The sequence below is a fragment of the Oceanobacillus sp. E9 genome (assembly GCF_001741975.1).
Taxonomy (GTDB): domain Bacteria; phylum Bacillota; class Bacilli; order Bacillales; family Amphibacillaceae; genus Oceanobacillus; species Oceanobacillus kimchii.
Window position 1 is genome coordinate 230,687 of the sequence record NZ_LSNA01000001.1, and the last position, 115,343, is coordinate 346,029.

Here is a 115,343-nt window from a genome sequence, read left to right on the forward strand (position 1 = left end):
ATGAAGCCATAAAATACATTAATTGACCACTTTTCTGGAAATAGTCTATATACTCCCGTCCAGTACTTCCTTGTATAGAATAATGCTAAACCAAGAAGTACCACTCCGATGGTCATAAATAATTCAAGTTCAAATCCATGCCACGCATAGATAGATTCGCCAAGTTCTACACCTTCAGCAGCAAGAGTTGGAAATATTCCAGACATAGCTGGTGTAATTAAATTCTTTCCAATAATATTCGGGAAGAAAAAAACACCAATAACTAACAAAGCTAAAATAATTGGAGAAACAAGCATCCCTGGTTTTGGTTCATGGGCAGGATGTTCTAATTTTTCTTCTTGATATGGACCTAGGAAAGTCTTTACAACTATTATTGCGGAATACACAAAAGTAAATACACTTGCAACCCAGGCAACTATCGGTAGAAGGATTCCCCAAGTTTCTAAAGCAAAGAATCCTGCTTCACTTATATTAACAACCGCCATGAAGAACATTTCTTTACTTAAGAACCCATTAAATGGTGGTAAACCTGCCATAGACAAGCTTCCAATTAACGCAATAGAGAAAGTCACAGGCATCAAGGTAATCAATCCACCAAGTCGACGTATATCTCGAGTCCCTACACTATGGTCGACGATACCTACCACCATAAATAGCGCACCTTTAAACGTAGAGTGATTTACAAGATGGAATAGAGCGGCAAAAGAAGCACTTGTAAATGCGACAGATTCTGTGGAGTATCCTAAATTTAGTGCGGCTGAACCAATACCAAACATACTCATAATCATACCAAGCTGGCTAATTGTTGAATATGCGAGTAACGCCTTCAAATCGATTTGACGTACTGCATTAAAAGAACCCCAGAATAGCGTGAATAGCCCTACACCTGTAACTGCCCAGAACCAGGTAGCTTCTCCACCAAAAACAGGTGTAAATCTAGCAACAAGGTAGATACCTGCTTTTACCATGGTAGCTGAATGCAAATAAGCACTAACTGGAGTAGGTGCTTCCATCGCATCAGGTAACCATATATGAAATGGGAATTGAGCAGATTTTGTAAATGCTCCAAGCAGTACTAAAATCATTGCTGCAATAAACAGATAATGATCATTAAAGGAACTAACATTACCAATTACTTCACGTATAGACCATGTGCCTGCCATTTGACCGAGCATAATAAAACCGACTAACATGGCTATACCACCTGTGACGGTAATTAGTAATGATTTTTTCGCACCATCTCTTGAACGTTTCCTTTGGTACCAGAAGGCGATTAGAAGGAACGAAGAAATACTTGTCAGCTCCCAAAAGACATATAAAACAAGCATATTATCGGATGTTACTACTCCTAACATTGCCCCCATAAATAACATCAGGTATGTATAGAAGTGTCCAAGCGATTCTTTAGAAGAAAGGTAGTAAATCGAATATAAAATAACAAGTGCACCAATACCAGATATTAATAGGGAAAAAGTCAAGCTTAATCCATCTAAATATGAAGTAATGTTAATACCGTAAGACGGTATCCAGTTTAAGGTGAGGGTAATAACATCTCCACTAGCTATAGTAGGGATAAATTGAGCGAAATAGATAAATAAAGCAGTAGATACGAATAATGCGAACCAACCAACATGAATTCGCCGTACATATTTGTAAAGGAAAGGTATAATTGCTGCTGCAATAAAAGGAAACATTATTGCAATAATCAATGTTGTCAAACTGTAACCTCCAATCAATATAGGTTAACGTTACTGTTATCACACAATAGAGATAACAGGATATACTATTTAATGAATATCTAAGACACCCATTTGTTGCAAAATAGGTGGAAGGATTGTTCACAAATGGAAAGGCATGATAAAAGTGGATGTGCATCCATTTATTTGAATGTAACGTGGTATAAAAAGTGTTATTTTATTTACTCTATAGATGAACCCTGCTTCGAAGTTATTCCGCAATTTACATTAGTAATTATACAGGAATTCATTAACAAGTGCATGCTTGAACACTTTACCACGATATAGACTAGAATTTCTTATTCTTTTCAAGTATGCTAGTAGAAAGAATGACTCCATGTATAAATCGTCTTAAAAAATAGAAATAAGGTATATACGAATAGATAAATACATGTTAGAATAATACAGTTTCATGGAAAAATAAAATAAAATTAATATTTATTATAAACAAAATAAACGTTACCATCCGGTTATTCAAAAACAGCTAAAGGATGTATATCTACTAACCGGATAAACATCGTTAAATGAATATATTAAAGAGGTGAGTTGCCGTTATGAAAAAAATTAGAGGCCGCATGGACGAAAGCATCCTTGTCTGCGTATACTATGGTCCAAATGGAGAGCGTTTAATACAACGAGGACATAAGCTTGCGCGAATCATGGACTGTCCTTTATATGTATTAACTGTAGATGCTTTACCTTACGATGAATTCGATGCAGATAAATCCGGTTACGTAGAACGCTGGAAAGAGCTATGTGATGAACTTGATGTTGAAGACTTCATTATTCGAGATAATGAAAGGCGCTCATCTGTAAAAGCGATTAAAGAGGTAGCACATCAACATAATATTACACAAATTATTATTGGACAGAGTGCACAAAATCGATGGGAAGAAATCACAAAAGGATCATTTGTCAATGTATTACTACGTGAGATTACTTTTATCGACCTTCATATCGTTTCTGTGGATCGTACATTGAAAAGTACAGATGATACGATCTATGAAAAAGGTGTCCGTGGATTCTTGCAAAAAGATGAAGAAAAAGAGGCTTATCGCTTAAGTTTTGCTCGCTCGAAGCATAATTTATATGAAGGTATTTTTTATAAAGAGATCGGCACAGATTTTAATAACGGTATTTTTAAATTCGTCAATAGTAAAGGTAAAACCTGCCAGGTTCATGTAACCGAAGATATTTGTACAGGAAAATTAACCGATCCACCAAACGTAAAAAATAACAATTAATTATAAAAGATCCAAACCATTAATCGTTAAAATCGATAATAATAGTTTGGATCTTTATTTTTTTTGAAAAATGTTCCCTTTTTTAGTTTAATAAAGCTTCGGAACCCTACTTTCAAAAATAGGTACATTCTTTCTTGCTTCACTTACTTTCTGTAGATCAATACTATCAATAATCGTTTCCTCGTGATGATCCGAACCTAATGTTTGAATCTCTCCCCAAGGATTAATCACCGAAGATAGTCCACAAAACTCCACGTTGTTATATATGCCTACTCTATTCGCTGAAATAATATAACACTGGTTTTCAATCGCTCTTGCTAGTTGTAATGCTTTCCAATGATCTTTTCTTGCAGATGGCCATTCTGCCACAATATAAATCACTTCGGCTCCTGATACCGCTAATGAACGGGTAAGCTCTGGAAAACGAAGGTCATAACAAATAATAAGTCCCATTTTTACACCGTCTAATTCAAATGTACACACCTTCTCTTCCCCACCATCCAAATAGGTTGGTTCATCTAACATAGGAACGAGATGGATTTTATCGTACTTATATACTTTTTCTCCGTTGCTATTTACAACAATTGCAGTGTTATTTATTTTTCCATTCCGCTTATTCGCTATCGATCCTCCTATAATGTGGACCTGATTATCCCGAGCTAACTGTTGTAAAAATGAACAAGTCGGTTCTTCTTCCTCATCTGCAACTTCATTTAACTCAGCAAGTGTATATCCAGTTGTCCACATTTCAGGAAGTACTATTATATCAATATCGTTCATGGAAACTGTTTTTTCTATCCATGTTTTCACCTTTAATCGATTTGCCTCTGGATTCCCCGGCACAATATCCATTTGATATATCGCATAGCGCATTCTACCCATTCCCCCTTTATTTATTTTATTGTATCAAAGTTGAATTTCAAAATCAGATGCGTCGTTAATAAATTCGAATGTTGCTTTTTTGATTCTCATTTCAGACGGTCGCTTTTTAATAGAAACGGCTTGAACTAACTAGAAGAAGATAGCCACGTGTATTTTCAGGTCGTACTTTCCTGCAGAAGTCGCCGTCTTCCACAATCAAACCAAATTGTTCCTAAAATCCTACATATATAATGTATAAAGGAATTAGTTAAAATAATTCCTCTCAAGTGACAGTCAACAGAAACAATTATAAAATGAAAGTATGGATATCATTAAATCCATGTTTTTACAGGAGGTAATGTAATGAATATTCAAGAAATATTTAAACAGCTTCATGGTCGAACTCCATCCCTTATGGGGCATGAACATTTTAAAGAATCCTCTGTAATCATTCCACTAATCGAAATTGATGGTGAAACCCACGTATTATTTGAAGTGCGTTCCATGCAAATGCGTAGTCAGCCAGGAGATATATGCTTTCCAGGTGGCCGAGTTGATTCTACGGATAAGGACCCTTCTCACTGTGCCATTAGAGAAACAATGGAAGAACTTGGGCTTTCGAAACAAGATATTACTGACCCAATTCCCCTGGACTACATCGTGAATGACCTTGGAAGGATTATCTATCCGTTTGTAGGTAGGATTATTCAACCTGACAAAATAAAACCCAATCCAGATGAAGTCGATCATACATTTACCGTACCCCTATCTTTCTTCTTGGAAACAGAGCCAAAGAGATATAACGTACATTTACATGTAAAACCGGAAGATAACTTTCCTTATCATTTAATTGTCGGGGGCGAAAATTACGATTGGCGTATGCGTCATGTCGAGGAATTGTTCTATCAATATAACGATCAGACAATCTGGGGATTAACAGCCAAAATATTAACTCATTTTATTGAACTTATTAAAACAAACGAAAGGAGCTAGCACGATAACTAGCTCCTTTTCTATACATTAAAACGCTCCTGCACCTCCACCACCTGTACTGCTAGTTGTATTACTACTACTTGAGCTACTACCGTATACGGCGGGATTTATCATCATATAATTTGTATTAAATGTATTGACTGTGGCAGAAGGATAATAAAGTAAGGGGAAAGCACTCTTAAGATCCTCAGAAAGATTTAAATCTTTACATGTTTTTGCGAATTTATCTTCTGCTCCAATGACAATCGCATATTCTAATCGTTGTTCCAACTTATCCGGTTCTGAAGAAGTTGGGTAACGATTTGTTGCAAATAAATGATAAGCATGTCGTACTGCATATTTCCGCTTACGAATATCCTTTATCCAATAGCTAGCAGGAGTAATCAATACGACTAAACCTGTAATTCCATAAAATACTAAAGATACAATAGTACCTGTATTTATTGTAAAGAATAAAGTAGGGAAAATTAAAAGATAGAAATACAGTACCCCTAATATCCATTTCTGTCTTCGGAACCAAATACATAGAATCGTGATAACACCTAGGATTATAGTTAGTATCCATTGTTCCATTTGAGAAATAGGTTGAATCGTTAGAAGATAATAACACAAAGCACTTACAGCAATCGTTGAGAGAATTGATAGTACAGTATATCCAGCAAAAGGACGACGTAAATTTTGAAATCTATCTTGTTCCATTACGATTTCTTTCCATTGTTGGAATTTATTATGGAATATCTCTGCTTGTTTTTCTTTTTCTTTATCGGAAAGATCCTTATCTTCTTGTATCGATTCAAGAAGAAAGTAGGCACCCTTCTCATCACTATTTGCAAACAACCATTTCTTTAAATACTGATCTGATTCATTTATATGGGATCCTGAATTTCCCCATGAAAATCGATACGTATATTCTCCTTCTGTTCTCTCAGAAGGTACTCGCGACATGGTAATGATGCCTCTTTGTTTTAATGAGAATAGCGCAGCAATGAAACTTTCCGGCATCAGTGAGCCTTTTTTCAAGAAGCTATTCATTAAAGGGTCCGTCTCTTCAAAAACCCGTATCAAATAATCAGAACCTTTATTTCCCCGATATCGATTCGGGTGCACAAAAAATAGATAAGTCCCCGCTAATAGTACTACTCCAATACCTCCCCAAATCATTGGAGTAATTACACTCGTTGCTGCATCTAAATGCTGAATACGATTTTCGAGTTCTTCTTCCGTTTGTAATATAGCTAATTCCATTTCTTTATGTTTATCAATATCCTTACCGGAGAGTTGTTCAGATGGAAACAACAATCGAATTTCCGAATCCTTCCCTGCCGGTAAAGTCGAATTGGTGTACTGAATGCCACTATCAATGGTACTTAGCTGTCCACTTGCATCATCATGTAAAAAGAAATGTATATTTTCATCTTTTTGATGTGGTGTGTGGATAGAAATCGATACATTATCAAGATCTGTTTCATTATCACTATCAAAAAATGAATACGTTAATTCAGCAACATCTTCATACTTCGTGATGGAACCATGGACATCATAGCTGTACAATACTTTTTTCGTCTCATTATTTGATTCAGTATAGATTTTCCACATATCATCCTCTTCTTCGGTTGTTAACTTCTCTAGACCTTCCGTAGATATAGTGGGATCATCACTTGTCGTTAAAAACGCTTCAAAATCTTTCGCATCTGAATGAATAGACCTGGTTGTACCTTCATATGCACCTTCAAAGGTATATGTATATAGTTCTTGTACAGTGATCGTACCGTCTTCTTGTATTTGAGCATCAATTTGTACTTCATCGATTGTAAACGAGTGATCATCGGAACAACCGGTAATAATAAATACCATGGATAACATCATTATAATAAAATATTTTTTCATCGTATCACTCCACCTTTATATGAGTAATACGTACATCTGTTAAAAAAGTTTCAAAAACTCGAGCAATGCAGTCATCACTCGAGTTTACCTCATCAACTATTTAATAATGAATCTAGCACTGTTGTATCCGTAGCATGTTGCCAAATACGGACGACTCCTGAATCACTTTCAGTACGAATAAGTCGACCAACCCCTTGTTTCATCCGTAACATCATGTACGGTATGTCAATTTCTTGTGAAGAATTTTTGGCGTGTTTTCGCTTTGCCTTAAATACAGGATCATTCGGCGGGTATGGTAAGGATGCAATAATAACTTGGCTAAGTGCTTTACCCGGGATATCTAATCCCTCCCATAAATGGTAGGCACATAAAATAGATGGTACATCATACTGAAACCTGCGGACAATTTCACTGATTTCTTGATCTCCTTCATAAAGCATCGCATATTCCCAACTCTGCTTCTTAGCCCATTGGCGAAAATCATTCATATCTCCTTCTGAACGGAACAGGACTAGGCTATGCCCCTGATTGTCATTTAACTGTTCCTTGATTCCTTTGAATCGCTCATCTGAATCCTGATAAGAATGAAATGATATTTCTCGATTCGATTCATAATCAAACGGAGAGTCCACCGAAAAAGAATCGTACTGTCCTATACCTAAACTCTTTTGCAGATAGGAAAAGTCATTGTCCTGTGACAAAGTAGCAGAAGAAAATATAAATGGAATATTTTGTGAAAATACCTCTTCTCTTAATACGTTCTCAACCAATCTCGGCATAATAACAAGACTACTATTCATTTCATCTTGTTCTAACCAGTAAATTCCTTCATCATCATTTAATAGAATGGATAATCCATATGAAAAAAACTCTAGATATTCTTCAATAATCTTGGTGTGGTAAGCATCAATTGTAAAAAGCTCAGCATCAAATACAAGCTGTTCTAATAATTCCTCCACCATTCCATTTAATTGTTGAGCCATTTCTAACAATGGTTCACTACGAGGAATTTCTAATCGATCAGACCCTTCAATTCTTACTGCACTGCTTGTAATAACGTCAAACCATTCATCATGCAAGGATAAAATATCCTCTGCTAATTGTAACGATTCTTCTCGAACATCTTGACCAGTATATCCAGTCAAAACACTTGTAATATTATTGAAGTTAAAACGATAGGTAAGTCCTTTTTGTGCTGCAAACTCTAATAAATGTCCTTCATCAAAAATAACAGAACTCGCTTCCGGAAGCAGAGGCAATTGACCTTCACGTTTACGTGATTCTTTTGTCCAGACATGTTCCATATAAAAATCATGAGAACAAATAATAATATCTTGTGCATGACGGTAATATTCACGGTTTAAGGTTTGCGCACTTCGATGCCTCCAGTCACATGTCGCACATTGTTTTAATGGATCCCAACCAATGCGCTCCCATTGTTGATCAGACACCCATGGGTACTCTTTACGATCTCCATATCGGTAGAAAGTTTGCATAGATACTCCTTGATCAAATACAAAATCAGGAATTTGATCATGTACAGCTAGTATATCTTCATCATTGGTTTTCTCAACTAAAGGATCTAATTTTTTCATACAAACGTAGTTTTCTCTTGCTTTTGCAAGTCTAACATCTACTTCTAGGTCTAGTGCTTGCTCCAATTTATCAATATCTCCGCCTTCTTTAACAAGCTGTTCAATAAGTGTTTCATCAGCGCATGAAATAATTACAGGTTTTCCCATGTAACGGGCGTAACAAATCGCATATAGTAAATAAACGATTGTTTTACCAGTACCTACACCAGCTTCTGCAAACATCGTTCTTTTATGTTTAAAAGCTTGCTCCAGTTGAAAAGCCATAAATATTTGCTCATCACGGAGTTCAAATCCTTTTTCAGGCAATATATCATAGAAGACGTCGCCAATATAATCTCCTAATCGATCAAAAAATTTTTCGTTTTTTGAAATAGTAAATGGTAATGTTTTTTTTCCAGTCATTATAGACTCCTTCAGCTAACGTATTTAAATGCGAGTTCAAAAATGTATGATCACACCGGACTTTTTGAACATCATCATTAAGCAACCCTCATCGTACCATTATAGTCAATTTTCTAGCAAGTTATCATACTTTTTCTATTAAGTTCGTTTTTTTTATAAAAAAACACATGAACAGCCTGCCCGCTACTCATGTGTCTTCTAATATAATATCCCCTTTTGTCTTACACTTGTGGCACTGCTGGACGCATCGTACCATGTTCTCGAAAGCTAGAATGCCAAGAAAAAGCTTTTTCTAGTATATGCGGAGTCTGCCCACCCCGTTCTAATGCTTCTTGGTAATACTCCCATAGCGCTTCCTTATATAAAGGGTGCGCACAATTTTCAATAATTTGTGGCACGCGTTCTCGAGGTGCCAATCCACGAAGATCTGCGTATCCTTGTTCCGTTACAATTACATCCACATCGTGTTCTGTATGATCGGTATGCGATACATATGGAACAATACTAGATATATCCCCGTTTTTTGCAATTGACTTTGTTACAAAAATTCCTAATCTAGCATTTCGAGCAAAATCTCCCGACCCTCCAATACCATTCATCATCTTCGTTCCACCTACATGAGTGGAATTAACATTACCGTAGATATCAAATTCTAATGCTGTATTAATTGCAATTAGACCCAGTCTGCGAATAATTTCTGGATGATTAGAGATTTCTTGCGGACGTAAGACAAGCTTACTCTGATAGTCCGCTAGATTATTAAACACATGATTCATCTTTTCTTCCGATAATGTAATGGAACATGCAGACGCAAAACTCACCTTGCCTGCATCAATCAAATCGAAGACAGCATCTTGAAGCACTTCTGAATAAACCGTTAAATCTTTAAACTCAGAGTCTAGCATTCCGTGTAATACCGCATTAGCAACAGAACCTATTCCGGATTGCAAAGGCATAAGTTTCTCTGTTAATCGTTCCGCCTTAATTTCTTCTCTAAAAAAATTCAGTAGATGATTCGCAATGTTTTGCGTCTCCTCATCTGGCGGAACAATCGTCGAAGGTGAATCAGGTTGATGCGTAAAAACTATCCCCTTAATTTTATCCATATCAACCTGAATACCAATCTTTCCAATACGCTGATCAACTTCTTTTAAAGGAATTGGATCACGATCTCCTTGTTTCCCAGGGCTATAAATATCATGCATCCCTTCTAATTCCATCGGTTGAGCAGTATTCAGTTCAATAATAATGTTCTTTGCAGTCTCAGCAAACGCTACTGAGTTACCTACAGATGTACTTGGTATTATATATCCATTTTCTGTGATAGAAATCGCTTCCAATATGGCATAATCCACTGCTTCCATCGCATCACCACGAAGCATTTCTGACGTATGAGACAGATGTTGATCGACAAATAAATGTTCCCCAGCATTTATCGCCTTTCGCATAGATGGCTCAGCCTGAAAAGGAATTCGTTTATTCACAATCCCTGCTTCAGCAAACAGCTTATCGATATTAGACCCTAAAGATGCCCCTGTGTATACATTGACTTTGATGGATTCTCCTTCCTCTGCTCTTTTTACTAATGCCGTAGGAACTGCCTTTGCATCTCCCGCACGTGTAAATCCACTAAGTCCTAATGTCATACCATCTTGAATCCAAGCAGCTGCTTCTTCTGCAGTTACCACTTTTTGTTGCATACCTTTGTTTTGTATGCGCTTTAATTTTTCTCCCATCCTACTCCTCCCCCCTTTGTAATTGTCCTTTCATCTTAACTGATTTTTCTAATTAATCGGGAGATTGAGAGGGAAACAAGAATAATACGCTTCACATACAACAAAAGTTGATTCAAACAGAAATATTCCGTTAAAAACCTAATAATTTTCGGAAATAACTAGAATAAGATTGACTTACCGGAACCTGTTCACCATTCTTCATACCGAGCATAAAAGTTGAATGGGTATCCGGATAAATCTCTTCTATATTGTTTACATTGACAATATAGGAACGATGGCAACGTATAAAGACATCTGTAGGCAGCATAAACTCAAACTCTTGTAATGTATTTGTGTGAAATCCAGCATAACCCTGTGCTACAGCATATGTTTTACGTTCCTTTGCTTCTAAATATATAAGATCTGAAAAAGGTATCGGCTTCCAGCCGTCTTGACTACGTACTGTGACCACTGATTTTCCTTCTGTATAAGCAGGATATATGGCAAGTACACACCCTTCCATCTCATCTTCATTATAATAGGGGACCGCCATACCATGATAAGGAACCCCATATATATTTCTATCAATAAATTCGGATACTTTTTTATTTGTTGTAATTGCTTTATGCGCTAATGTCCCTTTTTTAATTGGGTCGCCTTCATGAATTTTTAAATCAATCCGCTTACTTCGTCGATAATACACATATTTATGCTTATTAGTAATTGCAATTGATACTTCTTCTGAAAACAATTCTACCATTACATCTAATAATGAACTTAAACTTAGTTGCTTCATAGAACATTCCCCTTATCGATACTCTCACTTGATTATATCATGAATTAGAAAACACCCAAGACAAGTGCTTTTCTCCCCTGGATTTTCAAGTTCCTGCTTCCCTATAGGAATTAGGGTTTTCCATTACAATCGAAGCCAAGTTGTTCCTATAATCCGAACATTAATATACAACTATCACTAAATATTCGTTTTTAAATTATAACTTGAAATTCTTTAAGTACAAATATGTAAAACGCGTTTAAATTAATAATCGTTATAATGCAGATGACAGGTTAGTCATAATTTGATACTCTAGAACCTAGGAAGAAGGTTTCATACATATAAGGGGTGTGCTTGCATGAAGAAGGTCGTAATACTCGGGGGAGGATATGGCGGAATTAAAGTATTAACTGGATTACTTAATCAGTCATTATCTGAGGATATACATATAACAGTTGTAGATCGAAACCCATTTCGTTCGTTAAAAACAGAATTTTACTCTATCGCAGCAGGAACATCAGCTGATCATGATGTTCGTGTGGATTTCCCAGAGGATTCAAGAGTAAATTACCTGTTTAAAGAAATTACAAAAATAGATGTCGAACAAAAGCGAATTTTATTTAACGACCCAGACATCATTGTAGAATATGATTATTTAGTTATTGGAATTGGTTGTGAAGATAATTTCCACGGAATTCCTGGGGCAAAAGAATACGCAGAAAGTGTTCAAACCTTTTCCAAAGCTAGGCATACTGGAGTAGCAATTGGAAACCTGAAAGCTTATGGAAAAGTTTCTGTAATCGGTGCAGGTTTGAGCGGGATAGAAGTTGCATCGGAAATTAGAGAAAGTCGACCTGATTTAAATATTCGTTTATTAGACCGTGGTGCTAATGTATTAAAAGCTTTTGATTCTAAAATACAAGACCATGTCGAACAGTGGTTTATTAAAAATGATGTTGATGTTATTCACCATTCTACTGTTGAATATGTAGAGAAAGATGGCGTTTGTAATAACGGGGTTTGTTATCTAAATGACGTTACTATATGGACTGCTGGAGTTCAGCCAAATTGGCTAGTACGTCAACTTCCTTTTAAAAAAGACATACAAGATAAAGTCATCGTAAATGATTTTTATCAAGTACCTGAAGACCCAAATGTATACGTCTTGGGAGACTGTGCATCAAGTGAATACTCTCCAAGTGGACAATTAGCTGGATTACAAGGAGAGCAAATAGCAGAAGTACTATTATCCGTTCTCGCAGACAAGGAACCCAAACAACCGAAACCTTTAAAGTTAAAAGGTACACTCGGTTCACTAGGAAAATCAGACGGATTTGGCAATATGGTGAAAACACCCTTAACTGGCTTCTTACCTCGACTTGCTAAAACAGGAGTTTTATGGCTAAGTAAACGACATTAAAAAAATCATCACTCACTAACTCAACTTGTAGATACCACATTAATGGTAAGGAAGGTTGGGTTTTTTATTTAAGGTAACAATGTACATATTATTGAATAAAAAGGCAAGTCGAACAAAACATATTCATTAAATACAATTATTAACATTTTGCATGAACAAGTAAAAAGAGGAACGGTAAATATGTAACCATCCTCTTTTTCAATAGCTTTGCAAGCTCACACACTGCAAAATATCTGTGTCCATATTCTTAAATATAAAGCTTTTTACCTTTAAATAATGAAATTAATTATCTAACTGATCCATGAAGGTCAACCCAAAAACTATTCCCTACTTATCATCTATCTATTTCCTACATTCGAATTTTATGAAGTTGATTGTTTATTTTATTAGTTGAAGAATATACTTGTTTGTATAAGTGAAATAAGTCATGATATAGTTCGACGTTTTTCTCTATTGGTTTGTATACCTTTTCTTCTTGAATAAAGACATCACCGCAGTCTGCTAGACTATTGAACCAGCCAACTCCGACACTGGCAATCATCGCCGCTCCCATTCCCGGCCCTTGCTCACTTGTTAAACGAATAACCTTCGTTTGAAAAATATCGGCTTGCATCTGTATCCATAGATCACTCTTTGCTCCACCACCTACAGAAATTATAGTTTCTATTTTCTTTCCACTTTCTCGTAAAATACTTACACTTTCTTGCAAGGAGAAGGTAATACCTTCTAAAATTGCTCTAGTGAAGTGTTGACGCTTATGGGATGCATCTATACCGATAAAACTTCCCCGAATGGTTGCGTCCACATGTGGGGTCCTCTCTCCATTAATATACGGTGTAAATAGTAGTCCTCCTGCCCCAGGTTTCACAGTAGATGCTTCTTGTACTAATTCATCAAAACCTATATCATTTGCAAACGTCTCCTTATACCAAGAAAGACTGTGGCCAGCAGCTAGTGTTACTCCCATCGAGTAAAATGCATCCGGAGCTCCATGATTAAAGTAATGAACTTTCCCTTCAAAGTTTTTATCACCTGACTCTTCATAACTAAGCACAACACCGGAAGTACCAATACTTACTAATGTTTTGTCTTCTCTGAGTACACCTGAGCCAATAGCTGCACAAGCGTTATCCGCTCCTCCAGCAAATACTTTCGTAGCCATATTTAACCCTGATTTCTCTGAAGCTTCTTCTGTTAGAGTACCTACTTCGGCAATTGAATTGATTAATTCCGGGCAGATTTCCGTTGGAATTTCCATCAATTCACAGATTTCCTCACTCCACTTATTCTTTGCTAAATCTAATAATAAAGTTCCTGCTGCATCAGAATAATCCATGTGTAATTTTCCGGTTAAACGGTAACGAACGTAATCCTTTGGTAATAAGAAGGTTTGTATTTTATTGAAATTATTTGGTTCATGTTTTTTTATCCACAATAACTTAGGAAGCGTGAACCCTTCTAATGCTAAATTTTTTGTAATATCTAGTAATCGATCTTTTCCTACACTACGATAAATATCTTGGCATTCCTCAGTTGTTCTCGTATCATTCCATAAAATGGAATTACGAATAACCTGATTATTACTATCTAATAAAACTAGGCCATGCATTTGTCCAGCAAAGCTTATACCTTCCACTAGATGAGGATTTATATTTGATTCCGATAACAAAGTACTGATTGCCTCATACGTTTGTTCTACCCATTCATTTGGATCTTGTTCGGCATAACCGGTCTTTTCTTGGATTAGCGTTAATGACGCTGTTTTTTCATATTCGACGCTTCCTTCTCTATTAACTAAAAGTACTTTGACACCACTCGTTCCTAAGTCAACACCTAATACATATGACATCCACCATGTCTCCTTTCGTATCTACATAAAATCACACAGAGTAGTTAACTCTTTACTACCCTATGTGATGATTGCCCTACTTTTATGCAAATGTTGTTAACAAATATTGATTAATTTTACTCTTAATAACTTCCAATTGACCAGATGGTTGCGTAATATCAGATAGCGTTAAGGCATGCTCTTCTAATTGATGAAAATCTGCCTTTCCAGAAACAATATCTTTTCCTATTCCATGATTAAATGAATCATAACGTTCATCTATAATATTTTCTATTACTCTATCATCTAGTAAACGCTGCGCTATTTTCAAGCCTACTGCAAAACTATCCATACCAGTAATATGTGCATGGAAAAGATCTTCCGGTGTAAATGAACCACGTCGAACCTTCGCATCAAAGTTCAATCCACCTTTTCCTAATCCACCATTCTTTAGAATTTCATACATCGCTAAAGTAGTTGCATACAGGTCAGATGGGAATTCATCTGTATCCCAGCCTAATAATGGATGCCCCTGATTTGCGTCTACTGATCCTAACATATTATGAATACGTGCATAATGTAATTCATGCTCAAATGTGTGCCCAGCTAGAGTCGCATGATTTGCTTCGATATTAAATTTAAATGTATCTTGTAAATCATAATTTTGTAAAAATGCATATCCACTTGCTACATCAAAATCATATTGATGACTGGTCGGCTCTTTTGGTTTTGGTTCTATTAAGAATTGTGCATCAAATCCTATCTCATTCGCATATTCTTTTGCCATATGGAAAAAACGTGCTAAGTTATCCAATTCTAGTTTCATATTGGTATTTAATAAAGTTTCATACCCTTCTCTTCCACCCCAGAAAACATAATTTTCCGCTCCAAGTTCTTTCCCAACCTCTAGACCCTTCTTCACTTTCGCCGCCGCATAAGCAAATACATCTGCATTATTAGAAGATGCTGCTCCATGGACAAATCGAGGATGTGTAAAGTTATTTACGGTATTCCAAAGCAATTTTGTTTTACTATCTTTCATATAGTCTTTTATCATCGCTACGATAACATCTAAGTTGTCATTTGATTCTTTTAAATTACTTCCTTCTGGTGCAATATCAACATCATGAAAACAGAAATAAGGTATTTGTAGTTTATCGAAAAATTCAAATGCCGCTTCTACTCTTGCTTTTGCTAGGTCCATTCCACTGAATTTATCCCATGGACGTATTGCTGTGCCAACTCCAAAAGGATCTGATAAGTCTTCTGTAAACGTGTGCCAATAGGCAACTCCGAAACGTAGATGCTCTTCCATTGTTTTTCCGTTAATGGGTTCACTTGGATTATAAAATTTAAAAGCATATGGATTATCTGATTTTGCTCCTTCATACTGAATGTTTCGAATCTCATTAAAATAACTCATTGTTCGTTCCTCCTTAAAATGTTTGTTTAATTGATGAACAAAGTTGATAGATGAAAAGTTTAACCCTATACTATCTATATATGATATCCCTTACATAGAAGGAGATTTTTCAAATGAACCTAATTGCAAGTCGTCTTTATACTATAATGGAATGGGTGATGAAATTTGCTTATCTTCACCTATTATGGGTTGCTTTCACCCTGTTGGGATTAGTAATAGTTGGGTTTTATCCTGCCACTCTTTCCACATACTCTATCGTAAGAAAATGGCAAACCTCAAACCCGGATATCCCAATATTCTCTACTTTCTGGACTACATATAAAGATTATTTTAAGAAAGGTAATATATTAGGTATCTTTGCTAACTTATTCATTGCTTTAGCAGTATTAAATATAATCTTTATTCAATCCTATCAAAGCGATTTTTCTCTGATTCAAGTCCCATTATTGGCTTATTTATTTTTTGTTTGTTTATTTTTCATTTACTTATTTCCAGTTACAGTTCACTTCGACTTACCTGTTACTAAAATATTCAAGCACTCTTTTCTGATCATGCTAATTAGTCCAGTCCATACTTTACTGATAATTATTAGCTTTGTTTCGATCTATCTTATTTGTACACAATTACCAGCACTTTTCTTTATTTTTGGGTTTAGTATTATTGCGTCTGTTTCAACATGGATCATTCAAGATCGCTTTGATACGATTCAATCTTTTAAAAAAACATAAGAAGATTATCCTTTTACTGCACTTGCAGATAACCCCTCCATGATTTTATCGCTAAAGAAAATGAATGCAATAATAATTGGAAGTACACTAATAACTAACGTAGCCCCAATTGCTCCCCAATCGGTCATATATTGTCCTATGAAGTTTTGAATACCGACAGTTAACGTTTTAAACTTATCAGAACTAATAAAAGTATTTACAAATACAAATTCATTCCAGTTATAAATCATATTAATTATTACGATAGTTGACATGATAGGTGCTGATAACGGTAAGATGATTCTGAAAAACAAACGATGAACCGAGCTGCCATCAATGATAGCTGCTTCCTCAATTTCTCTAGGTAACGTTGTGTAAAACCCTAAAAGAATCATCACTGTTATTGGTAGGTTATATGTCATATACGTAACGACAATTGATAAAGGATTATCAATTAAATTCACATTCAGAAACATGTTATATAGTGGAATTAATGCTGAATGGATTGGAATCATTAACCCTACCATAATAATGCCTAACACAAGACTTGATAACTTCCATTTCATTCTTGTTATAGCAAATGTCGCCATACTTGCGATTAAAACGGTTAATATCGTAGCAACCACTGTAATCCAAATACTATTCCAAAAGTAAGTACCAATCCCACCTTCAAAGACTTTTAAGTAATTTTCCCATTTAGGATCTGTCGGCAATGCAAATGGGTTTCCTGCAAAGATTTCTTGGTTTGACTTTAAAGAAAAAGAAACCAACCATATGATTGGGAAAATCTGAAATACGCCGACGATTCCTAAACAAATGTAAAGTAGAATATATCCGATACGATGCATTTTAATTTCCTCCTTTCAATATTGAATGGTATCTTTCGTTTCTGTTACCTTACGGATAAAGTAAGTAACAATTAATGTTATAATTAGAAGCAAGAAACCTATTGCACTTCCATAACCAAAGTCATAACTAGAAAAAGCTAACTTATACATATAAGAAGCCATTACTTCACTAGCTCCATTCGGTCCTCCACCAGTCATTACATAAATGAGATCAAAATACTTAAGAGATCCAACTATAGCAAGGACAATCGTTACTTTAAAAACGGTCATAATCAATGGAAATTTAATTTTAAGTGCAATTTGAATCGGACTTGCCCCGTCAATTTTTGCTGCTTCAATAATAGATTCAGGAATATTTTTTAAAGCAGCATAGTAAATCAAAATGTAAAACCCTGCATATTGCCAGATAATTGGTATAAATATTGCATAAAGTACAATGTTTGGATCAGCTAACCATGCTGGTGGATTTTCCACACCTAAGCTCACTAAAATGCTGTTTAACATCCCATTACTAGGGTTATAGACTTTGATCCATAACTGAGCAATAGCTACAGACGAAAGCAACATTGGTATAAGATATATCTTCTTTAAGAAGTTTGCTCCTTTAATTTTTGATGCAAGAATTAACGCTACTACTAAGTAAATTAATAAACTTAATGCAGAGAATACTGCCAATAAAAAGGAATGTAATGTACTCTCCCAAAACTTCGAATCCTGCATTGCTGCGATATAATTATCAAGACCAATAAACTCCATTGCCCCGATCCCATCCCAATCCATTAATCCAAAGTATCCAGACAATAACAATGGAATAACAATGAGAACCGCAATAAATAACAACGCGGGAAGGATATAAAGTGTAATAACCCATTTATTGGACATAACTTTATCCATATTTGTTCAACCCCAATTGGAATTTAATTAGTAAGGCTGCCAAGACATATGAATGTGTTTTAGACAGCCTTTTAGATTAATTACTCTTTTGCGAGTGTTTCTTCGTGTGTTTTCACAAATTCTTCTGGTGTAATTTCGCCACCAAATAATGCTTGGATCATATCCAAATGAACTTGAGCAGCACTTGCACTCATTTGAACATCTGCATATAAAGTAATATTTGATGCATTATTTAAATCATTTAATACCTCCACATAAAGGTCAGGTAAATCTAATACTTCTCCATCGATTTTTGTAGCAGGAATTATGCCTACTTCTGTTACTGCCCGCTCTCCCCATTCTTTTACAAAGTATGATACAAAAGCTTTCGCCTCATCTTTCACCTCTGAATTTTCAGAAACAAACAGCCCGACACCAGGGCCTCCTACATAACTATTGAAGTCGCCATTTCCATCAACTTGTGGAAATGGAAAGTACCCGACAGAATCACGGAATTCTTGAGGTACATCTTCGTTCGTTGTATAGTTCGGCAAATCCCATGTTGCAATTAAGTACATCGCAGCTTGACTTTCCATAAACATACTTTTTGCTTCTTGATCAGCCAAACCATTGAAACCGCTAACAAAAGAATCATTGTTTACTAAGGCTTGAAGCTCTTCTGCTGCTTGTAATAGTGCCGGATCTTCAAATGAACCACTTCTATCGATCGCATTTGTTAATACATCTTCTTCTCCACCTAGACGATTTGCTAAATACATATACCACATAGAACCTGTCCAAGCATCACGATTTCCTAATGCGACTGGATTAATACCATTTTCTTTTAATGTATCTACCACTTGATTAAATTCCTCTAGTGTTGTTGGCTCTTTCAATCCATACTCATCGAAAATTGCTTTATTATAATAAATGGAAGATATATTTAACTCTAAAGGTAACCCATAAGCTGTATCGTCAATAGAAAAAGCTTCTGTTGTACCTGTTACGAAATTTCCTGCTAAGTTATCCTCTTCTAAGATATCCTCTAGTGAAGCGAACATACCACCATCCACAAATGGCTCCATATAACCTGCAGCCCATGTCATACCTACATCGGGTAATTCGTTCGAAGTTGATTGAACTTTGATTTTTTCTTTATACTGTTCATTACTTAAAACCTCTACTTCTATTTCTATCCCTTCATTTTCAGCTTCAAAATCTTCTATAATTTGATTTACAACTTTATAATGTTGTGCAGAACTTCCTTCTGGCCATAAATGCATAAATTTAACCGTTTTAGAATCTCCTGAAGCATTACCTTCATCTTCTCCATCAGAACAAGCCACCAATAACATGCTACTAAGCCACACAAAGGCAATAATCGAAAACGCTTTCTTTATTTTCATCGTGAACCCCCTATTAGCAATATTCTCATAATTTATGAGTTGTCATAATTTTAGCAAAGATAACTTTGTTTGTCTACTGGTTAAACAAAGTTTTGTAATCGAACCATAACATGCTATACTTAGAACTAATAGTCACGCATATGGGAGAAGGAGCGAATACATGAAAATAAATCGAACATGGAATCAGTATGTGGTTAAGCAAGAGAATAAGTCTCTAGTATTTAATACTATAAGACAAGATTCTCCCATTTCAAGAGCAGATATCGCACAACAAGTAGGACTTAACAAAAGCACTGTTTCTTCATTAGTAAGTGAACTTATTAACGAAGAACTGATTGGTGAAGTTGGACCAGGAGAGTCAAGTGGGGGCAGACGACCGGTTATGCTGTTCTTCAATAATACGGCTGGTTACTCTATTGGTATCGATCTCGGTGTAAATTATATATTGGGGGTGTTAACAGATTTACAGGGAAATATTTTAGAACAAGAACAAAGTACATTTGATAACTTAACGTATGAAGAAATTCTAGTTCATTTAAAAGAGATTATCCAGAAACTGATCACATTGGCTGCTAAAAGTCCGTATGGCGTTATCGGTATCGGGGTTGCGGTACCTGGAATCGTTAATAAAGAAGAAAAAATATTGCTTGCGCCTAATTTAAATTGGCGGAATATTTCTTTAAAAGAAGAGTTAGAGAATCGTTTTAATATTCCTGTCATCATTGAAAACGAAGCAAACGCGGGTGCGTATGGAGAAGTACAATTTGGTATTGGAAAAGAAAATAAAGATATTGTTTATGTCAGTGTTGGTGTAGGGATCGGTGTAGGTCTTATACTAAATAATCAATTGTACAAAGGAAACCATGGATTCTCAGGGGAAATGGGGCATATGACAATTGATGCACATGGTGCAAAATGTAGCTGTGGAAGTGAAGGTTGCTGGGAACTATATGCATCTGAAAAAGCACTGTTACAATTGGCTAAAAAAAATAATATCTACACAACTGATCCTTATAATTTATTAGACCATATGATCCAATTAGCAAAAAACAACGACGTGGTCGCTCTGGAAACATTTAATGAAATCAGCAAATATTTAGCAATCGGAATCAATAATATTATTAATTCATTTAATCCAGAACAAGTCATTATTGGTAATCGAATGTCAGCTGCAAGACAATGGATTGAAAAACCTTTGCTTGATTCCATTAATAATCAATCACTATGGTTTAGTCAAAAGGATTTAAAAGTGGATTTTTCAAGCCTTCATACACATTCGAATGCACTTGGAATGGCAGCATTCTCCGCTGAGAAGTTCTTAAAAGGAAGTAGTTCTGGAAATGAAGAAATGAACATAAAGTAAAGCTTCATCAGTGGGATTATTCATACTCGCTGATGGTTTGCGAAACTTATCAAGGAGTAATCGTCCATTATCACACTCCCTACAAATGGTTACTCACTCTTAATAAAATAAAATGAGGTGAAGATATGACAACGATTCAAAATCCTATTTTAACTGGTTTCAACCCAGATCCGAGCATTTGTCGAGTTGGAGAAGACTATTTCATTGCTGTATCTACCTTTGAATGGTTTCCAGGTGTAGGAATCTATCATTCAAAAGACTTAAAAAACTGGAAGTTAGTTTCGAGACCCTTAAATCGTCTATCTCAATTAAATATGATGGGTAACCCCAATTCTGGCGGGGTATGGGCTCCAGCCTTATCTTACAATGAAGGAAAGTATTGGCTTATTTATACAGATGTAAAAGTAACCGAAGGGCAATGGAAAGATTGTCATAATTATCTAGTGACTAGTGATTCTATTGATGGAGAATGGTCTGAACCAATCCATTTAAATAGTTCAGGATTTGATCCATCGTTATTTCATGATGAAGACGGGAAAAAATATTTAGTTAATATGGTTTGGGATTCAAGAGTAGGAAATCATCCATTTTATGGAATCGTTTTACAAGAATATGATTCGATTAAACAGAAATTAGTTGGGGAAAAAGAAATTATTTTTAAAGGTACTGATGTTATGCTTACAGAAGCACCCCATCTTTATAAAATAAACGGCTACTATTATCTCCTTACCGCTGAAGGTGGCACTAGATTTAATCATCAAGCTACAATCGCACGATCTAAAAATTTACGGGGAACTTATGAAGTACATCCCGAGAATCCGATTATTAGCTCGTATACTCATCCTAGAAATCCCTTACAAAAAGCTGGTCATGCATCAATTGTGCACACGCATACTGATGAATGGTTTATGGTACATCTTACCGGCAGACCACTGCCAAGAGAAAAACAACCAGTTTTAGACTCAAGAGGATATTGTCCTTTAGGCAGAGAAACTGCAATACAGCGGTTAGAATGGAAAAATGACTGGCCTTATGTAGTTGGTGGAAATCAACCTTCATGGGAAATAAAAGGACCATCCATACCAGAATATCCTTTCGAATACTCTCAACCTATCATGGATCATTTTGATGGGGATCAATTAAGCCTAGACTATCAGACATTACGGATTCCATTAAATGAAAACATAAAAACATTACAAGAGCGTCCAGGATATTTAAGACTATATGGAAGAGAGTCTTTAACATCCAAATTCACTCAATCTTTTGTCGCTAGAAGATGGCAACATTTTGCTTTTACTGCAGAGACTAAAGTCAATTTCCAGCCAACATCATTTCAACAAGCTGCTGGTTTAGTGAATTATTATAATACAGAGAATTGGTCTGCACTTCAAATTACCTGGGATGAGGAAAAAGGCAAAGTATTATCCTTAACCACTTGTGATAATTTCAAGTTTGACCAACCGTTACTGCATAATGAAATTGAAATCCCGAACAGGCAAGAAAATGTCTTTTTAAAGGTAGTCGTAAATTATAATGACTACCAATATTATTATTCATTGGATGGTGACGATTGGATTGCTATTCCTGTTATCTTACAATCTTACAAACTATCAGATGATTATGTACAAGGTGGAGGATTCTTTACTGGAGCATTTGTTGGTATGCAATGCCAAGATACAAGTGGCGAAGGCCTTCATGCTGATTTTGATTATTTTTCCTATCAGCCTAAAACAGATTTAGGGTGAAATAATGCATAGAACGCACCGCTATTTGTCTTTTTAAGTAATGTAAAGAACCACTATATTATGAATCAATTTCATAATTAGATATTTGGCTGAAATCCGGCTGCCTTCTGCAGGCAAGGCTTTAACTAACTAGGAAAAGAGGGCCTCTTTTCCTAGTGGATTTTCACCCCTCCTCTCCTGAGCATGGACAACCGTCTTCCATTACAATCAAAGTCGAGTTTTATTATATGACCATCACTAAAATATTCGTTTTGTTAAATGAAACTTAGTGATTATCAATTCAACTCGGTTGAGCTACAACCATTCCACAATTTCATTTAAACTTTTTCTTGCTTTAAGTCTGTTCGGTTCTTTCTTCCGATATCCAAAAGCCGCCATTACGGAAGGCTTATATCGTCCTTCTTCTAATAAGCCTTCACTTTCAAGCAGGTTATATACATCCTTATATATAAATCCTTCTATTGGTGTAGAATCAATGCCAATTTGAGCAGCAGCTGTCATCATATTCGCTAATGCGATATATGTTTGCTTTGAGGACCAATCAAATAAACTACGATCATTAGTTAATTGCCAAAAGTTTTCTTGAAATAGTTTTAACCCTTTTAAGATCATATTTGTAACTTCATCAGGCATTTGTTGAACAGTTTTTAGATGATTAGCCACATATTCTGAATCATATTGAACATCTACTCGAGCAAGTATAATCACAAAATGACTTGCTCCACTAAGTTTTTGCTCTGCTCCTGAAGCTAGTTTCATTAATTTCTCTCTAAAATCAGAACTTTGCACGATTAAAAATTTCCAAGGCTCAAAACCGAATGAGCTCGGTGATAATCTACCCGTTTCTAATATAAAATTAAAATCTTCGTCTGTAATCTTCTTGCTATTATCGTATTCTTTTGTAGCATGTCTAAATTGGAAAGCATCGAGAATTTCTTGCTTCTTTTTAGCCTTTTCAGTCATAGAGTACTCCTTTCCCGTCGAATGTTGTACATATTATCGTTTTAGTTATTTATGAACAAATACTAGCACACTCTTAACAGTAGTGCACTTTAAAAATCAGAACGAATACTGCCATGTTGATGTTCTATACAAACATACGATTTCAGCAATTAATACAAAAATGTAATAAAAAACTATAACCATTTGTATTTTCATATACACTGGTTATAGTTTAGTTCTTTCATCAATATTACAAAGATGCGTCTATTGCCCTTTGTTGTTCCTTAAGCATTTCATCAATCGCAATTGCAACACCATCATCACGATTAGTTAAAGTTGTATAACTACATAACATTTTTATTTCATCTGCTGCATTCCCCATTGCAACACCACGACCTGCCATCTGAAGCATACTTGCATCATTCCAATTATCTCCAATTGACATAACATCTTCCATCGTCCATTGTTTTTGTTGAACATATTGCTCTACCGCTAACCCTTTTTGTGCTTCAGGGTGGTTGAATTCTAAATTAATTTCGCCAGAAGAAGTAATGACAACCCCTTCTTCACTTCTTAACTTTTCACTTGCATTTGATAACTGCTGAGGTTCTGTAGCAAATACTAATATCTTATAAACTTTAATTTCAGTTGAATCCATCACTTCATGATAATTATCTATAAATTCTACCGGTTCAAATTGAAAGCGACGTTCTGCTTGTTGACGAACATCTGCCTCCGATATATCCGGATTTGCAGAAGTCATAATATCAACCATTACTTCTAGAAAATACTCTCTACTTCCGGAAAATATCCCTCTATTTGTGAAAAGTTCAATATACATGCCTTCTTGATCACAAACATCGGTAATTTGTTTCGCCACATCTTTATCTAATGGGATACTTCGGATAATTTGTTTATCTTTAGTATACGTGACAGCACCATTCAAACTAATCACTGGACAGTTTATCCCAGCTTTTTTAAGAGGAATACTTGCAGCATCATAAGATCTTCCGGTAGCAACAATAAATTCAATTCCTTTGTCTATAGCTGTTTGTATTGCTTTTTGATTTGCTTCACTAATTGTTCCATCTTCTTTCAGAAGTGTACCATCTAAATCAGATGCAATTAATTTCATATGCCATACCGCCTTTTCAAACAGAGTAACTATCCTCTACTATACCCTATTCTACTTAGCGGATTCCAATAATTTCTCTGCCTTCGTAATTTGATGAAGAACGCTATCTTTTGCAGTGCCACCTTCAACCGACCGAGCATTTACAACTGCTTCTGGCATTAAAACATCAAAGATATCTTCATCAATAACTTCTGTGTATTGCTTAAACTCCTTTAATGTGAGATCAAGTAAATATTTATTTTGCTCTATACAATTTAAAACAACATCTCCTACGACTGCATGTGACTCTCGGAATGTCATTCCCTTATTTACAAGATAATCCGCAAGGTCAGTTGCATTAGAATAATCATTGGACACTGCTTTATACATACTTTCTTTATTTACTTTCATCGATTCTATCATTGGCGCAAATAATTGCAAGGCACCTTTTAATGTTTCATGTGCATCGAACATACCTTCCTTGTCTTCTTGCATATCTTTGTTGTACGCTAGCGGAAGACCTTTCAATGTGGTTAACATCCCCATTAAATGTCCATATACTCTCCCTGTTTTTCCTCTGACTAATTCAGCGACATCTGGATTCTTCTTCTGCGGCATCATGCTGCTTCCTGTGGTAAAAGAATCATCTAACTCAACAAAGTTAAATTCAGCACTAGACCACTGAACAAGTTCCTCACAAAGTCTCGATAAGTGAGTAGAAACAAGTGCAGAATTGGATAAGAACTCTACAACAAAATCACGATCACTGACGGCATCTAGACTATTCTCACAAATCCCATCAAATCCTAGCTCATCAGCAACGAAGTGACGATCAATTGGAAAAGTAGTTCCTGCAAGAGCTCCAGCTCCTAAAGGTGATTTATTGACTCGCTTTAGACTATCTTGAAAACGTTCAACGTCACGCTGAAACATAAATACATAAGCCATCATATGATGCGCAAAAAGAACAGGTTGCGCCCGTTGCAAGTGCGTATAACCTGGCATTACTGTATCAATGTTTGCTTTCGCCTGAGTAATTAATGATTGCTGAACTGTCTTCAATAGATCGGACAGTTCGGCAATCGCATCCCTTAAATACAAACGCATATCTAAAGCTACTTGATCATTTCTGCTACGGCCAGTATGAAGTCTCCCGCCGACTGGACCCACTTCATCAATTAGTAGTTTTTCAACATTCATATGAATGTCTTCATGTTCATTAGAAAGTTCTGCTTCACCTGCTTCAATTTTAGATAAAACTTTTTTCAGACCTTCAGCAATCGTGTTTGCATCTTCAGAAGGTATAATCTCACATTTTTTTAACATTGCAACATGAGCGAGACTGCCCTGTACATCGTATACAGCTAGTTTTTTGTCAAATTGAATAGACGACGCATATTCATCTACCAATTCGTTGGTAGGTTTTGTAAATCTTCCACCCCATAGTTTCATGGTTTCACAGCTTCCTTTACTTCCAAATCTACTTTTTCAATCGACTTTTGATCTTGAGGTCCATTTACTGAGGAGTGAACCTGTGTAGGTAGTCCCCATAGTTTGATAAATCCTAATGCAGCATCATGATCAAATGCATCTGCTTTGTTGTAAGTCGCTAAGTCAAAATCATAAAGGGAGTTTTTAGACTCTCTTCCAATTACTTGTGCATGACCTTTATATAACTTCACTTTTACTGTTCCAGATACATGCTCTTGTGTCTTCTGAATAAAAGATTGTAATGCTTCTGTTAAAGGTGAATACCATAATCCATAATAAACTGTTTGTGCTAATTTCTGTTCAATTGTCGGTTTGAATTCCGCTACTTCTCTCGGTAATGTTAATGCTTCTAATTCCTGATGTGCAGCAATTAACGTAGTTGCTGCTGGCGCTTCATATATCTCTCTTGATTTGATTCCTACTAAACGGTTCTCCACGTGGTCTATTCTGCCAACGCCATGTTTACCAGCAATCATATTTAATTCTAGAATTAATTCATCTAATGGCATTTCTTTACCATCGATAGAGACTGGCTTCCCTTTTTCGAATGTGATTTGGATAACTTCTGGATCTTCAGGTGCATCTACTGGATCTGTAGTTAAATCAAAAGCATCTTTAGGTGCTTCTGCCCATGGATCCTCCAAAATGCCACATTCATTACTTCTTCCCCATAGATTCTGATCAATACTATAAGGGCTATCTAGGTTAATTGGAATTGGAATGCCATGTGACTTCGCATACTCAATCTCTTCTTCTCTTGACATTGCCCATTCACGTACTGGTGCAACAATTTTAAGGTCAGGGTTTAGTGCAGTAAACGATACATCAAATCGCACTTGGTCATTTCCTTTTCCAGTGCAACCATGTGCAACGGCAACAGCTCCTTCTTCCTCTGCAATATCTACTAAAATCTTAGAAATAAGAGGCCTAGACAAAGCTGAAATTAAAGGGTACTTTCCTTCATATAATAGATTTGCTTGTAATGCAGGTAAAACATACTCTTCCGCAAATAAATTTTTCGCATCAATTACATAAGATTTGATAGCTCCTACGTCCAATGCCTTCTTCTTCACAAAATCTAAATCCTTACCTTCTCCTACATCTAAAGCAACTGCAATCACATCATAATTGTATTTATCCTGTAACCATTTAACTGCAACAGAGGTGTCTAATCCTCCAGAATATGCTAATACAATCTTTTCTTTCGCCATTTTGCATTCCCCTCTCCGATATATCCTGTTAATGAATTATTATGCATTAATATGCATAATAATTCAAGAGGTTCGCAAAATGTTTATTTTTTCTGATTATTTGATTTAAAAAAGGCATATCAATCATTCAATTTGTAAACTACCGAGTAATTAGAACAAACTAGAGACAACCCTTATTAATTAATAAGGGTTGGAATATAATGTTCAGAATAAAAAGAGGCTGGGACAAAGTATTTACGTTCAAAAGATAAATAAGAATAGATGGCCTTTGAAAAATCGTTTTTAGAAATATACTCCGCTTATCCTAAGGCGGCTGGTGAGCTTTCCTCTCATAAGAGTCTCAATATATTTCCTACACTTATTTCTAGTTATCATCCGTCTTTTGACTAAAACTCTGTGTTATGTCCCAACCTCATTGTTTTATCATAATATTCAATATTATATTTTTTCTACTGCATCTTTAATGGAAGTTTCGCCAGATATTAAATCAAAACCTTTATGGTACGTGTTTTGGGCATCTAGCACTTCTACAACGGTCGATGCTACATCTTCACGAGGGATAGAGCCTCTTTCTAGATTTTCACTAGCTTGAATCTTGCCAATAGCAGGATCATTTAACAATCCACCTGGTCGAATGATTGTATAATCAAGGCTGCTTTCTGTTAATTTTTCATCGGCAAAATGCTTCGCTACCATATAATGCTTAATTGGATTGTCTGCCCAACTATCACGATTATGAGCTTGGAAAGCACTAATCATAACAAAACGTTTTACACCAGTTTTTTCAGCAGCTTCGATGGATTTGACAGCACCATCTAAATCGATGAGTAGTGTTTTATCCGCGCCTGTGTTACCACCTGAACCAGCCGTAAATACAACTGCATCGGCTCCTTTCATTGCTTTGGCAAGATCTTCTACACTATCCTCTAAATTTGCTAGGACTGCATTAATTCCACGTTGCTTAAACTCTTCTAGTTGTTCTTCTTTACGTACCATCGCAGTAACATCATGATCTTTATTGGCTTGTAATTGATTTACAAGATGCGTTCCAATTTGTCCATTTGCTCCAATTACTAGTACATTCATTTATAACAACTCCTTCTAGTTAACTAATTCATCTTCTAATGTATGTTGTTCCCATTACTAATTTCTTTCAAACTTAATCATTTAAAAAATCAAAGACACCAATAACGGAGCAAGCATCGATACAATTACCGCGCTAACCACCATGGCCACTGTACCTAATGTGCCTTCCAACTCATCTATTTCTAATGAATGCGCAGAACCTATTGCATGGGATGCACTGCCGATACCCACTCCTCTTCCTACAACATGTTCTATTCGCATGGTTTTAAAAAGGAAGCCTCTCATAAATACTCCACTTATTCCAGCCATAATAACAAAAACAGCCGTTAAAGAGACTTCTCCACCAATAATATTTGTTACTTCTATAGCAATTGGTGTTGTGACCGATTTTGGAACAAGAGAGTAAATGATTGTTTCGTCTACTTGTAACAACTTCGCTAAAATAATACCAGAGAGAATCCCAATAAACGCCCCTACAATTGTACCCATGAATATCGGAAATAGCCATTTTAACAACAATCGTCGTCGTATATAAAGCGGATAAGCTAGTGCAACTACCGCTGGTCCTAACAGATAGTGTATCCATTCTCCACCAACCATATATGTCTCATAGGGGATTTTACTTATTAATAAGATAACAATGATGACAACCGAACTTACTAATACGGGTAATGTCAGTGGATGATTCCATTTCTTATTTAATTTGCGTGACAAAATATAAATAGACATTGTGCCAATGATAAATATGATCGTCAATACTAAATTAATCATGTTTTAATTCCTTCTTCCTAACCAGCCATTGACTAACATGTCCAGATATCACGATTACTAGTGCAGTACTTATAATGATAATAACAATTAACAGTAAACCACTTCCCGTAAAAAGATCTAAAAAAGAAACAATACCTACTGTTGCAGGAATGAAGAATAACGGCAAGTGTTTTACTAAGAGTAATGCTCCTTGGTCTACCCATGATGGTTTGACCAACCCGGTACTTAATAAAACAAATAATAAAATCATTCCAATAACACTTCCTGGTAGGGTTAAATCAAAAAACTCATGTATCCATGTTCCAATTTGATATAAAATAATAAGTAATAACGTATGTATAATTACTTTCCCAACGTAAACCACCTTCATCACTGTTCCTTTCTCAACTCTTACAATCATGACTTAAAACAAATGGTGAGCCTCTCCAAACTAATGTATGAGGTCTCACCTTAATTGTTTTTAGTTAAAAATTTTTATACTTTGAACTAGCTTAACCTTTTTTACTTAATTGAAATACAATGAAATTTGGACAATTTAAATCCTCTTTAAACTTCGGGTATAACAACAAATCTTCAGAAGAAGCTTTCGGTTCAATAATATCATTTAAAGTAAACCCTGCATTCCGAAATGTTTTCATATAACTCATGAGTGTCCGATGATAATAAACGACTTTCTCATCAGAATTAGCTGGAAAGTTTTGATCATACACTCCTTCATAGAAATAACGATCTACTTTCCAATATAATTTCTGTCCTTTCGTATCCTTTATCCACCCACTATTTGGCGTAATAAAGCAGGGATGTAATATGGAAAACACAAAAGTACCATCCCTTTTCAGTAAGCGATACATTTCTTTTATCGCCAATTCATACTTCTCTAAATCTTGAATAACCATGTTAGATACAATCTTATCAAAAGATTGTGATGGAAGGAAATGCATATTTTCTATATTTCCAAATTCATATTTAATGGAATTATCTGTTGTCCTTTCCTTTGCTAGTTCCAACATTCGTTCAGAATAATCGACTGCAGTTATAGAAGCTCCCTGTTGAGCTAATATTCTACTTAAGTAACCTTCCCCACAACCAGCATCTAACAATACTTTTCCACTTACTTCACCTAATAATTCAAATATTGCTGGGTTAAGCAGTACTTTTCTGTTCACTCCACCATTCTCGTCATAATTAGAAATAAAGCTATCCGCCGCTTTATTCCACCTCATTATTGCTTCCTCTGTTGACATCTTCATTCCTTCTCCTCCTTAAATTAGTGATAAAGAGGAGTAACGTTACTCCATTTAATTGTGCGCATCTATTATTTTCCCATAATTAAAAAATAATTATAGACTTATATTTTAATTTTTTATATCATGTAGATAGAGGCATACCTATTTTAAGGTCTGCTTTTTTATTTACTTCTTCCAAGATGAATTACTTTCATGAATGCGATATTTTGTATGAAACTTGGCAATCATGAAATTAACCAAACAAAAAAGTTGCTGAGATATTTTCTCAACAACCAAATAGGGAGATTATATATTTTAACCAAATCGACCGGAGATATAATCTTCGGTTCTTTGATCTGAAGGTTTAGTAAAGATACGATTTGTATCATCAAATTCTATAACTTCTCCGTTTAAGAAGAATGCTGTTTTATCAGAGATTCGTGCAGCTTGTTGCATATTATGGGTTACAATTATAATGGAATAATCTTTTTTCAATTCCTGCACAAGTTCTTCAATACGAAGCGTGGATTTAGGGTCTAAGGCAGATGTTGGTTCATCCATTAGGATTACATTTGGTTCAATTGCTAAGCAACGTGCGATACATAAACGTTGCTGTTGTCCACCTGACAGTCCATAAGCATTCTCGTTCAGACGATCTTTTACTTCGTCCCAAATAGATGCACCACGTAAACTCTTTTCTACAATCTCATCAAGTATTTTTTTATTCTTAATACCGTGGATTTTTGGACCATATGCTACATTTTCATATATAGACTTCGGAAAAGGATTTGGCTTTTGGAAAACCATACCTACATGTGTACGCAGGTCCTCTACTTTAAACGAGCGATCTAAAATATTCTTCCCTTTATAAGTGATAGCTCCAGTTGTTTTTACCGTTGGCACTAATTCCACCATTCGGTTCAACGTCTTTATATACGTTGATTTTCCACAGCCAGATGGTCCAATAATTGCAGTTACTTCTTTTTCATTTATAGCTAAGTTAATATCTTTTAACGCATGTGTTTCCCCGTACCATAAGTTGAGATCTTTTGTATCATATACTATTTTTTTATTACTAACAGGTGCTTTTTTTTCATTATTATTAATGTCTACTTGTACTTTCTTGTCCGCTGTTAATAAACTCATATTTTTCCCTTCCTTTCACTAACCTTTAATATCGCTGCTGAAATTTATTTCGGATAATAATAGCAATCGAGTTTAATAGGAACAGTAAAACTAGCAATACAATAATTGTTGCTGCTGCTAGATATGCATACTCTGCGACCAACGAAGAATCTAACGTCCAGTAATAAATTTGCATTGGTAAGGCAGTAAACGTATCAAATAGTCCTCCAGGAAACGGAATGAGCAATGCCGGGATTCCTAACACCGTAAGTGGTGCAGTTTCCCCAATCGCTCTAGATAAGGCTAGAATCGACCCGGTTAATATCCCCGGTAAGGCAGCTGGTAACACTATTTTTTTCACGGTTTGCCATTTTGTTGCTCCCATACCATAAGATGCTTCACTAAGGTGACCAGGAACCGCGCGAATTGCTTCTTGTGATGCCACAATAACAATTGGTAATACTAGAAGAGATAAAGTTAATCCTCCAGCTAAGATGACATTCCCGAATTCTAAAGCACGGACGAATAAGGTTAAACCGAGTAAACCATATACAATCGACGGAACACCAGCAAGGTTAGAAATATTTGTTGCAATAAACGATTGGAATTTGCCTTTTTTTGCATACAACTCCAAGTATATTGCTGTCCCAACACCAATTAGCATCGTAACAGGGATTACAATCAGCATTAACCAAGCTGTTCCTAAAATTGCTCCCATAATTCCTGCTCTCTCAGGTGCTGTAGATAAGTGACCCGTTATGAAATCCCAATTAATATAAGTGACCCCTTGTGTCAGTACTCGAACAATTAAAACTGCCAATACTACTAATCCGAACATTGTTGCTGCTAAAAATAGATACTTTGAGAAATTATTTTTTCGGATACGAGATGACATCCGTTTCTGTACTTGTTCTATATCCACATACTTTGTGCTCATCTAGTATTCCTCCCTAAACTTACGGGAAATATATCTTGCTAGTAAGTTCATGATTAAAGTGAAAACAAATAATGTTAGTGCTACTGCATATAAACTGTAATAGATTGTCGATCCTGCTGGAGCCTCTCCTCCAGAGACTTCAACGATATACGCAGTCATTGTTTGCATGGATTGCGTGATATCAAAAGTGAAGTTTTTCGAACTACCGCTTGCAATTGTCACAATCATTGTTTCTCCAATTGCACGGGATATACCTAGTACAAATGAAGAGATAATTCCAGATAAAGCAGCTGGAATTACGACTTTAAATGTTGTTTCTAATCTCGTTGCACCTAACGCTAATGCTCCTTCACGCATTGAGTTCGGTACAGAAGACATTGCATCTTCTGATAAAGAAGCAATCATAGGGATAATCATTACCCCCATGACGATACCAGGACTTAGGATATTAGTAGCTTCTACGGAAGGAAACACCATCCGAATCAATGGTGTTACGAAAGTGAATGCAAAGAAACCATAAACAATCGTAGGAATTCCTGCTAGTATTTCTAATAAAGGTTTTACTGCACGACGTACTTTATCTGATGCAAATTCACTCAGGTAAACAGCTGACATCAAACCTACTGGTCCTGCAACTAACATTGCAATGATCGAAGATATTATAGTACCGGTTAATAATGGGAGGACACCAAATTCCGGATTTTGACTTAGTGGTTTTAATACTGTACCTGTGAAGAATTCAATAATCGGTATTCGTTGAAAAAACTCTATTGATTCAGCTAATAACGTATATATAATACCTGCCGTTGTTAGAATCGATATGGAGGCAATTAATACCAGAAATACTGGTACTAGTTTCTCTGTGATTTGAGAAACACTCTTCTTTTGCTTATTCGCCTCAATCATTTCTCTAACAGAAGCAGTATTTTTATTTTCGCTGCTTGCTGCCATTCTTAAAGCACTCCTTCTTCGCGCTTACACTTACAACAAGATGAGAACCAACAATATTATCGGTCCTCACCTCGACAAGAATATTCGACTAATTTATTTTAATGCTTCTAGTTCTTCTACAAGACCTTGAGCCTCTTCTTCAGGAATTGGCGCAAAACCTGTTTCACCTGCAAATGTATTCACGTTATTCATAATATAAATCGCGTAATCGAGGACTTGAGGTTTTTCTTCTGCGTTACCTACATTAAGATACGTAAATACTGGTCTAGTAAAGTCTGCATAATCACCATCTTCAGCAATTGTGTCTAGTGATGGTTCAACAGGTCCGTCTCCGAAATCAATGTTTACTGCTTGAATGGTCTCTTTATTGCTATCGTAGTAACCAAATCCGAAGAATCCTATTGCATTTTCATCTTGCGAAATCAACGTTACTAGTGTGGAATAGTCTTGTTGAAGATCAATTGTATCCACTAGATCCTGTTCTTCTAATATATTTTCATAGAAGAACTCATACGTTCCGTGATTTTCATTTGGTCCATATGTTTGTATTGGTTCATCCGGCCAAGAAGAATCAATATCTGACCAATTTGTATATTCTCCAGTAAAGATACCTGTAACTTGTTCTGGAGTTAATTCCGTTGCCCAATCATTATTTGGATGGGTAACAATAGTTAAGCCATCAAGTGCAACCTTTAATTCTTTCACATCAATACCAAGTTCATCGGCTTTTGCTTGTTCCTCTTCTTTTATTACACGAGAAGCATCATTAAAGTCTGTCCCGTTTTCGGCTAAGAATTTCTCAAAGCCAGCACTTGTTCCAGCACGGCTAACTTCTACTGATACTCCTGGTTGTTCATTTATCATATACTCTTCTGCGAGACGAGCCATTAGTGGATAAACCGTACCTGATCCATCAATTGCTACGCTTCCTTCTAATTCTTCGGAATTACCAGTGGACTCTGATTCATTATCAGATTCACCATTTGCGTCATCAGATCCACATGCTGCTAACAGCACAAACAACATTGGTATAAGTAATAAAAAAGCAATCTTCTTGAAATTCATTTTTTAGGTCCTCCCCCTAATTTGTGTTTGTATATTTATGGGCTTATTTCCTGCCCTTACTTGTAAGTATAGGAAGTTATTATTAAGAAAGTTTATGGTAAGTGTTAAGTATTTGTAAATTTCTAGTTCCATGAACTCATAAAACCAAACTTCATTTTTATGAACGGGGGCATTCTTCCCCCACTGAAGTGGGAATTATTGTACGTTACATACAGGATAATCTATTTAAATAAAGAAAAAACCGTCTCATACGAGGCATGTATGAGACGGTTTTTTCTTTATTATTACTCAGGTTGTAATTTTGATTGTAATTCCATTTTTCCATCTGTGATTTGGTACACCTTGTCACAGTCATCTATCAATCTTGTATCATGTGTTACAACGATTGTGGTTGTGTTTTTTTCTTTCGTAATTTCTTTCAACATACGCATAACCTCAAATGCACGATCTGAATCTAACGAGGCAGTTGGTTCATCAGCAAGTATAATGCTAGGATTTGTATAGAGTGCTTTAGCAATAGCAACACGCTGTCTTTCTCCGCCAGAGAGGTCGCTCGGAAAGTTCTTTAGTAAATGATCAATTCCTAAAGATGTGTATAATTGCTCTAACTCTTCTCCTTTTAAATTATTCTTTTTTACTTTATCTAATAATTGCATTTGTTGTTTTATATTTAAAAATGGTACAAGATTTGAAGCCTGTAATACAAAACCTACTTCTTTTAAACGAACTTTGGAACGTTTTTTCTCATTTAGTTCAGTTATCGGGGTTCCATTTATATATACATCACCATTAGATGGGGTTTGCAATCCACCTGCTATGGTTAAAAAAGTACTCTTTCCAGATCCAGATGGGCCAATCACTGCAATGAGTTCACCTGCTTTTGCTTCGAAATCCGTTTGCTTCATAGCCTCCACTTTTGTATGACCAGAACCAAAGACTTTTTGAACATTTTTTAGTTGTAAAATTGTCATCGTTATTTAGCCCCCAATCGCTTTCAATGGATCTATTTTTACTATTGTTTGCACCGATATAAATGCTCCAATAACCGAAACAAGAATGAGAACTACAGCATAGACAAACATGTCAAGATAATTAAACGAAACTGGTACTTCTGGTGGCAAGAAATAACCTGTAAGAATTGTCAAAACTAATCCAATGATTACTCCAGCTAGTGACAGAAGGAATGTTTGCGCAATCACTGATTTTGCTAAATAGCGAGAGGAGATACCCTGTGCCTTCATCACGCCAAAAATACTTACTTTTTGAATGGTCAATACATATAAGAATATAGCTAAAATGACCGCAGAGATAACAAATAAGAAATATATCATGAATGATAATGTTAAGTTTTGTTCTGTATAACCAGGAAGATTTTCGATAAATGTTTGTGTATCGACTACTTGTAGTTCTTCATCTACAGTTACTTCATCCAAGTTATTTGAACGAACCACAAATGCATTCACTTGTTCGCTTCCTTGTTCTACTGCATCTCCATATTGCAACGTTTGTAAGGTTTCAAAATCTGTATACAAAACAGGAGCTGCATTAAATCGGGCACTGTCAGTAAAGCCAACAATGGTTAACACCTCATCAATTGAAGAAAGAGATAATTCATCTCCTACTGCAAATCCTTCTTGTTTTAGGGATTCATCTGCAATTACTTCACCTTCATCAGCAAATTCCTCCCCCTCTGTCACATTCGGCATAACGAATTCATCTTTATGTATTCCAAATATAAATGTATTTGCTTTATTATCTCCATTGCTAGCAATCGCACTTTGTTGTCCTAATTCAGCATATTCCTCTGAACCATCACCTTGATAATCATCCGCTTGCATGACGGATTGTTGTAAGCGTAAATCAGATTCTTCAGTAAGAATAATACCGTTTGCTTCCCATTTATCGACTGCTTCTTTATTTAAATCCTCCAGACCATTGGCTAGACCAGATAAGAAGAACACAAGGTAAGAAACAAGCATTAATACTCCGATAACGAGGGTAAATCGAAGTTTATTATTTTTAATTTCATTCCACGCTAGAAACATCTATGTACCTCTTTTCCTATTCTTTTACTGTCATTATATAGTTTAATTCATTCCTCTTTCTATAGCGAATTAAACCTCCTATACACATGCGAAAAGACCACGTTATAATATTTCTATTCGTGGTCTTTTCGTATTATTAATTTAAACTGTCATATGAATCAATTTCACAATTAATTATTTTGTATAAAATACGGATGTAGCACTGTTTGATTTCCATTGCAGACGGAGCTTTCCGCAGTCACGGCTTCAACTAACTAGGAAAACCCCCTTTTCCTACAATTTTCAAGCTCTGTTACCCTGAGCAGGAGTCACCGTCTTCCATAACAATCAAAGCCTAAAATTTTCTGTAATCCGAACATTAATGTTTATGTTCTTACTAATCACTCGTTTTATCATAGAATTAAGTATTATTTTCTAGTTTTATACTCATTTGGAGTGGTCCCTTGGCCTTCACTATGATTTTTGAATGGGCTTTTTCTTCCGTTACGTTTTTCACCAGAACTAGAATTTTCTTTGAACTGATTATTATTGCTATTTTTTTCAGGCATTTGAATCATCCTCCTTTTTTCATATATTTATTTTCTTCTGGAAAGGTTAATTTATACATATATTGAATTGCTAGTAAATGCAATATATAATTTACATATGTAATATATGCATTGCATTATAAGGAGAATGATATGATCAATCGTGTAAAATTAACTAGAATGGAAAGAGGTATTACGCAACAACAATTAGCAGCACGTACAGGTATAACACGGCAAACAATTGGATTAATAGAAAAAGGACAGTACAATCCCACTTTACAATTATGTATTAAAATAGCAAAAGTATTAGAAGTAACATTAGATGATTTATTTTGGGAGGAGAACAATTCATGAATTCTTGGTTAAGTGTATTTCTACCTAAAGATGAGTACAAAAAACAGACAATACTATATTTTTTGGCAGAGGGCGGCAGCTTATAGCTTTGTATTTAATACTCACGCTGATTTTCATGGACTTCGTTGCCATAATCGATTGGAATTTTTTATTAACTACATTTATTGGTTTGATCATCTTCTTTATATATGTATTTGCCAGATATACTTTATCAGGTATTGAATATACAGATATAATGACAACTTCTCAGCTTAACCGATCAAAAAGAGAAATTCGTAAAAAAAGTATAATTTTTGGAACTTTTATGATCATAGGCCTCTACATAACTCATCTTGTTGGATTACAAAATGGAGAATGGTATGATCCCCTTGGCATCGGAATATTATCAGGTATTTTCATGTACATATTTGATTTAATTTCACTTAAACGATCTTATAGAAAGAATAAGGACCTTATTGACTAACTAAGAAGAAGTTGTTTTATGTACCTTCTCAGTTAATAATTACAAGAATATGATTATGTCTAAACTCTTCAGTAATTTGTTTCTTATTTCTAAAAAGGTACTATTGTAGAGTTTGATAGTATTATATAGCTTTCCTTCTTTATTAGCCTGTCCTTCGATTATAAGAGTGATAAACGTGGATACACTAAAGTGGAATTATACTACACTCATGTTGTTTGTCCACGCTCTTCTATTTATCATCCATATACTATAATCGAGAGGAGGAAAAGAAGCAATGAAACTATACCTTGATCCCGGACATGGTGGAAGTGATCCTGGTGCCACAGGTAATGGACTACAAGAAAAAACAATCACTCTAGACATCGCTATCCGAATACGTGATATACTACTTTCTAACTATCATAATGTATCTGTAAGAATGAGCAGAACTGCAGACAGCACAAAAAGCTTAGCTCAAAGAACAAACGAAGCAAATAATTGGGATGCAGATTACTTTCTATCTATTCATTGTAACGCTTTTAACGGTTCAGCATATGGCTACGAGGACTTTATCCACAATAGTCTATCGGATCAATCAATTACTGCTAGATATCAAACCATTATTCATGAAGAAGTAAGTAAAGTTAATCAACTGCGGAACCGTGGTAAAAAGAAAGCAAATTTCCATGTATTACGTGAATCCCATATGCCTGCGCTTCTCACAGAGAACGGTTTTATTGACCATAGCGGTGATGCAGAGAAATTACGTGATCCCTCATGGCGGCAAAATGTCGCACAAGGTCATGTATATGGATTAGCTCGTGCTTTTCAACTTCAGCTAAAGGATAATACGCCTGATCCTTCTCCATCTAATTTTTTTAAAGTAATTGCCGGGTCATTCAGACAACGAAATAACGCAGAAGAACGTGTGAATCTTCTATCGGACGAAAATATTGAAGCAATTATTGTACCAGTAACTATATCTGGCCAACAGTGGTATCGTGTTCAATCCGGCGCATTTCGTAATCGCGACAACGCTAATGCTAGAGTACTTCAATTACAAGAACTAGGGATTGAAGCATTCATCATCACTGAGTAAAAAAACAACTGGAGCACTATTGAATAACCACTTCATACTTCACTATATCGCCTCCAAACAAAGGTAGTTTAAGTAGAGTAGTTATTCCTTTAGCAGCTCTCCAGTTGTTTTTTATTTTTTACAAGTGGAGTTCTTTTGGAGATTCTCCTTTTTTATTCATAACTCGAATCGCAGTTGGTTCCACTTTTAATAAAGTATAGGAAGAATCTTCTGGCCCAGAAAAATACTTCTTCATATCTTCATTCCATAATTCCTTTTTTAATTCGAGACTAGACTCAATGGAAACTTTACCTTGATATTCCACATATTCATCACCAAATCCTTCTCCTTCATAACCAATCAAGATATGTGTCCAAGGGTTTAATTCAATTTCTTCAACTTTATCCGTTTCTTTGTCTGTTGCAGTATATAGTATTAATTCACGATGGAAGTAAAGCATATAACGAGAATGAGGTTTATCATTCTTCACTGTAGCCATTGTGCCAATTGGGCTTTCACTTAAGATTTGATCTACTTTTTTCCTTATCGATTCTTGACTCAACATAAACACTCCTTATACCAAATATATATCTAATAGTATGCCTACAAAAAGAAATTTTCATGAATATCTTTCTAATTGGAAAATATTTGCTTATAATAAAGGATATTCTCTTCTTCTCTAGAAAAGATAATGGTAAGTAGTTATAGCATAGAGGAGTGTTCGTTATGGTATTGTACCGTCTTCCCATATTAATTCTCACAACAAGTATTGTTTATATATTTATTTCTCCATCAGAACCATTTGTCTTCAGCTTATTTTTTAAAGTAATTCCAATGATCCTGATCATTATTTATGCAACAGAGCAAATGCCCCTTGAGAAAAACGCTACTCATTGGTTTCTTCTTATTGGCCTATGCTTTTGTATTATTGGTGATGCTACTTTACATTGGTTTATTATTGGTTTAACAGCATTTTTACTTGGTCATATAAGTTATACTCTAGGATTTCTTAAACAAGCTAATTATTCGTTGAAAAAAGGGTTAACAATAATACCCATTACCGCTTTTGCGATTTGGATGGGAATACAACTCGTGTCTTCGCTTCAAGAAAGTGGGCAACAGCAGCTTATTATCCCGGTCATCGCCTATATCACTATAATAAGTATTATGGCATTCACAGCAATCTTGACTGGAAATCGTTGGGCAATACTAGGCAGCATACTATTTCTGATTTCGGACTCCATTCTTTCTTGGAATATGTTTATCTCGTCATTTGCAATAGCAGGCGATTTAGTGATGATTACTTACTATAGTGCGCAATTTTTAATTGCCCACAGTTTATTCACAATCGTACCGAGCAATACTAAACCAATTGTTTGGTAAGTTAACACTGATATCAAAAGCGAAATCTATAAAAAACCCCGAACATAAATGCTCGGGGTTTTTAGTTCCATTCACTAACAAAATTGATCATTTTTATTTGGGTTTATCATACCAAATAACGGCCGTAGGAATAATGCTGCTCCCGTTCCTAGAAATGCCATGATTGCCCATACCCAGCCATGTAGGCTGAACGAAGAGATTCCACCGAAATAAGCTCCAATGTTACAACCAAACGCCAGACGTGCTCCGTAACCCATTAGTAATCCACCCACGATAGCAGCTCCTGCTACACCTGGTTTAATCTTACGAGGTTTAAAATTACCTTGCGCAGTTACTGCAATAAATGCTCCTAAAATAATTCCAAAGTTCATTACACTTGTAGAATCCATTAATACGGATTGAGAAAGTGCGTTTGCTGCATCTCCTGAAAAATAACCCCAGGATGATACATCAATACCAACCGCTTGTAAGGTTTTACCTCCCCATAAAGCAAATGCAGAAGTAATTCCCCAAGGAGTTCCACGCACAAGTAGTACTAGTGCGTTTAATGCCGCTAAGATTACACCAGCGATAAATAATGGCCATGCTCCGCGAAAGACTAGCTTCCAACCTTTACCTTTTGCTAAAGGTTTCATTGCTGGTGGATTTTTACGTTTCGCTATGATTAGCGTAATCCAATAAATCAAACCAAACAATAGAAGTTGGACAACCCAGCCTCCAAAAAATCCTAATCCTGTTGATTCAGCAAGTGAAATCGGTGGCAAGGATGGAGTTTCTGTCCAAAAAGGTAAATGATATGCACCGAGAGTAGAACCGATAATAAAGGCAAATAATGTAAGAATCATTGATGATCCTCCACCACCAAGGTTATACAACGTACCCGATGCACAACCATTACCAAGTTGCATTCCGATACCGAATAAAAATGCTCCGACAAGTACACTAACCCCTACAGGTGAAACATATCCCTGAGGTTCTACACCTGTAAAACTAAAACCATTACTTAAAATAATTGCAAATAACGTTGTTGAAACAACAAACATAAGAAGATGGGCTTGAATTCCTTGGACATTACCAACAGATGCCAGCCTTCTAAAGGCCGAAGTAAACCCAAAACGAGCATAAAGTAATGTTGCTCCTAACGCTAAACCTAAAATAAATAATACACCTTGTACCCAGTCAGCAGTGATAACGATTGCTGATAATAGAATGATAGATACGATAATCCCTATTATAAGAAGGGGCTTTTGCATAGGATTTAGGTCCGCCAAAATGGTTGTCTGTTTTTGCGTAAAGTTTTTCTGAGTTACGGATTGCTCCATCTAAAACCCTCTTTTCCAATTAATTTACTAAGGATTAAGGATACACGATTTTTTTTAAAATGTAAATAGCTTTGCTTGGCCTTTTCACACGTCTAATATTTTTATTTTAAATTGATTAAGTGTTTTGTACATGAGTCAATTTCCTAATCAAGATTTTTGTACAAAATACGTATGTCCGCTTTTTTAAATGAAACTTAGCCAATATTAAAAATTGATTGATATACAAAAAGCAAGCGAAATCATGTCCTCTTTAAGAGATAATTCCACTTGCTCTGTTCTTTTACTTAAATTTTAAAATTCATGATCTGCTATTACATTTACGATACTATCTTCAATACTCCTTATCGTAGCGCTTGATCCAAGAAAGTTATTTATGAGTATAGAAAAAATAACTTCCTTCCCATCAGCCGTTGTTACATAACCCGATAATGTAGAAACTCCTGTAATCGATCCCGTTTTTGCAATTGCATTTTTTGTTGCAGGGCTATCTGTCATCCGATTTCTGAGTGTTCCACCAATCATTCTTTCTGGATGTCCAGCTACCGGTAATACAGATTGAAAAGAAGTAAACCAATCTTTCTCTTGAATAACATATAAGAGTTCCGATAGTTCCACTGCAGGAATCAAATTCTTATGCGACATTCCTGATCCATCTCGTAATAAAATAGTATCCACATTCAGCCCCAGCTCTCCAAGAACATCCTTCATTACTGTTAACCCTTCATCCCAACTACCTTCGTCCCCAACCACTTTTCCCATTTCTTTTACAAGCGTTTCCCCATGTCCATTATTACTTAACTTCATAAAAGGTATAAATAGTTCTTTTAACGGCATGGATTCTTTAGCAACAAGTACTTCGGCAGAAGAAGGAGTTGCTTCAAATCGATCTTCGGATTTCCCTATAAACGTTATTCCTTCCTCTTCTAGAGTTTGTCTAAACACATTAATGACGTAATTTGTTGGCTCCCAAACAGATGCCCAAGATCGTGATATTGATCCGTCTTTAGGCATTTCTCCTTCAATTACAATTGTATTGTTCCCGTGTTGTCGTTCAATTGAAATATCTTTCTCTTCTCCATTAGCAACCATCTTGGTTTTATTCTCAATAGAAATATAATTATTTTCTGGAGTAACTGTTACTTCTGCTTTCTTTCCTTTTCCACTAGGTCTGACCTCCACAATGACCGTACCTGCATCATAATCGTCATCTGGTGACATCGTTAATGCAGATACCTGCGCTCCTGTGTAAAACGGTTCATCTGACCAGTTTAAATCTTGAGAAAGACGAACATCATCATACCATGTGTCATCTCCAACTAGATCACCTTTAATTTTGTGAATGCCTTGTTTTTTTAACTCCTTCGCGAAAGCTTCAAGATCGGATTGAAGTAAGGTAGGATCTCCCTTCCCCTTTACATAAATATTCCCGTGAAGGACTTTTCCACTTACTCTTCCTTCCGTAAGCACTTCCGTTGTAAAGCGGTAATTAGGACCTAACGTTTCCAATGCCGAAACCGCAGTTAAGATTTTCATATTTGATGCAGGATGTAATCGAATATCAGCATTTCTGGAAAATAACTGTTCACCATTCGTTGCATCCAACACACTAACCCCTGTTACTCCCCCTTCTAGGTTGGAATTATCTAATATGATAGCTAATTTCTCTTCTAAGGTTGCATCTTCTAGTTGTGTTATGTCCGTTTCATCTGTGGCGTCAATCTTTGTTTCAAGTTGTGGATAAAATAATAACAGCCCACTAATTATGGCAATTAATCCAGTGAGAACGACTAACTTACTAATAAAGGATTTGCGATTCATGGACAACACACACCTTTCTTTTTTAATATTCTAATAATTATACAACACTTTTCAATATACAAATAGTTATTCTAAGTAAATGTATTCTTTTGAACTAGAAAAAGAATCTGAACAGGATTTTTTAACCGCAACACAGCCTATCATTGTATACCAATATATCTATAAAGAAAAAAGCAACTACCTTACATATGTAAGTATAGCTGCTTTTTCATTTATAATACTTCTGGCCCTACAAGTTTTTCTGGTTCTACTCCAAGGATTAATTTACTTATATCAAATATGTAAAGAATCTTTTTCTAGAGAAACAACTTCCCAATTTAAATCCAAACAAAAAAATAGCAGGTATCCCTACTATTTTTCTGTTCAAATTATATGTTATCCCCGTAATGATTTTAAAGCTCCTGACCAAGCGATTACTTGATCCAACATTTCGTTTGCATTCGCATGGTGAAAATCAGCCGGTTTAAATACACTCATATTTTCAAAGTCTGTCATTAGTGAGAAAGTTACTGCTGTACGCACGTCTGCGACTTGTAATTCACCAAGAATTAAACGTAGGTTTTCATGTGCACGCGTACCTCCCAAACTGCCGTAACCAACAAAACCAGCAGCTTTATTGTGCACTTCCACTTTTAGATAGTCTGTTGCATTTTTCAGCGCTCCACCAATTGCATGATTATATTCTGGTGTGATGAAGATATATCCATCAAATGACGCCATTTTTTCCGACCAACTTTGAATTGCTTGAGCTGCTTCTTCTTGATCCGATTCTTTTACTTCTGCTCCTAACATCGGAAGTGGATAATCTGCTAAATCGACTATTTCATAAGTTACATCATCATTACGATTAGTTGCAAAATCATACATCCAATTGGCTACTGCTTCACCATTACGACCTTTTCGTACACTTCCTAAAATAATTCCTATTTTCATCTATATTTCCTCCAAACATATTATATTTAATTAAATATTTATTAATTAAATATAATATACCAAGAATTCATTTTTATTTCAACTCTTTTGTGTTTAAAAATAATAAACTTATTTTTTGTAAGTTTCATGTGTGCAAAAAACCGTAAGCTAATTTACTCTTACGGTTTAAATGAAAATGAAGATGGTTGTATTTTATTTTCTTTTATTTGTCTTGTTAATTGTATCAACTGATCAGCAAGAATAGTTAATCGATTTAGCACATTTTGGTTGGTAAGAACATAATTTGTAAAATCTTTTTCTTCAATAAACACATATTTGGGCAATACCCAACCAAGCATGTACGTTAAGATAGGTTTTAATTGCTGTTCTGGAACGAGGTAATGTTTAGCTGAACCTGCAGTTGCTAAAATCCCAATTGCTTTATGACGAAATGCATCCATTGGCAATAAGTCAAACAAATTTTTTAACGTACCTGGTATGGAAGCTTGAAATGTCGGTGTTCCTATTAATATCCCATCTGAGTCTAGAATTTTTTCTAAAACAAATCTTGTGTCCCCTGTGTAAGCATCCACTGAACGACCGTCACTAAAAACCAACTCATAATCCTTTAAATCAATTAACTCTACTTCAACCGAGTCATATTGATTACTTATATATTTCAAAACATGTTCTACTGCGATTCTCGTTTTGGAACCTACAATAGACCCTGAAATTCCAACTATTTTCACGGAGCAACCTCCTTGTATGCAATACATCTAGTATAAAAATACGTTATAAATTCAATTTTTATTATACCGAGATATATGGCTAAAATACAATTTGTTGCTTATAGACACTTCTTACCAATCTATACTTATTTACCCTTAGCCGGTATCACTTCAATTGTTTCTACGATCTCAATACTTCCTTTTACGGATTGTACCATCGAGCAATTTTTAGAAGAAATAGCTAAGGCTTTCTCTGCTTTTTCCTGAGACAGAGTGTCTGCATACACTGTAAAATGCATGGCGATTTTTTCAATTCGATTCGCTTCAGCTTCATTACGCTCTATATCTGCTTCAATTAAGATATCTTTAAAATCAATTCGTTGTTTTTCCATTATTTTACGAAGCACTCCACCACTACATCCGGCGATTGAAGAAACTAATAAAGCGAATGGTCGGAAGCCATGTTCATCTTCTCCAGAAATAGTTAAATTTCCATATGATAATTCTGTTTCGAATGCTTGATTATTTAAACTAAATTTCATATATATCCTCCTCTGTTTCTTTTCCAGGAAACCATTGATAACGTTCTAAAGATATTTTTCCCTGGTTATCCACTTTCACACCTTCTGATTCTAACCTAGTTCTTTGTTCCCAAAATCCTTCTTCGGATTGAATTCCAATCTTTCCTTGTGCATTGATAACACGATGCCACGGCAAGTAATACTTTTCACTCATCGAATGTAAAATTCGTACCACTTGTCTTGCTGCCCGCTTACTTCCTGCATTTGCTGCGATTTGTCCATAGGTCATCACTTTTCCATAAGGAATATCTTTGATAATTTGAATAACACGTTCTGTAAAAGGGGTCATTGCACACCTCCATGTACCAGTTTTTACAACGAATACATCTTATGTAATTAACAAAACTAATTATGAATTCTTCATAAGATGGACCTTAATAACTTTTATTTTATTTTTTATGCAAAGGAGGGCTAGCCTTGGATTATAACCGAGTACAACAAATAATTGACTCACCGGAGTTGGTTCAAGTAACGTATCATGGAATCCCCGTTTTTATCCGTTCTCTCGACTCCAATCATATTGCGACTGTATTCCCACTAGATAACATGGATGATTTACAGTCTGTTGATATTGATGGTTTACTTGAGTAAATTTTACACATAATGTCTTGGGACCCGCTTTCCAATTAGGCAAACCGTTTCATAATGAATTGTTTGCATTTGATCTGCGACCACATCTAATGGAATATATCCTGCATTTTCATCACCAAAAATGGTTACAATATCATCTTTGGTTACGTCGGTTCGAACAGTAGATACATCTATCATAGACTGATCCATACAAATTCTCCCAACAATAGGACACTCTGTTCCATGAACAGTCACATGACCTTTATTTGATAACAAACGGGAAAACCCATCTGCATAGCCTATAGGGAGCGTAGCGATTTTTGTCGTTTCCTTTGTCTCATACGTTAATCCATAGCTAATTGGCTGGTGAGGGGGAACATCTTTTACGAGCACAGGCTTAGCTTTAAAACTCATTACTTGCTGTAAGGACAAAATTTCCTTTAAATGTTGTCCTGGATATAACCCGTATAAACTTATTCCTACTCGAACCATATCCATATGCAACTCCGGAAAAGCTATCGTGGCTGCACTATTGCAACAATGTTTGATTGGTATCGAATACCCTTCATTTTCCAACGACTCAATAATCCCTTGGAAGACCTCAAATTGTTTGTATGTATACGCATCACTTTCTCCATTATCAGCATCCGCAAAATGAGTAAAAATCCCTTCTACTTCAATTTCTTCGGATTGCATCGATGTCATTAGAGAGATGACCTCATCGGCAGACCTTAACCCTATCCGACTCATACCACTATCAATTTTTATATGAACTTTTGCTTTTTTTTCTAAAGAACGAGCTGCGTCCTTTATCGCTTCCAGCGTTTCCGTTGAGTACACGGTGAGGGTGAGGTCATGTTTAACTGCTTCTCTTACAGCATAACTTGGTGTATAACCAAGCAATAAAACAGGAGCTAATATTCCAGCTTCTCGAATTTGAAGTGCCTCATCAATAAAAGCAACCCCAAGATATTCTGCTCCTGCTTCTAAAGCTCTTCGCGCTATAGGAACAGCACCATGCCCATAACCATCAGCTTTTACAACTGCCATCAATCTCGACTGTTTACGTAAATGATTCTTAAATTGACGTACATTATAAGTTAATGCATCGAGGGAAACTTCCACCCACGCATCGCGATAACTTGTTACTTTCATTATCCGTACCTCCTACTACATCCATTCCTAATGTAACTGTATAACTTCAGACATTATTAAACCAATTATAGGAGAACTGTTAACATCGTTTCAACTACAAATATCTATTGTAAATATAACAAGAACCGCATAAATCTATAATCATGTAAAATTGATGCGGCTCTTCTACTTTTACACGTTTTGTTTTTCTTTCTTTTCTTGCATTTCTTCTTGCTTATCATCATTGACCCCCGTCAGTTTATTCAACATATAAGTTACGGTAGATTCTAGCTTTTTAGCCAAATAATTGGTTCGTTCATACATAACACCTCGAAAATGATCCATTTGACGAACTACTTTTTCTAATAATGCGTCCTGACTTTCCAGGCGCTCATACACCTTCCCCGTTTCTACTTCTTTGTCTTTTAACGTTTGCATTACTGCCTGTTGCATTTGATTTTGTTCTTCAACTTTGTCGTGATATTTTTCATTTGTTGTCTGCATAGAATCCATCAGTTCCTGCAATACTTGTTGGCTCTTCTTCAATTCAGTCAAGTGTGAGGTTATTTGTTGCTTTGAAATTCCTTCTTCTTTTATTTGTATAGAAATGGATTGTTGACTATCTTCTAGTATTTGAAGTTTATCTAAGACATTTTGTTCCATCATTTTATGATTCATACTATCTTTCTCTAATATTTGCAATTGATCAGTTATAGAATCCCAATTTTGTTGTTGTTTTAGTCCTTGACCAGCCATTTGACTATTTAATCTCCGAATTGATTTCATGATTGATTGTTGAATATTGTTATGTTCCTCTAACACTTCTGACATATGACTTCGAATAAACACCTGTTGATTTGGTGCATATAACTGCTGTTCACTTTTATAAACATTCTCGTTTTCATTCATATATAAACTCAATGTTAAGCACCCTTTCTAATATTCTTAAACATATCTTATGCATGCGCTTAGAAAGTGGACTAATATCCTGTTAAAGAATAGGTGAACGCCTATGGCTAAAGTGAAAAAAACAGTGACAAGTTACAGTCACTGTTCGTTATATGATGGGACATTATTTATAGTGGTGAATTAAATGTAGTAAATTTGAGGTTAAGTGTGATATCGACGTTTATTCTGTAACTCCTTAAAACTTTCCACAAAATCTTCTGGAGAGGTTTTGACAATATACGGATATACACCTTTCAACGTGTGTAAATACAACATGCCAGAATCTTTCCCTACAAAACGATATGACATATCTAGGACATCATCAATTGGAAACTCACGATGTTTCGTCACAATCTTTTCATTATAGATATACATATAGCGTTTCTCTTCGGTGTCTGTTTGTTGTAGGCTACTAACTTGGCGTACGACCTTAATATACGGGTGTGATGCGATTAAATCCATAAGTACCTCCAGAAATTAATTCTCAGCTACTCGCAAATTATTCGTTTTCCATTGTAACCATTGATATTCCCTTGTTTGTCTTGGCAAGAATTGACGAATGTCCTCTTCATGATAACCTACTTGTAATCGTTTATCATCTACCATAATTGGACTGCGAAGCAATCTCGGATGTTCTTGGATAATCTCAAGCAGTTCCTGAAGTGGCAATGACTCAATATCAAGATTTAAGTCTTTATATATTTTCGAACGAGTAGAGATAATCTCATCCGTTCCTTCTACTGTCATTCTTAAGATATTTTGTAATTCATTTACTGTTAATGGTTCACGGATAACATTACGTTCTTCAAAATCGATACCATTTTTGTGGAACCATTGTTTAGCCTTCCTTGTAGATGAACATGCAGCGCCATAAATTATAACTGACATTAATCATACCCCATTCTTTATAGTAAATTTTCTTACAATTTATGATTTATACAACCCTTTTCGAAGCAATTCCATCTCAATACGAAAGTTTTCCATTGCTTCCTCATTGGAGAGATTGCGTGAGAATTTATCTACGAGATTTCGAAAAGTAACAGACGTCAGTATTTGCATTACGTGAAAAAATTCTTGATTGCCTGTTATATTTAGCTTATTTGAATCAATCAATCCGCTAATTCGGTCTAGTGCAGCTTCAACGTTACCGCCTACTGTTCTTTGACCGATAAATAATCCTGTAAATGAATCCTCAATTTCATGGGTCACATTCATTAATGCATTTTGAAGAAATTTGAGATTATCTTCATTACTTAAATCCTCTAACAACATCTGGAACAAATTCTCCATAGTTTTAAAGATATCTCCACCACTTTCTTCTAATGTAAAAAGAAAGTATTCACGACGTTTCTCCGTCTGCAGTTTCAAAAGATAATAAAAAGCATCTTCTTTATTCTCAAAGTACTGGTAGAAGCTTCCTCTAGCAACACAAGCACTCTTCACAATATTAGAAATGGAGGCTTGAGATAGCGGAACTCTAGAAAATTCTTTCTCTACTGCTTCCATTAATTTATTTCGTTTTGCATCCGGTAAATTGAAAAAGGTTACTTTTGGCATGTTACTTCCTCCAGCTTTCATATGTGACACCATGTCATGTTGTATAGTTTAATATTAAATGACACCGTGTCATAAGTCAATAATAAGTATGACATCATGTCACTTTTTTCTATAAATGTGTCCAAAATATGACGTAGCCAAAGCTCTGGAACCTATGTATAGCTTCCCCAATCCCGAAAATAATCATGCACCTTTTATACCATATACCCGCTCTAATAAAATATTTAACCTACAGATAAAAAAAGTAATTTCAACTGTATACTTTTCATGTATAATTATTTCGAATCTGACTAAAACTTGCACTGTTTATAACTATATGTAGTTTTCATAATAATAATAATTGGTCAGTCAAATCAGTATTCAAAAAAATATAAAATACTCATCTTGAACATCTAACAGGAGAAGGAGTTAGAAATGGAAAATAATCAACCAATTATTCAATTTAAAAATGTCTCCAAACAGTTCGATAATGATCCTCTTGTCTTGGATCACGTCAGTTTTACAATAGAAAAAGGGAAGTTCTATACCTTACTTGGTCCTTCAGGTTGTGGGAAAACGACCATTTTACGTCTAATAGCCGGATTTACTGAAGCAACATCAGGGGACATCATTTTTGAAGGAAAAAAAATTAACCATATTCCAGCTAACAAACGACCAATTAATACGGTCTTCCAGGACTATGCTTTATTTCCTCACCTCAATGTCTATGAAAATGTTGCTTTTGGATTACGTATTAAGAAATTTAAAAAATCCAAGATAGATGAAAAAGTCAAAGAAGCACTTTCTTTTGTCAATCTAGCCGGATACGAAAACCGTGAAATCGAGGATATGTCAGGTGGCCAACGACAACGTGTAGCAATAGCACGTGCGATTGTTAATGAGCCTGCAGTAATATTACTCGATGAACCATTATCCGCGTTAGACCTTAAATTAAGGTATCAAATGCAGTACGAGCTTCGTGAACTTCAACAAAGACTTGGGATTACCTTTATTTTTGTTACACATGATCAAGAAGAAGCTCTCGCGATGTCTGATGAGATATTTGTTTTAGATAAAGGAAAGATTCAACAGAGTGGCACACCAAATGATATTTATGATGAGCCGATTAACCGCTTTGTTGCTGACTTTATTGGTGAATCTAATATCGCTAAAGCTACAATGGTTGAAGACTACCTTGTTGAAATTGCAGGAAAACAATTCACATGTGTGGATATGGGAATGAATGCTAATGAACCTGTCGAAGTGGTTATTCGTCCAGAAGATATGGAAATCACTTCTGTAGAACAAGGGATGATTTCCGTTACTGTACACACGCAGTTATTCCGTGGTGTACATTATGAAATTACCTGTTTGGATAACGAAGGGAACGAGTGGCTTGTTCAATCGACGAAAAAAGCAATTGTTGGCGAACAAATTGGATTGAGGTTTAATCCAGAAGATATACATGTTATGCGATTTAATGAGTCCGAAGCAGACTTTGATCGTCGTTTAGATTCCTATTCAGAGGGAGAAACAAATGGAGAATAAGACTCTTCGTAATTTATACATGTTACCTTATGCACTTTGGATTATCCTCTTCGTGATTGCACCGATTTTACTTGTTGTTTATTTCTCGTTCTTTGATATTGAAGGGAATTTCTCTTTTGAGAATTACAAAAATTTCTTTACACCAACCTATTTGCAAATGACCTTAAATTCATTTTGGTATGCATTTCTAATCACATTAATTTCTCTGTTAATTGCTTATCCGACAGCTTATTTATTAACACGTACGAAACATAAGCAATTATGGCTTTTACTGATTATTGTACCTTCATGGATTAATTTACTATTAAAAGCTTATGCATTTATTGGTATATTCAGCACGCATGGTGCAGCAAATCATTTTTTAGAGTGGATAGGAATAGGATCGAGGCAATTACTTTTCACCGATTTTAGTTTTGTATTTGTCGCTGTTTACATTTTTATACCGTTTATGATCTTACCTATTTTTAATGCAATAGATAATTTAAATTCAAGCTTGCTATACGCATCCAAAGATTTAGGTGCTTCGAAATGGACTACATTCCGAAGAGTTATTTTTCCTTTAACAATTGATGGTGTGAAATCTGGATGTCAAGTGGTTTTCATCCCTGCGCTATCTCTATTTATGCTTACACGATTAATTGCCGGGAACCGTGTGATTACGCTTGGAACTGCAATTGAGCAGCAGTTTCTCGTCACCCAAAACTGGGGCATGGGAGCTACCATCGCAGTTTTTCTAATCATTATTATGGTAGGATTTATGGCATTAACATCGATACGAAGGAGAGGTGTCTAGTATGGAGAATAAATCCTCTTCATTCGCTAATATCTTTTTAATCATTGTATTTTTCATTTTATATGCACCAATATTTTATTTAATCTTTTATTCATTCAATAGTGGCGGAACGATGAGCGACTTTGAAGGTTTTACTTTTGACTGGTACAGAGAATTATTCCAAGACACTCGCTTATTGATTATTGTGCTTAATACCCTCGTAATTGCACTCTTGTCTGCACTTATTGCAACAATAATTGGTGTTTTGGGCGCAATCAGCATTCGATCTTATAAAAAAAGACGAACTCGGAATTCTCTTTTATCATTAAATAATGTGCTTATTGTAAGTCCTGATGTAATTATTGGTGCTAGCTTTTTAATTTTATTTACATTGGCTGGAATTCAGTTAGGATTTTATTCCGTCCTCCTATCTCATATCGCTTTTAGTATACCTATTGTTGTGTTAATGGTACTTCCTAAACTTCTTGAGATGAGTTCTTCATTAGAAGATGCTGCTCGTGATTTAGGAGCAAGTAATTGGAACGTCCTGACAAAAGTTACGCTACCTTATATTTCGCCAGGTATTTTTGCTGGATTTTTCATGGCGTTAACTTATTCACTTGATGATTTTGCAGTAACTTTCTTTGTAACTGGTAATGGATTTACCACTCTGTCTGTTGAAATATATTCATTAGCTAGACGAGGAATATCGCTTAATATTAACGCTTTATCTACCATTATGTTTTTCATAACAATACTTCTCGTAATTGTTTATTACTATCTTACACAGCGTAGTGGAACGAAAGGAGTTGGCTTGAGACGATGAAATCTATCATGCGATCATTTATTGCAATACTCGTTGTTTCGATTGTTTTACTTATAATGATTAATCGCCTCAATGCTGCACAAGGGTTTTCCGGTGATAATACGTTAACTGTATACAATTGGGGAGATTATATCGACGAAGAACTAATTAGTCAATTTGAGGAAGAAACTGGCATTACCATTGTATATGAAACATTCGATTCCAATGAAGCGATGATGACAAAAATTCAACAAGGTGGTACGACATATGATGTTGCAGTACCATCTGAATATATGGTGCAAAAAATGGTAGAGGAAGATTTACTAATTGAATTAGACCATTCCAAACTTTCAAACCTGAGTAATTTAGACAAACGTTTTATGAATTTACCATTCGATCCAAATAACCAATATTCGGTTCCATATTTTTGGGGAACAGTTGGAATTGTATTTAACACAACTCTTTTGCCAGAAGGTATGAAACTAACAAGCTGGCATGACTTATGGGACCCTTCGTTAGAAAATCAAATTTTACTAATCGATGGCGCTCGTGAAATTATCGGTATGGGATTAAACTCATTAGGTTATTCCTTGAACGACACTAATCCTGACCATCTCTATCAAGCATTAGAAAGGTTAGAGGGGCTTACTCCAAATGTTCGAGCAATAGTTGGTGATGAAAATAAAATGTTAATGGCAAATAACGAAGCCACAATTGCGGTTGGTTGGTCTGGTGATGCCGCAGATATCATGGGAGAAAATGAAGCAATCGACTACGCGGTACCGGAAGAGGGGTCCAACCTCTGGTTCGATAACTTTGTCATTCCAAAAACTGCACAAAATATAGATGGTGCACACGAATTTATTAACTTTATGTTAGATGCAGAAGTAGCTGCCCAAAATACAGAGTATGTTAGTTACTCTACACCAAATAAAGAAGCACTACAGTTCATGCCGAAAGAGATGGTAGAAGACGAACGATTCTATCCTAATCCAGAATTAACCGACCGCTTAGAGGTATACGAAAACTTGGGGCAAAGCAACTTAGCTTTTTATAATGAATTGTTCTTACAATTTAAGATGTATCGGAAATAAGGCTACTACCAAAGAAGATGCTTAGAAACATGCTTTTGTCTATTCAGTTCAAGAGCATGTTAATGGCTTTTAGAGATCACTAAACGAGATTTTTTATTCCCTTATTTGTTTGGGTTTCTTCGTGAGTTTAGACTTTAGAGTCGCTCTATTCCCTAAAAAACTAATGTGATTCTTCTTCCTTGTATTGGGTTTTACAATTGCTCTATAAACTTTCAAATGAAAAATCCCCTTGAGGAAAAATCAACATTTTCCTCAAGGGGATTTTTTAACTGCCGGAGCATTGACTCAGACAACTTTTTCCCTTCATACCATTACTTTACAAATGTCATTTGTGAATTCTACTGGATCATTAATTGGCAATCCTTCAATAAGAAGTGCTTGATTATATAAAAGATTGGTATATAGTTTTAACTTTTCATCATCATTACCTTGCGCTGATTTTAAGGATTGGAAAATATCGTGATTTACATTAATCTCCAATACTTTATCAGCCTGGATTTGCTGATCATCTGGCATTGCATTAATAATTTTCTCCATTTCAAGGGAGATCTCACCATCTGCAGTCAACACGACTGGATGTGATTTCAAGCGCTTTGAAGCACGTACATCTTTTACTTTGTCAGATAATACTTCTTTCATCGCTGCAAATAATTCTGCATTATCGTTATTTTCCTGTTCGTTTTCTTCTTTCTCATCTTCTTCGATACCTAGATCTCCACTTGATACCGAACGGAATTCTTTTTCATCATAATTCATGAGCATTTTGATGGCGAATTCATCAATTTCATCTGTAAAGTAAAGAATTTCATAGCCTTTATCTGCAACTAATTCTGTTTGTGGGAGTTTTTCAATTCGATCTCTTGAATCACCTGTAGCATAATAAATATACTTTTGATCTTCCGGCATACGGGAAACATATTCTTCAAGCGTTACTAGTTTTTTCTCTGTTGAAGAATAAAATAGAAGTAAATCTTTTAACTCATCTTTGTTTTGACCGTAATCGCTATAAACACCAAATTTAATTTGTTGACCGAATGCATCAAAGAATTTTTCATAGCTTTCACGTTCATCACGTAAAAGACTTACTAGCTGTTGTTTTACTTTTTTCTTAATATTTTTAGCAATAAGCTTCAATTGACGATCATGTTGTAGCATTTCACGAGAGATATTAAGAGAAAGATCTTCCGAATCTACCATTCCTTTAACAAAACTAAAGTAATCCGGAAGTAAGTCAGCACATTTATCCATAATTAATACTCCGTTAGAATAAAGCTCAAGTCCTTTCTCATAATCACGTGTGTAGTAATTAAATGGTGCACTTTCTGGAATAAATAGAATAGCATTATAACGAATAGAACCATCCACATTGATGTGTACATGTTTAAGCGGCTTATCAAACCCATAACGTTTCTCCTGGTAGAAATTCGTATAGTCATCATCACTTAATTCGCTCTTATTCTTCTTCCAGATAGGAACCATCGTATTGATTGTTTGTTCTTCTATTACATCTTCATATTCGTCTTCAGATCCTTCTTTCAACTTACTTTCGGTTACATCCATTTTGATTGGGTAACGAATAAAATCAGAATACTTTTTAATGATTTGTTGTAACGTAAATGTCTCTAAAAATTCGTCATAAGTTTCTTCTTCTTGGTTTTCTTTAATATACAATGTAATCGTTGTTCCAGTATCTTGCTTGTCCACTTCTGTAATAGAATATCCATCAGACCCTTTGGATTCCCATTTAAATGCTACATCACTGTCAATGGATTTCGTTACTACTTCTACTTTATCTGCTACCATAAACGCAGCATAGAAACCAACCCCGAATTGTCCTATGATATCATGTCCATCTTTAATTTCATTCTCTGATTTAAATGTATGTGAACCACTTTTTGCGATAACACCAAGATTATTTTCTAATTCTTCTTGTGTCATACCGATTCCTGTGTCTACAATCGTTAATGTGCGTTCCTCTTTATTGGGAGTAATTTTTATATAGTAGTTGTCCACATCAAATGACAAGGAATCATCGGTCAATGCTTTATAGTAAATCTTATCTATCGCATCACTTGCATTAGAAATTAATTCACGCAAGAACACTTCGCGCTGTGAATAAATAGAGTTAATCACCATATCTAATAGTTTTTGTGACTCGGCTTTAAATTTACGTTTTCCCATAATAACATCTCCTTTATTTCTGCATTTAGCACTCTGTGCTAACGAGTGCTAACCCCTATATTTTTAATAACACATCCAAATTTTTCTGTCAATATCATTGGCATTAGAAATAGCTTAGCCTGTATAATAGATGCCAACATGAGGAGGGATAAAAGTGATAAAAGATTGGCTGCAAGAATCTAATTACACTGTTATTTTCACTGGGGCTGGTATGTCCACCGAAAGTGGTCTACCGGATTTCCGATCTGCGAACAAAGGTCTTTGGAAGCAGCACGACCCAAGTAAAATTGCTAGTATAGATGCACTAAATAATAACGTTGATACGTTTATTGACTTTTATCGAGAGCGTGTACTGAAAGTAAAAGAATATGGCCCGCATCAGGGACATTACATCTTGGCTGAATGGGAACAGCAAGGTCTTGTCCATTCCATTATTACACAGAACGTCGATGGGTTTCATCAAGCATCCGGCAGTAAAATCGTACATGAATTACATGGCACACTACAAAAACTCCACTGCCAAAGCTGTGGAAAAGAATATAGCAGCGGAGAATATGTAGACAATGAATATCATTGTGATTGTGGTGGAGTATTGCGCCCTTCAATTATTTTGTTTGGTGAAATGCTACCTCAAGAAGCTTTTCAAACTGCATTTCAAGACGCAGAAAAAGCGGATCTTTTTATCGTACTCGGTTCATCATTGACGGTATCACCCGCCAATCAAATCCCATTAATCGCAAAAGAAAGTGGAGCTAGACTTATTATCGTTAACCAAGAACCGACACCATATGATCAATATGCTGACATGACCATTCTTGATCAGAAAATAGGTGTATTTTTACAGGCGGTTGCCAATGAGGGTAAGGGTTAGCCTTAATCCTCATTTTGAATTGCTAATTGTAGTCACCTATCCGACTTCTCGTTTCTCCCTTAACAAATTAAAAACCGAACTATTTACCAGTAGCAACTGTCTCTATCCTCACATAGGTAGGAGATCAAATACTATCCGGTATTTAGCTCGGTTTATATAAAATATGGTTTCATATCAACTTAATTAAATTAACGCATCTAAGACTGTATGAATTAGTTTTTATATCATCCATTTCGGGGGTGTATTTTTGTCCCAGTAAATATCTCCAATATCATGATGTACTTTAAATTGATCTGTGTTTAAGTGATAGTGAAAATTAAAATAATGCCCTTCCAACGGTCGATTATCTCGACGAACATGAAATTTAGCTATGTGTTGTTTTGTCTTCTCATCATAAACATTAAATATCCGTTCACCGTAACCAGCTGCAGGATCCTCTGTAACAGAAAGGAATCCATACGCTGTTTCTGTTTCTTCTAGTAATGTATGTAATACTTCCTCTATTTTCGGAAGAATCTCTTGGTTAAATTCATCCTCTACTTTGGTAGCAATCTTTGTTCCAAACTTAATCATCGATTGTTCCTGAGCTTGAGACATTAAACGATTTAATGCTGTATCAAGATCCTCCTCGATTGTTGTAGGAATAGCATCTTGTATTTCTATCGTCCTTGCTATTGTCTCTTGATCTGAGTTTGAAGAGGATGATACATTACCATTTTCCTTTTGAGCATCTACTTCCAGCAAGGTTGTCGGAGAGTACATACCTAATGTTAATATTGTAATAAGAACTACTGCTATCTTTCTCCACCATATCTTCATCTGCTCACCTACACTATCCCATTCCGTCTTTTTATTAATATTTTATCACTTTATAAATACTTGTCTATCCTACTTTCTTACTTTTTAAAAAATTCACCTTCAAATTTTGCCATACATCTAAAGTTGTAGTGAAAGACCAACCATAGGAATGACGTATTTACCATTTAATCCATTTACACTTAATGTATACCAATAAACAAAGGGGTGTAAAAATAATGGAGCAATCAAAAGTAGTTATGATTTCAGGGGCATCGAAAGGATTAGGAAGAGCTATTGCTTTAGCCTTTGCACGACAGGGTGCATCACTTGCTATATGTGCACGGGGGGAACAAGCATTAACAGAAGTTAAAAACGAAATCCAACACTTAGGGGTAGAAGTTCTTGCTGTTACAGCAGATATTAATAATACAAGAGATGTTGAGAGATTCGTAGCACTTGCCGAAGAAAAATTTAGGAAAATAGATGTCTTAATTAATAATGCATCGACTGTAGGTCCTAGCCCAATCCCTCAATTACTAGATACTACTGAAGATGATTTCTTTCATGTATTACGGGTAAACACTGCTAGTGTTTTTCTTTTATCAAAACGAGTCATTCCAGGAATGCTGCAAAGAAATCATGGATCTGTAATCAATATAACTTCCGAAGCTGGAAACACCGGTTATAGCGGATGGGGAGCTTATGGAATATCTAAATTCGCAGTAGAAGGAATAACCCAGACGTGGGCTGATGAACTTAAAGAAACACCTATTCGGGTTAACATGGTAGATCCAGGAGAAATGGATACAGAAATGCATGACCTTGCAGTACCTAATTGTAAATACGAACTTGCTCAACCAGAAGATTGTACAGATGTATTTTTATATCTCGCTTCAGATGATGCCAGTAACATACATGGAGAGCGACTAGAAGCACAAACATTCGATTTTGCAAAAGGAGGAGAATAATATGCTTCCTCATGCTCCGCATTTCCATTTACCTGATGAAGCAAATGCTACAACACCACCAGAAAAAAGAGGTCTTCGACGTGATCAAGTACGTTTGCTTGCGCTTGATTCTAGCAACGGCTCTTATGAACACAGTTATTTTTATAACTTAGAAAACTATCTTTCTTCTGGTGATTTACTCGTTCTAAATAATAGTCGGACCATTCCACCTGTGTTAAAGGCTACATTATCTAACGGTAAAACAATCGAAGTCCGTTTAGCAAAACGTTTATCTAATAATGTATGGGAGGTGCTTGTCCCTATAGAAGCTTTGATTAATGAGCAGTTGTATTTTCGTGAAGGGTTAGTCGGAAAAATAATTGCATCCAAATTACAGTCTCCATTAAAACAGATAGAATTTAATCGAAGTGACATTGATTTATACAACTACTTCTATACGCACGGGGAACCTGTTCGCTACGAATATATTCATCACCCATGGTCATTAGATGCCTACCAGACTGCTTATGCTATACACCCTGGTTCTGTAGAAATGCCTTCAGCAGGGCGTGCTTTTAGTTGGGAAATGCTTTTCCGATTACAGAAAAAAGGTATCAACATCGCATTTCTCCAGTTGCATACAGGCCTTAGTTATTTATTAGACGATGCGTGGGATCATTCTCCAGATAATAACGAAGAGTTTTATTCGATACCAAAAGAAACTGTATCATTGATTGAGCAAACCCAAAGTCACAACAAACAAGTAATCGCAGTTGGCACGACGGTTGTACGTGCACTTGAAACAATGGCGCTAACCGGAGAATCAACCGGATGGACAAATTTATATATCCAACGTGACTTTCCTCGCAAACTTACAAATGGATTAATAACCGGCTTACACGAACCAAAATCTAGTCACTTAGAAATGCTAACCTCGTTTATTGGGGAGTCGTTGCTGTTAAATGCTTACGAACAAGCAATTAAAGAAGGCTATCTATGGCATGAGTTTGGAGATATGAATCTTATCTTACCAGAAAAACATCCTTATAGTTTACAAGCTCCCCTCTAGAGGTGATTAATAATGCAATTTCATCATATAGCTATTGAAGTTACTGATTTAGAAAGATCTCAGAAATTCTATCAATTGATGTTCGATTTGGATGTAGAACAGTATCTCACATTTATGGATGAACAAATCGTTTTTCTAAAAAGGAAGGAGTGGAGGTTAGAATTGATTCAACCCTCTTCTCCACCTTCCCACTCCCCACATGTTCATATCTGCTTTCAGGTTAATAACATGAAGGAAACAATCATTTATTTAAAATCGCTTCAAATAGTACCGATTGAAGGCCCTTATGAAATCTCAAATGGTTGGAAATCTATCTTCTATGAGGGACCAGATCAAGAAATTATCGAACTATTACAAATAAAAAACATGTAAAAAATGCTATACTAATAGAAAAAGGTAAGGATGGTCTATTTCATGTCTAGCAATCCATTAACAGAAGGAAGTATTCTTAAAGAGATAGCTGAATTGCTAAATGAAGGAACGGAGATAACACAAACATTGCATGAAGTTCTTGAGAAACTATTACAAGTCACTGGTTTCCAAATCGGGTGGATATTCCTTATAGATGAAAATGGAGATCAAAAAAACCCAAAATTAACCGCTAGCCATGCTCTTCCACCAGCACTTTCTGCAAACAACTGTTATCGGATGAAAAAGAAAAGTTGTTGGTGTGTCAATCGTTATCGAAAGGGAGAATTAACAAAAGCTAGTAACATTATTGAATGTCAACGAATTGAATCCGCTTTACGAGAAAACGACCCTAAAAATGATGGACTAACTCATCATGCAACCGTTCCTTTACAAGCAGGAAATGAACGATTCGGTATATTAAATGTCGGTTCTCCTAATAAAACCCACTTTCACAAGCAGGAACTAGCATTACTAGAGTCGATAGCCTATCAAATTGGAACTGCATTAAAACGAATTTATTTGACCCAAAAAGAACAAGATATTGCGCTTCATACGGAACGAACCCGCCTTGCACGTGACTTACATGATTCTGTTAATCAATTATTATTCTCATTAAGTTTAACTGCAAGAGCTGGTCAAGAAATGACAGCTCAACCAGAAGTAAAAGATACCTTTCAATATATACAAGATTTATCTCAAGAGGCCTTGAGCGAGATGCGTACATTCATAAAGCAGCTTCGTCCCCCTGCTTTAGAAAACGGTTTAATCTCTTCGTTCATTAATTATGCAAAAGTACTTGATTTACATATTCATACTAAGATGAGTGGAATCGAACCCATAGATCCACAAGTTGAAGAAGCTTTATGGAGAATTGGACAAGAAGCAATGGCCAACTGTAAAAAGCACTCTGGACAACAGGATATTTTCATTGAAATGAATACAGAAGGATCAAACATCATTCTTTCAATATCAGATAATGGCGCAGGTTTCTTTTATGATAAAGATTTTGAGATGCCTACCATGGGATTACGTAGTATGCAATCACGCGCAGAAGAAATAGGTGGCAAGTTTCAGCTTACATCAAAAGTCGGGATGGGAACTTTTATTCAAATTTCCATCCCACTATTAAAGGAGGAAAATCAAACTTGATTAAAGTATTGATAGCAGATGACCATCATGTAGTTCGACGTGGTCTAGTTATGTTTTTAAAAACACAACCTCCCATAAAAATTGTCGGTGAAGCTTCCAATGGACAGGAAGCAATTGAACTTACACAATCCCACAAGCCCGATATCATCCTAATGGATATAATGATGCCCGTTATGAACGGTATTGAGGCAACAAGGAAAATCCGGTCCTTATTTCCGGAAGTAAAAATATTGATGCTCACAAGCTTTTCAGAGCAAAATCATGTTATACCTGCGTTAGAAGCCGGTGCATCTGGATATCAACTAAAGGATATTCAACCAGATGATCTAATTAATAGTATTATTTCTCTGATGGATGGGCAAACTCAACTACATCCAAAAGTTACCAATCATTTAATGCCCGTCAATTCTATTCATCATCCTTCGTATCGTTTAAATACATTAACCAATCGCGAAACAGAAGTATTAAAAGAAATTGCTAAAGGGAAAAGTAATAAAGAAATCGCTATTTCATTATTTATTACAGAAAAGACAGTAAAAACGCATATAAATAAAATTTTATCGAAATTAGATCTTTCCGATCGCACACAGGCGGCGTTATTTGCTGTAAAGCACCAAGTCATTTCGAATGATTAATAAAAGTACAAGGTTGCTTCAAAAAAATAGCTCGCCTAACAGAGTGAAAGAAATTTATCGTCTTTCTTTGTAAAACAAATATGAATACGATATGTTATTAGAAAGTGAAACAAAACTTCATTCAATGGGGTATTAATACATTACATGCAAGAATCCCAAAATAAAAAGGAGTTGTATCCAAATGCTAATCAAACCACCAAAATTAAAAGCAGGAGATAAAGTTGCAACCATTTCCCTTTCATGGGGAGGTGCTGGTGAGGAGAATCTACAATGGCGTTATGACCAAGGAGTTAAACGTTTAGAAGAAGTATTTGGTTTACAAGTAATTCCTACTCCTAATAGTTTAAAAGGAGAAACATATCTTCATGAGCATCCAGAAGCACGTGCAAAAGATCTAATGGACGCTTTTGAAGATCCAGAAATAAAAGCAATTATTTCAAACATAGGCGGTGAAGATAGTATTCGCCTTTTACCCTATATTGAATTCGATGTAATTCATAAAAATCCTAAAATATTCTTAGGATATTCGGATACAACAATTTCTCATTTTTTCTGTTATAAGGCCGGGATATCTTCCTTTTATGGACCTGCTATCATGACGGATTTCGCTGAAAATGTTGAAATGGATCCATATACCATCAATCATATCCATAACACATTATTCTCGAACAATATAATTGGAGATATCGAACCACCAGAGCATTGGACAAGTGAGTTCCTAGAATGGAATATTAAAAATAAAGACACGAAAAGAACGACTTACCCTAATAAATCATATGAAATTTTACAAGGAGAAGGTATTGTCCAAGGACGATTAATTGGTGGATGTATCGACTCTATGGAAAGTATAAAAGGCACGAATCTTTGGCCAGAAATCCACCATTGGAAAAATTCAATATTATTTTTCGAAACTTCAGAAGAAGAGCCAAAACCAGAGCTTCTCGCTCGATGGTTACAAAATTATGCTACACAAGGAATACTTCAAAATGCGAATGGGATTATATTTGCGAAACCGCATGGAGAAACCTATTACAAGGAGTATAAAAAAGTAATTACAGATGTACTCAAAGAAAATGGTCTATCGAAACTACCAGTTCTTTATAATGTAAGTTTCGGGCATAGTGAACCGAAAGCAACACTCCCATATGGTCGCATGGCAGGAATTAACTGTAACCAAGCTACTTTCTCTATCATGGAAAGCGCTGTACAGGATTGAACGCTTCTCTCTTAAGTTGGGCTTCACTTTGCACTCGATTGAAGAGTATGTTTACTGTCGGAATACGATAAATTGTGAACCTTTATATACTAGTTCGGAAAATATTTCCTATTACTAAAAAATCGTTTCACTTCATAAATTTGACATAATTATAGTAAAATAAAGTGACCGACTTCATAGAAAAGGGAGCCTATGTGATGAGGAAGTTTGCAGAGAAGTTATTACTACAAAATCAACATCAAAATGAAGAGGAGCTTTGGAAGTGACGAAGCTAATCATTCCCGAGGAAGATATTATTCTTGCCGTATGTATATATATTGCTCGCCAACGCAAAATTGAGCCAGCTGAAGTGGAAGTTGAACTTTTTTATGATGATTATTCCGGTTTCTCTGCAGAAATAACCACAGTATATGGCAAGCAAGAAATTGTAACAAAACATATTATTTCTGCTCTGCGTGAATGGATTAAAGAAAATTTACACGCAAATCCATATGCTGGACTCAAGCTTGATTTAAACCGGACAAATGGTATCTATGCAAGACTTCGTAGTGAAGATGAATAGTACAATTTCTTCATTTACTACACTCGGACTATTTATCAGAATAATTTTATTTTTAATACCATATTGACTTAATTTATTTTATCATCTAGAATTACTTTCAATATAACAACTAAATATTTTACGTTTTTTCTTATCCAGAGAGATTGAGGGATCAGGCCCTATGACATCTCGGCAGCGGATTCTTTATATTAAAGAATACTGTGCCAATTCCTGCAAATGCAAACCAGCATTTGGAAGATGAGAAACGATGGCTTCTACATATATACATATGGTTACGAATCCCTCATTTCTTGTCTTTCAAGAAATGAGGGATTTTTTATTTCATCACTTGGTGGGGGTTAAGACATGATTGAATTTCAGAATGTAACAAAAATATTTACACTTGGAAAAAGAAAAGTGGAAGCTGTAAAAGAAGTATCTATAACGGTTGAGAAAGGAGATATTTATGGAATCATCGGATTCAGTGGCGCAGGAAAAAGCACTTTGCTTCGATTGGTAAATATGCTCGAGCGTCCTACCGAAGGCTCGGTACACATCCAAGGAATAGATGTTGGAAAATTATCCGCCAAGCAATTGCGAGAGCGTAGAAGAAATATAGGAATGATTTTTCAGAACTTCAATTTATTCCAATCACGGACAGTCGCCGGAAATATTGCATATCCACTCAAACTTGCTGGTACATCAAAAAGTTCAGTAAATAAAAGAGTTACTGAACTGCTACAATTTGTTGGATTATCCGATAAAGCAAAAGATTATCCAGACCAGTTATCAGGTGGACAAAAACAACGTGTTGGGATTGCAAGGGCACTGGCTACATCACCCGATATTTTAATTTGTGATGAAGCGACTTCTGCTTTAGATCCAAATACAACATCAGATATCTTGAAACTATTAAAAAGAGTAAATCGAGATTTAGGTATAACCATTCTACTTATCACTCATGAAATGGGAGTTATTCAGTCAATATGTAACAAAGTGGCTGTGATGGAAGAAGGTAAAGTCATTGAGAGTGGAAATGTGTTTGATACTTTTACAAATCCTTCTCACGAAACAACAAAACGATTTATTCGTTCGGTTCAACAAGAACTTCCGTCTGAAAAAGTACTAAAAGAGTGGACGGAAGCTGGAGGAGGTAATCTTTATCGTGTTTTGTTCAAAGGTGAAAGAGCCACTGATCCCATCTTATCAAGTACAACACGCAAACATAACATCGACTTTAATATTGTATATGGATCCGTGCGTGAACTACAAGAAAAATTATTCGGAAATCTCATTGTCTCTTTTGAAGGAGATGAACAGCAAGTACAACTGGTTATTCATGAATTAGAAACGATTGTTGATATGGAGGAGGTGTATACACATGGGGGTTGATTGGAGTACATTTTGGCCACGAATTGTAGAGGCAACAGGAGAAACATTACTCATGGTCGCAGCAACATTATTTTTTGGTTCCATTCTAGGTATATGCATGGGTTTATTGCTATTTGTAACTCGTGAAAACAACATACTAGAAAACAAGATTATCTTTAACGTACTGAACTTTATTATTAATATCATTCGTCCAATCCCATTTATCATTTTTCTAGTAGCAATCTCACAAGTTACAAGACTCGTCATTGGTACCACAATAGGCACTGCTGCTGCAATTTTCCCAATGACAATTGTTGCTAGTTTTACCATTGCAAGAGTTGTAGAAAATAATCTTGTAAGTATTGACCCTGGAGTTATTGAAGCCGCTAAAGCCATGGGGGCCAGTCCAATAAAGATCATTTTCACTGTATTAATTCCAGAAGCGCTAGGACCATTAATCCTTGGACTTACATTTGTATCTATTTCGTTAATCGACTTCTCTGCTGTGGCAGGTACAGTTGGCGGCGGTGGTCTTGGACATATCGCGATGACATATGGATATCAGCGATTCGACGGCAGCGTTATGCTTGTGACTGTAATCATACTTATTGTTATGGTTCAGCTAGCTCAATGGCTTGGTAACACTATTTCCAAAAAAATTATGCGTCGTTAATTGACACCTATTAGGAGGAATTTCACATGAGAAAATCATTTATTTTACTAGCATTATTAAGTTTTATATTATTTTTGGCAGCTTGCGGAAGTGATGAGGCCAAAGCTGGAGATGAAGAAGTGACTGTAAAAATTGGAGTGAATGGTGCCGATGGGGCTCAATGGCCACTCCTTAAAGAAAAAGCAGCTGAAGAAGGAATTAACATCGAACTTATCGAGTTTGCTGATTATACATTGCCAAACAACGCTTTAGCTCAAGGAGATATTGATATCAATGCTTTCCAACACATTGCCTTCTTAGGACAATATGTAAAGGAAAGTGGTGAAGACATTGTTCCCATTGGATCTACAGTTCTTGCACCAATTGGTTTATATTCCGAAAAAATTAAGGACGTTTCTGAAATAAAAGAAAACGACAAGATTGCCATTCCAGACGATCCATCGAACCAAGCCCGCTCCTTGCGAGTACTAGAGAGCGCAGGCCTACTTACATTAAGTGATAATTTTGGAATGTTCGGTGACCCTTCGCAAATAGACGAAAACCCATTGAATTTAGAAATTATTCCGATGACGGCACAACAAACTGCCCATGTATTGCCAGATGTTGCTGCATCCGTAATCAACAATGGTGTAGCTGGTCAAGCAGGCTTTGAACCAGGTGAAGATCCTATTTATATTGAAGACGCAAATGGAGAGGCAACACACCCTTATGTCAATATTATCGCAACTCGATCAGAAGACAAAGATAATGAAGTATACCAGCGTATCGTAGAACTTTATCAAGAAGAGGATATCGAACAAGCAATTAAAGATGATACAAACGGCGGTTCATTCTTAGTGAAATTAACGCAAGAACAGTTAGATAAAGCCTTTGAACAGTTAAAAAAATAACATTTATACCTGAGGAGGGAATAATTATGAGTATTGTTCAATCACATCAAGAAGCTATCTTTCAAAATATCGAGGATAATAAAGACAAATATATTCAAATTAGTCAGGACATTCATGCGCAACCAGAGATTGGTAATGAGGAATTTTTTGCAAGTTCGAAACTTATACAAACACTAACAGATGCAGGTTTCACTGTTGAATCAGCAGTTGCAGGACATAAGACATCCTTTTTTGCATCCAAAGATAGTGGCAAAGAAGGCCCAACGATTGCCTTTCTCGCAGAATACGATGCACTACCAGGAATCGGGCATGCTTGTGGGCACAATATCATTGGTACAACAAGTATCGCAGCAGCTATTGGCTTAGCTGAATCCCTTTCAGAAACTGCAGGTCGTGTAGTAGTGCTAGGCACACCAGCCGAGGAAGGGGGACCAAACGGAAGTGCTAAAGGGAGCTTTGTAAAACATGGTTTGCTAAAAAATATCGATGTGGCACTTATGCTCCATCCATCAGGAAAAACAAGTTTAACAAGTGAAACATTAGCAGTAGACCCATTAGAATTCCATTTCTACGGAAAGCCCGCTCACGCATCTGGAGCACCAGAAGAAGGAATTAATGCATTAGACGCTGTTATTCAATTATTTAACGGAATTAATGCACTACGCCAACAACTGCCTAGTGATGTTCGCATTCATGGCATTATCACTCATGGTGGAGATGCCCCAAATATTATACCGGAATATGCAGCAGCTCGCTTTTATATTAGAGCCGAATCTTGGAGCAAAACAGAGGAAACCGCTGAAAAAGTTCGTGCTATTGCAAAAGGCGCAGCACTTGCCACTGGTTCAACTGTCAAAGTGGAGCGATTCCAAAATGAAGTAAAAGATTTTGTGCTTACGAATACACTAGACAATGTTTTAAAGAAAGAGTTAGAAAAGCAAGGTGAAACAGTAATCACAGAGAAAAAGAAAGGCAAAGGCTCTACAGATGCTGGTAATATTAGCTATGAAGTACCTACCGCACATGGTCATATTAAAATTGGCGAAGATAATTTAATTGGCCATACAGTTGAGTTTCGAGAAGCCGCAAAATCTGCTGCAGGTAACGAAGCTATTATAACAGGAGCTAAAGCTCTAGCTTCTACAGGATACCGTTTATTAACTGATAGCGAACTCCTTCACAGAGTACGTCAATCACATGAACAAGGACTAGCAGAAAAACAATGAGAAAAGTATTGTGACAAAGTATATATTCAAAAGACAAATCCGAATGAATAATAACCCGCTTCAGAAATATACTCCGCTTTATGTGGGCGGCTGGTGAACCTCCGGATACTTCGTATTCCGGGGTCTCGCCTATGCCTCACTCCCACAGGACAAGGAATACTTCGACAGCATTGCATCGCACGCAGAAAATCGATTTTTGATTTTCAAGGAGTCTCCGTATATTTCTTACGCTTATTCTGTCATCCATCTTTTTGTCTCAATTTCATAATTGTTAAGTTTCATTTAAAAACTATCTTGTTCAGATTATAGCAATAACTTGGCTTTGATTGTAATGGAAGACGGCGACTCCTGCTCAGAATAACTGAGCTTGAAAAACCACTTGAAAAGTGTTCCTCTTTTCAAGTTAGATGAAGCCGTGCCTACAAAAAGCGTTCGTCTGTAATGAAAATCAGAACAGCTAACATTCGGATTTTACATAAAATATCCTTTTATGACTCTTTTATAAAACTGTTTGTTATACCCCAACTCTTTAGTAACATCTCTCCACTTAATTCATTTACCAAACCTATAACTTAGCGAAGTTGAGGGAAATATAAACAGTTATCGCCAACATTTCTATTTTACTGGTTAGTGAAATACAAAATTTTAATCATTACGTTCTAACCCTCCTCCCTTTCATCATATATTGAAAAAAAGCTTGGACTTTTTGAAAGGAGGAGTAAGTTGGAATTAATTGAAATAGTTATACAAATACTCCTTATTAATATCTTACTCAGCGCGGACAATGCAATTGTTATTGCTATGGCAAGTAGAAATCTTCCTACGCATTTACAAAGTAAAGCAATTTGGTGGGGAACCTTTGGTGCTATTGCCATGCGAATTCTATTCGTATTCTTAATGATTCATTTATTCCAAATGCCTTTTATTCAATTGATTGGTGGAATCCTCTTGCTATTCGTTTCCTATAAGCTCTTAGTGGACAAGCAAGACTACGACAATATGAAAAGTGGTGAATCATTACAAGAAGCTGTCTCCATTATCATCTTCGCTGATGTCGTAATGAGCCTTGATAATGTACTTGCTATTGCCGCTATTGCAAATAGCGATTTATTGCTTGTTATCGCAGGGATTATTCTTAGTATTCCTATCATCCTAACTGCGAGCGAATTTATATTAAAACTCATTCATAAATTTCCAGTTATTATTTATTTTGGAGCTGGATTGCTTACATGGACGGCTGGAAAAATGCTGTTAAAAGAACCGTATATTCAACAATTTTTCTCACCTGTTGGCAATCAAGAAATATTGTCGTTATTAGGTTTGACACTCGTATTAATAGTGGTTGGTGGGTGGAGAAGAAAACAAGTACATGCCTCAAAATAAAGTAAACCTTCATTAATATAGAGGATTGCTGCTCGAATACGAAATAAAATAAGCACCTTGCTGTACATTTTCATCCAAGCAAGGTGCTTACTCTACGTTAATCTTGTCTATCTCTTCTTTTTGTTGCTTTCCTTTCAAAACGACATCCCTTCTTTCATTCGGTTATTTGCTTTGGTAGGTTTTTGCTTTTACAAATAAAAGAATAGTGATAATCGCTCCAATGATTCCAAAACTAAATAAGATGACTTGTATAGATATGTCCATCGCTGCTAATCCTGAAACTATTGCATATGCGAGTGGGTCGAAGCCATTCATGGCTAAGAATATAATACTCATTACCCTCCCCATAATGTGATCTTCTGTAATTTCTTGTGCCGCTGTAAAGAAAGGTACAAACACAAATGACATGGAAAATCCAATAAAGAATACCACAATGGTTAATAACGTTAGGTTAGGAACTAGTGCGAATATAAGATAAGCAATAATTGCACCTGTTAATCCAATCAAAGATGTTTTTCCTTTATTCTTAATGAGTATAGAACTTAAAACTCCAGTTCCAATGAGTAAACCAATTCCAAGACTTGACTCCATATAACTTAAGTTTAAAGGTGAGCCGCCGTAACTCTCTACTAGCAGTGGTATTGCAATGTGCAATGTGCCAAAGACAAAAAAGTTTAGTGTAATTAGAACACCTAACCCCGTTAACAGAAAGTTTGACTTACGGATATACTGAAAGCCTTCTTTCATTTCCTTCACTGGCTGTTGTTGCACTTCATGTTCTACTGGAGCTTCCTTTATAAATTTTGGATATATAATGACAGCAGATAAGAAAGCGAAAATCATTGCAATAAAATAGCTACCTGCTACCCCCACTGTCTCCATTATAATTCCTGCAAGTATAGGACCAGCTATAAAGGCAATCTGATCCGCTCCTTGAAAAATAGCATTCGCTTGTTGCAACTGTCTCTTCTCTACAATCTTAGGAATTAACGACGAACTTGCCGGGCCAAAAAAAGCATCTAACATTCCAAATCCTGCCGCTAATAGTAATAGCATCATAATAGATGCTGTATCATTCCATACAAGCAAAAATAAAGTTAACAATAATATTCCTTGCATAAAGTTAGTAACAAACATAATAGAAGTTTTCTTATAGCGGTCTGCTAAAATTCCACCAAAAACCATCATGGCGATACGTGGAATTGTTGCAGCAATAAGCACTAATCCAAGTGATCCAGCAGAATTGCTTTCACTGATTACAAACCATGTCGTGGTTGTAAGAAACATACTGAAACTAACAACCGCAAATATACCAGCAACAAAGAGCAAGACAAATATTCTATTTCGTAATAATGACTGAGTTGCCATATCTATCCTCCGCCTTTGCATATAAAATTGAACAAGATATACTATTAATAAATAGATACATGAACGACCAGACCCTACCGAACGGTCGTTTCTAGATGACTATATCCTATCTATTACATTTTGTCAAAGGGGAATTTCTGTATGCACACAAAAGATAAAATATTAATTGAAGGAATGGAGTTATTTGCTCGCCAAGGATATGAAGGCACTTCCATGACCAGTATCGCCAACGCTGTTGGCATTAAGAAGTCGTCTCTATACGCTCATTACAAAAGTAAAGCTGGACTATTTTTAGATGTTTCTCAAAAAATTTCTAGTGATTATATTGATTTTGTAAAAAACTCGTTAAAGAACGAAGGTAAAAATATTCAAGAAACGCTACATCTCTCCTTTCTTACAAATGTACATGACTTGGCTAATAACGATAGCAGTATAGAATTTTACAACCGATTTATTTCTTATCCTCCTGAAGATGTAAAAGAAAGATTGTTAACAATAATGGTCAACAGTGAAGAAACCGCTCGGGCATTATTTGAGGAAACCATAAAAAAAGGACAAGAAGTTGGAGAAATAACCACAGTAGTTACTGCAAAAGAGGCAACTAATGTTTTTTACGGTTTGTTAGATGGATTATCCTACGAAACGAGTTATTATACGTTCGATATTATTGAAAAACATGGAGAGCAAATGTGGAAAGTGTTTTGGAGAGGAATGAAAGCCTAAAACAAAAGAAAAGTCGACTATTTTGTAAAGTATACGTTTGTCATAAAGTTAAATCGGGTATTGTTTAATTCAATATTTTATTGTTTTTTACCCCTTAAAAATAACTTTCATGAAAAGGAGTTTATCTATGTCTTTACAAATCGTCGGCTTCTCAATCATCATATTATCCGCACTACTCGTTATCGGAAAACTGATCCGCCTTAAAATACCCATCCTACAAAAACTCTTCTTACCTACCTCATTAATCGGTGGTTTCTTAGCACTAATATTAGGACCAGAAGTATTAGGGAGGCTAACTGGTGATGGATTTCTTAACGCTGGAATTTTTACCGAACAAATGGTAGAAGTTTGGGCTGGCCTACCTGAATTATTAATCAATGTTGTTTTTGCCTGTTTATTCATTGGATTTGTTCTACCAAAACCGAAAAAGATGTGGAAAATTGGTGGACCACAGATTGCTTTAGGCTATACGATGTCCTGGGCTCAATATGCTGTTGGAATTTTACTGGCAATTACAGTATTGACCCCTCTACTTGGACTCAGCCCCGCAGCAGGTGCACTTATTGAAATAGGTTTTGTTGGTGGTCACGGTACCGCAGCTGGTCTACAAAGTACGTTTGAAGAACTTGGGTTTGCAGAAGGTTACGACCTCGCTATTGGTCTGGCAACCGTCGGAATATTATCCGGTGTAGTCGTTGGTATGATTATGGTTAACTGGGCTGCACGTAATGGAAAATCAAAAACGTTACATCACCCAGATGAGATTTCCTTAGAGCAACAAACAGGAATTTTAAATAAAGAGCATCGTAAATCTGCCGGTACAAAAACAACCTCGTCACTATCGATCGAACCATTTGCACTTCATCTAGGTTTAATTGGAATTTCTATATTTATCGGTTTTGTTCTATTAGAAATATTAATTTGGTTAGAAGCTGTAACATATGGTGCAGCATTCGAGATTTATCTATTTGAATATGTACCTTTATTCCCGTTCGCAATGATCGGGGGGCTTCTCGTTCAATTCTTTCTTTCTCGATTTGATCGTTATGAACTAGTTGACCGAGATACAATTAACACGATACAAGGAGTTGCGCTAGACTTTCTTATTATCAGTGCCATGGCAAGCCTGAGCTTACAAGTTATTGGTGATAATATTATTGCTTTTATATTACTGGCAGTTGTTGGTATAGTTCTCAACACCTTCCTCTTCCTTTATTTAGGACCAAAGATGATTCCAAGCTATTGGTTTGAACGAGGTATCGGTGATTTTGGTCAAAGTACTGGTGTAGCAGCAACAGGAATTATGCTTATGCGAATCGTTGACTCAGAAAATCAATCTCCAGCACTTAATGCATTCGGTTATAAGCAAATTCTATTCGAACCAATGGTCGGTGGCGGATTAGTAACTGCAGCTTCTGTACCTTTTATTATCCAATTTGGTGCAGTTCCTGTATTAATTGCGGTAACTCTACTAACTATCGCATTTTGGTTATTAGGTACACTATACTTTGGAAAAATGAAGGAATCCGATTAAAGGATGAGCAACAGCATGATTCATATTTCATGTTGTTGCTTTTTTCTCTTTATGATATCTTTAGAGAAACTTAGAATCGTATATTCCGTCTATGAAAGTGCAACAATGAAATGAATACTATATTCAAACAGAAAGGGCAGATGTAACGTGCATAAAAAATCACTACTGTTTGTCGCTCTAAGTTTCATCGTCTTGTTCATTGCTGCTTGTAATTCTGGTTCACCAGAAGATAATGACCCTAATGAGAATAACCAAAATAGTGAAGATGAAGGAGGTTCTTCCATGAAAGAAGTGTCCGAAGCAAGTAATCTTTTAGCATTTCAATCTATTCAATCACTAGATCCTAATGATGATGGTAATGTATTTGTCTCACCGACAAGTTATTGGCTAGCTATGGCAATGGTGTATAATGGCGCCAATGGTGATACAAGGTCTGAAATGGGTCAAGCACTACAGCTACAAGGAATGGATATAGAAGATTTCAATCATCAAAATGCATCATTGATGGAACATTTTACGAACGTCAATGACGAAGAACTAGAACTCAACATCGCAAACTCCATCTGGCTTAACCAAACATATGAATTTTTGGATACCTTCCAACAATCCGTAACCGATACGTACCAAGCTGAATTAGCAGCCCTTACCACTCCTGAACCAATTAATGAATGGGTCAGCAACCAAACGAATGGAAAAATAAAAGATATTATCAACCAAATCGATCAAGAACATGTTGCTATTCTTGTAAACGCAACTTACTTTAATGGTGCTTGGACATACCCATTTGATGAAAATAACACGCAAGAACGAACCTTTCACAAGAAAAATAACTCTTCTGTAGAAGTGCCATTTATGGCCTTAAATGAAGAGCTACCTTATGTAGAAACGGACCAAATGCAAGCAGTTTCACTTCCTTATGGAGAAAATGAAGACATGCAGATGGAGTTATTTCTCCCAAAAGAAGATATAGCTATGGATGATTTCTTAGAAGGATTCACTCTTGAAAATTGGCAAGAATGGCGAGATAGTATGGAAATTCAAAAAGGAAATCTACGCATGCCGAAATTCTCTTTAGAATATGAAGCAGAACTGCAAAACTTCTTTCAATCGTTAGGTATGGAGCAAGCTTTTGATACACAGGAGGCTGATTTTTCCAACATGATTGATCAAGAACAGCTTGGCGCCCTTTATATCGATAAAATTGTTCATAAAACGTTTTTAGATGTCGATGAAGAAGGAACAGAAGCAGCTGGAGCAACATCTGTTGAAATGAAAACGACATCGATTGAAATTGGAGAAAACTTTGATATGGAAATTAATCGCCCTTTTCTCCTTACCATTTCCGATAATGAGACGGACACCATATTATTTATGGGTATGATACATGAACCTACTTCTATTGATTAACTACATCACAATACCCTTTCAAGAAAATAAATAGAAAGGATTTGTGTAAAATGAAGAAATGCTTTTTTATCTTTTCCATACTATGTTTATTCTTATTATTTTCTGCTTGTGGCACAGATAATAGTGCCACAGGTGGAAATAATTCTACAGATGCCCCTCCCACCACGAAAATAGACACCTCTGTTTTGGTAAATGACGCTAATCAAGCAAGTAATCATCTCGGTTTTCAAACATTACAACGATTAAAAGGTAATGAAGAAGATAATATTTTTGTCTCTCCGATCAGTATTTGGTTAGCTGTCTCGATGGCATATAATGGAGCTGACGGAGATACGAAAGACGAAATGACCAACGCGCTACAACTAGGAGATATCGACCTCCAAACATTAAACGAACATAATGCCTCTATGATGGACCAAGTAAGTAATCACGATGATGTCGAGTTAAATATTCTTAATTCTATTTGGTTACGTCCCAAATTCACTTTTCTTGAAGACTTTGAACAACAAGTTACTGAATCTTACAATCCAGAACTAGGACCTTTAACGACAAAAGAACCGATGAACGAATGGGTTAGTGAAAAAACAAATGGAAAAATTACTAATCTTATTGAAAAAGTCGATGAAGACCATGTCGCCTTCTTATTAAATGCTACGTATTTCAATGGTAACTGGAAGTATCCTTTTGATGAAAATAATACTGATAATGGTTCATTCAATTTAGATGAATCATCCATCACAGAAGTCCCTTTTATGTCACTTGATGAAAAACTTTTTTATTGGGAAAATGATGAATTTCAATTGGTTGCACTTCCATACGGTGAAGAGGGAAACATTCAGATGGAGGTATTTCTGCCGAATGAAAGTATTAGATTGCAGGAATTTGTTAACAAATTAACGTTGGAAGACTGGCAGAATTGGCGTGAATCTATGCAAGAAACGGTAGGAAGCTTAAAAATGCCTAAGTTCTCCTTAGAATATGAATCAGAGTTACAAGATTTTTTCCAAGCTTTAGGTATGGAGAAAGCATTTGACCAGAATATAGCTGACTTTTCTAACATGATTGATCCAGCTCAGTTACGTGGTAATTTGTATATTAGTAAAATCATGCATAAAACGTTTTTAGAGGTTGACGAAAGAGGTACAGAAGCAGCAGGGGCAACTTCTGTGGAGATGAAAGAAGAGTCTGCCATTGTTAGTCCAGCTCCTTTCCAAATGGAAATTAATCGCCCTTTTCTCCTTACCATTTCCGATAATGAGACGGACACCATATTATTTATGGGTATGATACATGAACCTACTTCTATTGATTAACTCTCAAATTCTACTCATAGCCAATAAAACTAAAAAAGAATAGAATGGAAGTAATTTCTAATAGAGGAGAAATTACATTGATAAAGAAAATATTTTTATATATTTTTGCAATCTTATTTATGCTTGCGGGTATGGGGCATTTTGTACTCGATGATTTCTTTATTTCATCAATACCAGAATGGGTCCCAGAACGTCCGTTTATTGTGTATATATCAGGGGTTGTTGAGATTGTGCTAGGGGCATTCTTGCTTTATCCTACTACTCGTAGAAAAGCAGGAATTGCCATTGCTATATTCCTTGTACTTGTATTTCCTGTAAATATTTATATGGCATTCCATGCAGAAAACTATAACACTCCAGAAGTAGCACTTTGGATCCGTCTACCATTACAATTTCTATTAATTTGGTGGGTAATGAAAGTAAGCAAACGATAATGCAAAAATGGCCAAGCTCTTTATCCACGAGGCTTGGCCATCTTGCTTACGATATTTTTGTACCATCTGGAACTTCTTCATCAGGACGTAGCAAAATAACATCGCCCTCTCCAGGAACTCCGCCTATGATCAACACTTCTGATTTAAACCCTGCTACACGCATCGGAGGAAAATTAACTACCCCTACCACCTGGCGACCTACTATTTCTTCGGGTTCATACCTCTTGGTAATTTGCGCTGAAGATTTTTTTATTCCTATTTCATCACCGAAATCAACGGACAGCTTAATTGCTGGTCTACGAGCCTCTGGGAAAGGTTCTGCATGTATTACCGTTCCAACTCGCATGTCCACCTTCATAAAATCATCAATTGTCGCCATTTACCCTTCCTCCCAACTATTTTATATCATTACTTCTATGATATAATTGAGAAAAATCAGAATCAACTATTGTGAAGGAAAATTTAGCGAAAACCTTTAAAGATAATAACACTTTAAAATGAAGAATGTAGAAAATTATATTGGAGGATGCCTATGATCGAAGTAAAAATCAACCATGCTGGATATCATTCAGAACAATTATATTTATCGGATATCCAATTTTCGATCCCCCCTGGAGAGACTGTTGGCTTACTTGGGGCTAACGGTGCAGGGAAAAGTACGACCATTAAATCAATTATTGGAACGATAGAAGCATTTGATGGAGAAATAATACATATCAAAGATAATCATCGACTTGCGTATATACCAGAGGAACCTATCCTATACGATCACCTCACACTTTGGGAACATCTACGTCTAGCAGCCACTTCTTATGACTTACCCGAGGATCAATGGATTCCAAAAGCAGAGAAACTCCTAAAACTATTTTTATTAAACGGAAAAGAACACCTATACCCGACACTTTTTTCAAAAGGAATGAGACAAAAATCACTAATTGTCTTAAGCTTTATGATACAAGCAGATATTTATATAATAGATGAACCATTTATTGGATTAGACCCAATTGCTACGAAAAACCTAATTACTTTGTTGGAGCAGGAAAAACAACGTGGTGCGGCTATTCTGATGACCACCCATGTACTAGACTCCGCTGAAAAACTCTGTGATACATTTGTACTTCTACACGAAGGAAGAATGTTATTTAAAGGGAATCTAATTGAGTTACAACAAAGAACAAATCAAATGTTAGACACTTCTTTATTAGATTGCTTCTATTGTTTATTAGAGGAGGAAGTAGCAAATGAACCCCGCCTTTAGTGTGTTTAAACAAAGGCTTCGAACAGATTTAAAACAACAACGAAAAGCACGAAATATGGTACTGGATTGGACCTTATTCGTCTACGCCCTTATTCCTGGAGTCGCCATTGGAATTTACGTCTATATGGAATGGCTACAAGATATTCCTTCTATATTTACTTTTATTGGCTGGTATGGATGGATGGCACTTTTATTTTTATCTATGTTAATCTTTGAAATTAAATTATACACTTATGTCGCTGATCAACTATTCTTAAGTAGAAACATTCCGTTTCTGCGAAAAATTACACAGTATGGAATTATATATTCTTTTGGTCACACGATTATACTTGGAACAATTATTTTCACTTTACCTACTTTATTAATAATGGAAATATTTAACTTAGGGATCCAACAAATGATTCTATTATATATCTACTACATCACTACTTCTTGCCTTTTTAACACCTGGAAGAAGTATCAGAAAATCTATATATCATCATCTATTTTTCGGTTAGTTAACCAAATTCTTCCGATCATCGCAATCATATTAGGTTCACCCTATATTATCGAAAGTTCTTTTTTCACCGTCATATGGGTAATCATTAGCGTACTTGGTTGCATTGTTATTTCCCGAAAAATTTTATATAACGGGAACCATTTTCTGAAAATCGCTTTACTCGATGATGCATTACGTAATCAACTGGGAAATTTACTATTAATGGATGCAAAGAATAAGGGTTACCATCCACCAACAAAAACAAAACCAAGACTTTGGAAACATTCACAAGTAATGTTTAAACAACAACATACACAGATGATTTTCACAGATGCATTCATTAAGTCAGTGATTCGGAATCAGCGCGTACTCTTTCCAATCTTACAACTCAGCGCCTTATTAATTGCTTTAATTATACTTACATCGGGTAGTTGGATTTCGTATATTGTCTGGGGAATTTCTATTTATATTATTATCGATATCGCTAAAACTGGATGGATGGCTTTTCATCATGACCCTTTTATCCGTTTGTTTCGTTGGGATGAAACCATGCTACGTGATTCTCTAGAAATGTCCGTGTTATATTTGGCCACACCTATACTTATTTTTCTTAATATGATTTTCGGTTATCTACAGTTTCATGTAATAGGGCTTCTTTTGTTTCCCTTGTTAGTCCTATTTCTCGTCAATTGGGGGACCAAATCATTTTTGCGTAACTCTCCGGTTTTCTAGCAGTAATGGAATACTAAGTATTTTTTAGGCAAGGTATTCCTATTGTTAAAATCTAATATAATAAAATTGGAGGTGCTTTACCTTGAACAGATTATCTTCACTTTCTGTATCTGTCGGACTTTTGACATTCATTCTATCACTAACACTTTTTCTTTTTATTGATTCCCCTTATCCGATATTAGGTGCACTGATAACAGCATATCTAATGGTTGAACTCACCTACCTCATCCAATTTCAACAACAAAAAAATCAAAGAGAAGGGCTGAGAAAATAGTGTTAAAACCTGGTTATGGTCTTGATGATGATGGTTTTATTGTAAGCGATGTTAGTATAGATAAAATTGATTCTATATATCTGCCATGTATTCAAGAATCTGTTAATTCCCTTAAAAACTTATTTCCGCTACAACTGCATAGTGTTTATGTCTATGGCAGTGTTCCTCGAGGAGACGCAAAACCTATCCATTCTGACTTAGATCTTATTGCTTTATTTTCTAAAAAATTAAGCTCTGATGAAGTTGATCGATTAAAAACACTTACTAGTGAACTAACAAATAAATATATCAATCTCGTCCGCGATATAGGAATTGCTATGGCTGATTACGACTATACGATCGATCCAAGCAATTACTATGAAAATGCATTTCTAAGGGAGATAAGTGTTTGTGTTTACGGAGAAGATTTGGGTGAACGATTCGGACCATATAAACTCACATCAGAAATCCCCATTAAGTTCAATGGTGATATATGCAAGTCACTACATCGGACTTTAAATAGGTTAGACATTCCTTCGGACGAAGCTTTCCGCACATACACACAAGGTTTTGCTCGTAAACTAATTCGAACTTACTACTCGATGGTGATGGTACGCTCACAAATATGGTCAACAAGGCTTCATGAGCAAGCTGAAGTATTTATACATTACTTTCCGGACAAAGAATCGATTGTGCACACGCTTCTTAATTGGATAGATCATCCACCAACCAATCGCAAAACTGTTCAAAAATTGTTTGAGAGGGAAGGCAATTGGGCTTGTGCCAATTTTGCTTATGAGGCCACTATGAGTAGCCTAAATATTAATGATGATATATAAATGAAGGTAAAACCAATAAAATATTGACTTTACCTTCTCTCTTCATTACCACTTAGCTTTATGGTCTTCTGCCCATCCAAGCAACGAGTCGATTTTAATAGTTTTCCCATCATCTGTTTTAATTGTTCCTTGATAATGGCCGATCAGTTGATGAACACTCGATTTAATAATAACTGCTTTTGTTTCTGCGATACGTTCAAATATGGGCATGAATTGGAGATTAACTCGATCAGAACCAATCGTTGTTAGTCTCCATGGTTTATGGTAATCATTATTGTTATACTCCCATTTTATATCATCGTGAATCTTATGCAATCGATCATTAATCACGAAGCCATTTTCATTTTGACCAGTCTTATCCGTCCATTGTCCTCCAAAATTTAATCCAATCCGTTGTCCATCAATCACACCAGAAGCAGAACCCCAATTCCAATTGGAAGCATATTTCCAAACACCTCGTCCAAAATCTAGACACCCAAATGCACGATCAGATTGCATTAAATAGATTTTATCCCCCCAGGTTATTTTTCCAGATGCAGGGATTGCAGGTTGTTTAGAAGTAAATTGAAATCGTTTCTGCGCCCAAGGAACAACAACATTTAATGATTCATATTTATCTGGTCTTGATAATTCTATATCTGCGTTTAATCCTTTTCCACCCCCAAAATCATAGATTGATATAGTTAGCGTAGTGGACTCATCCAGTTCATCAAAATGAATACGCATGTCTTTTCCATCATAATGAAGTGATTCCCTGACCCCTTCCGGCATGTGTACACCTTTTCCAAATGGGATTAAAGAAGTCTTCTCGTAAAATTCCTTTGTCGTCAAATCTAGTATATAAACAAACATAACAGCCGCATAATCAATATGAGATATCGTTGCAGAAAATAACACCTCTGGACTGGTTACACACCAATAGTTCCATTTTTTCTTTCGAGGATAACTCCCTGTCACATTACATTGCACAAGTGGGTGCTTCGCCCATCCAACACTGCGGTCATTCAACCTGCCATCGACACATAAACGAACTGGTTTCTTTATTTCTATTGCTTGCATAACTCTAACGCCCCCTAGTATGTTTTTTCAATTATACTAAAAAAAGAAACGCCCCCATGAATGAGGTCGTTTATCTGTATCTATTCATCTACACCTAGCATTTGTTTGGCCATTTCTTCCATTTCGCTCGATTTAGAAACAATCGCAAATTCTGCTACATCAATAGCATATGCTGCTTGAAGCTCAATAATATGTTCTTTCATTTTAGGCCATGTTTTACCACCTGCATTACCGTATGCTTCAATTAACCTTTCTAATCCCGCTTCTTGATAAAGGATATAATGCGTCACAAAGTCTCTGGAAATATCCGTAACAGAAACCTCTGTCCAATCAATAAAGCCCGTTACCTCTATAGTATCATTAATCATCGTATGTCCTGGATGAACATCTCCATGAATCAGTCCGGTATGTGTTGGCCATAAAGAATCCTCTGACACCCATTTTTGCCATCTCTCCCACAGCACTTCACTTACTCCGAATTGTTCCTTTACTTTTACCATACGTTGTTTCATATTAGCTCTTAAATCTTTCGCATCATTGATCTCAATACCAGTATCGGTAAAATAACTCTTTGGAAGTTGATGAAGCTCTGCTAGTGCTGTTCCTAACGTCTGATGAAAAGTATCCGGCGTATTTTCTACATCAAAACTCCATACATAATTTTGAATATCCGGGTCTATTGTACCTGCTGGTCGACCTTCCAACTGTTTATAAGCAATCAATTCGTTAGTATATACTTCCCATTTAGGCACTTGAAAAGAAACATGGTTATGGATAATATCCAATGCACGCTTCTCTTGGTCTGTACTTCGCGTAGAGTCGGGACGTCGAGGAATACGTAAAATCCATTGTGAGTCTTCTGTATCTTCCACATGAGCGACCTGAAAATCCAATCCAGATTCATTTAACTTCACCGTGTCTTCGTTTACATCTATCCCATGTTTTCTTGCTAAATGAACTACTTCATTTTTATCCATCTTAGAACCTCCCTCTATATTGTTCCGCTTATTTTTATAATTGTTCTACGTTAGCTAGGTAGTCGATAAACACCGACATGCTTTTTGATACCCACTTATCTTTGTGAATAGCTTGAAAGATAGCTAGTTTTTGTCTCACTTTAGAATTAGGGTATTCTATTAATTCTCCATTTTTGAGTTCTTTTTCAACAACAAATCGGGGTACAATCGATTGGCCAAGGTTACACATTACACTCTTTTTAATAGCTTCTACACTTGGTAATTCGATTGCCTTCATATTGATATCAGTAGTCGTATTCATATATTCTTCCATTATCGGGCGCCAACTACATTTATACTCCGTTGTAAGCATTCGTGGGGAATAAGGTCTTCTCTCGATCTTTGCAGGAAGAATATGGACGAGCTCTTCTTGTCTAATTTTTTTCACCCAGACATCTTTCTGTGTCCAATTTTCAATGTCAACAAGGAAAGCAATATCCACCTCTCCACTTTTTAATTGACTATGAACATCTTCAAACCTTAATGTTTTTAACACTATTTCTACTTTAGGATATTCCTCCATAAATCCTCTTAAAATACCAGGTAGCCAATGAATCATTAACGTCTCACTCGCACCAATTATTACTATTCCAGAAGGTTCCTCCGTATTCCTTAAACGATCTTTGGATTCGGAATATAGTTCAATAATTTCAGTAGCATAAGGAAGAAATGTTTCCCCTGCTTGCGTCAGGCTTATACTCTTCCCCATACGATTAAACAAAGGGATTTCTAACTCTGATTCAAGATCATGGATATGTGCTGTAATAGAGGATTGAGCATAACCTAGTACATCTGCTGCTTTTTTAAATCCACCTTTATCAACTATTGTTTTAAATGTAACTAGATGCCGTAATTCCATTTCATCCTCCTTGTTATCAAAAATACTGAACGTTAATATCTAATAATTCAATTTTACTGTATATATCATTTACTTTAAACTAGAATTAACACATTTTCAATGAGGGGATGATCCTACATGAAAGTATTAACAATTGTTGCACATCCTAGAGAAGAATCTTTAACGATGAAAGTCACTAATCGTTTTATAGAAGGTCTACAAGATGCTGGTCATACTGTTGAAATTATTGATTTATATCGTCATGAATTTGAAGCAGCTTTGCCGATTGCAGATGAGCCCGAATGGGAGGCAGAAGAGCAACATTTTTCACCAGAAGTAACGAAAGAGATGGAGCGAATGAAGAGCGCGGATGCTTTAGCATTTATTTTTCCATTATGGTGGTGGAGTATGCCAGGAATTATGAAAGGTTATATCGATCGTGTTTGGAATTTTGGATTCGCATATGGGAATAACCATTTACACCATGAGCATGTACTTTGGCTAGGATTAGCTGCAGCAGATGAGAAAAAACTTGCAAAGCGAAAGTATGATTCAATGATGGAACATTATTTTAATGTTGGTCTAGCTGATTACTGTGGTATTCCAAATTCTGCGTTCCACTTACTCACCGAAACCAATAAAGTAAATCCTCAACAAATCGATGAATGGTTATTGCAAGTATATGATTTAGGGCGGAACTATGGAAAATAAAAACAACCATCGAAGAGAATAATTATTCTCTTCGACGGTTGTGGTTTGCTCTTTTATTTATACAGGAGTGTGAATACGAAATCCTTTCTGATAGCAACGAAAATATCGTCATAGAGTAGTTTTACATCTATCGAGCTCATGGAATCGCAGGTTTTATCATTCGTTGGATTGAAGAAGATTTCCCTCACTCTCCATCATATATGGCAAAGCAAATTGTCGAACTAATGGTATCATCTACAACGATTTTGCACCAGAAAAAATAACTTGCCCTTACTATGTTAAAAAGGCAAGTTTTCTTCATTCGATAATTCTAGCCAATAAGGATACGAAGCCAAGTAAATGCTTGCAATGAATATCATTATGACAATGGTCCACAACGTTGGCTCCCAAAAAATGTTTAGTAAGAGTACAAGAGGAATCACAAACATAAGAGCAGTTGACCGTTTTCTTGTGCGTTTGCTTATAAATTGTATTTCACTACAGTGAGGACAATTCATACGTGTATCCAATGTAAAAGACTTTTTTATCGTCTGCTTCCATGTCCAATTTTCGCCGCACTTTTGGCATTTTGGCATAAAAACACCCCTATAACTTAATTAACAATTATTACTAATTTTAACATAATTTATTACTTACACATATTAATTTCATTTCCATTGACTTTATCCACTATAAATTTTAATCTGATTCTATAGGCAGGAATAAATAGACTGGAGCTTGTTATCATGCAAATTATGAGAGCAAATGAATTCAATGATCAATATGTACGGGAGAAGTTCAGCAAAACATTCGTAGATGGTTTTGGCGAAGATCTTCGCTATTTCACAGAGGATAAGGAAAAACTAGCAAAAGCGCTTGAACACATCTTTATTCTTGAGAATTTTTATATAACAGTGGTTGATGAAGATATTGCTGCAATCACCTTTTGTACCAATGGAGATAAACTAGCTATTCAACATAATAAGAAAGAATTACGAAAAAATCTTGGGTGGCTAAAGGGAACAATTGCTAATGTTGTTTTCAAAAAAGAATTTCAGAAACCACCGGTAAAAACAGGTGATAAGATTGCTAACATTGGGTTTGTTGCTACTGCTGAAAAATATCGACGCCAAGGCATGGCTTCCACATTGATGAATTATATCCTTTCCTTACCCCATTATGAGACGTTTTTATTAGAAACAATTGCCGATACCAATACAAGTGCGCTGCAACTCTATAAGAATCTCGGATTTAAAGAAATTAAACGGACGAAACAGAAACATACAAAATTTAGTGGCATTAATTATTATATTGATATGGCATACAAGAAAAATGGATAACAAAAGGTCGTATCCACATAAAGATACGACCTTTATTATTTAACCCCTTTTGTTCTTAACACTTACCACTCTGTATGGAAAGTACCTTCTTTATCCACTCTCTCATACGTATGTGCACCAAAATAGTCTCGCTGTGCTTGAATCATATTGGCACCACTTTGAGAGGAACGGTATCCATCATAGTAAGTTAAAGATGCTCCTAAACTTGGTAAGGATAGTCCAGTTTCCATCCCTTTTATCACAACTTTCCGTAATGAAGCTTGATAGTCATTAATCTTCTCTTGGAAGAATGGTGATAGTAATAAGTTTGGTAGTTGTTTATCTGCTTTAAATGCATCACTAATTTCATTCAGAATACCAGCTCTGATAATGCATCCACCTCTAAATATCAACGCAATTTCTTCTAGTTTTAAATCCCAACCATAGGCTTCAGATGCTTGCTTATATTGATGAAATCCTTGTGCATACGCACATATTTTGCCCATAAACAGTGCTTTTCTCACAAGTTCCAGCCATGCTTGTTTGTCGAGGTCTTGGTCTAGTTTCGTTGGCCCTGACAACAATTGATCTGCAAGAACACGTTCTTCTTTTAAGCCCGATAAGAATCGTGCAAACACTGATTCTGTAATAATAGATAACGGAACACCTACATCCAATGCATTTTGGCTTGTCCATTTCCCAGTACCTTTTTGACCTGATTTATCTAAAATAACATCAACCAATGGTTTATTCGTTTCTTCATCGACATGCGTTAAAATATCACTCGTTATTTCCATCAAATAGCTTTCAAGTTCTCCTTCATTCCACTCACGAAATGTAGTTGCGATTTCTTCAACTGATAAACCCAGTCTTTCACGCAAGAACTGATAAGCCTCTGTAATCAGCTGCATATCGGCATATTCAATACCGTTATGTACCATTTTCACATAATGCCCAGAACCTTCTTTACCTAAATAACCACAACATGCTTTACCGTCAACTTGTGCCGCTATTTTCTCTAGGATAGGTGCAACTTCTTGATATACTTTTTCATCGCCACTAGGCATTAGTGCAGGTCCATGAAGCGCTCCCTCTTCCCCACCAGAAACACCTACACTGACAAAATGAATCCCAACATCTTTTAAGCGATGATAACGACGGTTCGAATCATTAAAATTGGAATTCCCCCCGTCCATAATAATGTCTTCTTTATCAAGTAACGGTACTAATGAATCAATGACAGAATCAATAATGGGGCCAGCTGTTACCATTAAGAATACTTTTCTTGGTTTTGCTAATGAATTTACAAAACTCTCTAAGTCATAATGTGCCTCTGCATTATCACTTGTAAAATTGGATTTAAATTTTTCTGTTAGGTCAGATGTATAGTTATAAACCGCAACTCTTTCACCCTTATTGGCCATGTTCATCGCTAGGTTTGCACCCATAACACCTAAACCAAATACTCCAATAGAATTCATTCTTTCTACACTTCCTTTATATAGGTTGTTCAAACTGTCCGGTAAAAATGACACATATCAGGGGACCTTCTGCTAAAATCGCCCACACGTCCTGTGGAAGCTCGTTGGCTTAGCTTCTCCGTTCCTCACATATTTATTGCTTACGTTTTGGTACTTTAAGTTCGCCACTCGAACTTCTTTGTCCTTTTCATCCACTTTTTTGAACACGCATTTATTTATACAATTAAACTTAACGCTAGTGTAAAGACAAGACCAGCGACAGAAATCACTGTTTCAAGTAACGTCCATGTTGCGAACGTTTCTTTCATGGATAGATTAAAGTATTCTTTAAAAATCCAGAACCCAGTATCATTTACATGCGAAGCAATTAAACTACCCGCACCTGTCGCTAATACCATTAAAGCAAGGTTTACATCTGTACCTTCCATTAAAGGAATTACCATACCAGCAGTTGTTAAAGCAGCAACTGTCGCTGAACCTAATGCAATTCTTAATATTGCTGCAATCAACCAAGCGAGAAAGATTGGTGACATACTCGTTCCATCAAATAAAGCAGCAACAGAATCGCCGACACCGCCGTCAATTAAGACTTGTTTTAAGGCACCGCCACCACCAATGATAAGTAGCATCATACCAATTGCGCGAACAGATTCTTCTGCAGATGCCATCAATTGTTTCATCGGTATTTTACGAGCAATTCCCATTGTATAGATTGCTAGTAACAAGGAAATTAATAATGCCGTTGTTGGTTGCCCAATCATGCGCATGATTTCAAAGAAAATGTTATCGGATACATTACCGATATCTTGTAGTAAATCAACCACTGTTGTAATCGCCATTAAAATCACTGGGAATAGTGCAGTTAATGCACTAACTGCAAAGCTCGGTGTTTCCTCTTTTGGAAGTGATTTTCCCCCACCAAGTGATCCAAGGTCACCAACTTTTGAAAATGCTTCTGGCACAATTTTCTTTGCAACTTTAGTAAATAGTGGCCCAGCTAAAATAACCGTCGGAATCGCAATGATAATCCCATAAATAAGTACCATTCCAATATTCGCTCCGTATTGTTGAGCAATCACGGTTGGACCTGGATGCGGTGGTAAAAAGCCATGCGTCACGGATAACGCTGCCGTCATCGGTAAACCTAAATATAATAAAGGTATTTTAATTTCTTTTGCAATTTGATAAATAATCGGTATTAGTAGAACTAACCCTACTTCGAAGAATAACGCTACACCAATAATGAATGATGCAATTACTACAGCCCATTGGATTCGTTTTTCCCCAAATTTGTGGATCAACGTTAAAGCGATTCGCTGTGCCCCACCAGCATCTGCAACTAGTTTTCCTAGTATTGCACCAAAACCGAAGATGAGTGCAATGTCACCTAAAGTACCTCCAAGTCCACCTTCAATCGATTCAACAATATCTCCTAAAGGCATCCCTAAAGCTAATGCTGTTAGGAATGATACAATGATCAATGAAATAAATGTATTTAAATTCCACTTCATTATGAGTAGCAATAGTAACACTACAGCCAATGCTACAATAATTAATGGCATTATATTTTCCATAAATTCTCGCTCCCGTCTCGTTGTATTATTTATTTATGGACTTTTGTTGATAAGCCGCTATCTGTTCATATTCACTTTCTAATGCACGTGCAATTCGAATAAAGATTGGCATTAGTTCTCGATAAGCTTCTACATGTGTTGCATTCGGCTCATGTGCATGTGTATGACCAATTAAGTCTTCCACTACATCAAATGAATCGATTTTTTCTTCAGCATATAAGCCAAGCATACATGCACCTAAACATGAAGATTCATAGCTTTTCGGCACAATCACATCCTGATCAAAGATATCCGCCATCATCTGACGCCATAGCTCCGATCTAGAGAATCCTCCCGTTGCTTTGATAGATTTCACTGGAACATCCATTACTTCTACTAAAGCAAGGAACACCGAATATAGATTAAAGATGACTCCTTCTAATGCTGCTCGTACCATATGTTCCTTTTTATGATTTAAGGTTAATCCGATAAAGGAACCGCGCACATCAGAATTCCATAACGGAGCACGTTCTCCAGCTAGGAATGGGTGGAATAATAACCCATTGGAACCTGGCTCTACTTTACTAGCAATGGTGGTTAACACTTCATATGGATCGACATTTAACCGTTTTGCTGTTTCTACTTCACTTGCAGCCAGCTCATCTCTAATCCAACGCAGAACCATACCGCCATTATTGACCGGTCCACCAATCACCCAATGTTCTTCTGTTAATGCATAGCAAAAGATTCGTCCTTTTTGGTCTGTTCTTGGTTTTGGAATCACGGTACGAATCGCCCCACTGGTCCCAATTGTTATTGCAACTTCACCGTCTTTAATAGCGTTTACACCGATATTTGATAGTACTCCATCGCTTGCGCCAATGACGAATTTTGTATTACTTGTAATTCCCATCTCTTTAGCAACTGCTTCTTCACAACCTGTAAAGATCTTCGTGGTAGGAACTAATGAAGATAATTGTTCTTTATTTATTCCGGCTACCTGGAGTGCTTCTTCATCCCACGTAAGTTTATCTAAATTCATCATTCCTGTTGCAGAAGCGATGGAATGATCAACTACATACTCACCAAACAATTGATAGAAAATATATTCCTTAATACCAATGTATTTCTTCGTCTTTTCCGCAATCTCTGGACGTTCGTTTTGAATCCATGTAATTTTACTTAAAGGAGACATCGGATGAATAGGTGTTCCAGTTTTAAGGTAAATCTCATGCCCATTCATTTCTTGTTTAATTTTCTTCGCCCAACCAGCACTACGATTATCTGCCCACGTAATACATGGGGTAATTGCTTGATGTTGTTCATCTATGGCAATCAAACTATGCATCGCACTACTGAAAGAAATAAATGATAGATCTTCTTTATCAATAGTTGATTCTTCCATTACCTGTTTAATCGTCAAGCGTACTGCTAAATATATCTCTTCCGGATCTTGCTCAGCAGTGGATACATCAGGAGTATGTAAATCATATCCGTGATTTCCTTGAGCAATGATTTCGCCCGTTTCCCGGTATAATACTGCTTTTGTACTTGTTGTGCCGATATCGACACCAAGCATATATTTATTTTGATTCAATGCTCTCCCTCACAATCTTCATTCGTTCATCGTCACTCCAAATACTTTCTACACGATTTTGGACATCATTAAAGTTTTTATAAAAAGCATTATTCACCAAGTCTGCATCTTTATTTTTTATCGATTCTACAATTAATCGATGATTTTCAATAATTCGTTCAAAGTCATTTTCATCCTCTTGCATGCGATAACGCATCGATAAGAGAATCAAGCATTCCATGACTGGCTTCAAATTAGTCCAAAGCATAGCAATATAGTGATGATTAATCGACCGGATAATCGTTTCATGAAATTCCATATCTAAGAACGAAAATTGATCGACATCTTTATACTTAATAGCTATCTTCATCATTTCGACCACTTTTTCAAGATCATTAATCAAGGATGCATTGTCCATATCTAACAATCGTTGAAAAGTAAACGATTCCATCATGAGCCTCACATCATATATTTCTTCTATATCTTTCTCTGAGATACCAATTACTACTGCTCCCATTCGCTCAGGGCGAACGATATTTTCACTGCTAAGTACTTTTAGTGCCTCTCTAATTGGAGATCGGCTGACTTGAAATTCTTTCGCTAATTGATTCTCAGATAAAACGGTTTCAGGTTCAATCGCTCGAGAAATGATACGCATTCTTAATTCGGCAACGACCTGCTCACCCTTAGAACTATTTATGATTTGTTTCCTCGGATAAAAGGCTTTCATAAATACACCGTCCTCGACATGATGAATACTTGTATACAAGTATACTAACACCTGTAATTTTGTTTGTAAACGCTTGAATTGGATGATTTTAAAGTGGGAAAATTCTATTTTTTATTGGTTGGTTAAAATTTTATCTTGCCTATTTATTCTATTCTTCCCCATATTTCCTTATAGATTCTCTACATTAAATACAAAAATTGATGCTTTTGTCACACTATGTCGGACGATATATGCATATATTACCAAAAAACAGATTGCTAGTTTACAAGGCTCAGGATATAATTTTCTCATTAAGCTTGTCATTTTACTGAAAAGAGGAGAAAAGATGAAAAAATCGGCATTTATTTTTTGTATTATTATTTTATTTTCTGCCGTTTTACCGAGTACGATCAGTGCTCAGACAAGTATTACAGAAAAAGAGTTAGAAAGGTTTGCATCTCAAATTAGTCAACAAAGAGGTTTTACGGTAACCATTGAGGATTTGGAGTATAATCTAGCTATTTATGATGCGAATTTACAAGAGTTTGAAACGATCAATGAGTTAGAGCAATTCTTGGGAGAAGTGATTAAAAGGGATGGAAGTAATTTAGATTTAATCTATGAATACTATGAATTAGATAGTGATTCCCTTGAAGCATTACTTAATGAATTTGGTGAATCACTTGATGATTATATTTTTATTTATGATTTAGAATCGGCTGTCGACTTCTATATCGAAGAAAAGATAGAAAGAGATCCCTACTTTGATGAGAATCTGGAAATATATTTAAAAGAAGTGAGTGCCATTCGTGGATTTACGGTTACCAGAGAGCACATTGAGCATTCACTCTCTCTATATGAAACCACACTTGAAGAGTTTAAAACCATAGAACGTCTTTCTGATTTCTTAGCAGAAGTAATTAAAAAAGACTTGAGTAACTTAAGTGCCTATTTCGATATGAGTAAAAACGACGTTTTACAATTAATGAAAGATAATGGTTTAGATATCAATGATTATGTGTATTTAGATGATCTAGGAATCGACTTATATGAATTTATCGAATGGGACGATGAATATAGTATTGATTTCGATTATTTAATGAAGACCTATGATTTAACGGATGAAGAATTACTGCGATTAGAAGAGCACATTGGGAATATCCTTGAAAACGCTAGTGATGAAACAATTGAACGTATATGGAACTTAGCAGATAGAATGATGGCATTTGAAGAGTTCGATACTGCAACCGAGCTTACCGCATCTCAAATTGCTGAACTTGTTTCTATCTATCATGAATTTGTTTCTATATTTGAGTTTGATATTGAGTTTAGCTTAATAAAAGATGGGATAGAAGAGCCACTATCGCTAAATGCATTAATGTCTATGACAGAACTAGTAAATGCCGATTTAAAGATTAGCATTTATAACCTGCAAGGAACGTTTTTAGCAGATCTAATTATTACTGGAGAAATGGTAAGCTCTGAAACAATTAATGGCACAGGTGGCGCGATTAAAACGAAACAAACGGAATCAAAACAAACATTCGAGCCTGTACAGAAAAAAGTTGAATCCGAAGCAACTACTTCCACTGTTAAAGGAGCAAAATTACCAGAAACCGCTTCGAGCTATGTAGCAAATAGTCTGTTTGGAATTGCTACATTACTCATTGGAACACTTATTTTCATTCGAGCAAGGAAAGTAACAAGTGAAAAATAAACGTATACTTACTATTATCGGATTAATCTTTATTACTGGTGGAGCATGGGTTTTTTTGAACAATAGTAACTTATTTGTGAATGGCTATGAACTTGGTTCAACAAACGAACATACACTTATTGATAATCGTGATATTGAAAAGAAAATGGTTGAAGAACAGACAAAACAGAAACCCCCGAAGATTGGAGAAGAAATTGGGTCATTAACAATTGAACGAATAGATGCGATCATTCCTATCTTTCATGGCACGGATGAAAATGAATTAGAAAAGGGAATAGGACATTTTGCTAATAGTGTGCTTCCTGGGGAAAAAGATAATTCTGTATTATCTGGTCATAGAGATACTGTCTTTCGACGATTGGGAGAAGTGGAAATAGGTGATAGCCTTATTGTAACCACTGATACCGATACTTTTACGTATAAAGTCCGAAAAATTCGAATTGTTGACGAGGATGATCGTACGGTTATTGTTCCTAAAGCACGAGCAACATTAACTTTGAGTACATGTTATCCGTTTAATTTCATCGGATCTGCACCTGAAAGATATATATTAGAAGCTTATTTAGTAGAGTAACATTTGAAAAAGTTGGAGCTTTAGACCCCCAATAAAAAAGTCGTAGCGCCTTCCTTTTAAAAAAATATATACTATCCAAACGTGTAGAAACAATCATAGCTTCTACACGTTTTTTATTGAAATTTTTAGTTGTACAAGCTGTTAGATAGAATAGAATAGATATAAAACAAAGAAAATTAGGCATTGGAGGCATCACTTATGCAGACGTTCTTTAGCTATGTAATATTAGGTCTTTCTCTATCTATTCCGATTGGACCGATAAATGCAGCACAATTAGATAAAGGTATTCATCAAGGTTTTTTTCATTCCTGGCTCGTTGGAGTTGGTGGAATGTTTGCAGATGTGATTTTTATGTTACTAATTTATTTTGGTGTGGCTCCCTTCCTAACGACACCGTTTGTAAAAACATTTCTTTGGGTATTTGGATGTTTTATTTTACTTTATATTGGGATTGAATCTTTAACAAAAGCCAAATCTACGCTGAGTAACACATCAAACGTTGAATCCACATCAAAATTCAACTCATTTGGAACGGGATTTATCATAGCCATTTCTAATCCAATAAGTATTATTTTTTGGCTTGGGATTTATGGTTCCGTGTTAGCTAAAACCACTGAAACTTCAACTAATAGTCAATTACTCATATACAGTTCTGGTATTTTTCTCGGTATTATCTTGTGGGATATTTTTATGGCAAGTGTAGCGACAAGCTTTCGGAAATTCTTTCACAGTAAAGCTCTTTATTGGATTTCTATCATTGCAGGTATCGTGCTTATCGGTTTTGGAATATTTTTCGGATATGAGGCATTTAGAGCCATTCAATATATACTGTTTTAGGCATGCACCTAAATGACCTTCTCCTAATAAGCTATCTTTAGGAGGAGGATTTACATGAGCATACTTTTTGATAATGTAAAAATAGAACGACATTGGGAGTTACTTTCTCCTTGGAAACAAGATGCTTACCAATATTTTCAATTCATGATTGGTGAAAAAAACGACTATCCTTGTGTACCTGCACGACAAGGATTAAAGAACAATAGGTTACGATTTGGCTTTCTTGATGATGTTGACGATACGAAGATGTTGGCATCATCACTAAAAGAATATGGAGATATTTCTAAAGCTATCGGGCAATATACTTCTCTTGTTATGTTTCTCCATATGGATGAGACACAGGCAACGATGGAGAATTATCAAGATTTATTTTGGGATTTGTTGTCTGATGTAACGAACTACGATACATCTGATTGGCCAGTAAATATACCGGATAATCCAGAACATCATGAATGGGAGTTTTGCTTCGGCGGAGAACCCTATTTCGTTTTTTGTGCAACTCCTGTTCATCAGTTGCGAAAAAGTAGATATTTCCCCTATATGATGCTTGCTTTTCAACCTCGTCTTGTTTTTGATGAACTGAATGCTTCCACTGCATATGGTCGGAAAATGAAAAAGGTCATCCGCCAACGTTTACAAGCATTCGATTCTACATCGGTTCACCCTGAATTAAAATGGTATGGGAACACCGATAATCACGAATGGAAACAGTACTTCATTGGTGAAGATGACCATAGCTTAAGTAAATGTCCATTTACCCGTTTTAAACAAAGGATATCCAACCTTACGAAGATGAAATAATACGCCAATTCTTTCTCAATCCTAACTTACAAAGAAACCTATCCCTTACGCACAAGTGGAAGTGTCATACAACGAATTCCACCTCCGGCTTTTTCTAACTCGGAAACTTCAACTTCGATAAAATTTAACTTGTCTACTTGTGAATGTTGTTTTAATCGTTGTGTATGTGCCGCCTTGCTAATTAATATTGTCTCAGGGTTGAGATTAAGATAATTAATATCTGGCAATGAATCATACTGGTGTAGCCAATGTATATCAAAACCATGCCGCTTCAGGAACGTCTCCAACATCTCATACCGCGTGTTTGCTTCCATCGATACATGTACGGGAAAATGTCGCATGAATGCCTTGGCAATAAACACATCTTTTCCAGCGACATTCCCATTCATATCTAAATGCATCGTATCGGAGTTTCTTGGTAAATTAATCACAGCAATTTCTGAAAAACCACTAGAAAAGATAGTTTGTTTTATTTGGTCTACACTATCTAAACTTGTTCTCATCCCTGCATTGATAAGTACAGCATTTTTATTTAAGACCATAACATCTCCAAACTCTAATGCTTTTAATTCGTTGTTTTCTCTTATTTGAAACGAGTCTGGGAACCAATCTTGAAATAATATATGTGATTGCATATACTCTGGTTTTCTCATAAATGTACCTGCTTCACCGGGAATCATGGTTGTTCCAAATACACAAGCTAAATCACGCACAAAAACGCGATGAATTAATTGTTTACTTAATGCTTGGTCATTCTCCGATAAATACGAACTATACTCAATAACTTCGACCCCAGCTACTTCCAGAGCCTGCTTCATAATCTCAAATTCTTCAACTGCTTTTTTTACATGTACAGCACCGCTCCAACGTACTTCATCCAATACTTTTGGCTCGGAAATGGATACTTCTGCTGGACGGCAAAGGATAACAGCTTTTAATTCCTCATGCTCGGAGTAACTTACTGGGTGTATAGGCTTCATTGTTGATCTTCCTTTAATAAATAAGATGCCCTTAGCGTAACCATCCCTAAAAAAGAATATGTACGATGAACCATTCATGAAAAATAAAATGTTGGGGAAAGTAAAAACGATGTGACATTCATATTAAGGAGGAATATCTATGCAACCAATGAATCAAGGGCAAGGAAATTTAGGAAATCATCAACCAAATCAAATGAAACAGCCATCTAATCAAGCTGGGATGACAAAACCTGGGCAAAGTTTAAATCACGGCGGTCATGAGTTATTTGATGCCCATGAAGTCATTGCTGGTATCATTAGCATGCTTGACCAATATCAAATGTATGAACAACATATCCAAGACCCTGCACTAAAGGATATTTTGCAACGTCAAACAACATTTGTAACGAAAACCTATAATACGATTGTTGAATCTTTTCAAACAGGTCATGATCCTAAAGTACCCACACAAGAATACAAAATGCAACAATCCAATAATATTGTTTATGGTATTCAAGCTGGTAAACCTAAGAAACCGAATGCTTCGACCAGTGAATTATCGGATCAAGGCATCTCTGCCTATATGCTTGGAAATGCTAAATCATTAACATCCTTGCTCGCTATGACAGCAGTGGAGATGACCAACCCAGTATTACGTAGAGTAATCGCTGATACAGTACCGAATTTTATTGAACTTAGCTACGAGATTTTCTTATATCAAAATAAACACGCATATTATCAGGTTCCTCAATTAGCAGAGGAAGATATGATCAATATGTTAAATAGCTATACAACTGTACAACAAACGCCGAATAACCCGCTACACTAAATTAAATAAAGTACCCTGTAGAAGGTCTTTCATAAAGCACCGTAACTTTATCTCTAGCTATATGATTATCATTATACCGGGTACTTTTATTAATTATGGTCTCAAGACTACTTTAATACAGTCATCTTCATGATCATTAAATACTTGATATGCCTGAGCTGCTTCTTTTAAGGGCAGTCTTTGTGTAATGATTTCTGTTGGGTCCAACTCTTGATCGCTAACCTTCTTATATAGCTCCGGCATTAGATGAATAACTGGCGCTTGACCCATTTTTATTTGGATATTCCTCACCCAAAAAGCACCCAATGGGAATGCATTGTAATTTCCTCCATACACGCCCGTAAGATGAACCGTACCAAATTTACGTATGGCTTTCGTAGCTATCTGTATTGGGCCAAGCGTACCGCCTTGAAGTTTGAGTTTTTGTTCCACATATTCGACAGGGGACTTTTTCCCATCCATCCCAACACAATCAATTACGACATCAGCCCCGCCTTTCGTGATTTCTTTTAAGTGCTCTCCCATATCCGGGAACCTGGTAAATTGAAATGTTTCAACTTTGTTTTTCTCTTTCGCATGTTTCAAACGGTAGTCCAAATGATCTATCGCAATAACTCGTTCAGCACCCTCCATCCAAGCAAATTTTTGAGTCATTAACCCAACTGGACCGCTTCCTAGCACTATTACCGTATCTCCTTGTTTGACTCCTGCATTTCTCACACTCCAATACGCAGTAGGTAAAACATCAGAAAGAAATAAGAGGGATTCATCTTCTAATTCACATGACTCAGGGACTAAAAAAGGAGTGAAATTACCAAATGGCACACGTAAATATTCGGCTTGCCCACCTGGATAATTCCCAAATTTCTCTGAATAGCCAAAATAGCCACCAGAATCATAATGAGGATTAGAATGATCACATTGACTTTCCATTTCATGATGACAATAATGGCAGTGGCCACATGAAACATTAAATGGAATTACTACGCGATCGCCTTTTTTCACTTTCGTAACCTCTGCACCTACTTCTTCAACTATTCCCATTGGTTCATGCCCAATAATATATCCCTTTGGCAATGGGAAATGACCTTGATATAAATGAAGGTCTGACCCACATATTGCAGTTGATGTAATTTTTACAATGATATCATCGGGCTTTTCAATTGTCGGTGCAGTTACCTGCTTGATCTCTATCTTTTTTGGACCTTGATAAGTTACAGCTCTCATCATTATCAATACACCTCAGTACTTATTTAATTAGGTTTAGTATCCACTTTCTATTTTGGTTTATTCAGCTATAATAGACGAGAGAATGTGAAACTTATTGCTAAAGTATATCGTATGAATAAAGTGAAACATCATTTAGTGGGATATTACTGCCTGTTACAAGGGGATAATTTAGAAAGGAGATTGAAAATGCACAATCAAATAGAAGAACCAACAGAGAGAATATCTGAAAAAGCTATATTTGTTTGGCGTACGATGAACAGTATTATTTTATCAGTAGCATTTATTATATTAATTGCACTATTAATCGCACATACATATTTTTCTTGGTATGACTGGATAGCATATGTATTATGGGGGCTAATTGCGCTTAGTATACTTGATATTATCTGGTCCATCTATTTAGAACCTTATTTGCTGCAGAAATATTGGCGCTATCAAGTAGATGAGGACTTTGTACAATTTAAACATGGTCGATGGAAGCTTGTTCATATCGTCATTCCTATGACAAAAATTCAGTATGTCGGTTTGAAACAGGGACCGCTACTGCGTAAATATAATTTACATACCTTATCTATCGGAACGATGGCTTCTACACATGAAATTCCAGCTATTCCAGAAGGTACAGCTCGAGCGATACGAGACCAAATCGCTGAATTGGCAAATATTAATAATGAGGAAGGAGAGGAATGATGCAATCAAAACGCATGCATCCATTAATGATTGCTTCATCCATTTTACGTTCGATTAAAGATCTATTCTTTTTAATACTAATCTTTTTTGTAATTAATATAGGATCAACATCAACCTGGGTAGTGATCGGCAGATACCTTCTAATTACAATCTTTATATTACTTATTATAACCGCTATCGTAAGGTGGTTCCGAACTTCATATGAAGTAAAAGAAAAATCGATTGTTATCCGACAAGGTGCATTTGTAATTAAACAACGGTATTTACCTTTTGATCGAGTCCAAAATGTAAAGACGAATACACCCTTTTACTTTCGCTTTTTGCATGTAACCTCTTTAGTGCTTGAGACTGGTTCAGGAGGTGATGATGCTTCATTCACCTTCCCTGCTCTCCATTTAGCAGATGCAGAGAAAATAGAAAGTATTATCGACCGATACCGAAAAACCGATCATAAGATAGAACAAGTTGAAGAAGATCAAGCATTAACAGAGACATCACAAACCGAAAATGAACGCAACATTAAATCAGAGCAAAAACATTCTGAACGAAGAATTCACTTTATACCGACACGCAAAGATGTATTAAAAGCATCAATACTATCAGCAAGTTACATTGTATTAGTTCCCATTTTGTTATCGATTTTCCAACAGATTGATAGTGTTTATGATATCAGTACTTATCTCGAAGACGGTTACCAGTTCATATCTAACTCGTGGATGGTACTTGTCATTGCGATCACACTACTTATCTTAGCGTCTATTGCTTTTGGCGTTATACAAACATTTTTAAAGTATGGGAAGTATGAGATTGCTTCCGATGAAGAGCGAATTTATATTTCTCAAGGTGTGCTTAGTGAGAAGCATTTCTCCATCCGAAAAAAGAACGTTCAAGCCATTGAAATGCGCCAATCGATATTAAAACGCCTATTAGGAGTAACAAGCGTAAAATTAATTAGCGCTGGTGAAATGGAGCTTTCTGGGGACCCAGTTAATTCTCTATATCCATTCCTACCTACCAAAAGAGCGCTCTCTTTAGTAGAAGAATTACTGCCAGGTTTTGAAATTACGACAGAAATGGAACGAATGCCAACTTCATCGCTTGTGGCAAGAATGCTCCATATTCCATGGATATGGATTATCGCCACAGGAGTTATTCTATATTTCTTCCCACAGTGGTGGTGGACATCTATTGTTTTGCTTATTTTAACCATCATGGGACGTTATCTCGATTATCGATTTGCTAAATTTACGATTAATGGATCATTTATTCAATTACAAACTGGTGGTTGGGAAATCACTACGTTAGTTACCCAGCGTCATAAAGCGATTGAGTTTTCCGTGGAAGAAAATATCATTCAACGTCGCCTTGGGTTAATTACTCTTAAAACAAGCAATCGCGGTAAACCTGTGTATGTGAAGACCCTTGCTGACATTCCTGCACCAATGGCAAAAGAAGCCTATCATTGGTATAAACAGTAGTAGACTTCATAAAAATAGGTTCGAAAGATTTTCACATAAGTGCTAGGTTTAATTTAAAAAACGAACATTTTAGTAATATTTATATAATAATGTATGGGTTATATCAATAACTTGGCTTTGATTGTAATGGAAGACGGCGATTCCAGCAGGAATAGCACGAGCTGAAGATACACTTGAAAAGTGTTCTTCTTTTCAAGTTAGCTGAAGCCGTGCCTGCGGAAAGCGTCCGTCTTTAATGAACATCAAAACAGCTAACATTCGGATTTCACATAAAATATCTTATTATGAAATTGATTTACATATTAAAATTAACGATATATTTATGAAGCTCAGTATTATAATATGCAAACGAATACTCCACAAGCCGGTCTCTACTATCATATGAATAACGTTCACGTTGTAATAACGGTTGTTTCTCTACTTCCAGCAGTTCGGCAACATTTTGCTCAGGAACAGATACACCGAATTCATCTTTAAACCGATAAAATCGAACCCCTTGCTGATATAACATATCATAAAGGGAATTAACAAACACTTCCGGGTCTTTTGGAAGTGCAATATGTGCAGATATATAATGGCGAAAGTGAATATATGGTTTACCATTTAGTATATATAGGCGTTCAATACAATAGACTTCCTTACTGTTTAATTGATGTAGCGGCTCCGAAAGTTCTTCAACAACTGTTAAATCAATAAACTTCTTACGTAATTGATGACCTTCTCCAATTAAATATTCAGAAAAACGTTGTCCTTTCGATAATTTGGAAACCACCTGATTCGCCAAAACCGTTGTGCCGATACCACTTCTTTTCTCTACATAGCCTTCTTGAGCAAGCTGTTCTACTGCTTTACGAATCGTTATTTTGCTTACTTCAAACTCCCTCTCCAATTCTGGTTCAGACGGAATCAGAGCATTGACCTTATATTGTCCATTAATAATTCTTTCTTTCAAGATGTCTTTCACTTGAATATATAAAGAACCTTCCCTTAAATTTAATTTCATGATTGATCTACCTTTCTATATCGGGATCATGATTACTTACTAAAGCCCATACTTCTTTATCAGATGAAATTGGCGAATCACCATAAGTTGTATGTGCTAAAATTCCGGCAGCCATGGCAAATTGAATGATATCTTCTTTCGAGAATTGTTGACGTAATCCATGCATTATACCACTCGCAAATCCATCGCCTCCACCAATACGATCGAAAATTCGAAACACATAACGTTTAGAGAAATAAAAATTCGCATTTGTATATAAAAATCCTTCTATCTCATGCTTATTATCTTGTAATTGCTCTCTTATTGTACCGGCTATTGTTTGAATTCCATATTTCTCTGCTACTTTTGGTATAAGGTTTTGGATTTGTGACTTTCGCTCTACCTCATCCGTAGCGTAGCCTAAAACGTGTATAGCATCTTTTTCCGTCATAAAACATACATCACTTAACTGCAACATTTGTTGATAATCATTTCTCGCTCGTTGGATATTATTTTTCCAAAGTTTCGGCCGGAAATTACAATCAAATACTACTAAAATTCCACGTTCCTTTGCTTTTTCTGCGATAGAAAACATCGTATTTCTAGCATTCTCAGACACTGCTAATCCGATGCCGCAAAAGTGAACCATATCTGTATCTAGTAATATACGTTCCATCTGATAATCCGATGCTACTGCTTGGTGAAAGGCACTGATTTCTCTGTTGGTATATGTGACTACGGATGGACGCAAGTCGAAACCATCTTCTAAAAAGAACATCCCGATATGGTCGCCATCTCGACGAATGTCTTGCACTCCAACTCTTAACGATTGCAAATACGATAAAGCTGCTTCTCCAATATTATTATCAGGCAATGATGTTATGAGGCTCGTTTGGTTGCCATATTTTCCTAAAGCAGTAAGCACATTCACTCCTGTACCTGAAAAAGACATATCTAATGCGCGAGTTTGCTCCAACTTCTTGTTACCTGGAACATGTAGTCGCATCATTACCTCTCCAAATGCCTTCACTTTATTCGCCATACTGATCTCCTAATTGTTTTACAAAATGATAGATAGACTGTACATCCTCTAACTTCGTACGACCGGTAGACGCATCAATAATAGAAGAATAGACATGTGGAATAACTTTCTTCACACCTGCTCGGAGGGCAATTTCCATAATCTGCGAACTATTTTGTACATCTATACCCCCTGTTGGCTCTAAATAAAAGCCTTCTCTAGCACAAGCCTCAGCTACTGCTTCATACTCTTCTAAACGACTCGTTCCGCCCATCGGAAAAAACTTCAGTGAATTCCCGCCCATTTCTTTTGATAACTGGATCGCTGCTTCCACTTCCACAATGATTGGATCTTTATTCGTTGGACCTGTAGCAATATCGACAAAACCAGGTCGCCCCGTAGGTTTTACAAGGCTATTAATCATCGTTTGGGAATGGTTTACAGTAGCTCTTGTATATCCTACTTTTGGGAAAACTTGATTAATATGCCTCGGTTGATATTCACGACTAATATCTGCAACCATCTTCCATTGCTCTGGGTTCCCTCCACCTAAGCCGAGTGAAATGGCTCCATCTAGTTCTTTATCATATACTTTTATATCTTCTAACGCTTCATGTACACTATTATAATTGCTAGATAATAACCCAATGAGTACATGACCATCGGTTGCTTCATAGATTTCCTTAGCATTTGTTATATCGGCAGCTAATACATTTAAACAAATTCGACCGTTATAAAAGTTATGAGCCATCTCATCCACCTCCTATTAGGTTAGAAATTTTTTGTACAATAATATCCATATCTCCTGGCAATAATGGTCGAGGGTCAATATCAAAATGTCCTTCATTTGCGTGGTAATCCCTTGTGTAAATAGCAGGAATTCCGTCTTTTAATTGATTTACTAATGTTGAAGCATCCAAAGGGGCTTCTGCACCAATATGTACTCTCCCACGGTAAATTTCTCTTCCCGCTTCATCAGCCTCAATAGTTATCTTGATTCCGCTCCATTCGTTCAGTTGCTTTAGTTTATCTAAATCTGCTAATTGGTGCGATACATCCGTTTTTTCGGTGACAAATTGTTCTAATGCATGCAACAGTCCGAAGATAGCTTCTTTCCCTACTTTCATTGCTCTTCCGATTCCTTTCATGTGGAGAGTTGCATACTTTATAAGTTCAGTTTTCCCAGCTAATATGCCAGATGTAGGACCTTGAATCGCTTTGGAACCACTAAAGATTACAAGGTCTGCGAGCTCTCCATATCCAGTAATATCTTCTTCTGCCGCTGCATCAACTATAAGTGGAAGATTTTTTTGACGTGCCCATTCACTTACCTCTTGTAACGAAGGCATATTTTTTTGCACACAATGATGGGATTGTACAAAGAGAATTGCTGCTGTATTCTCCGATACTGACTGGTCGATTTGATCGATGCGACAGCCGTTCGCATACCCTATCCCTTTAGGTTTTCCACCGCCTACATGTATCATCACATCTACCGGAGCTCCATAATCTACTTGATGCCCCTTCATAATTAATATTTCTCGTTGAAGAAAAGCATCTTCATATAAGTGCTCAACAAGGTAGCGATCATCTTTTGATATAACCCCTGCTACTGCAAGGGATATCGCTGCGGATGCAGAATTTGTAATTAACGCATGTTCTGTATGTACATACTTCGCTACTTGTTGTCCGGATTCCTGCACTAGTTCTTCCATTTTAAAATAGTGTCTTCCTCCTCTAGCAATGCCTTCGAGCACATAATCAGACATCGTAGACACACCCAATATACTCATTCTTCCACTTGCATTAATCACTTTTTTCAAGTTCAACATAATTCCCTCCTATGATGACTGCTTCAGCATTAATAAGTGAATCTCCATGAATACTCGCACCGAATGAATCCGTTAATTTTTTTGATGTTTCTTTTACTGTGAAAAAAGTTAAGTCTGCAATCGATCCAGGTTGTAAGCTTCCTAATTCCGGTTTACTTAATATTTTTGCTGGTTTTATCGTAACCGCTTCGATGACCTCTTCTAAACTATATCCTAACGCTAAAAATTTACTTAATGTTGTTTCCATATTATAGACAGGTCCATTCTTTTGATTGTTTTGATAAATATCGGTTCCTAAACTATCAAAGTAGACTCCTTGTTGTTTCGCTTTTTGTGCAATTCTAAACGAAAAGCTCGAGCTTCCATGACCAACATCTAAATACACCCCTCTATCAATAGCATCTAATAATGAGGGCTCTACAGATCCATCTTCTCTAAAAATATGATTATTTTCTTTTTCATGATAACAGTGCGTTAGAATATCTCCTTTTTTCATATAACTTAATACTTTGCTTAATTCAGGCGGAGCTGTACCGACATGCACCATTAATGGCAGTGCTAATTTATTACGAAAAGTCTCAGCTATAATCAACGGTTGTATGCCATTCCCACAAACAACACTTGCACTCATTCGGGCTTTTAATCCAACTATAAATTGCGGATATTTCTCCACTGTTTGCTGAATCGCGTCAAATGATAGATTACCTAAATCTGAAAGTTCATCCTGACGCATCAGTCCGATTCGGGATATATTTAAAAAAGCGAAGACTCTCGTTTTTGCCGCTTGTGCAATTTGGTAGAATTCATCAACGTTATCTGCACCGCTGCTACCAGCATCTACAATCGTGGTTACACCTGTTTTGTAGCCAATTTGATCTGGTATCGCACAATACGGTTTATATTTTGGAAATGCATGTGTATGAAGGTCAATCCAACCTGGGGAAACATACATACCAGCTGCATCAAAAATTACATCACCTTGAACTGTAGTCGTTTCTGCTACTTCTACAATTCGCTGATTATCAATTACTATATCTACGGTTGCTCCATTTACTAGCGTTGCATTCTTTACAATTTGTACCATGGTATATACTCCTTCTCGAATAGCGCTGCAGCTAATTGATACTTCCCCCAAAATATTTTATCTATCTTGCATGTAACAGGCAGTAACCCCACACGGAATGAAGTTTCAATTTATTGTTACTGGTAGACCACCTAGAATGTCGCCTTTCCCGAACACAGCACTCGCAGCTACTTCCAATGCTGGGTAAGATACTTCATATGTACATATACATGCTTGAAGCTCCGGGAGTATAGCTACATCGTAAGGACTTTTCATTACGATTGCGATTACTGGAACATCATTTGCGGCAAGTATTTCTAAAAACAATTGTTGAACTGGATGTTGGGCTAAATATTGGACACCGAATATAACTGCATCGTACTGCTTCCAATGTTCTATTTGTTCATGTATATATTCTTCCGTCCAATCCTCTGTTAATGTTATATTTTTGGCATGTGGCTGATATGCACAAATTACATCATAAAGACGAATTGCTGCATGCGACGAATCCTCTGCTGCCGACTGTACAGCCGCTAATGGTGTGACTACTGCCATATCGCTACCACTATCAATCGGTATCAGCCCATGATTATAAACCATTGTCACACCTTGACGATAAGCTTCCTTAGCCAATTCACGATGGTCATTTCCTCCGACAAAAGAAGGTACACTTGCACTTGAATCTAAAACGGTATTATTCCAATTGATATATGTATCTTTAACACGCCTAATTCGTTTTACCGATGATAAAATAGATTTTCTGCTCAATTCCCCTGACTCTACTGCTAGTTTCACTTCTTTTAGAGCACCAATTTGCTTCTGCAACGTATGCGATACCATTGCTAGGTCCACACCTGCTTGTAACGCGGCAACGACTCCTTTCTCCGTACCAATTGTTTCCGAAATCGCATTCATTTCCATACAATCCGTCGTAATTAGCCCGGTATATCCTAATTTATCTCGAAGCAATCCCGTCATTACTTCTTTGGATAATGTAGCTGGTTTATCTTTTGCGGGTTCCAATGCAGGGAAATAGATATGTGCAGACATTATCACATCGGATTCCAAGCACTCTCGAAAAGGCCGTAACTCGATATCCTCTAACCTCCCTATATTATGGGGAATAACAGGTAAGGCTAAATGCGAATCCACTTTTGTATCACCATGACCAGGAAAGTGTTTGAGCGTCGTCACAACACCTGCATCTTGCATACCTTTCACCGCTGCTTTCGCTAAACGAGTGACACGTTCTGGTGATTCTCCGTAAGAACGAACACCAATAACTGGATTATCTGGATTTACATTCACATCAACTACTGGGGCCAAATTCCAATTAATCCCCAATGCTCTTAACTCTTTTCCGCTAGCATAACCTATCTGATATGCATTCTCTTCACTGTCACTTGCGCCAATCGTCATGCCTCCAGGAAATATTGTCGTTCCTTCTCCGAGACGTCGTACTGTACCATTTTCTTGATCAACACAAATGAGTAGTGGACGTTCACATCCTGCATCTCGTGCTTCTTTCTGCAAAGAAGCGGTTAGCGCAAGCACTTCATCAGGGCTTCCAATATTACGAGTAAAAAGAATAATGCCACCGATATGATAATTGTGGATAAGCTGTTTGATGGATTCGGGAATAACTTTACCATCAAAACCGATTACAAACAGTTCTCCTATTGTTTTTTCAATCATTTGCTACCACCTCTTTCTACATTTATTTATTCTGCACTTCATATTTTGCAAAAGTTTTCGAAACTCCCCACATTAAAATGTAGGCTGTTACACTTCCTCCAAACAAAAATAGTAATGCTGGTAAAGAATAAAAAGTAATAGATAACAGCAGACCAATTCCCACTAATAAAACCACCGTTAAAATAGGATGAATGATTCCTATAATAAATGGCCATTTGATATAGTCCATGGATTTTAAATTAAAGTGAACATAGATTGGAAAGAAAAAAGCAACTACCATGACATATAAAATTAAAATAACGACAACACTAAACTGAACCATCTGATAAATAAGACTTGTTTGTGTCCCAAGTATTTGGAATTCTATCGTTAGAAGGTATCCTATTGCCACTAGCAAAAGTCCTAACCCATTTGATTTTACAAATTCTTGACGAAATGTCTTCCAAAACAATGGAAAAATAGTAATATCCTGCTCACCCATATTCCATTTCCGAACCACTGCAAACATTGCTACGGTTGCTGGCATAAGACCAAATATTCCTAACCCTAATATAGTAAAAGCCACCCAGAGAATATTTAAATATGCAAAACGTGTTATCCAAACGGCTATTGTATAGTATCCTTGTGCAATACTCGTCATCTATCTCACCTCTCTACTCAAATCATTGGTAAACAGAGACAAAAGTAGCTATCAATTCTATTACAACCTCTAGTTTCACTTGCACTGTTCCACTTTTGCCTCCGTTTATTTATTCCTTCACCGAACCAATTAGAACTCCCTTTACAAAGAAACGTTGTAAAAATGGATATACAATTAATAATGGTAGTGCAGAAACAATGATTACTGCATATTTTACTAAGGAAGCTGTTTTTACTTGTTCTGCGAACGATTGTGCAGAACCAGCAGCATTGGAAATACTACTTGCATTTACTTCATTCAAGATTAAAATTTGCCGAAGTATCAGCTGTAATGGAAACTTATCTTCTGTTCGCAAATAAATTAATGCATTAAAGTACTGATTCCATAAAGCTACCCCATGAAAGAGTGCCATTACGGCAATAATTGGTAATGATAACGGTAGCACCACTTTAATAAATAAGTAAAAGTCACTTGCCCCATCAATTTTAGATGCTTCGACGAGTTGATCAGGTATTGTTTGTTGAAAGAATGTTCGAGCAACAAGAATCGACCAAGCTCCTACAACACCTGGGATCACTATCGCCCACATTGTATCGAGCATTTGCAAATTACGAACAACTAAGTACGTTGGGATAAGCCCTCCATTAAATAACATCGTGAATAAAATAAACCATAACCAAAGCTTCTTTCCCAATAATTCTTTACGGGACAAGGCATATGCTGCTGGCAATAAAACAAACAAGTGTACAAGCACACCAACGATCGTATATATAATCGTATTTTTATATCCCGTCCAAATCGCATCATTTTGGAAGACTCGTTGGAACCCATCAAAAGTAATATCCACCGGCCAAAGCCACATTTTCCCTGTGTTCACAGCTTGAGGATCGCTGATGGATGCGCTCAGCACAAAAATTAGTGGATAAATGATGATTATTGTAATGATCGATACAAAGAGTATATTTAACCGGTCAAAGGCTTTATCCGACAAACTAAATCTAGACATGTTGTATCCTCCTTCCTACCATAAGCTGTTCTCACTAAATTTTCGTGCGATTTGATTAACGGTAATTAAAAGAACGATATTAATCGCCGATTCAAACAAACCAACAGCAGCAGCAAAACTATATTGACCTTGCAGGATACCCGTTTCATATACAAACGTTTGGATAATATCCGACGTCTCCGAATTCAATGTATTTTGCATGAGTAGCACTTTCTCAAAGCCAATTTGCATAAAGTTTCCGATATTTAAAATAAATAATACGACGATGGTTGGCATAATACTTGGAATATTTATTCGGAAAATACGTTGCAATCTCGTGGCACCATCCACTCTTGCTGCTTCATGAAGCTCCGGGTTCACCCCTGCAAGAGCTGCCAAATAAATAATTGTACTCCACCCTAATGTTTGCCATTGGCCAGACCAGACAAAGATATGTCGGAACCAATCTGGACTTGTTAGAAACGGAATTGGTTCCATCCCTAAAGCTCGTATAAGATGATTGATTAACCCTGTATTGGGATCTAAAAATGCAACAAGCATTCCTACGACAACGACGACAGAAATAAAATGTGGTGCATACGTTAAGGTTTGCGTCCATTTCTTAAATGCCCCATTACGTAATTCATTAAATGCTAGTGCTAAAATAATCGGTAATGGAAATAGTATGAGCATGTATAGATTTAAGACGAGCGTATTTTTTAATAATCTCCAGAAGTAATATGAGCTAAAAAAACGCTCAAAATGTTCAAAACCAACCCAAGGACTTCCCCAGATCCCTAAGTTCGCAAAGTAATCTTTAAAAGCAATTTGAACGCCATACATTGGTATATAATGAAAAATAAAAAAGTACGAAACTACAGGTAAAAGAAATATATATAATTGCCAATTTGCAAGTAAATTCTTTTTTATTTTGTAGCCTCTACCCCTATGAGCGGGCGCTAGTTTTGCCATATTATTGTCTACCTCCTTAAACAGCTAACTAATATACAACCTTGACACGTTTACCATATCTTCCTAATGAAACAACCTTGATTGGCAATTATGTATACTTTTGAACATTGCTTCACTTACAAGTCTGAAGTTGTATTGTCATGCTGGTTACTAGGAAGTAATGCTGTTCAACAGAATCTACTCTCTTTTCCTTTTTAGCGCGTGCTCAAAAAGGACCGAGAAAAGCAAGCCAACGAGCTTCCACAGGACGTGGGCTATTTTAGTAGAAGATCCCCCAGATAATTATCATTTTCACCGGACTTTTTGAACAACCTCTTTTAGCAAAAGGTAGAAGAGAGAGGAAAAGGGGGAACCTCTCTCTTCAAATCCATCTGTAATCAAAATAATTAATTCTCTGTATAACGGTTATAAGCATTTTGATGTACTTCTACAACCTCTTCTAATCCCATTTGGTTTAGTGTGTCTACATAATTATCCCAGTTAGCTAAATCTTCATCACCAGTAATAAATTTGTCGCGCATTTCTTCGATATAGTTGTTGATATCTTGACCAGTAGATTGCAAGATAATATTCTCCTCATCGGTAAATGTGAAACGCGGCCAAATTTCTTCTGGAACAAAAGGTTCAATCTTCTCGGCAGCTTCCATGGATTGAGGAGCAGTTTCTCCACCTTGGAAGTAATCTGCTTTAATAATCCCATTAATCGATCCTAACCATGTTAACTGTTTCGATAACGCTTGTTCGAAAGTAATATCTCCTTCAGGATTTAAGATGTGATCCTTATAAACCGCTTCACCGTCTTCTATTTCAAATGTTTCACCTTCTACCCCCATATAGTAAAGTTCCGCACCTTCATCACTATAGAAATGGTCCATCCAACGTACAGTTGCGGCTGGATTCTCATTCTCACTTGTGATTACTAAGTTTGCTGGATCCCATACAGAAGAAGAAAGTTTATTATAGGTTTGATGTCCTTCTGGTCCTTCTAACGCTGCAACACTGTTATATTGAGCTCCAATATCTTCCCCAAATAATTCAATTGGATCATAGAAAATCATGCTTCCATATAAATTATCAGATGCATTCGCTAGGAATTGCCCCCACTCGATCGTAAAGATACTTTGGTCAATCAATCCTTCTTCATACAGCTTGTTAATATATTCAAGCATTTGCTTATATTCATCTGTTATAGCAAAGTTACGAACTTCACCAGAAGAATCTAAGTCATAATTCATATTCGACGGACCTTGATTCATCACACCAAAAGAACCAGCTAACCATTGAACTAATTCTTGGATTTGCGTCCCTCCATAAGGAATCGTTTTTCCTCCACCTACTGGATCAAGCTCTTTCACGGCTTTCAAGTATTCATAGAATTCATCTGTTGTTTCGGGTATTTCCATTCCTAATTCATCTAGCCACTCTTCATTCACCCATGGACGAGCACTCAGACGTAAGGATAAGAAATCCTCCTCAATAAGTGCTGGCATGGAGTAAATGTTTCCATCTGGAAACGTAACAGCTTTACGGATACTTGGATCCTGCTCCATTAACGCTGTAAGATTTGGAGCGTATTGTTCAATCAGATCATTTAACGGTAGGAATACTTCTTGCCCTCCATATCTTAATAAATCCGTACTCGTAAGCTGCGATAGGAAGAATGCGTCTGGTAAATCTCCACTACCTAAAGCTAAATTACGATTTTCTTCTAAAGCATCTGGACTCACAAGATCCCAATTCACATTGATGTTTGTTTGATCTCTATACTCATTCCAAATTAGGATATCGTTCCAATCATTGTCTTCATTTTGAGCAGGCTTGTTTGCAAAAAAAGTTAGCTCTAGCTCTTCATCGACAATAGGCATTCCTGACTCATTTACACCTTCATTTGCGGCAGTCGCATCACCGCCGTCACCACCATCTTCGCCACCCCCTTCATCATCGCTATTACAAGCGGATAAAGCGGTTACAAACGATATTAGTAAAAGAATTAACAATAATCTTTTTACCTTCACTTTGCTTTCCCCTCCCTAGAAAATATATTTCTACAAAACTGTTGATCCCCCTATGCTTCATCAAACCAAATCTATCGTTTATGTATCACCCCTCCATTAAAATAAAATTAAGAGATTATAAAACTTAAGTAAAATTTCTCCTTATTCGAAATAGTAACACTATTCTAATGTTACGTCAATATAACATTATAATGTTTATAATCAATTTTTTAGGAAGCTGCTACTTCCTTCATGTTAAAACACTTATTTTTTTATCTACATCACTTTTACACAAACTGGTCTTGGCAGTGCGTGCCTCTGATTGGAATGTACTAATTCATTCTTCTGTGTTTTTCTCATTACCATTAACTCATTACTATGTTCGTTGGCGATAATTAAATGTTTTTCACCAGGGACCTTTGATTGAAAATGCCTTGGCCATTTGCTGCCTAATCTCGAAATCGAATAGTTCTTTAGAAGTCCATTGTTTATTATTTGATAGGTTGTAATAGAATCGTGCCCTCGATTTGACACATATAGTAATTTTCCGTTGCATTGTACTTCTGCACCATAATTTTCTTGTTTACAATTACTTGGTAACGTGGTTATTCTTTGCTGTAACTGTACGAACTCCTTTTCTACATCATATGCATATACGAGTACTGTGGAATCAAATTCATTTACAACGTATAATACTGCTATTTCTGGATGGAAATCAATATGCCTTGGTCCTGAAGGATAAGGTGTTTCCGCTTCAAATCGCTGCTGAAGTTTTCCTGTCTCTTGGTTAAAGTAGAGGAAATATAACTTATGCTTTCCTAGATCTGTTGCAACATAATAATCACTTTCAGGCAAGCGCCGTATGGTATGCAATCTTGATTCAGTTGAGAAATGGACGCAATCGGTCTCTTCTTCAATCTTTCCATTTTCATTTGTTCCATAAACGACTATATTGCCACCAGTATAATTACTTACAAAAACATAGTCACCATTTACCTCAACATAACAAGACCCACCATGGGTAGGATAACGACTCCATTCTATTAATTGCTTGTGAACTGGATCAATTCCATAACAGATGACCTCACCTTGTTCAACCTCGCTAATAGCATATAGACAAGATTTACTCGTGTTAACTTCTAAAAAAGAGGGGTGCTCAATTCCATCAAAAGCTGCTACTTTCTCAAGCTTACCGATACGTGGGTCAAAAGAAAGCCAGTGAATTGTTTCTTCATTCCTTTCTCCATAACTCCCTACAAATACATCGAATAATGAATTCATTCGCTTCTCATCCATTTCTAGTAAATTGGTAAAACATGAAAAAATACATTAGGGGATGCCATACGATAATAATAACTACCCCACCCGAGGCCAGTAGATTGTTCGAATCTTGGTGAATAATAAAGTCTCTCTTGATCTAACTCTTCAATTTGATCTAATTCACCGTGTACAAAACGTTCAATGCGATCTTTTGTAGTTTCTAGACGATTCAATAAACCTCCATAACGTATATCAATTACTTCCCAACCAAACGGTTTATTCATTGTTAGCCATTGTCTGCGATGTGCAGATCGAAGTTCACAAACATCACTTAATAATGGCACTATCTTTGTATCTACTAATTGTGTTAACTCAGACAACTGTTTCTTATCATACGCCTGTTTTAAATTTACTCCGAGAGATGCTTTATTCGCTAATACAGTGCATAGCTTTTTAGGTACGTCAAAATGATATTTACCGTATTCGTGCGCTTCCTTTTGCTTCCGTTCGATTTGTTTAGAAAGATCTTTATAATACTCGTCTAAATCCAGTCCTTCTATATGTTTATCAAAAACACCTAATAATGGATCTTGCCATAAAAGGAACTTAGATGGATTCGTCTGCTGAAGATTTCCATCCGCTACACCAGGTGGTTGATCCAACTTGTTCAATAATAATAAGGCATCTGCATCAATTCCAGTTATAAATGTTGCTCTCTGTTTGACTTGCAATTCATCTACTTGCTCGCTAAATGCATGTTCTGCGTAATATTGTAATCCATAAAGAGAAGTGTACACATTGTTTTCATATCCATCATCACCCCATAAAGTCACAAACACATCACGAATTCCGTTATCTTTACATGCTTGAAGTGCTTTTTCACTCGCGCTTAAAGAAATATGATAGTTTGGTGCGAATGTATTCCACACCCACATGCCTCCTGCGAACGCTGGAGTCCTGCCAAACCGTTTTAATTGACCTATCATATTGTCATAGTGATCATAATCCGTTTGGTTATACTGCCAATACATAAATTGAACATTTTCTGGTAATTGTTGAATAATATATTCTGGCAGATTCGTAGATTTGTCGTACTGATCTCCTGTTTCCGATGCTAACTTTAAAAACATATCACTCCACATCATCGCTTCTAATTCATATTTATCCGTGAATTCTAATACCCTTGTTAAATGTTTCGACATCATCTCAAAGCGGGATTGATAACCATGAATATTTAGGAACCTTCCTCTACCTACTTCTTCCGCTTCGTCCATACCTATATGAATACGTTTACTGCGGAATGGTTTTGTAACCGCATGTATCATTCTATCTAGCAAATCATACGTATCTTCACTTTCCAGCAACAATGCACCTCTTGTATCCTTGTATTTATAGGCAGCATCCCATTTTAGAAATTCCTCCAAATGAGCCAGTGTCTGGATACACGGTATTAGCTCTATCCCGAATAATGCAGCGTATTCATCCAATTCACGTAGTTCGACTTCTGTGTAACGTCCACGCATGTAACCAAAGTAAGGTTCATCACTCACTTCATAGGTATCCTCCATATAAAGCATGATGCTATTATGCCCCATCATAGCTAACTTTCGGATAAAATCTTTTAATGTTGTTAATTTCATGGTCATATTCCGTGAAAGGTCGAACATCGGTCCAACAGTTGAAAATTGCATTTTTTCGTTTGTTTCCAGAGGAGTATCTTCTTGTTGTAGATGTTGAAGCAGCATACTAAAAGCGCGAAAGAATTGATTAGGGTATGCGTATGTGATGGTCCCATTTCCTTGTCTATAAGAGATTGCTAAGCCATTGAGTGTTTCTTCCTGCACACAAGTAATGTTAATCTCGGATCGTTCAGCCAATGAGAAATCATAGCTTGCTTGTAACTCGCTTAACCCTTTCATGATAATGGCACTATCGCCTGTTATCGTAAATTTCATATTCTATTCCCATCCTTTCTATTAAATTATTTCTACATGAAACCTCCTATCTAGATTTTTATCAATCAAAATTTATTATTTCAAATTTTTAACATTTTCACAACAGTATTTTTAACTTCTGTTTATGTACACTTGTACTAGATGTAGCTGGTTTCAATTATTTAGTTATTCATAGCACACAAATGAGTCTATTTTATAATCAAAATATTTTGTGTGAAGTTCGAATGTTCGCTATTTTTATTTTCATTACAGCTTTCCCCAGGCACAGCATCAGCTATTCTGAGCAGGAGTCGCCTTCTTTCATTACAATCAAAGCCAAGTGATTGCGGTTAATCTAACGTTGTTATATAAATACCAATAAAACATTCGATTTTAAATAAAACTTAGAATGATGAAATTGACTCAAATATTATAATTCCCGCAACTAAAAAAACTGTCCATAGCCTTCGTTTATCACGGTGAGACTTCTGGACAGTTTGTTCATACTAGTTCATTCCGATGCTCTCTATTTGGAATTGTTCGTTTAATGATATCATTTCAAGTAACCCGAGCGCTGTTTCTGCACCTTTATTTCCAGCTTTCGTTCCTGCTCTTTCTACAGCTTGCTCAATCGACTCTGTTGTTAATACACCAAACAATACTGGTATGTTGCTATTCATCCCTACTTGGGCTACTCCCTTGGAGACTTCATTACAAACATAATCATAATGTGTAGTTGCTCCGCGGATAACTGTTCCTAACGTTAATACACCGTCATATTTTTGTGAATTAACTGCACGTTTAGTTATAAAAGGAATTTCAAAAGCGCCAGGAACCCAGATCACATCGATATTTTCTCTAGCTACGCCGTGACGAATAAGCATATCTTCTGCACCGGATAATAGTCTCGCAGTAATAAACTCATTAAATCTACTTGTTACAATCGCAATCTTCTTTCCCTGTCCATTATAGTTTCCTTCATATATTGTCATACGATCAAACTCCTCTACGATTAATTTTCTATAGCTATTTCTTTTTTTCGATATTGAACGAGATCTTCTACTGTAATTAAGGTTAAATGCCATTGTTTCGCCAGTGTTTCAAGAGCTGGATATCTTGCCATCGATCCATCATCATTTAAAATTTCACAAATATACGCCGATGGAAACGAGTTTGATAGACTTGCCAAATCAACAGCTGCTTCTGTGTGACCTCTACGTTCCAATACGCCTGCATTCTTCGCTATTAATGGAAACATATGACCCGGACGCTTGAAATCTGTCGTTTTTGATAATGGGTCAGCTAAAGCCCGTATTGTATCTGCACGATCAGCCGTAGAAATCCCTGTAGAATTGGTATAATGATCAACACTAACCGTAAATTGAGTACCATACGTATCGGTATTATTTTTAGACATTGCATCTAAATCTAATTCCACCGCTCGTTTTTCTGTAATTGGAACGCAGATTAATCCTCGTCCGTATTTAGTCATAAAATTAACATTTTCATGCGTTACCAACTCGCTGAGTCCAACAAGATCTCCTTCTGCTTCTCGGTCCGCATCATCTGCAA

Annotated in this window: 112 protein-coding genes and 1 riboswitch (2 of these 113 running past the window's edge); of the genes, 46 read left to right on the top strand and 66 right to left on the bottom strand. The window is 36.1% G+C overall.

Going from position 1 to position 115,343, the window contains the following annotated elements; all coding sequences use genetic code 11:
• Positions 1 to 1,718 carry the 5' portion of a Na+/H+ antiporter subunit A gene (locus AQ616_RS00990; RefSeq protein ID WP_084822411.1) on the bottom strand. 700 nt of this gene lie to the left of the window's left edge, so only the first 1,718 of its 2,418 coding nucleotides appear in the window; its start codon is at positions 1,716 to 1,718; its stop codon lies off the left edge, out of view.
• Positions 1,719 to 2,290: 572 nt separating this feature from the next.
• Between AQ616_RS00990 and AQ616_RS00995 the strand changes: the two genes are divergently transcribed.
• Entirely contained in the window at positions 2,291 to 2,980 is a 690-nt protein-coding gene (locus AQ616_RS00995; RefSeq protein ID WP_017798333.1) for an adenine nucleotide alpha hydrolase family protein, read from the top strand.
• A gap of 87 nt (positions 2,981 to 3,067) precedes the next feature.
• Here AQ616_RS00995 and AQ616_RS01000 read toward each other — a convergent pair whose 3' ends face one another.
• A complete protein-coding gene (locus tag AQ616_RS01000; protein ID WP_017798334.1) occupies positions 3,068 to 3,853 on the bottom strand; it encodes a carbon-nitrogen family hydrolase in 786 nt (261 codons plus the stop codon).
• 351 nt (positions 3,854 to 4,204) lie between these two features.
• On the opposite strand from AQ616_RS01000, the gene AQ616_RS01005 reads away from it, so the two are divergent.
• A complete protein-coding gene (locus AQ616_RS01005; protein WP_069684791.1) occupies positions 4,205 to 4,834 on the top strand; it encodes an NUDIX hydrolase in 630 nt (209 codons plus the stop codon).
• 27 nt (positions 4,835 to 4,861) lie between these two features.
• On the opposite strand, the gene AQ616_RS01010 is transcribed toward AQ616_RS01005, so the two are convergent.
• From AQ616_RS01010 to AQ616_RS01025, 4 genes are all read right to left on the bottom strand, one after another.
• The gene (locus AQ616_RS01010; RefSeq protein ID WP_017798336.1) at positions 4,862 to 6,721 is read right to left on the bottom strand and encodes a DUF2207 domain-containing protein; all 1,860 of its coding nucleotides are present in this window, start codon (positions 6,719 to 6,721) and stop codon (positions 4,862 to 4,864) included.
• 92 nt (positions 6,722 to 6,813) lie between these two features.
• Positions 6,814 to 8,718, bottom strand: coding sequence for an ATP-dependent DNA helicase (locus AQ616_RS01015; protein ID WP_069684792.1), 1,905 nt, complete (start codon positions 8,716 to 8,718; stop codon positions 6,814 to 6,816).
• A 221-nt stretch (positions 8,719 to 8,939) separates the two neighbouring features.
• Complete coding sequence (locus AQ616_RS01020) at positions 8,940 to 10,454, bottom strand: acetyl-CoA hydrolase/transferase family protein (RefSeq protein WP_069684793.1); 1,515 nt, start codon at positions 10,452 to 10,454, stop codon at positions 8,940 to 8,942.
• Between the two features lie 130 nt (positions 10,455 to 10,584).
• Positions 10,585 to 11,229 carry a LytTR family DNA-binding domain-containing protein gene (locus tag AQ616_RS01025; protein WP_017798339.1) on the bottom strand — a complete coding sequence of 215 codons (645 nt, stop codon included), beginning with the start codon at positions 11,227 to 11,229 and terminating at the stop codon, positions 10,585 to 10,587.
• A 337-nt stretch (positions 11,230 to 11,566) separates the two neighbouring features.
• On the opposite strand from AQ616_RS01025, the gene AQ616_RS01030 reads away from it, so the two are divergent.
• Complete coding sequence (locus AQ616_RS01030; protein WP_017798340.1) at positions 11,567 to 12,628, top strand: NAD(P)/FAD-dependent oxidoreductase; 1,062 nt, start codon at positions 11,567 to 11,569, stop codon at positions 12,626 to 12,628.
• A gap of 349 nt (positions 12,629 to 12,977) precedes the next feature.
• Here AQ616_RS01030 and xylB read toward each other — a convergent pair whose 3' ends face one another.
• Both xylB and xylA read right to left on the bottom strand, forming a co-directional pair.
• On the bottom strand, positions 12,978 to 14,477 hold the full coding sequence (gene xylB / locus AQ616_RS01035; RefSeq protein WP_069684794.1) for a xylulokinase: 1,500 nt from the start codon (positions 14,475 to 14,477) through the stop codon (positions 12,978 to 12,980).
• 82 nt (positions 14,478 to 14,559) lie between these two features.
• Positions 14,560 to 15,879, bottom strand: a complete 1,320-nt coding sequence (gene xylA / locus AQ616_RS01040) for a xylose isomerase (protein WP_069684795.1) — start codon at positions 15,877 to 15,879, stop codon at positions 14,560 to 14,562.
• A 113-nt stretch (positions 15,880 to 15,992) separates the two neighbouring features.
• Between xylA and AQ616_RS01045 the strand changes: the two genes are divergently transcribed.
• Entirely contained in the window at positions 15,993 to 16,607 is a 615-nt protein-coding gene (locus tag AQ616_RS01045; protein WP_017798343.1) for a YesL family protein, read from the top strand.
• A 5-nt stretch (positions 16,608 to 16,612) separates the two neighbouring features.
• Here AQ616_RS01045 and AQ616_RS01050 read toward each other — a convergent pair whose 3' ends face one another.
• The 3 genes from AQ616_RS01050 to AQ616_RS01060 form a co-directional block, all read right to left on the bottom strand.
• A complete protein-coding gene (locus tag AQ616_RS01050) occupies positions 16,613 to 17,434 on the bottom strand; it encodes a carbohydrate ABC transporter permease (RefSeq protein WP_069684796.1) in 822 nt (273 codons plus the stop codon).
• A 15-nt stretch (positions 17,435 to 17,449) separates the two neighbouring features.
• A complete protein-coding gene (locus AQ616_RS01055) occupies positions 17,450 to 18,328 on the bottom strand; it encodes a carbohydrate ABC transporter permease (protein WP_069684797.1) in 879 nt (292 codons plus the stop codon).
• 80 nt (positions 18,329 to 18,408) lie between these two features.
• Positions 18,409 to 19,713: an extracellular solute-binding protein gene (locus AQ616_RS01060; protein ID WP_069684798.1), complete on the bottom strand. Its 1,305-nt coding sequence runs from the start codon at positions 19,711 to 19,713 to the stop codon at positions 18,409 to 18,411.
• A gap of 160 nt (positions 19,714 to 19,873) precedes the next feature.
• Here AQ616_RS01060 and AQ616_RS01065 point away from each other — a divergent pair, with 160 nt between their 5' ends.
• Together AQ616_RS01065 and AQ616_RS01070 are read left to right on the top strand one after the other, a co-directional pair.
• Positions 19,874 to 21,076, top strand: coding sequence for an ROK family transcriptional regulator (locus tag AQ616_RS01065; protein WP_017798347.1), 1,203 nt, complete (start codon positions 19,874 to 19,876; stop codon positions 21,074 to 21,076).
• A gap of 125 nt (positions 21,077 to 21,201) precedes the next feature.
• The gene (locus AQ616_RS01070) at positions 21,202 to 22,821 is read left to right on the top strand and encodes a glycoside hydrolase family 43 protein (protein WP_069684799.1); all 1,620 of its coding nucleotides are present in this window, start codon (positions 21,202 to 21,204) and stop codon (positions 22,819 to 22,821) included.
• Positions 22,822 to 23,115: 294 nt separating this feature from the next.
• Here the strand turns inward: AQ616_RS01070 and AQ616_RS01075 are convergent, their stop codons facing one another.
• From AQ616_RS01075 to AQ616_RS19500, 15 genes are all read right to left on the bottom strand, one after another.
• A complete protein-coding gene (locus tag AQ616_RS01075) occupies positions 23,116 to 23,784 on the bottom strand; it encodes an NAD(P)H-dependent oxidoreductase (protein WP_017798349.1) in 669 nt (222 codons plus the stop codon).
• Between the two features lie 229 nt (positions 23,785 to 24,013).
• Positions 24,014 to 24,898 carry a Cof-type HAD-IIB family hydrolase gene (locus tag AQ616_RS01080; protein ID WP_069684800.1) on the bottom strand — a complete coding sequence of 295 codons (885 nt, stop codon included), beginning with the start codon at positions 24,896 to 24,898 and terminating at the stop codon, positions 24,014 to 24,016.
• Between the two features lie 51 nt (positions 24,899 to 24,949).
• Positions 24,950 to 26,329 carry an argininosuccinate lyase gene (argH, locus tag AQ616_RS01085; protein ID WP_069684801.1) on the bottom strand — a complete coding sequence of 460 codons (1,380 nt, stop codon included), beginning with the start codon at positions 26,327 to 26,329 and terminating at the stop codon, positions 24,950 to 24,952.
• Entirely contained in the window at positions 26,326 to 27,579 is a 1,254-nt protein-coding gene (locus AQ616_RS01090; RefSeq protein ID WP_017798352.1) for an argininosuccinate synthase, read from the bottom strand. The genes argH and AQ616_RS01090 overlap by 4 nt, the downstream gene beginning before the upstream one ends.
• Positions 27,580 to 28,017: 438 nt before the next feature.
• Positions 28,018 to 28,665 (bottom strand): SDR family oxidoreductase, encoded by a 648-nt coding sequence (locus tag AQ616_RS01095; RefSeq protein WP_017798353.1) that lies wholly within the window; start codon positions 28,663 to 28,665, stop codon positions 28,018 to 28,020.
• 81 nt (positions 28,666 to 28,746) lie between these two features.
• Entirely contained in the window at positions 28,747 to 29,436 is a 690-nt protein-coding gene (locus AQ616_RS01100) for an LrgB family protein (RefSeq protein ID WP_017798354.1), read from the bottom strand.
• Complete coding sequence (locus tag AQ616_RS01105; RefSeq protein WP_077596955.1) at positions 29,429 to 29,836, bottom strand: CidA/LrgA family protein; 408 nt, start codon at positions 29,834 to 29,836, stop codon at positions 29,429 to 29,431. Before AQ616_RS01105 ends, AQ616_RS01100 begins: the two co-directional genes overlap by 8 nt.
• 91 nt (positions 29,837 to 29,927) lie before the next feature.
• A complete protein-coding gene (locus tag AQ616_RS01110; protein ID WP_017798356.1) occupies positions 29,928 to 30,686 on the bottom strand; it encodes a class I SAM-dependent methyltransferase in 759 nt (252 codons plus the stop codon).
• A gap of 291 nt (positions 30,687 to 30,977) precedes the next feature.
• Entirely contained in the window at positions 30,978 to 31,808 is an 831-nt protein-coding gene (pstB, locus tag AQ616_RS01115; RefSeq protein WP_017798357.1) for a phosphate ABC transporter ATP-binding protein PstB, read from the bottom strand.
• Positions 31,809 to 31,833: 25 nt separating this feature from the next.
• Entirely contained in the window at positions 31,834 to 32,724 is an 891-nt protein-coding gene (gene pstA, locus AQ616_RS01120) for a phosphate ABC transporter permease PstA (protein ID WP_017798358.1), read from the bottom strand.
• Positions 32,725 to 33,675 (bottom strand): phosphate ABC transporter permease subunit PstC, encoded by a 951-nt coding sequence (gene pstC, locus AQ616_RS01125; RefSeq protein WP_017798359.1) that lies wholly within the window; start codon positions 33,673 to 33,675, stop codon positions 32,725 to 32,727.
• A 93-nt stretch (positions 33,676 to 33,768) separates the two neighbouring features.
• Complete coding sequence (locus AQ616_RS01130) at positions 33,769 to 34,740, bottom strand: PstS family phosphate ABC transporter substrate-binding protein (protein ID WP_069684802.1); 972 nt, start codon at positions 34,738 to 34,740, stop codon at positions 33,769 to 33,771.
• Between the two features lie 284 nt (positions 34,741 to 35,024).
• Positions 35,025 to 35,711, bottom strand: coding sequence for an ABC transporter ATP-binding protein (locus tag AQ616_RS01135; RefSeq protein ID WP_017798361.1), 687 nt, complete (start codon positions 35,709 to 35,711; stop codon positions 35,025 to 35,027).
• A gap of 6 nt (positions 35,712 to 35,717) precedes the next feature.
• Complete coding sequence (locus AQ616_RS01140) at positions 35,718 to 36,785, bottom strand: ABC transporter permease (RefSeq protein WP_069684803.1); 1,068 nt, start codon at positions 36,783 to 36,785, stop codon at positions 35,718 to 35,720.
• 407 nt (positions 36,786 to 37,192) lie between these two features.
• Positions 37,193 to 37,333 carry a hypothetical protein gene (locus AQ616_RS19500; protein WP_168156622.1) on the bottom strand — a complete coding sequence of 47 codons (141 nt, stop codon included), beginning with the start codon at positions 37,331 to 37,333 and terminating at the stop codon, positions 37,193 to 37,195.
• A gap of 132 nt (positions 37,334 to 37,465) precedes the next feature.
• On the opposite strand from AQ616_RS19500, the gene AQ616_RS01145 reads away from it, so the two are divergent.
• Both AQ616_RS01145 and AQ616_RS01155 read left to right on the top strand, forming a co-directional pair.
• Positions 37,466 to 37,666 (top strand): helix-turn-helix transcriptional regulator, encoded by a 201-nt coding sequence (locus AQ616_RS01145; RefSeq protein WP_069684804.1) that lies wholly within the window; start codon positions 37,466 to 37,468, stop codon positions 37,664 to 37,666.
• Between the two features lie 737 nt (positions 37,667 to 38,403).
• A complete protein-coding gene (locus AQ616_RS01155) occupies positions 38,404 to 39,207 on the top strand; it encodes an N-acetylmuramoyl-L-alanine amidase (protein ID WP_069684806.1) in 804 nt (267 codons plus the stop codon).
• 118 nt (positions 39,208 to 39,325) lie between these two features.
• Here AQ616_RS01155 and AQ616_RS01160 read toward each other — a convergent pair whose 3' ends face one another.
• On the bottom strand, positions 39,326 to 39,748 hold the full coding sequence (locus AQ616_RS01160) for a pyridoxamine 5'-phosphate oxidase family protein (RefSeq protein WP_069684807.1): 423 nt from the start codon (positions 39,746 to 39,748) through the stop codon (positions 39,326 to 39,328).
• Positions 39,749 to 39,912: 164 nt separating this feature from the next.
• Here AQ616_RS01160 and AQ616_RS01165 point away from each other — a divergent pair, with 164 nt between their 5' ends.
• Positions 39,913 to 40,569 carry a lysoplasmalogenase gene (locus tag AQ616_RS01165; RefSeq protein WP_069684808.1) on the top strand — a complete coding sequence of 219 codons (657 nt, stop codon included), beginning with the start codon at positions 39,913 to 39,915 and terminating at the stop codon, positions 40,567 to 40,569.
• Between the two features lie 74 nt (positions 40,570 to 40,643).
• Here AQ616_RS01165 and AQ616_RS01170 read toward each other — a convergent pair whose 3' ends face one another.
• The 6 genes from AQ616_RS01170 to AQ616_RS01195 all read right to left on the bottom strand — a co-directional run bounded on the left by AQ616_RS01170 (position 40,644) and on the right by AQ616_RS01195 (position 46,219).
• Positions 40,644 to 41,891 carry a YeeE/YedE family protein gene (locus AQ616_RS01170; protein WP_069684809.1) on the bottom strand — a complete coding sequence of 416 codons (1,248 nt, stop codon included), beginning with the start codon at positions 41,889 to 41,891 and terminating at the stop codon, positions 40,644 to 40,646.
• A 291-nt stretch (positions 41,892 to 42,182) separates the two neighbouring features.
• Positions 42,183 to 43,709 carry a D-alanyl-D-alanine carboxypeptidase/D-alanyl-D-alanine endopeptidase gene (gene dacB, locus AQ616_RS01175; RefSeq protein WP_069684810.1) on the bottom strand — a complete coding sequence of 509 codons (1,527 nt, stop codon included), beginning with the start codon at positions 43,707 to 43,709 and terminating at the stop codon, positions 42,183 to 42,185.
• A gap of 375 nt (positions 43,710 to 44,084) precedes the next feature.
• Entirely contained in the window at positions 44,085 to 44,642 is a 558-nt protein-coding gene (locus AQ616_RS01180; protein ID WP_069684811.1) for an NADPH-dependent FMN reductase, read from the bottom strand.
• A 158-nt stretch (positions 44,643 to 44,800) separates the two neighbouring features.
• Positions 44,801 to 45,370, bottom strand: coding sequence for an NADPH-dependent FMN reductase (locus tag AQ616_RS01185; protein WP_069684812.1), 570 nt, complete (start codon positions 45,368 to 45,370; stop codon positions 44,801 to 44,803).
• 125 nt (positions 45,371 to 45,495) lie between these two features.
• A complete protein-coding gene (locus tag AQ616_RS01190; RefSeq protein ID WP_069684813.1) occupies positions 45,496 to 45,891 on the bottom strand; it encodes an OsmC family protein in 396 nt (131 codons plus the stop codon).
• The gene (locus tag AQ616_RS01195; protein ID WP_069684814.1) at positions 45,881 to 46,219 is read right to left on the bottom strand and encodes an MGMT family protein; all 339 of its coding nucleotides are present in this window, start codon (positions 46,217 to 46,219) and stop codon (positions 45,881 to 45,883) included. Before AQ616_RS01195 ends, AQ616_RS01190 begins: the two co-directional genes overlap by 11 nt.
• Positions 46,220 to 46,347: 128 nt before the next feature.
• On the opposite strand from AQ616_RS01195, the gene AQ616_RS01200 reads away from it, so the two are divergent.
• Complete coding sequence (locus AQ616_RS01200) at positions 46,348 to 46,521, top strand: H-type small acid-soluble spore protein (protein ID WP_069684815.1); 174 nt, start codon at positions 46,348 to 46,350, stop codon at positions 46,519 to 46,521.
• A gap of 3 nt (positions 46,522 to 46,524) precedes the next feature.
• On the opposite strand, the gene alr is transcribed toward AQ616_RS01200, so the two are convergent.
• From alr to AQ616_RS01225, 5 genes are all read right to left on the bottom strand, one after another.
• Positions 46,525 to 47,655, bottom strand: a complete 1,131-nt coding sequence (alr, locus tag AQ616_RS01205; RefSeq protein ID WP_069684816.1) for an alanine racemase — start codon at positions 47,653 to 47,655, stop codon at positions 46,525 to 46,527.
• 171 nt (positions 47,656 to 47,826) lie between these two features.
• The gene (locus AQ616_RS01210) at positions 47,827 to 48,555 is read right to left on the bottom strand and encodes a hypothetical protein (RefSeq protein WP_069684817.1); all 729 of its coding nucleotides are present in this window, start codon (positions 48,553 to 48,555) and stop codon (positions 47,827 to 47,829) included.
• A gap of 189 nt (positions 48,556 to 48,744) precedes the next feature.
• On the bottom strand, positions 48,745 to 49,044 hold the full coding sequence (locus AQ616_RS01215) for a hypothetical protein (RefSeq protein WP_069684818.1): 300 nt from the start codon (positions 49,042 to 49,044) through the stop codon (positions 48,745 to 48,747).
• Between the two features lie 15 nt (positions 49,045 to 49,059).
• Positions 49,060 to 49,470 (bottom strand): Spx/MgsR family RNA polymerase-binding regulatory protein, encoded by a 411-nt coding sequence (locus tag AQ616_RS01220; protein ID WP_017798383.1) that lies wholly within the window; start codon positions 49,468 to 49,470, stop codon positions 49,060 to 49,062.
• 39 nt (positions 49,471 to 49,509) lie between these two features.
• Complete coding sequence (locus AQ616_RS01225) at positions 49,510 to 50,139, bottom strand: TetR/AcrR family transcriptional regulator (protein WP_017798384.1); 630 nt, start codon at positions 50,137 to 50,139, stop codon at positions 49,510 to 49,512.
• A 414-nt stretch (positions 50,140 to 50,553) separates the two neighbouring features.
• Here AQ616_RS01225 and AQ616_RS01230 point away from each other — a divergent pair, with 414 nt between their 5' ends.
• Genes AQ616_RS01230 through AQ616_RS01245 form a run of 4 tightly spaced genes read left to right on the top strand, consistent with a single transcriptional unit; the run spans position 50,554 to position 54,337 of the window.
• The gene (locus tag AQ616_RS01230; protein ID WP_017798385.1) at positions 50,554 to 51,666 is read left to right on the top strand and encodes an ABC transporter ATP-binding protein; all 1,113 of its coding nucleotides are present in this window, start codon (positions 50,554 to 50,556) and stop codon (positions 51,664 to 51,666) included.
• On the top strand, positions 51,656 to 52,459 hold the full coding sequence (locus AQ616_RS01235) for an ABC transporter permease (RefSeq protein ID WP_069684819.1): 804 nt from the start codon (positions 51,656 to 51,658) through the stop codon (positions 52,457 to 52,459). The genes AQ616_RS01230 and AQ616_RS01235 overlap by 11 nt, the downstream gene beginning before the upstream one ends.
• Position 52,460: 1 nt before the next feature.
• Positions 52,461 to 53,264: an ABC transporter permease gene (locus AQ616_RS01240; RefSeq protein ID WP_069684820.1), complete on the top strand. Its 804-nt coding sequence runs from the start codon at positions 52,461 to 52,463 to the stop codon at positions 53,262 to 53,264.
• Positions 53,261 to 54,337 (top strand): ABC transporter substrate-binding protein, encoded by a 1,077-nt coding sequence (locus tag AQ616_RS01245; protein ID WP_069684821.1) that lies wholly within the window; start codon positions 53,261 to 53,263, stop codon positions 54,335 to 54,337. Before AQ616_RS01240 ends, AQ616_RS01245 begins: the two co-directional genes overlap by 4 nt.
• A 303-nt stretch (positions 54,338 to 54,640) precedes the next feature.
• On the opposite strand, the gene htpG is transcribed toward AQ616_RS01245, so the two are convergent.
• Positions 54,641 to 56,518 (bottom strand): molecular chaperone HtpG, encoded by a 1,878-nt coding sequence (gene htpG, locus AQ616_RS01250; protein WP_017798390.1) that lies wholly within the window; start codon positions 56,516 to 56,518, stop codon positions 54,641 to 54,643.
• Between the two features lie 154 nt (positions 56,519 to 56,672).
• Between htpG and AQ616_RS01255 the strand changes: the two genes are divergently transcribed.
• Positions 56,673 to 57,389, top strand: a complete 717-nt coding sequence (locus AQ616_RS01255) for an NAD-dependent protein deacylase (RefSeq protein WP_069684822.1) — start codon at positions 56,673 to 56,675, stop codon at positions 57,387 to 57,389.
• Positions 57,390 to 57,608: 219 nt separating this feature from the next.
• Here the strand turns inward: AQ616_RS01255 and AQ616_RS01260 are convergent, their stop codons facing one another.
• Complete coding sequence (locus tag AQ616_RS01260) at positions 57,609 to 58,208, bottom strand: YpjP family protein (RefSeq protein WP_069684823.1); 600 nt, start codon at positions 58,206 to 58,208, stop codon at positions 57,609 to 57,611.
• Between the two features lie 215 nt (positions 58,209 to 58,423).
• Here AQ616_RS01260 and AQ616_RS01265 point away from each other — a divergent pair, with 215 nt between their 5' ends.
• The 12 genes from AQ616_RS01265 (at position 58,424) to AQ616_RS01320 (ending at position 69,698) form a co-directional block, all read left to right on the top strand.
• A complete protein-coding gene (locus AQ616_RS01265; protein WP_017798393.1) occupies positions 58,424 to 59,155 on the top strand; it encodes an SDR family NAD(P)-dependent oxidoreductase in 732 nt (243 codons plus the stop codon).
• A gap of 1 nt (position 59,156) precedes the next feature.
• Entirely contained in the window at positions 59,157 to 60,203 is a 1,047-nt protein-coding gene (locus AQ616_RS01270; RefSeq protein ID WP_017798394.1) for an S-adenosylmethionine:tRNA ribosyltransferase-isomerase, read from the top strand.
• 12 nt (positions 60,204 to 60,215) lie between these two features.
• Positions 60,216 to 60,575: a VOC family protein gene (locus tag AQ616_RS01275; protein WP_069684824.1), complete on the top strand. Its 360-nt coding sequence runs from the start codon at positions 60,216 to 60,218 to the stop codon at positions 60,573 to 60,575.
• A 42-nt stretch (positions 60,576 to 60,617) separates the two neighbouring features.
• On the top strand, positions 60,618 to 61,763 hold the full coding sequence (locus tag AQ616_RS01280; protein WP_017798396.1) for a GAF domain-containing sensor histidine kinase: 1,146 nt from the start codon (positions 60,618 to 60,620) through the stop codon (positions 61,761 to 61,763).
• Positions 61,760 to 62,398, top strand: a complete 639-nt coding sequence (locus AQ616_RS01285; RefSeq protein ID WP_017798397.1) for a response regulator — start codon at positions 61,760 to 61,762, stop codon at positions 62,396 to 62,398. The genes AQ616_RS01280 and AQ616_RS01285 overlap by 4 nt, the downstream gene beginning before the upstream one ends.
• Before the next feature lie 181 nt (positions 62,399 to 62,579).
• Positions 62,580 to 63,614: a S66 family peptidase gene (locus AQ616_RS01290; RefSeq protein WP_017798398.1), complete on the top strand. Its 1,035-nt coding sequence runs from the start codon at positions 62,580 to 62,582 to the stop codon at positions 63,612 to 63,614.
• 262 nt (positions 63,615 to 63,876) lie between these two features.
• Positions 63,877 to 64,176: a YxcD family protein gene (locus tag AQ616_RS01295; RefSeq protein WP_017798399.1), complete on the top strand. Its 300-nt coding sequence runs from the start codon at positions 63,877 to 63,879 to the stop codon at positions 64,174 to 64,176.
• A gap of 127 nt (positions 64,177 to 64,303) precedes the next feature.
• Positions 64,304 to 64,420, top strand: a riboswitch (SAM riboswitch).
• Positions 64,421 to 64,521: 101 nt separating this feature from the next.
• Positions 64,522 to 65,547, top strand: a complete 1,026-nt coding sequence (locus AQ616_RS01300; RefSeq protein ID WP_017798400.1) for a methionine ABC transporter ATP-binding protein — start codon at positions 64,522 to 64,524, stop codon at positions 65,545 to 65,547.
• Positions 65,537 to 66,199 carry a methionine ABC transporter permease gene (locus tag AQ616_RS01305; protein ID WP_017798401.1) on the top strand — a complete coding sequence of 221 codons (663 nt, stop codon included), beginning with the start codon at positions 65,537 to 65,539 and terminating at the stop codon, positions 66,197 to 66,199. The genes AQ616_RS01300 and AQ616_RS01305 overlap by 11 nt, the downstream gene beginning before the upstream one ends.
• Before the next feature lie 26 nt (positions 66,200 to 66,225).
• On the top strand, positions 66,226 to 67,089 hold the full coding sequence (locus tag AQ616_RS01310) for a MetQ/NlpA family ABC transporter substrate-binding protein (RefSeq protein WP_069684825.1): 864 nt from the start codon (positions 66,226 to 66,228) through the stop codon (positions 67,087 to 67,089).
• A 26-nt stretch (positions 67,090 to 67,115) separates the two neighbouring features.
• Positions 67,116 to 68,315, top strand: a complete 1,200-nt coding sequence (locus tag AQ616_RS01315; protein ID WP_069684826.1) for a M20 family metallopeptidase — start codon at positions 67,116 to 67,118, stop codon at positions 68,313 to 68,315.
• Positions 68,316 to 69,038: 723 nt separating this feature from the next.
• Positions 69,039 to 69,698: a TerC family protein gene (locus AQ616_RS01320; RefSeq protein ID WP_069684827.1), complete on the top strand. Its 660-nt coding sequence runs from the start codon at positions 69,039 to 69,041 to the stop codon at positions 69,696 to 69,698.
• 162 nt (positions 69,699 to 69,860) lie between these two features.
• On the opposite strand, the gene AQ616_RS01325 is transcribed toward AQ616_RS01320, so the two are convergent.
• A complete protein-coding gene (locus AQ616_RS01325; RefSeq protein WP_069684828.1) occupies positions 69,861 to 71,066 on the bottom strand; it encodes an MFS transporter in 1,206 nt (401 codons plus the stop codon).
• A 141-nt stretch (positions 71,067 to 71,207) separates the two neighbouring features.
• Between AQ616_RS01325 and AQ616_RS01330 the strand changes: the two genes are divergently transcribed.
• The 5 genes from AQ616_RS01330 (at position 71,208) to AQ616_RS01355 (ending at position 76,477) form a co-directional block, all read left to right on the top strand.
• Positions 71,208 to 71,789 (top strand): TetR/AcrR family transcriptional regulator, encoded by a 582-nt coding sequence (locus tag AQ616_RS01330; RefSeq protein WP_069684829.1) that lies wholly within the window; start codon positions 71,208 to 71,210, stop codon positions 71,787 to 71,789.
• Between the two features lie 127 nt (positions 71,790 to 71,916).
• A complete protein-coding gene (locus AQ616_RS01335; RefSeq protein ID WP_069684830.1) occupies positions 71,917 to 73,323 on the top strand; it encodes a sodium/glutamate symporter in 1,407 nt (468 codons plus the stop codon).
• Between the two features lie 147 nt (positions 73,324 to 73,470).
• Complete coding sequence (locus AQ616_RS01345; protein WP_230199304.1) at positions 73,471 to 74,730, top strand: serpin family protein; 1,260 nt, start codon at positions 73,471 to 73,473, stop codon at positions 74,728 to 74,730.
• A gap of 50 nt (positions 74,731 to 74,780) precedes the next feature.
• Entirely contained in the window at positions 74,781 to 76,043 is a 1,263-nt protein-coding gene (locus AQ616_RS01350) for a serpin family protein (RefSeq protein ID WP_069684831.1), read from the top strand.
• Between the two features lie 77 nt (positions 76,044 to 76,120).
• The gene (locus tag AQ616_RS01355) at positions 76,121 to 76,477 is read left to right on the top strand and encodes a DoxX family protein (RefSeq protein WP_017798411.1); all 357 of its coding nucleotides are present in this window, start codon (positions 76,121 to 76,123) and stop codon (positions 76,475 to 76,477) included.
• Between the two features lie 46 nt (positions 76,478 to 76,523).
• On the opposite strand, the gene csaA is transcribed toward AQ616_RS01355, so the two are convergent.
• Positions 76,524 to 76,856, bottom strand: a complete 333-nt coding sequence (csaA, locus tag AQ616_RS01360; RefSeq protein ID WP_017798412.1) for a chaperone CsaA — start codon at positions 76,854 to 76,856, stop codon at positions 76,524 to 76,526.
• A gap of 153 nt (positions 76,857 to 77,009) precedes the next feature.
• Here csaA and AQ616_RS01365 point away from each other — a divergent pair, with 153 nt between their 5' ends.
• The 4 genes from AQ616_RS01365 (at position 77,010) to AQ616_RS01380 (ending at position 80,037) form a co-directional block, all read left to right on the top strand.
• Positions 77,010 to 77,735, top strand: coding sequence for an ABC transporter ATP-binding protein (locus AQ616_RS01365; protein ID WP_084822412.1), 726 nt, complete (start codon positions 77,010 to 77,012; stop codon positions 77,733 to 77,735).
• Positions 77,719 to 78,945 carry an ABC transporter permease gene (locus AQ616_RS01370; RefSeq protein WP_017798414.1) on the top strand — a complete coding sequence of 409 codons (1,227 nt, stop codon included), beginning with the start codon at positions 77,719 to 77,721 and terminating at the stop codon, positions 78,943 to 78,945. The genes AQ616_RS01365 and AQ616_RS01370 overlap by 17 nt, the downstream gene beginning before the upstream one ends.
• 82 nt (positions 78,946 to 79,027) lie before the next feature.
• On the top strand, positions 79,028 to 79,219 hold the full coding sequence (locus AQ616_RS01375; RefSeq protein WP_017798415.1) for a hypothetical protein: 192 nt from the start codon (positions 79,028 to 79,030) through the stop codon (positions 79,217 to 79,219).
• Positions 79,219 to 80,037, top strand: a complete 819-nt coding sequence (locus AQ616_RS01380) for a nucleotidyltransferase domain-containing protein (RefSeq protein ID WP_069684833.1) — start codon at positions 79,219 to 79,221, stop codon at positions 80,035 to 80,037. The genes AQ616_RS01375 and AQ616_RS01380 overlap by 1 nt, the downstream gene beginning before the upstream one ends.
• A 45-nt stretch (positions 80,038 to 80,082) precedes the next feature.
• Here the strand turns inward: AQ616_RS01380 and AQ616_RS01385 are convergent, their stop codons facing one another.
• The 3 genes from AQ616_RS01385 to AQ616_RS01395 form a co-directional block, all read right to left on the bottom strand.
• Entirely contained in the window at positions 80,083 to 81,096 is a 1,014-nt protein-coding gene (locus tag AQ616_RS01385; RefSeq protein WP_069684834.1) for a DUF2804 domain-containing protein, read from the bottom strand.
• 80 nt (positions 81,097 to 81,176) lie between these two features.
• Complete coding sequence (locus AQ616_RS01390) at positions 81,177 to 82,073, bottom strand: macrolide 2'-phosphotransferase (protein ID WP_069684835.1); 897 nt, start codon at positions 82,071 to 82,073, stop codon at positions 81,177 to 81,179.
• 34 nt (positions 82,074 to 82,107) lie between these two features.
• Positions 82,108 to 82,971, bottom strand: a complete 864-nt coding sequence (locus tag AQ616_RS01395; RefSeq protein WP_069684836.1) for a LysR family transcriptional regulator — start codon at positions 82,969 to 82,971, stop codon at positions 82,108 to 82,110.
• Between the two features lie 117 nt (positions 82,972 to 83,088).
• Between AQ616_RS01395 and AQ616_RS01400 the strand changes: the two genes are divergently transcribed.
• Together AQ616_RS01400 and AQ616_RS20170 are read left to right on the top strand one after the other, a co-directional pair.
• Positions 83,089 to 83,661: an NAD(P)H oxidoreductase gene (locus tag AQ616_RS01400; RefSeq protein WP_069684837.1), complete on the top strand. Its 573-nt coding sequence runs from the start codon at positions 83,089 to 83,091 to the stop codon at positions 83,659 to 83,661.
• A 125-nt stretch (positions 83,662 to 83,786) separates the two neighbouring features.
• On the top strand, positions 83,787 to 83,924 hold the full coding sequence (locus AQ616_RS20170; protein ID WP_168156628.1) for a TetR-like C-terminal domain-containing protein: 138 nt from the start codon (positions 83,787 to 83,789) through the stop codon (positions 83,922 to 83,924).
• Positions 83,925 to 83,939: 15 nt separating this feature from the next.
• Here AQ616_RS20170 and AQ616_RS01405 read toward each other — a convergent pair whose 3' ends face one another.
• Complete coding sequence (locus AQ616_RS01405; RefSeq protein ID WP_017798421.1) at positions 83,940 to 84,236, bottom strand: TIGR04104 family putative zinc finger protein; 297 nt, start codon at positions 84,234 to 84,236, stop codon at positions 83,940 to 83,942.
• Between the two features lie 150 nt (positions 84,237 to 84,386).
• Between AQ616_RS01405 and AQ616_RS01410 the strand changes: the two genes are divergently transcribed.
• Positions 84,387 to 84,980: a GNAT family N-acetyltransferase gene (locus AQ616_RS01410; RefSeq protein WP_069684838.1), complete on the top strand. Its 594-nt coding sequence runs from the start codon at positions 84,387 to 84,389 to the stop codon at positions 84,978 to 84,980.
• A gap of 62 nt (positions 84,981 to 85,042) precedes the next feature.
• Here the strand turns inward: AQ616_RS01410 and gnd are convergent, their stop codons facing one another.
• The 4 genes from gnd to AQ616_RS01430 all read right to left on the bottom strand — a co-directional run bounded on the left by gnd (position 85,043) and on the right by AQ616_RS01430 (position 90,299).
• Positions 85,043 to 86,440, bottom strand: a complete 1,398-nt coding sequence (gnd, locus tag AQ616_RS01415; protein ID WP_017798423.1) for a decarboxylating NADP(+)-dependent phosphogluconate dehydrogenase — start codon at positions 86,438 to 86,440, stop codon at positions 85,043 to 85,045.
• 215 nt (positions 86,441 to 86,655) lie between these two features.
• Entirely contained in the window at positions 86,656 to 88,002 is a 1,347-nt protein-coding gene (locus AQ616_RS01420) for a gluconate:H+ symporter (protein WP_026133839.1), read from the bottom strand.
• 37 nt (positions 88,003 to 88,039) lie between these two features.
• Positions 88,040 to 89,572 carry a gluconokinase gene (gene gntK / locus AQ616_RS01425; protein WP_069685081.1) on the bottom strand — a complete coding sequence of 511 codons (1,533 nt, stop codon included), beginning with the start codon at positions 89,570 to 89,572 and terminating at the stop codon, positions 88,040 to 88,042.
• A 4-nt stretch (positions 89,573 to 89,576) separates the two neighbouring features.
• A complete protein-coding gene (locus AQ616_RS01430; protein ID WP_039819846.1) occupies positions 89,577 to 90,299 on the bottom strand; it encodes a GntR family transcriptional regulator in 723 nt (240 codons plus the stop codon).
• A gap of 325 nt (positions 90,300 to 90,624) precedes the next feature.
• On the opposite strand from AQ616_RS01430, the gene AQ616_RS01435 reads away from it, so the two are divergent.
• The 4 genes from AQ616_RS01435 (at position 90,625) to AQ616_RS01450 (ending at position 94,207) form a co-directional block, all read left to right on the top strand.
• A complete protein-coding gene (locus AQ616_RS01435; protein WP_069684839.1) occupies positions 90,625 to 91,995 on the top strand; it encodes a processed acidic surface protein in 1,371 nt (456 codons plus the stop codon).
• Positions 91,985 to 92,569 (top strand): class D sortase, encoded by a 585-nt coding sequence (locus tag AQ616_RS01440; RefSeq protein ID WP_017798428.1) that lies wholly within the window; start codon positions 91,985 to 91,987, stop codon positions 92,567 to 92,569. The genes AQ616_RS01435 and AQ616_RS01440 overlap by 11 nt, the downstream gene beginning before the upstream one ends.
• A gap of 198 nt (positions 92,570 to 92,767) precedes the next feature.
• Positions 92,768 to 93,406, top strand: coding sequence for a LysE family translocator (locus AQ616_RS01445; RefSeq protein ID WP_069684840.1), 639 nt, complete (start codon positions 92,768 to 92,770; stop codon positions 93,404 to 93,406).
• A 54-nt stretch (positions 93,407 to 93,460) separates the two neighbouring features.
• Entirely contained in the window at positions 93,461 to 94,207 is a 747-nt protein-coding gene (locus AQ616_RS01450; RefSeq protein ID WP_069684841.1) for a YqcI/YcgG family protein, read from the top strand.
• Between the two features lie 38 nt (positions 94,208 to 94,245).
• Here AQ616_RS01450 and AQ616_RS01455 read toward each other — a convergent pair whose 3' ends face one another.
• Complete coding sequence (locus AQ616_RS01455; protein ID WP_017798431.1) at positions 94,246 to 95,187, bottom strand: arginine deiminase family protein; 942 nt, start codon at positions 95,185 to 95,187, stop codon at positions 94,246 to 94,248.
• A gap of 139 nt (positions 95,188 to 95,326) precedes the next feature.
• On the opposite strand from AQ616_RS01455, the gene AQ616_RS01460 reads away from it, so the two are divergent.
• The gene (locus AQ616_RS01460; protein WP_017798432.1) at positions 95,327 to 95,995 is read left to right on the top strand and encodes a spore coat protein; all 669 of its coding nucleotides are present in this window, start codon (positions 95,327 to 95,329) and stop codon (positions 95,993 to 95,995) included.
• A 93-nt stretch (positions 95,996 to 96,088) separates the two neighbouring features.
• Here the strand turns inward: AQ616_RS01460 and AQ616_RS01465 are convergent, their stop codons facing one another.
• Positions 96,089 to 97,222, bottom strand: coding sequence for a zinc-dependent alcohol dehydrogenase (locus AQ616_RS01465; RefSeq protein ID WP_026133841.1), 1,134 nt, complete (start codon positions 97,220 to 97,222; stop codon positions 96,089 to 96,091).
• A gap of 114 nt (positions 97,223 to 97,336) precedes the next feature.
• Here AQ616_RS01465 and AQ616_RS01470 point away from each other — a divergent pair, with 114 nt between their 5' ends.
• The gene (locus AQ616_RS01470) at positions 97,337 to 97,915 is read left to right on the top strand and encodes a PH domain-containing protein (RefSeq protein ID WP_240490451.1); all 579 of its coding nucleotides are present in this window, start codon (positions 97,337 to 97,339) and stop codon (positions 97,913 to 97,915) included.
• Positions 97,915 to 99,393, top strand: a complete 1,479-nt coding sequence (locus AQ616_RS01475) for a PH domain-containing protein (RefSeq protein ID WP_069684842.1) — start codon at positions 97,915 to 97,917, stop codon at positions 99,391 to 99,393. The genes AQ616_RS01470 and AQ616_RS01475 overlap by 1 nt, the downstream gene beginning before the upstream one ends.
• Before the next feature lie 295 nt (positions 99,394 to 99,688).
• On the opposite strand, the gene AQ616_RS01480 is transcribed toward AQ616_RS01475, so the two are convergent.
• The 14 genes from AQ616_RS01480 to ribB all read right to left on the bottom strand — a co-directional run.
• Positions 99,689 to 100,396, bottom strand: coding sequence for a GntR family transcriptional regulator (locus AQ616_RS01480; RefSeq protein ID WP_017798436.1), 708 nt, complete (start codon positions 100,394 to 100,396; stop codon positions 99,689 to 99,691).
• A 7-nt stretch (positions 100,397 to 100,403) separates the two neighbouring features.
• Complete coding sequence (locus tag AQ616_RS01485) at positions 100,404 to 101,417, bottom strand: sugar kinase (protein ID WP_069684843.1); 1,014 nt, start codon at positions 101,415 to 101,417, stop codon at positions 100,404 to 100,406.
• Complete coding sequence (gene dagF, locus AQ616_RS01490) at positions 101,407 to 102,156, bottom strand: 2-dehydro-3-deoxy-phosphogluconate aldolase (protein WP_397351686.1); 750 nt, start codon at positions 102,154 to 102,156, stop codon at positions 101,407 to 101,409. Before dagF ends, AQ616_RS01485 begins: the two co-directional genes overlap by 11 nt.
• Positions 102,149 to 103,228 (bottom strand): DgaE family pyridoxal phosphate-dependent ammonia lyase, encoded by a 1,080-nt coding sequence (locus AQ616_RS01495; RefSeq protein ID WP_017798439.1) that lies wholly within the window; start codon positions 103,226 to 103,228, stop codon positions 102,149 to 102,151. The genes dagF and AQ616_RS01495 overlap by 8 nt, the downstream gene beginning before the upstream one ends.
• Positions 103,203 to 104,312 carry an amidohydrolase/deacetylase family metallohydrolase gene (locus AQ616_RS01500; protein WP_017798440.1) on the bottom strand — a complete coding sequence of 370 codons (1,110 nt, stop codon included), beginning with the start codon at positions 104,310 to 104,312 and terminating at the stop codon, positions 103,203 to 103,205. Before AQ616_RS01500 ends, AQ616_RS01495 begins: the two co-directional genes overlap by 26 nt.
• 105 nt (positions 104,313 to 104,417) lie before the next feature.
• A complete protein-coding gene (locus AQ616_RS01505) occupies positions 104,418 to 105,986 on the bottom strand; it encodes a glycoside hydrolase family 3 protein (protein ID WP_069684845.1) in 1,569 nt (522 codons plus the stop codon).
• A 22-nt stretch (positions 105,987 to 106,008) separates the two neighbouring features.
• Entirely contained in the window at positions 106,009 to 106,626 is a 618-nt protein-coding gene (locus AQ616_RS01510; protein WP_017798442.1) for a YesL family protein, read from the bottom strand.
• Between the two features lie 109 nt (positions 106,627 to 106,735).
• The gene (locus AQ616_RS01515; protein WP_017798443.1) at positions 106,736 to 107,632 is read right to left on the bottom strand and encodes a carbohydrate ABC transporter permease; all 897 of its coding nucleotides are present in this window, start codon (positions 107,630 to 107,632) and stop codon (positions 106,736 to 106,738) included.
• Positions 107,633 to 107,647: 15 nt separating this feature from the next.
• Positions 107,648 to 108,583 (bottom strand): ABC transporter permease, encoded by a 936-nt coding sequence (locus tag AQ616_RS01520; protein ID WP_017798444.1) that lies wholly within the window; start codon positions 108,581 to 108,583, stop codon positions 107,648 to 107,650.
• Between the two features lie 386 nt (positions 108,584 to 108,969).
• Positions 108,970 to 110,598, bottom strand: a complete 1,629-nt coding sequence (locus AQ616_RS01525; RefSeq protein WP_069684846.1) for an ABC transporter substrate-binding protein — start codon at positions 110,596 to 110,598, stop codon at positions 108,970 to 108,972.
• A gap of 255 nt (positions 110,599 to 110,853) precedes the next feature.
• Positions 110,854 to 111,858, bottom strand: coding sequence for a lactonase family protein (locus AQ616_RS01530; RefSeq protein WP_069684847.1), 1,005 nt, complete (start codon positions 111,856 to 111,858; stop codon positions 110,854 to 110,856).
• 17 nt (positions 111,859 to 111,875) lie between these two features.
• On the bottom strand, positions 111,876 to 113,792 hold the full coding sequence (locus AQ616_RS01535) for a beta-N-acetylhexosaminidase (RefSeq protein WP_069684848.1): 1,917 nt from the start codon (positions 113,790 to 113,792) through the stop codon (positions 111,876 to 111,878).
• A 485-nt stretch (positions 113,793 to 114,277) separates the two neighbouring features.
• Entirely contained in the window at positions 114,278 to 114,763 is a 486-nt protein-coding gene (gene ribH, locus AQ616_RS01540) for a 6,7-dimethyl-8-ribityllumazine synthase (RefSeq protein ID WP_069684849.1), read from the bottom strand.
• 20 nt (positions 114,764 to 114,783) lie between these two features.
• On the bottom strand, positions 114,784 to 115,343 hold the 3' portion of the coding sequence (ribB, locus tag AQ616_RS01545) for a 3,4-dihydroxy-2-butanone-4-phosphate synthase (protein ID WP_069684850.1). 64 nt of this gene lie beyond the right edge of the window; 560 of the gene's 624 nt are visible here — the last part of the coding sequence; its start codon lies off the right edge, out of view — the gene reads right to left on this strand; its stop codon occupies positions 114,784 to 114,786.

Bases quoted from the DNA above. Each gene is read 5' to 3' on its own strand.
- AQ616_RS01470 (WP_240490451.1), top strand. From the start codon at position 97,337: ATGAATAAAGTGAAACATCATTTAGTGGGATATTACTGCCTGTTACAA.
- AQ616_RS01515 (WP_017798443.1), bottom strand. From the start codon at position 107,632: ATGTCTAGATTTAGTTTGTCGGATAAAGCCTTTGACCGGTTAAATATA.
- AQ616_RS01520 (WP_017798444.1), bottom strand. From the start codon at position 108,583: ATGGCAAAACTAGCGCCCGCTCATAGGGGTAGAGGCTACAAAATAAAA.
- AQ616_RS01370 (WP_017798414.1), top strand. From the start codon at position 77,719: ATGAACCCCGCCTTTAGTGTGTTTAAACAAAGGCTTCGAACAGATTTA.
- AQ616_RS01180 (WP_069684811.1), bottom strand. From the start codon at position 44,642: ATGAAAATAGGAATTATTTTAGGAAGTGTACGAAAAGGTCGTAATGGT.
- ribH (WP_069684849.1), bottom strand. From the start codon at position 114,763: ATGACAATATATGAAGGAAACTATAATGGACAGGGAAAGAAGATTGCG.
- AQ616_RS01300 (WP_017798400.1), top strand. From the start codon at position 64,522: ATGATTGAATTTCAGAATGTAACAAAAATATTTACACTTGGAAAAAGA.
- htpG (WP_017798390.1), bottom strand. From the start codon at position 56,518: ATGGGAAAACGTAAATTTAAAGCCGAGTCACAAAAACTATTAGATATG.
- AQ616_RS01420 (WP_026133839.1), bottom strand. From the start codon at position 88,002: ATGCCATTAATTATTGTAGCATTGGCTGTAGTGTTACTATTGCTACTC.
- AQ616_RS01235 (WP_069684819.1), top strand. From the start codon at position 51,656: ATGGAGAATAAGACTCTTCGTAATTTATACATGTTACCTTATGCACTT.
- AQ616_RS01530 (WP_069684847.1), bottom strand. From the start codon at position 111,858: ATGAATTCATTATTCGATGTATTTGTAGGGAGTTATGGAGAAAGGAAT.
- AQ616_RS01410 (WP_069684838.1), top strand. From the start codon at position 84,387: ATGCAAATTATGAGAGCAAATGAATTCAATGATCAATATGTACGGGAG.
- AQ616_RS01015 (WP_069684792.1), bottom strand. From the start codon at position 8,718: ATGACTGGAAAAAAAACATTACCATTTACTATTTCAAAAAACGAAAAA.
- AQ616_RS01100 (WP_017798354.1), bottom strand. From the start codon at position 29,436: ATGATTAATTTAGTATTGACGATCATATTTATCATTGGCACAATGTCT.
- AQ616_RS01045 (WP_017798343.1), top strand. From the start codon at position 15,993: ATGAACCTAATTGCAAGTCGTCTTTATACTATAATGGAATGGGTGATG.
- AQ616_RS01005 (WP_069684791.1), top strand. From the start codon at position 4,205: ATGAATATTCAAGAAATATTTAAACAGCTTCATGGTCGAACTCCATCC.
- AQ616_RS01245 (WP_069684821.1), top strand. From the start codon at position 53,261: ATGAAATCTATCATGCGATCATTTATTGCAATACTCGTTGTTTCGATT.
- AQ616_RS01505 (WP_069684845.1), bottom strand. From the start codon at position 105,986: ATGATTGAAAAAACAATAGGAGAACTGTTTGTAATCGGTTTTGATGGT.
- AQ616_RS01385 (WP_069684834.1), bottom strand. From the start codon at position 81,096: ATGCAAGCAATAGAAATAAAGAAACCAGTTCGTTTATGTGTCGATGGC.
- AQ616_RS01165 (WP_069684808.1), top strand. From the start codon at position 39,913: ATGGTATTGTACCGTCTTCCCATATTAATTCTCACAACAAGTATTGTT.
- AQ616_RS01135 (WP_017798361.1), bottom strand. From the start codon at position 35,711: ATGACAATTTTACAACTAAAAAATGTTCAAAAAGTCTTTGGTTCTGGT.
- AQ616_RS01220 (WP_017798383.1), bottom strand. From the start codon at position 49,470: ATGTCAGTTATAATTTATGGCGCTGCATGTTCATCTACAAGGAAGGCT.
- AQ616_RS01305 (WP_017798401.1), top strand. From the start codon at position 65,537: ATGGGGGTTGATTGGAGTACATTTTGGCCACGAATTGTAGAGGCAACA.
- AQ616_RS01195 (WP_069684814.1), bottom strand. From the start codon at position 46,219: ATGACCCCTTTTACAGAACGTGTTATTCAAATTATCAAAGATATTCCT.
- gnd (WP_017798423.1), bottom strand. From the start codon at position 86,440: ATGAATTCTATTGGAGTATTTGGTTTAGGTGTTATGGGTGCAAACCTA.
- AQ616_RS01265 (WP_017798393.1), top strand. From the start codon at position 58,424: ATGGAGCAATCAAAAGTAGTTATGATTTCAGGGGCATCGAAAGGATTA.
- AQ616_RS01110 (WP_017798356.1), bottom strand. From the start codon at position 30,686: ATGAAGATGTCAACAGAGGAAGCAATAATGAGGTGGAATAAAGCGGCG.
- AQ616_RS01270 (WP_017798394.1), top strand. From the start codon at position 59,157: ATGCTTCCTCATGCTCCGCATTTCCATTTACCTGATGAAGCAAATGCT.
- AQ616_RS01070 (WP_069684799.1), top strand. From the start codon at position 21,202: ATGACAACGATTCAAAATCCTATTTTAACTGGTTTCAACCCAGATCCG.
- AQ616_RS01445 (WP_069684840.1), top strand. From the start codon at position 92,768: ATGCAGACGTTCTTTAGCTATGTAATATTAGGTCTTTCTCTATCTATT.
- AQ616_RS01240 (WP_069684820.1), top strand. From the start codon at position 52,461: ATGGAGAATAAATCCTCTTCATTCGCTAATATCTTTTTAATCATTGTA.
- AQ616_RS01310 (WP_069684825.1), top strand. From the start codon at position 66,226: ATGAGAAAATCATTTATTTTACTAGCATTATTAAGTTTTATATTATTT.
- AQ616_RS01090 (WP_017798352.1), bottom strand. From the start codon at position 27,579: ATGGCGAAAGAAAAGATTGTATTAGCATATTCTGGAGGATTAGACACC.
- AQ616_RS01430 (WP_039819846.1), bottom strand. From the start codon at position 90,299: ATGAAAGCCTTTTATCCGAGGAAACAAATCATAAATAGTTCTAAGGGT.
- AQ616_RS01075 (WP_017798349.1), bottom strand. From the start codon at position 23,784: ATGACTGAAAAGGCTAAAAAGAAGCAAGAAATTCTCGATGCTTTCCAA.
- AQ616_RS01330 (WP_069684829.1), top strand. From the start codon at position 71,208: ATGCACACAAAAGATAAAATATTAATTGAAGGAATGGAGTTATTTGCT.
- AQ616_RS01230 (WP_017798385.1), top strand. From the start codon at position 50,554: ATGGAAAATAATCAACCAATTATTCAATTTAAAAATGTCTCCAAACAG.
- AQ616_RS01465 (WP_026133841.1), bottom strand. From the start codon at position 97,222: ATGAGAGCTGTAACTTATCAAGGTCCAAAAAAGATAGAGATCAAGCAG.
- AQ616_RS01280 (WP_017798396.1), top strand. From the start codon at position 60,618: ATGTCTAGCAATCCATTAACAGAAGGAAGTATTCTTAAAGAGATAGCT.
- pstC (WP_017798359.1), bottom strand. From the start codon at position 33,675: ATGGCAGCAAGCAGCGAAAATAAAAATACTGCTTCTGTTAGAGAAATG.
- AQ616_RS01275 (WP_069684824.1), top strand. From the start codon at position 60,216: ATGCAATTTCATCATATAGCTATTGAAGTTACTGATTTAGAAAGATCT.
- pstA (WP_017798358.1), bottom strand. From the start codon at position 32,724: ATGAGCACAAAGTATGTGGATATAGAACAAGTACAGAAACGGATGTCA.
- AQ616_RS01485 (WP_069684843.1), bottom strand. From the start codon at position 101,417: ATGGCGAATAAAGTGAAGGCATTTGGAGAGGTAATGATGCGACTACAT.
- AQ616_RS01055 (WP_069684797.1), bottom strand. From the start codon at position 18,328: ATGGATAAAGTTATGTCCAATAAATGGGTTATTACACTTTATATCCTT.
- AQ616_RS01000 (WP_017798334.1), bottom strand. From the start codon at position 3,853: ATGCGCTATGCGATATATCAAATGGATATTGTGCCGGGGAATCCAGAG.
- xylA (WP_069684795.1), bottom strand. From the start codon at position 15,879: ATGAGTTATTTTAATGAGATTCGAAACATTCAGTATGAAGGAGCAAAA.
- AQ616_RS01460 (WP_017798432.1), top strand. From the start codon at position 95,327: ATGCAACCAATGAATCAAGGGCAAGGAAATTTAGGAAATCATCAACCA.
- AQ616_RS19500 (WP_168156622.1), bottom strand. From the start codon at position 37,333: ATGCCTGAAAAAAATAGCAATAATAATCAGTTCAAAGAAAATTCTAGT.
- AQ616_RS01395 (WP_069684836.1), bottom strand. From the start codon at position 82,971: ATGGAATTACGGCATCTAGTTACATTTAAAACAATAGTTGATAAAGGT.
- AQ616_RS01060 (WP_069684798.1), bottom strand. From the start codon at position 19,713: ATGAAAATAAAGAAAGCGTTTTCGATTATTGCCTTTGTGTGGCTTAGT.
- AQ616_RS01145 (WP_069684804.1), top strand. From the start codon at position 37,466: ATGATCAATCGTGTAAAATTAACTAGAATGGAAAGAGGTATTACGCAA.
- AQ616_RS01290 (WP_017798398.1), top strand. From the start codon at position 62,580: ATGCTAATCAAACCACCAAAATTAAAAGCAGGAGATAAAGTTGCAACC.
- AQ616_RS01225 (WP_017798384.1), bottom strand. From the start codon at position 50,139: ATGCCAAAAGTAACCTTTTTCAATTTACCGGATGCAAAACGAAATAAA.
- AQ616_RS01350 (WP_069684831.1), top strand. From the start codon at position 74,781: ATGAAGAAATGCTTTTTTATCTTTTCCATACTATGTTTATTCTTATTA.
- pstB (WP_017798357.1), bottom strand. From the start codon at position 31,808: ATGAGTTTATTAACAGCGGACAAGAAAGTACAAGTAGACATTAATAAT.
- csaA (WP_017798412.1), bottom strand. From the start codon at position 76,856: ATGGCGACAATTGATGATTTTATGAAGGTGGACATGCGAGTTGGAACG.
- AQ616_RS01010 (WP_017798336.1), bottom strand. From the start codon at position 6,721: ATGAAAAAATATTTTATTATAATGATGTTATCCATGGTATTTATTATT.
- AQ616_RS01455 (WP_017798431.1), bottom strand. From the start codon at position 95,187: ATGAAGCCTATACACCCAGTAAGTTACTCCGAGCATGAGGAATTAAAA.
- AQ616_RS01025 (WP_017798339.1), bottom strand. From the start codon at position 11,229: ATGAAGCAACTAAGTTTAAGTTCATTATTAGATGTAATGGTAGAATTG.
- AQ616_RS01390 (WP_069684835.1), bottom strand. From the start codon at position 82,073: ATGGATAAAAATGAAGTAGTTCATTTAGCAAGAAAACATGGGATAGAT.
- AQ616_RS01435 (WP_069684839.1), top strand. From the start codon at position 90,625: ATGAAAAAATCGGCATTTATTTTTTGTATTATTATTTTATTTTCTGCC.
- argH (WP_069684801.1), bottom strand. From the start codon at position 26,329: ATGAAACTATGGGGTGGAAGATTTACAAAACCTACCAACGAATTGGTA.
- AQ616_RS01400 (WP_069684837.1), top strand. From the start codon at position 83,089: ATGAAAGTATTAACAATTGTTGCACATCCTAGAGAAGAATCTTTAACG.
- AQ616_RS01335 (WP_069684830.1), top strand. From the start codon at position 71,917: ATGTCTTTACAAATCGTCGGCTTCTCAATCATCATATTATCCGCACTA.
- AQ616_RS01535 (WP_069684848.1), bottom strand. From the start codon at position 113,792: ATGAAATTTACGATAACAGGCGATAGTGCCATTATCATGAAAGGGTTA.
- AQ616_RS01405 (WP_017798421.1), bottom strand. From the start codon at position 84,236: ATGCCAAAATGCCAAAAGTGCGGCGAAAATTGGACATGGAAGCAGACG.
- AQ616_RS01260 (WP_069684823.1), bottom strand. From the start codon at position 58,208: ATGAAGATATGGTGGAGAAAGATAGCAGTAGTTCTTATTACAATATTA.
- AQ616_RS01475 (WP_069684842.1), top strand. From the start codon at position 97,915: ATGCAATCAAAACGCATGCATCCATTAATGATTGCTTCATCCATTTTA.
- xylB (WP_069684794.1), bottom strand. From the start codon at position 14,477: ATGTCATATGTATTAGGTGTTGACTTAGGAACGAGTGGTGTCAAAGTA.
- AQ616_RS01325 (WP_069684828.1), bottom strand. From the start codon at position 71,066: ATGGCAACTCAGTCATTATTACGAAATAGAATATTTGTCTTGCTCTTT.
- AQ616_RS01510 (WP_017798442.1), bottom strand. From the start codon at position 106,626: ATGACGAGTATTGCACAAGGATACTATACAATAGCCGTTTGGATAACA.
- AQ616_RS01495 (WP_017798439.1), bottom strand. From the start codon at position 103,228: ATGTTGAACTTGAAAAAAGTGATTAATGCAAGTGGAAGAATGAGTATA.
- alr (WP_069684816.1), bottom strand. From the start codon at position 47,655: ATGAAAGTAACAAGTTATCGCGATGCGTGGGTGGAAGTTTCCCTCGAT.
- AQ616_RS01315 (WP_069684826.1), top strand. From the start codon at position 67,116: ATGAGTATTGTTCAATCACATCAAGAAGCTATCTTTCAAAATATCGAG.
- gntK (WP_069685081.1), bottom strand. From the start codon at position 89,572: ATGCTTGGTGTCGATATCGGCACAACAAGTACAAAAGCAGTATTATAC.
- dacB (WP_069684810.1), bottom strand. From the start codon at position 43,709: ATGAATCGCAAATCCTTTATTAGTAAGTTAGTCGTTCTCACTGGATTA.
- AQ616_RS01365 (WP_084822412.1), top strand. From the start codon at position 77,010: ATGATCGAAGTAAAAATCAACCATGCTGGATATCATTCAGAACAATTA.
- AQ616_RS01215 (WP_069684818.1), bottom strand. From the start codon at position 49,044: ATGGATTTAATCGCATCACACCCGTATATTAAGGTCGTACGCCAAGTT.
- AQ616_RS01030 (WP_017798340.1), top strand. From the start codon at position 11,567: ATGAAGAAGGTCGTAATACTCGGGGGAGGATATGGCGGAATTAAAGTA.
- AQ616_RS01080 (WP_069684800.1), bottom strand. From the start codon at position 24,898: ATGAAATTAATTGCATCTGATTTAGATGGTACACTTCTGAAAGAAGAT.
- AQ616_RS01170 (WP_069684809.1), bottom strand. From the start codon at position 41,891: ATGGAGCAATCCGTAACTCAGAAAAACTTTACGCAAAAACAGACAACC.
- AQ616_RS01155 (WP_069684806.1), top strand. From the start codon at position 38,404: ATGAAACTATACCTTGATCCCGGACATGGTGGAAGTGATCCTGGTGCC.
- AQ616_RS01500 (WP_017798440.1), bottom strand. From the start codon at position 104,312: ATGGTACAAATTGTAAAGAATGCAACGCTAGTAAATGGAGCAACCGTA.
- AQ616_RS01190 (WP_069684813.1), bottom strand. From the start codon at position 45,891: ATGAAATTTAGTTTAAATAATCAAGCATTCGAAACAGAATTATCATAT.
- AQ616_RS01095 (WP_017798353.1), bottom strand. From the start codon at position 28,665: ATGAATGTACTAGTAATTGGAGCAAATGGACAAATTGGAACGCATCTT.
- AQ616_RS01130 (WP_069684802.1), bottom strand. From the start codon at position 34,740: ATGAATTTCAAGAAGATTGCTTTTTTATTACTTATACCAATGTTGTTT.
- AQ616_RS01140 (WP_069684803.1), bottom strand. From the start codon at position 36,785: ATGTTTCTAGCGTGGAATGAAATTAAAAATAATAAACTTCGATTTACC.
- AQ616_RS01450 (WP_069684841.1), top strand. From the start codon at position 93,461: ATGAGCATACTTTTTGATAATGTAAAAATAGAACGACATTGGGAGTTA.
- AQ616_RS00995 (WP_017798333.1), top strand. From the start codon at position 2,291: ATGAAAAAAATTAGAGGCCGCATGGACGAAAGCATCCTTGTCTGCGTA.
- AQ616_RS01480 (WP_017798436.1), bottom strand. From the start codon at position 100,396: ATGAAATTAAATTTAAGGGAAGGTTCTTTATATATTCAAGTGAAAGAC.
- AQ616_RS01050 (WP_069684796.1), bottom strand. From the start codon at position 17,434: ATGCATCGTATCGGATATATTCTACTTTACATTTGTTTAGGAATCGTC.
- AQ616_RS01020 (WP_069684793.1), bottom strand. From the start codon at position 10,454: ATGGGAGAAAAATTAAAGCGCATACAAAACAAAGGTATGCAACAAAAA.
- AQ616_RS01065 (WP_017798347.1), top strand. From the start codon at position 19,874: ATGAAAATAAATCGAACATGGAATCAGTATGTGGTTAAGCAAGAGAAT.
- AQ616_RS01105 (WP_077596955.1), bottom strand. From the start codon at position 29,836: ATGATTGTAAGAGTTGAGAAAGGAACAGTGATGAAGGTGGTTTACGTT.